Source organism: Alsobacter sp. SYSU BS001988, from assembly GCF_054796215.1.
This window is the reverse complement of sequence record NZ_JBTAMK010000003.1, coordinates 1-112,002: the sequence shown is the minus strand read 5'-3', so window position 1 is coordinate 112,002 and position 112,002 is coordinate 1. Positions and strand designations below refer to the sequence as shown.

Sequence of the window (112,002 nt, the reverse complement as noted above, 5' to 3'; positions counted from 1 at the left end):
ACGGCACCGCCGGCGACTTCTTCTCGCTGCTGAAGCCGCGGGTGATGTCGCTCGTCGTGTTCACCGCGCTGGTCGGGATGATGCTGGCGCCGCACGTGAACCCGGTGATCGGCTTTGCGGCCCTGCTGGCCATCGCCGTCGGGGCCGGCGCGTCCGGCTGCCTCAACATGTGGTACGACGCCGACATCGACGCGATGATGAGCCGGACCGCCAAGCGGCCGATTCCGGCCGGCCGCATCACCCGCGAGGAGGCCCTGGCCTTCGGGATGACGCTTTCGGTCGGCTCCGTGGCGACGCTCGGCCTGATCACCAACTGGGTCGCGGCCGGAATGCTGGCCTTCACCATCTTCTTCTACGCCGTGATCTATTCGATGTGGCTGAAGCGGGCGACCGCGCAGAACATCGTCATCGGCGGCGCGGCGGGCGCGATCCCGCCCATGATCGGCTACGCGGCCGTGACCGGGACGGTCTCGATCGAGACCTTCGTGCTGTTCGCCATCATCTTCCTGTGGACCCCTCCCCACTTCTGGGCTCTGGCGCTCGTGAAGTCGGACGACTACCGCCGGGCCGGCATCCCGATGCTGCCCGTCGTGGCCGGCGAGGACGCCACCCGGCTGCAGATCCTGCTCTACACCCTCGTCCTGGCGCCCGTCGCCGTGCTGCCGAGCGTAATGGGGTTCGCCGGCGTCTTCTACGCGATCGTGTCGACGGTGACCGGGGCGATGATGATCGTCCTGGCGCTGCGGATCTATCGCCGGCGCACGGGCGAGGCGGCCCGCAAGGCCGCGATCGGGCTCTTCGCCTTCTCGATCCTGTATCTCTTCCTGCTCTACGCCGTCCTGCTCGCCGAGCAGCTCATCGGGCTCGACCGGATCTCGGCCTTCGTCGGTTTCGTCGGTCGGCTGGCCGGAGGCGCGGCGTGAGCGGCGGCGGCCCCACCGACGAGAACAAGGGCGTCGTGCTGACCGCCGAGGAGACCCGGCGCCAGCGCTCCCGCTCCGTTGCGCTGGGCCTCGTGCTGGGCGGCCTCGTGCTGCTGTTCTTCGTCGTCACGCTCGCCAAGCTGGGCGGGAACGTGGCCAACCGGCCCTTGTGACCTCATGAGCGACCATCAGGATCCTGCAAAGCTCCCCGGCCGCCCCGATCCGTCGCGCGCGGCGCGCCGCACGCTGATCGCGTGCGTGGCCACCGTGGCCGGCATGGTGGGCGCCTCCTACGCGGCCGTTCCTCTCTACAAGCTGTTCTGCCAGGCCACCGGCTTCGGCGGCACGCCCCAGGTCGCCACGCAGGCCGCCGCCTCGGTGGGCGAGCGCAGCTTCCGCGTCCGGTTCGACTCCAACGTCAACCAGGCGCTCGGCTGGCGCTTCCAGCCCGAGACCCCTTACGTGGACGTCAAGGTCGGCGAGACCACGACGGTCTTCTACAAGTTGACGAACTCAGGCCCGACGAAGTCCAGCGCGGTCGCGTCCTTCAACGTCCTGCCCGAGCTGACGGGCGGGTACTTCAACAAGCTCCAGTGCTTCTGTTTCAACGAGATCACTCTCGCGGCCGGAGAGACGCTGGAAGCGCCCGTGGTGTTCTATGTCGACCCGGCGATCGCAGCCAATCGCGACCTCGACGGGACGAGCGAGATCACCCTGTCCTACACCATCTTCCCGACCAAGGGCTCGCCCAAGCCCTTGGCCGGGATCCAAGACGCAAGCAAACCCAAACTCTAAAAGGGGGACCGCGCGCGGCCGGCGGCCGCATGCGGGACGTATCGGAGAGCGACCACGATGGCCGAGGCCCACGTCAAGAACCACGATTACCACCTCGTCGATCCGAGCCCCTGGCCGTTCGTGGGGTCCGTCAGCGCCTTCTTCATGGCGGTCGGCGCGATCATGTGGATGAAGAACCTGGCCATGGGCGGCCTGCACGCCGGCCCGGTGGTGTTCGGCGCCGGCCTTATCGGCGTGCTCTACACGATGGTCGCCTGGTGGGGGGACGTCATCAACGAGGCCGAGCACAAGGGCGACCACACCCGCGTGGTGCAGATCAGCCACCGCTACGGCATGATCATGTTCATCGCCTCCGAGGTGATGTTCTTCGTGGCGTGGTTCTGGGCCTATTTCGACGCCAGCCTGTTCGCGTCCGAGGCCAAGCAGTTCATGCGGCTCGAATATACGGGCGGCCACTGGCCCCCGAAGGGCATCGAGGTGTTCGATCCTTTCCACCTGCCGCTGCTCAACACCCTGATCCTGCTGACCTCGGGCACGACGGTGACCTGGGCGCATCACGCCCTGCTGCATGACGACCGCCAGGGCTTGAAATGGGGCCTGATCCTGACGGTGCTGCTCGGAGCGCTGTTCTCGATCGTGCAGGTCTACGAGTACAGCCACGCGCATTTCGCCTTCAAGGGCTCGATCTACGGCGCCACCTTCTTCATGGCGACGGGGTTCCACGGCTTCCACGTCTTCATCGGCACGATCTTCCTGCTGGTCTGCCTCGTGCGGGCGCTGCGCGGCCACTTCTCGCCGCGCCAGCATCTCGGCTTCGAGTTCGCGGCCTGGTACTGGCACTTCGTCGACGTGGTGTGGCTGTTCCTGTTCGTCGCCATCTATCTGTGGGGCTCCCAGTGGGGCGCCGCGGCGGGGGCGGCGGCGGCTCACTAGCCGCGACGCGATTTCGGTCTGGGCGGCCCGTCGGGGCCGCCCTTCGCTTTTGGGGGGCGGCCATGACGATCGAGCCCGCGCGTGAGATCGACGCCGCTCCGCCGCCGGCGGCGGAGATCCCCGACAGGACCGCGGCCCTGCTGGCGGGCCTGCGGGGACGCTGCCCGCGATGCGGCCAGGGGCCGCTCTTCTCCGGCTTCATCGCCGTCGCGCCGGCCTGCGGCTCCTGCGGGCTCGCCTTCGACTTCGCCGATTCGGGCGACGGTCCGGCGGTGTTCATCATGCTGATCGCGGGCTTCCTGGTCGTGGGCGGCGTGCTCTTCGTCGACATGCGCTACGCCCCAGCCTGGTGGGTGCACGCCCTGCTGTGGCCGCCCGTCGTGATCGGGCTCTGCCTTGGACTGCTGAGGCCGCTCAAGGGCCTCCTGATCGCCGCCCAGTTCGCCAACAAGGCCGAGCAGGGCCGGCTGGAACGCTGAAGGAACCGCCGCCGCCGTGGACCGCCGCATCACCCGCCTGATCGCCCCCGCCCTCGCCACCTTGGTCGCCTTCGCGATCCTGGTGGGGCTGGGCGCGTGGCAGATCGAGCGCATGGGGGCGAAGCACCGGCTGATCGCCCGCGTCGAGGCCCGCATGGCCGCGCCCCCCGGCCCGCTCCCGCCGGAGGCGTCCTGGCCCGCCCTCAGCCCGAAGACAGCCGACTACGAGCGGGTGCGCGTCACTGGCCGCTTCCTGCACGACAAGGAGGCGCATCTCAACGGCTTCATCTCCGGCAAGGGGCCGGGCGCGACCCTGATGGGCTTCTTCGTGCTCACGCCGCTGCAGCTGGCCGACGGCGCGGTCGTCATCGTGAACCGCGGCTTCGTGCCCACGGAACTGGGCGATCCGGCGAAGAGGAGCCAATCCCAGCTTCCCGGCGAGGTCACCGTCACGGGCGTGCTGCGCATGGCCGAAAAGCCGGGCATGTTCGTGCCGGCCAACGACCCGGCCAAGAACAGCTGGTTCTCGCGCGATCCCGTCGCCATCGGCAAGGCCTACGGCCTGCAGCGGGTCGCGCCCTTCGTGATCGATGCGGACGACGCCCCCATGCCGGGCGGCTGGCCGAAGGGCGGCAACACCATCGTGAGCTTCCCCGACAATCACCTTCAATACGCCCTCACCTGGTTCGCGCTGGCGCTTGCCCTGCTGGGCGTCTTCGGCTTCTGGGCCCGCCAGCAGTGGAAGGGCCGCCCCGCGTGACGGCGCGCTTGTCAGCCCCGGACGGGCCTCCTACCCTCAGCCGCACCGGTCCGGACGGCCGCAGCCCGGCCATCGGACCAGCAGACGACAGCGCCGCCAGGCGACCCTCGCGAGGATCTTCCGTGCTTCATGTGTCCACCCGGGGCGAAGCGCCCGCTCTCGGATTCGCCGATGCGCTGCTGGCGGGGCTCGCCCGCGACGGCGGCCTCTATCTGCCGCAGTCCTGGCCGGCCATGGACCAGGCGGCGATCGCCGGGCTGGCCGGCGCGCCCTACGCCGAGGCGGCCAGGCGGATCATCGGCCCGTTCGCGCAGGAGATCGACGCGGGCGCGTTCTCCCGCATGGTGGACGCCGCCTATGCGAGCTTCCGCCACCCGGCCGTGTGCCCGCTGACGCAGCTCGGCGACAACCTCTTCGTGCTCGAGCTCTTCCACGGCCCCACGCTCGCCTTCAAGGACGTGGCGATGCAGCTGCTCGGCAGGCTGATGGACCACGTGCTGGAGCAGCGCGGCCAGCGCGCCACCATCGTGGGGGCCACCTCCGGCGACACCGGCGGTGCCGCCATCGACGCGTTCAAGGGACTGAATCGGGTCGACGTGTTCATCCTCTACCCGCATGGCCGCGTCAGCGAGGTCCAGCGCCGGCAGATGACGACCGTGGAGGCGGACAACGTCCACGCAATCGGCGTGGAAGGCGATTTCGACGACTGCCAGGCGCTCGTGAAGGCGATGTTCAACCACCACGCCTTCCGGGACGAGCTGATGCTCTCTGGCGTGAACTCGATCAACTGGGCCAGGATCGTGGCCCAGGTCGTCTACTACTTCACGGCGGCGACCAGCCTGGGCGCGCCGCACCGGCCCATCAACTTCTCCGTGCCGACGGGCAATTTCGGCGACGTGCTGGCCGGCTGGGTGGCCAAGCGCATGGGCCTGCCCATCGGCCTCCTCAACGTCGCCACCAACGCCAACGACATCCTGGCCCGCACTTTGGCGACGGGGCGCTACGAGGCCGCCGGCGTGACGCCCACCACCTCCCCATCCATGGACATCCAGGTCTCGTCCAACTTCGAGCGGCTGCTGTTCGAGGCCTATGGGCGCGACGGCGCGGCCGTCCGGCGACTCATGCAGAGCCTCTCGCAGAGCAAGGCCTTCACGATCGATCCCGGCCCGCTCGCCGCGATCCGCTCGGAGTTCAGCGCCAGCGCGGTCGGCGAGGACGAGGTGCGGCGCGAGATGGCCGAGACCTACCGGGACGCCGGCTACACGCTGGACCCCCATACGGCGATCGGGGTCGCCAGCGGCCGGGCGGCGCTGCGCGCCGATCCCTCGGTCCCGATGGTGGCGCTCGGCACCGCGCATCCGGCCAAGTTCCCCGACGCCGTCGAGGCGGCGACCGGGGTCAGGCCCCGGCTTCCCGCCCATCTGGCGGACCTTCTGGACCGCCGCGAGCGTTTCACCACCATGCCGAACGATCAGGGCGCCATCGAGAACCTCGTCCGAAGCCGCGCCCGGGCGGCCGGAGACCCGGAACGGCGCCACAAGGGAGCCGCCGCATGAATGCGCCCCCGCGCACCAAGGACCTTCGCGTCGGCGCGCCGCGCGAGGAGGCCGTCCGCATCACGACGCTGCCCAACGGCATGCGGGTTGTGACCGAGACCATCCCCCAGCTCGCCACGGCCTCGCTGGGCGTCTGGATCGGGGCCGGCACCCGCCACGAGAAGGAGGGCGAGCAGGGCCTCGCCCATCTGCTCGAGCACATGGCCTTCAAGGGCACGCGCCGGCGCTCCGCCCTCGACATCGTCCAGGAGATCGAGGCGGTCGGCGGCGACCTCAACGCCGAGACCAGCGTGGAGCGCACCTCCTACTATGTCCGGCTGCTGGGCGAGGACGTGCCGCTGGCCCTCGACATCCTGTCCGACATCCTCACCGAGCCGGCATTCGACAAGGCGGAGCTGCGGCGCGAGAAGGGCGTGGTGCTGCAGGAGATCGGCGCCTGCGAGGACACGCCCGACGAGGTCGTGTTCGACATGTTCATGGAGACGGCCTTCGCGGGCGCGCCCATCGGGCGGCGCATCCTGGGCACGCCCAAGACCGTGCGGGCGCAGTCGGCGGATTCGATGCGCGGCTTCCTGGAGCGGCAGTATCGCGGGCCCGAGATGGTGCTGGCGGCCGCCGGCGCGGTGAACCACGACGACATCGTCGAGGAGGCGAGCCGGCGCTTCGCCAGCATCGGCGCGCAGTCGGTCGAGGCGCCGGAGCCCGGCCGCTATGCGGGCGGCGACGGCCGCAAGGTGCGCAAGCTCGAGCAGGCCCACATGGTGCTGGGCTTCGCCGGCCGGTCGTTCCACGACCAGGACCACTACGCCCTGCACGTGTTCTCCAACCTGCTGGGCGGGGGCATGTCGTCGCGGCTGTTCCAGGAGATTCGCGAGAAGCGCGGGCTCTGCTACGAGATCTACTCCTTCCACCAGCCCTTCAGCGACACCGGGACCTTCGCGGTCTATGGCGGCACCGGCGAGGACAAGCTCGGCGAGTTCATCCCGGTGATGCTCGACTGCCTGCGCGAGGCGGCCGACAAGCCCACCGACGAGGAGGTCGTCCGGGCCAAGCAGCAGATCAAGGTGTCGCTCCTGATGGGGCTGGAGTCCTCGGCGCGGCGGGCCGAGCAGATGGCCCGCCATGTGCTCGCCTTCGGCCGGGTGCTGCCGCGCGAGGAGATCGTGGCCGCCATCGACGCGATCACGATCGACGACGTGCGCAGGGTCGCGGCCGACATGCTGGCGAGCCCGCCGACCGTGACCGCCGTCGGTCCCGTCCGCAAGCTCATGGATCCGGCCCGGATCGCGTCGCATATCGGGGCCGCGGCCCGCGCCGGGGGATAAGGCTGCCGACGATGGCGTTCTTCCGCCTGCCAATCGCATCGGAAGATCCGCCCGCCATGCGGGGGACGGGCCTCCACCTGCGCACCCCGCGGGCGGAGGACTTCGAGGCCTGGGCGGCGCTGCGCGAGGCGAGCCGCGACTTTCTCAAGCCCTGGGAGCCGATCTGGCCGGCGGACGACCTGACCCGGGCGGCGTTCCGGCGGCGCATCAAGCGCTACGCCCGCGAGATCGAGGAGGACTCCGCCTACCCGTTCTTCCTGTTCCGCGAGTCCGACGGCGCGCTGCTGGGCGGGCTCACCCTCGGAATGGTGCGCCGCGGCGTCTCGCAGGCCACCACGCTCGGCTACTGGATGGGCCAGCGCCACGCCGGCAAGGGCTACATGACCTCGGCGGTCCGCCTCGCGGCGGGCTACGCCTTCGAGACGCTCAGGTTGCGGCGAATCGAGGCGGCCTGCGTGCCCTACAACGCGCCCTCGATGCGCCTCCTGGAGCGCGTCGGCTTCCAGCGCGAGGGCTACGCCCGCCAATATCTCTGCATCGACGGCGTCTGGCAGGACCACCTCCTCTACGCCTTGTTGCGCAGCGACTTCTCCGCCGACACACCCTCGCCTTGAATCCGGGCCACCAAGCCGCACGGGGACGCCTCCCTCTGCGTCCCCCGTGAAAATCCCAAAGGGGCGAGCCTGCCTTGCCCTCCCATCAGGCTCCCGCTACGACTGCTGACGCCTTGCGGCCGCTCGCGACCACCGGCGTTCGATCCTCCAGGGTTTTGTCTTTGCGCCTTTTCCGCATCCTCCTCGCAGTCGTCGGGTTCGCTTTCGTCATCGCGGCGATTCCCGAGACGGCCCTGGCGCTCGACCCGGTGTCGGTGAGGACCGGCAGCGCGGCGGTGGACCTGCTGCCCTTCGTCGAGCGCTCGCGTTCCGACGGCGACCTGATCCAGATCTCGACGGCCCCGGGCGCCGACGGCATCGTCCGGCGCATCGCCATCAAGGCGAAGGAAGCCGGCACGCGGCCGGACTGGATCGTCTTCGCGCTCAAGAACGACACCAACGAACAGCTGACCCGCTGGCTCGTGGCCCCGCATTTCAGGCTGGTGAACTCCGGCGTGGTCGCTCCGGACCTCGGGGCCACCCGCATCACGGCCGTGACGGCCAGCCAGGGCGAGAGCCCGGACCGCGAGGACAACGCCGAGGCGGACATCTTCGAGATCGTGCTCGATCCGGGGTCGACCGTGACCTACATCGCCGAGTTGGCGAACCCGCGGCTGCCGCAGCTCTATCTGTGGAACCCCGACGACTACAAGGAGAAGGCCAACGGCCTCACCTTGTACCGGGGCATCGTGATCGGCATCGCCGGCCTCCTGGCGCTGTTCCTCACCATCGTGTTCGTGGTCAAGGGGGCGGTGATCTTCCCCGCCGCCGCGGCGCTCGCCTGGGCGGTGCTGGCCTATGTGTGCATCGATTTCGGGTTCTGGCAGAAGATCGTCCCCACGACGCCGCAGGGCGAGCAGATGTACCGCGCCACCGCGGAGGCGGTGCTGGCCGCAACCCTGCTGGTCTTCCTCTTCGCCTATCTGAACCTCAACCGCTGGCATGTGCGCTACAGCCACGTGACGGCGGGCTGGCTGGTGTTCCTCACCGCGCTCATCGGGCTGGCGGTGTTCGACCCGGTCCTGGCGGCGGGCGTCGCCCGCATCTCGATCGCGGCGGTGGCGGCGGTGGGCTTCCTGCTCGTCATCTATCTCTCCACGCATGGCTACGACCGCGCGGTGCTGCTCGCGCCGACCTGGTTCCTGCTGCTGGTCTGGGTCATCGCCACGGCCTTCGCGGTGGTCGGGCAGCTCAACAACGACTTCGTCTCCCCGGCCCTCCTCGGCGGCCTGGTGCTCATCGTCATGCTGATCGGCTTCACGGTGATGCAGCACGCCTTCGCGGGCGGCGCGCTGGCGCAGGGGCTGGTGAGCGACGCCGAGCGCAAGGCGCTGGCGCTGGCCGGATCCGGCGACACGGTGTTCGACTGGGACGTGGCGGCGGACCGGGTGTTCGTCAGCCCCGAGGTCGAGGCCTATCTGGGCCTGAAGCGCGGCACGCTGGAGGGCCCTGCCGCCAACTGGCTGGAGGTGATGCACCCCTTCGACCGGGACCGGTTCCGCGCCACCCTGGACGCCGTGCTGGAGCAGCGCCGCGGCCGCGTCGCGCTCGATTTCCGGCTCAAGACGGCCGACGGCCATTACTACTGGTACGCCATGAAGGCGCGCCCCGTGGTCGGCTCGGACGGCGAGGTCGTGCGGGTGGTCGGCACGCTGGGCGACGTCACGGAGGCGAAGACCGCCGAGGAGCGCATCCTGCACGACGCCGTGCACGACAACCTCACCGGCCTGCCCAACCGGCGCCTGTTCCTCGACCGGCTCGACGCCGCCCTCACTTTGGCGCGCTCCGACGACTCGGTGCGGCCGACCGTGATCGTGCTCGATCTCGACCGCTTCAAGCAGATCAACGAGTCGGTGGGCCTTCCCGCAGGCGATTCCATCCTGCTCGCGGTGGCGCGCCGGCTCGGGCGCCTGCTGAAGCCGCAGGACACGCTGGCGCGCATCACCGGCGACCAGTTCGGGCTTCTCCTGCTCTCCGAGCGCGAGCCCGAGCGCATCACCATGCTGGCCGACACGATCCGCCGCGTGGTGACCACCCCGGTGGTGTTCGGCGACCGCGAGATCTTCCTGACCGCCTCGACGGGCATCGCCCTGCCCGACCCGAGCTCGCAGTCCAAGGGCGAGGACGTGCTGCGCAGCGCCGAGATCGCCATGGTGCACGCCAAGCGCCTCGGCGGCGACCGCATCGAGGTCTTCCGCCCCGCCATGCGGGCGCAGCGCACCGACAGGCTCGCGCTGGAGATGGACCTGCGGCGCGCCGTCGAGCGCGGCGAGATCAAGATCCTGTTCCAGCCCATCGTCCGGCTGGAGGACCGCACGGTCGCCGGCTTCGAGGCGCTGATGCGCTGGGATCACCCCAAGCTGGGTCGGCTCGCGCCGGCGGAGTTCATCAGCATCGCGGAAGAGAGCGGGCTCATCATCGATCTGGGCGTCTTCGCGCTGGAGCGCACCGCCCAGGAGCTCGCGGCCTGGCAGCGGGCCCTGGAGGTCGATCCGCCGATCTTCGCCAGCGTCAACGTGTCGAGCCGGCAGCTGCTGCGGCACGACCTGCTGCAGGACGTCAAGATGGTTCTGTCGCGCTGGCCCGTGCACCGCGGCACGCTCAAGCTGGAGATCACCGAGAGCCTAGTGATGGAGAACCCCGAATACGCCACCCAGATCCTGACCCGGATCGCGGATCTCGGCGCGGGACTGTCCCTGGACGACTTCGGAACGGGCTATTCGTCGCTGAGCTACCTGCAGCGCTTCCCGTTCGACACGATCAAGATCGACCGCTCCTTCGTGAAGCCCGACAGCAAGGGGACGCGCCCGATCATCCTGCGCTCGATCGTGACGCTCGCCCATGACCTCGGGATGGAGGTCGTGGCGGAAGGCGCGGAGACGGAGTCGGACGCCATCGAGCTCTACCAGCTCGGCTGCGAGCACGCCCAGGGCTACGCCTTCGGACCGCCGATGACGGCGCTGGAAGCCCGCAAGCTCGTGGGCGCGGCGACCGAAGCCGCCTAGCGCCTCGCAGCGTGGAACGCGTCAGGCGTGTCCGGCTTCGCTGGACAGCATGGCCGGGTCGATGCCGATCTTGCGCAGCGCGCGCTCATACTTGGTCTCGAAACCGGTGTCGAAGACGAGCTCCGGATCGGGCTCGCAATGGAGCCAGCCATTCTCGTTGATCTCGGTCTCCAGCTGCCCAGCGCCCCATCCCGCATAGCCGAGCGCCAGGATGGCGTCGCGCGGACCCTCGCCGGCCGCGATGGCGCGCAGGATGTCCACCGTCGCGGTCAGGCAGATGCCGTCGTCGATCGGCAGGGTCGATTTGTCGATGTAGAAATCGGACGAGTGCAGGACGAAGCCGCGGCCGGTCTCGACGGGGCCGCCCTTCAGGACCTTGAAGCGCTCGGCCCGCTCCGGCAGGCGGATGCCGCTCTCGGCCGGGATGATCTCGAGCTGCTCCAGCAGGCTTGGGAACTCGATGTTCGGGGCCGGCTGGTTGATCACCAGCCCCATCGCGCCTTCCGGCGAGTGGGCGCACACATAGATCACGGTGCGGGTGAAGCGCGAATCCGGCATCCCCGGCATAGCGATCAGGAGTTGGCCGTCCAGGAAGCCGCGGGCGTTCATAGCGACGGAAGTCTCAAACGTCTCGAGGTGCATGATCGTATGCCCTTTTGCCTGCGAAGCCAACGCGGTGGCCCATCTGTCGTTCCCGCCGGCCCGCTGCGCGTCCCTTCACGCGCTCGTGGCTTTGCGCAGGCGGCGGGCTCTGTCATGAGGAGCCGGATGACACGCAAGAAAGCTTTCCGCGCCGGGCCGACCCTCGCCCTCGGGGCGATGCTGGCGGCTTCGGCCCCGTCCTTCCCTCACGCCGCCGACGCGGGCGCGTCCACCTGGGCGTCGGGCTTCCACGCCTCGTTCAGGCTCGTCGATGGCGGGGCTGCGGACGCGCCCGGGTTCCGGAAGGCCGGGATCGAGATTCGGCTGGACCCGCACTTCAAGACCTATTGGCGCACGCCGGGCGACTCTGGCCTTCCGCCGAGCTTCGACTGGTCCGGCTCGGACAATGTCAGGGCGGTCGAGGTGCGCTGGCCCCTGCCGGCGCGGTTCGAGGACGCGGCGGGCTCCTCGATCGGCTACAAGGAGGCCGTGCTGCTGCCGCTGCGCGTGACCCTCGCGAATCCCGCCAGACCCGCCGCGCTGAACCTCAAGCTCGACTACGCGGTCTGCGAGCAGATCTGCATTCCGGTGAAGGGCGAGGCTCGCCTCCAGCTGGGTTCGGGAGCCTCCGCCCCGCCCTTCGCGTCCGCCGTCGCGGCGGCGGAGGCCAGGACGCCCGTCCGCAAGCCCGCCGGGTCCGGCGCGCCGCCCTCGATCGAGGCGGTCGAGGCCGCAGCGGACGGCAGGTCGATCGCCGTGTCGGCTGCGCTTCCGCCCGGCCCCGGCCCGGTCGAGCTCTTCGCCGAGGCCGGGCAGGACTGGCTGTTCGGCCCGCCGGCCCTCGTCAAGGACGAGCCGTCGCGGGACGCCCGGCGGGTGACGTGGCGCCTGGCCGTCGACGCGGCCCCGGCCGATTCCCGCCTCGCCGGCCTCCCGGTCACCATCACGCTCGGGACGGGCTCCACGGCGATCGAGGTCGAGACCCGCCTCGACGCCGAGCCCAAGCCGCACTAGATCTCAGGGCGGCGGCGCGCGCCCCGCAGAGCCGTCTCTCCGGGTCGCGCCGGCGCCTTCCACCCGGGCCCGGCCCGGCATCCCCTAGGAGAGTTCCTCGATGAGCATCGCAGTCGGCGACCATCTGCCTGAAACCACGTTCCGCGTCATGACCGAGGGCGGGCCGACCCCCAAGACCACGGACGAGATCTTCAAGGGCCGCAAGGTCGTGCTCTTCGCCGTGCCGGGCGCCTTCACGCCCACCTGCCACAAGAACCACCTGCCGAGCTTCCTGACGCACTACGACGCCCTCAAGGCCAAGGGCGTCGACGCCATCGCGGTCACGGGCGTCAACGACGTCTTCGTCATGGACGCCTGGGCCAAGGCCACCGGCGGGGCCGGCAAGATCGAGTTCCTGTCGGACGGCAACGGCGATTTCGCCAAGGCGCTGGGCCTCGCCCTCGACGGCTCGGGCTTCGGCCTCGGCACCCGCTCGCAGCGCTACTCGATGCTGGTCGACGACGGCGTGGTGCGCGTTCTCAATGTCGAGGACACGCCGTCCAAGGCCGACGTGTCCGGAGCCGAGAACCTGCTGAAGCAGATGTGATCGGCCGCGCCGCTCTCTCCGGGACGCCGGGGGAGAGCCTGCGCGCCTCTTGGGCTCAGCCAGGCGAGCATCGCCGACCGGGCTGAGCCGCCCTACCCTGCCGCTGCGCCCTGGCGCTTTTTCGGCAGGAACGGCGCCATGCCTTCACGCGCCAGCCCGTCCACGAGTTCGTTCTCGGTGTGGCCGGCATGGCCTTTCACCCAGTGGAAGCGCACGGTGTGCCGGCCCCGGGCCGCGTCGAGCTGCTGCCAGAGTTCGGCGTTCTTCACGGGCTTCTTGTCGGCCGTCTTCCAGCCATTGCGCTTCCAGCCATGGATCCAGGTCGTGACGCCCTGGCGGACGTACTGGCTGTCCGTCCAGAGGTCGACCACGCAGGGGCGCTTCAAGGCCTCCAGCGCCATGATGGCGGCCATCAGCTCCATGCGGTTGTTGGTGGTCAGCGGCTCGCCGCCCTTCAGAATCTTCTTCTTCTCGCCATAGACCAGCAGCGCTCCCCAGCCGCCCGGGCCGGGATTTCCGGAGCATGCGCCGTCGGTGTAGACCGTGACCCGGTCCGGGCTCTCGGCGGCTTCGGTCACGTGCGTCTCCCGTAGTCGGATGGGGCCGCCGCGCGCTCGTGAAAGCGCAGCTTGCGGTAGTATTCCAGCGGGTCCTTCGGGCGCACCAGCGCGCCGGGCGGCACGTTGAGCCAGTCGACCAGCCGGGTCAGCATGAAGCGCAGGGCCGCGCCTCGGCACAGCACCGGCAGGGCCTCCAGCTCGGCGCCCGAGAGCGGGCGAACGCGCTCGTAGCCGGCGATCATCGCCTGGCCCTTGGTGAGGTTGTAGGACCCGTCCGCCTCGAAGCACCAGGCGTTCAGGCAGACCGCGAGGTCATACGCGAAGGCGTCCGTGCAGGCGAAGTAGAAGTCGATCAGGCCCGACAGGCGCGGACCGAGGAAGAAGACGTTGTCGGGGAACAGGTCGGCGTGGATCACGCCTTCCGGCAGGTCGGCCGGCCACTCCGCCTCGAGCCGCGCCAGAGCGTCCTCGGTCGCCGCCGCCAGGCCCGGCGCGACCGTATCGGCGCGCGCCTGCGCGGCCTCGAAGAGCGGCCGCCAGCCCCGGACCGAGAGCGCGTTGGCGCGCCGCATCGGGAAATCGGCCCCGGCGAGGTGGAGGCGGGCCAGGGCTTCGCCGACCGAGGCGCAGTGGCCGACGCCCGGGCGGCGCACGCCCATGCCGTCCAGGAAGGTCACGATGCAGGCCGGCCGGCCGGCCAGTCGGCCGAGCGCCTCGCCCTCGCGGTTGCGCACCGGAACCGGGCAGGTCAGGCCGGCGGCCGCCAGGTGCTGCATCAGGCCGATGAAGAAGGGCAGGTCCTCCTCCCGCACGCGCTTCTCGTAGAGCGTGAGGATGTAGAACCCCTTCTCGGTGTGGAGCAGGTAGTTGGAGTTCTCTACGCCTTCCGCGATGCCCTTGGCGGCCAGCACGGCCCCGAGGTCGTAGCGGGCTGCGAAGGCGGAGAGCTCCTCGTCCGAGACGTCGGTGTAGACCGCCACCGCCCTACTCCGCGGCCGCGCCGCGCAGCTCGCGCGGCAAGGGGAAGAACACGCTCTCGTCGGCGGTCGACACGGTCTCGACCGTGACGGCGTAGCGCGCCGCGAAGGCGTCGATGATCTCCTCGACCAGCACCTCGGGCGCCGAGGCGCCGGCGGTGACGCCGAGCGAAGCGATGGCCCCGAAGACCGCCCAGTCGATGTCCTGCGCGCGCAGCACCAGGCGCGCCACCGGGCACCCGGCCCGCTCGGCGACCTCCTTCAGGCGCTGCGAGTTGGAGGAATTGGGCGAGCCCACCACCAGCATCGCGTCGACCCGCGGCGCGACGGCCTTCACGGCCTCCTGCCGGTTCGTGGTGGCGTAGCAGATGTCTTCCTTGTGGGGCGCGACGATGGCCGGGAAACGGGCGCGCAGCGCGTCCACGATCTCGCGGGTGTCGTCGACGGAGAGCGTGGTCTGGGTCACGAAGGCCAGGGTCCGAGGGTCCGGCGGCTGCAGGCGCTCGACGTCCGCGACGGTCTCGACCAGCAGCACCGCGCCTTCCGGGAGCTGGCCCATCGTGCCGACCACTTCGGGGTGGCCGGAATGCCCGACCAGCACGACCGTGCGGCCGCGCCTCCAGTGCACCTCGGCCTCGCGATGGACCTTGGTGACCAGCGGGCACGTCGCGTCGACGGCGAAGAAGCGGCGCTCGGCGGCCTCGGCGGGCACGGACTTCGGCACGCCGTGGGCGGAGAACACCACCGGCGCCGAGGTCTCGGGAATTTCGGAGAGCTCGTCCACGAAGACCGCGCCTTTGCGCCGCAGGCTCTCCACGACATATTTGTTGTGCACGATCTCGTGGCGCACATAGACCGGCGGGCCGTAGGCCTTCAGGGCCTGCTCCACCGCGTCGATGGCGCGCACGACCCCGGCGCAGAAGCCGCGAGGGGCGCAGAGAAGCACGGTCAGAGGCGGCTTTTCGTCTGTCATCATGGGCGCTGGGGTTGCCTCCGGCCGGCCCGGCGGAGGCTTCGTCGGCCCGTGGGCCGCCAGATCTTGTGGGGGCTGGACCGTGCGAGGTCAAGCCGGGCGGGCGCGGCGACGCGCCGGCGGCTGGTCCGCTCAGGGACGCCTGCAAGCCCCGGCTTGCGGCGCGGCCCTCGCCTCCGGCGGCCCGGCGGCTTAGAGTGCGGTTTCGATCTCCCCCAAGAGGCGGCATGGCTGACCATCCCGAAGCGAGCTTCCTCGCGCCGATCCTGATTTTCTGTCTCAGCGCCGTCGTCGCCGTGCCGCTGTTCAAGCGGCTGGGGCTCGGGGCCGTCATCGGCTACCTCGTCGCCGGCCTGGCCATCGGCCCGGCGGGCCTGCGGCTCTTCACCGACGCCCACATGGTCCGCACCGTAGCGGAGATCGGCGTCGTCATGCTGCTCTTCGTGATCGGGCTGGAGCTCAAGCCCAGCAAGCTCTTCGCCATGCGGCGCGACATCTTCGGCCTGGGGGCGGCGCAGTTCCTCGTCTCCGGAGCCGTGATCGCCGCCGCCGCGATCCCGCTCGGCGTGCCGCTGAACGGGGCGATCCTGCTGGGCGTGTCGCTGGCCCTCTCGGCCACCGCCATCGCGCTGCAGATCCTGGACGAGCGCGGCACGCTGCAGACCCCGCACGGGCAGCGCACCTTCGCGGTCCTGCTGTTCCAGGACATGTCCGTGGTGCCGATCCTGGCGCTCGTGCCGCTGCTGGCCCCCGGCTCGGCCAACGCCGGCGGCACGGATCTGGCCGGCGGCCTGCTGGCGACCGCCCAGGCGCTGGGATCGATCGCCGCCATCGTGCTGGCCGGCCGCTACCTGCTGAACCCGTTCTTCCGCGTCCTGGCCTGGACCGAGGCCCGCGAGGTGATGACGGCCGCGGCGCTCCTGGTGGTGCTCGGCGCCGCGCTCATCATGGAGCACGCCGGCATGTCGATGGCGCTCGGCGCGTTCCTGGCGGGGCTGCTGCTGGCCGAATCGAATTTCAGGCACCAGCTCGAGGCCGACATCGAGCCCTTCCGCGGGCTGCTCCTGGGCCTGTTCTTCATGAGCGTCGGCATGGGCATGGACGCCCGGCTGATCCTGTCCAACGCGCTGCTGCTGGCGCTGGCCGCCGCCGGCCTGATCGCGCTCAAGATCGGCGTCGCCTATGCGCTGGAGCGCTGGATGGGGTCGCCCCGGCGCGACGCCCTGCGCAGCGCGGCGCTGCTCGCGCCGGCGGGCGAATTCTCCTTCGTCCTCGTCCCGATGGCGGGCGCGCTCGCGATCCTGTCGCCGGCGCAGGCGGGCCTCGCCTCCGCGGTGGCGGCGCTCACCATGGTGCTGGGCCCGGTGGTGGCCAAGGGGATCGAGATCGCGCTGGAGCGCCGGGACGCCTCCCGGCCGACCCCGGAGTTCGACCTCGACAGCTTCGACGGGGCGCATGGCGCCGCGCTGGTGATCGGCTTCGGCCGTTTCGGCCAGCTCGCCACGCAGGTGCTGCTCGCCGACGGCGTCGACGTCACCGTCATCGACAAGGACGTCGACCGCATCAAGGCGGCCGGACGGTTCGGCTTCAAGGTCTATTACGGCGACGGCTGCCGCCTCGACGTGCTGCGGGCGAGCGGCGCCGGCACCGCCCGCGTCATCGCGGTGTGCGTCGACGACCGCCACGCCGCGCTCGCCATCGTGGAGCTGGCGCGGCTGAACTTCCCGCTCGCGCAGGTCCACGCCCGCGCCTATGACCGCATCCATGCGGTCGACCTGATCAAGGCCGGGGTCGACTACCAGGTGCGCGAGACGCTCGTCTCGGCGCTCGAGTTCGGCCGCGAGACCCTGGTCGCGCTGGGCGCCGACGAGCAGAGGGCCGAGGAGGTCCGCCAGGCCGTGCGCGACCGCGACGAGCAGCGACTGGCGCTGCAGCAGGCCGAGGGCAAGCTGCGCCCGGCCGACTACACCAAGATCGCCCCGCGCTTCACGCCCGAGCCCCTCACCGCCCCCAAGGCGAAGTCGAAGGCGCTCTCCGCCGAGACGCAGGACGTCATCGATTCGCGCGACGGCTCGGCGCGCAGCAGCGCCGACGCGCCGGGCGGGGCCCCATGAGCGTCGCGGCCGCCGCCGGACGGGACGACGCGGTCTTCACGCGCGGCTCCACCATGCGGCACGTGGTGGTGATGTCCTCCACGGGGGCCGTCGGGCTGCTGGCGATCTTCGCCGTGGACCTCCTGTCGCTGCTCTACATCTCCTGGCTCAAGGACGTGAACATCACGGCCGGCGTGGGCTTCGCCACCACGGTCGGGTTCTTCGCCATGTCGGTGAATATCGGCCTCGTCATCGCCGTCTCGGCTGTCGTGTCGCGCGCCCTGGGGGCCAGGGACAGGGCCCACGCGCGGCGGCTCGCCGCCTCGGCGCTGGCGCATTCGGCCGTCGTCAGCGCGCTCGTCGCGGTGCTCATGATGGCGAGCATGCATCTGCTCCTGCAGGAGCTGGGAGCCGCCGGCCAGGCCCGCGACGTGGCCGTGCGCTTCCTTTCCATCACCCTGCCGTCCAACGTCCTGATGGGGCTCGGGATGGCGTTTTCCGGCGTGCTGCGCGCCGCGGGCGACGCGCGCCGGGGCATGTTCGTGACGCTGTCGGGCGGGCTCGTGACCGCCGTCGTCGACCCGCTGCTCATCTTCGGCGCCGGGCTCGGGGCGGACGGCGCGGCCTGGGCCGTCGTCCTGTCGCGCGTCACCTTCTGCGTCGTCGGTTACCGGGCGGCGGTGCGGGTGCACGATCTCGTCGCTCCCTTCGACCTGCGGGCGATCCTGGAGGACGTCTGGCCCGTGGCCCGGATCGCCGCGCCGGCCATCGCCACCAACCTCGCCACCCCGGTGGCGAACGGGTTCATGACGTCGGTCATCGCGCCCTTCGGCGAGAGCGCCGTGGCGGCCAACGCGATCATGATGCGCCTGGCGCCGGTCGCCTTCGCGGCGGTCTTCGCCCTGACGGGAGCCGTCGGGCCGATCTTCGGCCAGAACCTCGGGGCGCGCCTCTATGACCGGGTCCGCCGGACGCTCACCGACGGCCTGGTCTTCACGCTGACCAGCGTGCTGGTCGCGTGGGCTGCGCTGTTCTGGGCGCGCGACGCGATCATCTTCGTCTTCGCCGCGCAGGGGGAGACCGCCGAGCTGGTCGGCTTCTTCTGCACCGTCCTGGCGGGCAGCTGGATGTTCCACGGCGCGCTCTACGTGGCGAACTCCGCCTTCAACAATCTGGGCTTCCCGCTGCTCGCCACCGCGTTCAACTGGGGCAAGGCCACGCTGGGGACGATACCGTTCGCCGTGGCGGGCGCGCGCCTCGGCGGCCCGGAAGGCGCGTTGCTGGGGCAGGCCGCCGGCGCGGTGCTGTTCGGCCTCGGCGGCGCCTGGGCCGCCTATGCGCAGGTCGGCCGGCTGGCCCGCAAGGCGGAGCTGGCGCCGGTCGACGCGGTGGCGCCCGCCTGAGCGCGCCGGAGGATCCGATGATGATTTGGCAATCGATGCAACCCATGAGACGTTGAAAGCGAGCAATGCACGTTGGTCCAGCGAGCGGGCCGACGGTGAACCACGAAGCCCATGAAGGGCCGCCACCATGATCAACCTGTTCGAGATGATGCAGAATGCGCAAGGCGGCCAGGCGGTCGACAACCTGGCGCGCCAGTTCGGCCTGACGGCGAACCAGAGCGAGGCCGCCGTCGACGCGTTGCTGCCCGCCTTCACGATCGCGCTGCGCCGCCAGCTGAAGAACCCGCAGGCCTGGCCGTTGCTGATGGCGGCGCTCTCGGTGCCGCCCGCGCCGACATCGGCCGCGACGCCGTTCACGCCCTTCACTCCGCAGGGGGCGCAGCAGGGCGAAGCGGTGCTGGGCGCCCTGTTCGGCTCCGGCGACCTCGGCCGGCAGGTCGCCGCCCAGGCCGCCGCCGCGACCGGCATGAGCGCCAGCGTCATGCAGCAGATGCTGCCGGCCATGGCCGCCATGCTGCAGGGCGGGGCGTGGAAGACCTTCGGCGACAGCCTCGCGGCGATGACAGGCGCCTATGCGAAGCAGATGGGCCTTGCGCCCGGGACCGGATCGCCGTCCGGCGGCGCGGGCCGCGGGCCCGACATGCCGATGGGAGTTCCCGAGAACTGGGGCGAGATCCTGGGAGAGCTGATGGCCGGCCCGCCGCCGCCCAAGCCCGAGCCGGCGGCGCCCGCCAACCCGTTCGATCCCGCCGGAATGGGCGAGCTGATCAGCCGGATGATGAGCGCCGGCGCGGCCGGGCTCTCGGCGGCCGGCGCCGCGACGCCCGAGCCCGCGCCGCCCCCGGCCGCGCCGGAGCCGCCTCCCGCTCCGCCCAGGCCGGCCGCGAAGGCGAAGGCGAAGGCGAAGGCGACGCCTCCGGAGCCCGAAGCCGCCGCCGCGCCGCCGCCCGAGCAGGAGGAGGCGGCCGCGCCCGCCGCCGGACTGGACGCGCTGACGCGCCTGATCGAGACGGGCCGCGAGGTGCAGCAGCAGCATATGCGCAACCTGCAGGCCGTGATGTCGCAGGTCTGGGGCGGCGACGCCAAGAGCTGAGCGGCTTCGCCCCGGGCGCCCCGGCGTTTGCAGACCCTTTGGCCTGTTCTGCCCGAGCTTGCACGCGTGCAAGCGACATGGCGGCGTCCGGCATTGCTTCGTTGCGGCGGGCGCATTAATGAACGCAGTCCGGCCTGCCCTCGGGCCCGATTTTCCAGGAACCGCCCATGGCCCGTGACCAGTCCGACCCGACGCCGATCGAAGACCGCGCCGAACTGGTGGCCTGGTTCGAGAAGGGCCTGAAGCCGGCGTCGGAATTCAGGCTGGGCACGGAGCACGAGAAATTCGGCTTCTACACGCATGACCATGCGCCGGTCCCCTATGCGGGTCCGAGAGGCATCCGTGCCATCCTGGAGGGTCTCCAGACGCGCATCGGCTGGGAGGCCATCATGGATGGCGTGGCCATCATCGGCCTCTCCGATCCGATGGGCGGCGGCGCCATCTCGCTCGAGCCCGGCGGCCAGTTCGAGCTGTCCGGCGCGCCGGTGGAGACGCTGCACGAGACCCGCTCCGAGCTGGCCCAGCACATGGACGCGGTGAACTCCGTCGCCGGGCCCCTCGGCATCGGCTTCCTGGGCCTCGGCCACAGCCCGACCTGGACCAGGGCCGAGACGCCCGTGATGCCGAAGCAGCGCTACGCCATCATGGCGAACTACATGCCCAAGGTCGGCGCGCGCGGGCTGGACATGATGTTCCGCACCTGCACCGTGCAGGTGAACCTCGATTTCGCCACCGAAGCCGACATGGTCAGGAAGCTGCGCGTGTCGCTGGCGCTTCAGCCGGTCGCGACCGCGCTGTTCGCCAATTCGCCCTTCTCGGAGGGCAAGCCGAACGGCTTCAAGTCCATCCGCTCCGAGATCTGGCGCGACACGGACAACCACCGCTCCGGCATGATCCCGTTCGCCTTCGAGAGCGGGATGGGCTTCGAGCGCTATGTCGACTACGCGCTCGACGTGCCGATGTATTTCGTCAAGCGCGGGGACACGTATCACGACGTGGCGGGCGCCTCGTTCCGCGACCTCCTGCGCGGGAAGCTTCCGCAGCTCCCGGGCGAGCGCGCCACCATCTCCGACTGGGCGAACCACCTGTCCACGCTGTTCCCCGAGGTCCGGCTGAAGCGCTACCTGGAGATGCGCGGCGCCGACATGGGCCTCTCCGACATGGTGGTGGGGCTCCCGGCCTTCTGGACCGGGCTGCTCTATGACCAGGGCGTGCTGGACGAAGCCTGGGAGCTGGTGAAGGACTGGACCGACGCGGAGCGTCAGCAGCTGCGCGACGCCGCGCCCCGGCTCGCGCTGGCGGCGCCGTTCCGGGGCGGATCGGTCCTCGACATCGTCCGCGAGGCGGTGGCGCTGTCGCGCAAGGGGCTCGCCCGGCGGGCGCGTCTGGACGCGGCCGGCCAGGACGAGACCATCCATCTCGCCGCCCTGGAGGAGATCGCCGCGACGGGGCGCACCCGCGCCGACGACCTGCTGGCGCTCTACGAGACGGCGTGGGACCGCTCGGTGGACCCGGTCTTCTCCACCAACCAGCTCTGAGGCGGGTCAGCGGGCCAGGAAGGCGGGGACCCGCGCGATGGCGTCCTCGCGGCCGGCCGGGTCCGTCCCGGCCTGGGCCTCGCCGGTGTCGCTGGCCGTGAAGGCCAGACCCCGCCGGGTCACGACCGGCGCGCCCGGACTGTCGAAATCATGGAAGGCGCCCTGATAGGCGACCAGGGTCGCGGCGCGGCCGGCGGCTTTCGCCTGGTCGACGAGCCGGCGGCAACTCTCCACCGGCGTCCAGTCGTCGTTCTCGCCCATCAGGATCAGCAGCGGCGCGCGGGGCTTGTAGCCGCCGCGCTCGGCCAGGGCGCGGCATCCCGGGTAGAACGCCACCGCGCGGGCGAAATCGGGGCCGTCGCCCATCGCGGCGCGGCTCGTCTTGCTGTCCTTGATGGCATAGAGCGTCGTGGCCGCCCCGTTCGACCAGCCCATCAGCGACACCGCCTCGGGCTTCACGAAGGGCTGGCTCTGCAGCCAGCGGCGCGCCGCGTGGGCGTCGGCTTGGCGCTGCGCGCTGGGCCGCACGGTCCTGTCGCGATTGCGGCATTGCGGCCCCACGGCGCGCGGCCCGTAGCTGTCGGGCATCAGCACGGCGAAGCCCTGGGCGGCCAGGCGCTCGCCCCAGTCCTCGTCGCGCGGGCTCACCTTGCCGTTGCGCAGGAACAGCCCCCCGCAGCCGTGTAGGGCGACCACGGCCGGGAACGGGCCCGGACCCTCGGGCTTGTAGAGCACGGCCGCCAGCACCACATCCGACCCCGTCAGCCGGATGCGTTGCGGCTCCGCGCGGGCCGGCGAGGACAGGGCCAGCGCGCCGGCGCAGGCCGCTCCCAGAGCGGCGGACAGCACGGACGTGAGACGCATGACGAACGCCTGCGGCTTGGAGGATGCTGCGCCCTGCGATACACCATCGCGGCGCAGGGCGTGAGCGCCCAGAGTGTCCCCTGTCCGGCGACCATCCGCAAGATCGAGTAGGAGAGATGCCCGTGCTGAACCGTTTCGACCGCCGTGGACCGGTGCAGGGGGAAGCGGTCGTCGAATATCTCGACGGCGACTTCCGCATCGTCAAGCCCGGCGCCTATGTGCGGTGCGCCGTCACGCGACAGCCGATCCCGATCGAGGAACTGCGCTACTGGAACGTCGACCGGCAGGAAGCCTACGCGTCGCGCGAGGCGATCATCGAGCGGCTCGGCGGCAAGACGGCTCCCTAGCGCCGGCTCAGCGCCTGGCGCGGACGGGCGGCAGCCGGGCCAGGAGCGCCTTGAGGGCGGCCGGGTCCCTGAAGGCGAGGCGCACCGGCAGGACGCGCAGCATCCCCTCTTCGCCGGGCGCCAGCACGTCCCGCAGGCGCACCAGATCCTTCTCGGTGGTGACCGGCGTCAGCTTGCGCGTCCTGGCCTGGCCGAGCAGCGCCGCGGCGTCGGCGCGGGTGAAGCGGTGGTGGTCCGGGAAGGCGCGCTGCTCCGCCACGGTCACGCCGGCGTCGCGCAGCGTGTCGAACATCTTGTCCGGCCTGCCGATCCCCGCGAAGGCGAAGACCCGGTCGCGGCGAAGCGCCGCAATGGCCTTCGGGTCCGGCGTCAGGTCCGCGTGCAGGACGGTCGCGCCCGCCGCCTGCGCCTCACGGGCGACCTCCGCGCCGGGCGCGCCCTCGCCGATCACCAGCACGGCCTCGACATGGCCGAGCTGCGCCGCCAGGGGCGCGCGCAACGGACCGGCCGGGATGCAGCGCCCGTTCCCGACCCCGTACTGGCCGTCCACCACCGCGATGCGCAGGTCCTTGGCGAGAGCCGGGTTCTGCAGGCCGTCATCCATGACGATGACGTCGCCCAGCGCCGCCGCGAGCTTCGCGCCGGCCACCCGGTCGGGCGACACCACCGTCGGGGCGTGGCGGGCCAGCAGCAGGGGCTCGTCGCCGGTGAGCTGGTGGGTGTGCCGCGACAGGTCCACCCGGATGGGTTCGCGCACCGCCCCGCCATAGCCGCGCGACAGGAAGGCCGGCCGCCAGCCGAGATCCCGCAGCGCTTCGGCGAGGGCGATCGCGGTCGGGGTCTTGCCGGCGCCGCCGGCCGTGAAGTTGCCCACGCACAGGACGGGGACGTCGGCCCGTTCGCCCGCCCGGGCCATCCGGCGCGCCGCCAAGGCTCCGTAGACCCGCCCCAGCGGGGCCAAGAGCATCCCGGCGCCCCCCGTCTCCCGCCAGAAGGCGGGAGCGCGCATCAGCGCGCCTCCAGGCGCATCTGCATCAGATAGGGCTCGATGGCCGCCATCGTGCGGTCCATCGCGCCGCCGAGCTCCTCCACGGTGGCGGCGGCGGCGCGCGCCATGCGGCGCAGCTTCGCGCCGTCGTTCAGGAGCCGCATCAGGGTGTTGGCCAGCTCCTGGGCGTCGGGAATCGCGAGCGATCCGCCGTCGCGGTCGAGCGCGGCGTAGACGTCGGCGAAGTTCTGCACATGGGGCCCATGCAGGATCGCCGCGCCCAGCTTGGCCGGCTCGATCGGGTTCTGTCCGCCATCGCCCACCAGCGACTTGCCGACGAACACCACCGGCGCGACCCGATAGAAGAGGCCCAGCTCGCCCATGGTGTCGGCGACGTAGACGTCCGCGCCTTTCTCCGGCTCCAGCCCGCGCGACCGCTGGACGGCGCGCAGCTCGAAATCGGCGGCGATCTCCACGATCTCGGCCCCCCGCCGGGGATGGCGCGGGGCGATGATGGTGAGCAGCCCCGGAAAATGCGGCGCGATGGCGCGGTGGACCGCGGCGACGATCTCCTCCTCGCCCGGATGGGTGGAGGCCGCGATCCAGACCGGGCGGCCGGCGATGACGCCGTTCAGCGCCGACACCCGCAGCGGGTCGGCCGGCGGGGGCGGCACGTCGAATTTGAGGTTGCCGGCGACCCCGACCCGCGGAGCGCCGAGCCGGGCGAGCCTGTCGGCGTCCGCCGTCGTCTGGGCGAGGCACAGGTCAAAGCGCGACAGCACCGCCTCGATCATGCCGTGCATGCGCTGCCAGCGGCGGAAGCTGCGCTCCGACATGCGGGCGTTGACCAGCACGAGCGGGATGGCGCGCCGGTCGGCTTCCACCAGCATGTTGGGCCAGATCTCGGACTCGGCGATCAGCACGAGGTCGGGCCGCCAGTGGTCCAGGAAGCGGCGCACATAGGCCGGCACGTCCAGCGGCACGAACTGGTAGCAGGCGCCCGGCGGCAGGCGGCGCTCCAGCAGCCGCGCCGAGGTGACGGTCCCGGACGTGACCAGCACGTTGAGGCCGCGCTGCGTCAGCCGCTCGACGAGGGGCACGAGCGACAGCGTCTCGCCGACGCTGGCCCCGTGCAGCCAGGCGAGGCGCCCGGGCGGGCGGGCGGCGCTCGGCTCCCCCCGGCGCTCGCCGATGCGGGTGCGCTCCTCCTTGCCGCGGCGGGCCCGCTGCTCCAGCAGCAAGCGCGCGAAGGGGCCGAAGAGGCTGGTCCCGGCCGCATAGACGCGAAGCGAAAGCGGAAGCGCGCTCACGCGGCCCTCTCCCGCATGGGGCGACGCAGCGCCGCGCCCGGATCCCGGCCTCCCACGAGCCGGAAGGCGCGGTCGTGCACGGCGTCGAGCTCATGCTCCAGGCGGGCCCGCGCCTGCTCCAGGGCGGCGTCGTCCGCGTCGCGATCGACATGGATGGGCTCGCCGATGGCCACGACGCCCCGCCCGAAGGGCAGCCCGATGGAGGTGCGGTCCCAATTGGCCAGCGTGATGCGCCGGCTGGTCACCACGGCCGCCGGGATGATCGGCCGGCCGGACATGCGCGCCAGGGTCACGATGCCGAGCCCGGCGATGCGGGCCTTCTTGGGGATATCGGCCGTCAGGGTGACGTTGTCGCCCTGCTGCAGCGCCCGCAGCATTTCGCGCAGGCCGTAGACGCCGCCGCGCTTGTGCATCTTGGAGGGCTTGCCGCCGGAGGCGCGGATGGGCCGGATGCCGAAGCTCTCGCAGGCGGCGGCGTTGATGCCGCCATCGCCATGGCGCGAGATCAGCACGGCGTAGCGGTCCTGCGGGCGCTTGCCGAGCGGGATCATGAAGTGCTGCCCATGCCACAGCGCGCAGATGAACGGCGCCTGCGCGTCGAGGCGCTCGAACAGGTCCGGCGGATCGACGCTGAAGCGGTTGGTCTTGCCCACGAGCCGCAGATAGCCGGCCAGCATGCGGCCAATGGCCGTCTGCACGCCTTGCGAGCGTCCGATCCTGGTCAACATGGGTCTGGCCGCGTCGGCAGCGCCTCAGCCCGCCGCGCCGGAGGCGCTCGCAGGATCGAGCAACCGGTGAAGATGCACGATGAAGTAGCGCATATGGGCATTGTCGACCGTGGACTGCGCCTTGGCTTTCCATGCCGCATGGGCGGACGCATAGTTCGGGAAAACGCCCACGATGTCGAGCTTGGACAGGTCCCGGAACTCGGTCCCGTCGAGGCTGACGAGTTCACCGCCGAACACGAGATGGGGAAGCTGTTTGGCGGGAGCGGTCGTCATCGGTCAGGTCCTTGGCGGCGTTTCGGATCAGGAAGGAAGCTGCGCGGGCCGCAGCCATGAAGGGTCCCGGCTAGAGGCCGGCGATCGCGTCCTTGTGGCCGGCCGCCTGCGACAGCGCGCCGTTCGCGATCATGCCGGCCAGCTCGGCGGCGAGGCCGGACGAGGCCACCACGAGGGCTTCGTGCATCGTGCTGGGCCGGTTGTAGCGCGGCGTCGCGCCCGTCGCGGTCACGATCTCAGCGCCGGCGGCGGAGACGATGGCGTGGGCGGCGGCCAGGTCCCAGTCATGGGCCCTGCCGCCGGCGAGCGCGCCGTCGATGGAGCTGTCGGCGACATGCACGAGGCGGTAGGCCAGAGAGTGGATGCGCGGCATGCGCCGGAACGGCGTGCCCGCCGCCTGCATGGCGTCCAGCATCGGGCCGGGCCCGGCGATGCGGGCGTTCTCGACCAAATCGAGCCCCGACGCGCGGATCTCGACGCCGTTCTTCAGCGCCGGGCCGCCCGGCAGGGCCTCGTACATCACCTCGGCCACGGGCGCGTAGACGAAGCCGGCGACGGCGACGCCGTCCTCCACGATTCCGAGCGCGACCGTCCAGTCCGTGTCGCCCCGCGCGAAGGAGCGCGTGCCGTCGATGGGGTCCACCACCCAGACATGGCGCCGGCCGAGCCGCGACGGGTCGTCGGCGGTCTCCTCCGAGAGCCAGCCGAAGCCGGGAGCAAGCCCCATGAGGCGGGCCTTCAGGAAGGCGTCGACCGCGAGGTCGGCCTCCGTGACGGGCGAGCCGCCCTCCTTGTAGCTGATGCCGGCGCGCGTCTTCCCGCCGTGCCGGAAATAGCCCAGCGCGATGCGGCCCGCCTCGATGGCGGCCTCGCGCGCGGCCTGCAGCGCGCCCTCCGGGATGTGGCTCGGGGTCAGGGCCATCAACGATTCCAATACGCGGGGACGAGGTCTTCTAGCCCCGATGCCGCGGCGCGGCAAGCTGCGGCCAAGCTGCAAGCTCCTGTCAAGGAAAACGGGCGTTAACCCGCCCAAACGGACCCGTTAACCAGTCCGCTTAAGCGATTCCCAGATGGACCGGGGCATGATCCCAGGCAAGAGAGCGGACCCAAAAAAGATCGGGCCGCCAGCGTCTTGGGAGACGTCGATGTCTGTGCAGGATCATGACCGCCCGACTCCGGACGGGTCGGCGGGCCGCCTCGAGCGGCCCGTCCGGCCGCCGGCCAGCGAAGCCCCGCTGGTCCGCAGCGAGCTCGTCGGTCGGCTCGCCGACATGGTGGTCGCCGGCCCGTTCGCGGGCCGCCGCACCATCGCGCGGGGCGCCAGCGGCGTGCTCCTCTCCCAGAGCGGGGTCGCGGCGGACCTCTACGACATCAGCATGGTCTATGCGGACGGGCGCGGCCCGGCGGTGCTCGTCTCGGCCCAGGACGACAGCGCCGTCGTGGCGCAGTGGCGCAAGACCGCCATGGCGTTCGGCCTGCCGCTCCTGGTGATGCGGGACGACGGGGCCGTGCTGCAGCCCTATGAGCATTGCGGCGCCGTCACGGTCGGCCCCTTCCGCTACCGCCGTCGCAACGCCACGCTCAGACGGCGGCGCCCGCGGTTCCTGCAGCGGCGCAAATGCGGACGCCTGCCCGAGCGGCCGCTCGTGCGCCGCGAGCGCGACATGTCGCCGGATGCGTGGACCCGCTGACCCGCGGCCGAACGCTCACGCGGTCCTCAGGACCGCCTCCAGGACCAGCCCGGCGAAAAACAACAGCCCCGCATCGCGATTCGACCGGAAGAGGCGCAGCGCCACGGCGCCGTTCGCCTTGCGCAGCGTCCGCACCTGCCAGAACAGATGCGCCGCGAAGGCGAGCAGGCCCAAATGGGCCAACGGCCCCAGATGGGCGCCGTTCACCGCCGCCCCGGCCGCCACGATGGCGATGAGATAGAGCGCCCCCACGGCCTCGCGCGCATGCGCGCCGAACATGCGGGCCGTGGACTTGATCCCGGCCAGGACGTCGTCCTCCAGGTCCTGGATGGCGTAGACGGTGTCGTAGCCCATCGTCCAGGCGATGGCGGCCACGTAGAGGAAGACCGGCGGCCAGGCGAGCGAGCCGAAATGCGCCGCCCAGCCCATCAGTCCGCCCCACGCGAAAGCCAGGCCCAGCACGGCCTGGGGCCAAGAGGTGATGCGCTTCATGAAGGGATAGATCGCGACGAATCCGAGCGACGCGAAGCCGGCCACGATGGCGAAGCCGTTGAAACAGAGGAGGACCGCCAGCCCGACGAGGCACTGCGCCGCCAGAAAGACGGCCGCCTGCCGGGCCGAGACCTGCCCGGACGGGATCGGGCGGCCGCGGGTGCGCTCGACCTGCCGGTCCAGGTCGCGGTCGACGATGTCGTTATAGGTGGACCCGGCCCCCCGCATGGCTACCGCGCCGATCCAGAACAGCGCCAGATGCGCGATGCTGGGCGGGCCGGAGCGGTCGACGGCCGACGCCAGCGCGGCGGACCACCAGCAGGGCAGGAGCAGAAGCCACCAGCCGATCGGGCGGTCGATCCGCGCCAGCCTCAGATAAGGCCGCCAGGACGGCGGCGCATAGGCGTCGACGATGTTGCCGCGCGGCGCGTCCGGCACCGGCGCGTCCAGGGTCCGCGCGTTCAGGCGTTGCGCGTCGAGGTCTTTCGCGCCCGTCGCCGGGCTGTCGCTCACAGGGCGCCTTGCGGCATCTTGATGGGCCCGCCGACGATGTCGTCGCCGCCGCCGAACAGGCCGGGCTGCTTCTGGCCGCCGCCCTGCCGGGCCTGGGCCTCCATCTTCTTCTGCATGGCCGCGGCCTGGCAGGCGTTGGCCTTGGCCTTGGCGACCTGCGCGCCCTGGGCGCCGACATTGGTGGCGACCTCCGGCGGCACGTGGCACCACTCGGAGTTCGACTTCAGCCACGGCATGATCTTGGCGCCGTTGTTGGCCAGGGAGGTGAACACGCCGCAGGCCTCCGCGGCGGTGGGCTTCTTCTTGGCGAAGCCCTGGGCGCGCTGGAGCAGCTTGCCGCGCTCCTGCAGCATCGGCCCGATCTCGGCGCAGTCGGCGGCCTGCGAGAACGCCGGCCCGACCGCGCAGGCCATCGCCAGGGCCGCTCCGAGGCTCGCTCCGATGACGGTGGCCGCGCCCCGCGCCGAGCGCCGACCCTGCGTTAGTGCCGCGAACATGCTTCGTCCCCTGTCAGACATCGGCCTTCCTTTACCAGTCGGGGGCGAGGCTTTGCAATCTGTGGACATGGCGGACCCCGCGCTTTCCCCCACGCTCTGGCCCCAGACCCGCGATGGCGAGGGCCGTAGTCCAAGAAAACGGCTGAAATCCGGTTGCGCCGCCTTTACACACGGGGGCCCGCACAGGAGAGAACCGTGGCCTCCTACGATTTCCGCGCCCAGAGGCTCTTCGTCGACGCTCCGCTGGCTCCCGGGGCCGAGGTGGCGCTCGAGCGCGATCCGTCGCATTACCTCCTGAACGTGCTGCGCCTCCAGGAGGGCGATCCCGTGCTGGTGTTCAACGGCCGGGACGGCGAGTTCAAGGCGAGCCTCGGCAAGGGCGGCAAGAAGGCGGCGGTCCTGTCGATCGGCCCGCGGACCCGCGCCCAGCCGGCCGCCGGGGACGTGCACTACCTCTTCGCGCCGCTCAAGCACGCGCGGCTGGACTACATGGTCCAGAAGGCGGTCGAGATGGGCGCCTCGCTGATCCGGCCCGTGGTGACGCGCCGCACCCAGGTCTCGCGCATCAATCTGGAGCGCATGCGGGCGAACGCCATCGAGGCCGCCGAGCAGTGCGGCGTGCTGGCCGTGCCCGAGGTCGCCGACGAGACGCGGCTCGACCGCCTGCTGGACGGCTGGGAGCCGGGCCGGCTGCTGATCTTCTGCGACGAGGACGCCGAGACGGCGGACCCGATCGCCGCCCTGAAAGGCGTCGCGCCCGGCCCCGCGGCGGTGCTGATCGGCCCGGAAGGCGGCTTCTCCGCCGAGGAAAGGGAGGCCCTGCGGAGGCTTCCCCACGTGCTGAGGCTGTCGCTGGGACCGCGCATCCTCAGGGCCGACACCGCCGCGGTGGCGGCGCTGACGCTGGTGCAGGCGGTGCTGGGGGACTGGGCGTCCCATTCGGATCGCTGAATCGAGTCATCACCGATCGTGATGAAAAGAGGCCCCGTCTGGGCGAGACGGGGCCTCAGGAGCGAGCCGCGGGAGGGGGAACGCGCGACCCGCTAAGCGGGATGAAGGTTCAGGCGGCGCGTCCGGCCTGGACCGGCGCGGCGACGCGCGGCGAAATCGTCAGAATCCGAGCCGATCGAAGGCTTTCCCGCAGGCGCATCGTCTCGTGCTGGCGCGCCTGGCTCGCCGAAGCGCAGAGATGAATCGAGGCGTCGCTGACGGACGCGTCGGACAGGGCCTCGAACACGTCGCCGCGGGCCACGCCGAGATCGCGCAGCAGATAATCGTCGAGGGCGAGCAGCTCGGCCACCTGGCGACGGTTGCGCCAGCGCTTCCAGGCCGTCCCGATGCGGCCGGCCAGCACGGCGACGGCGCGCGCGGGGGCGACGGCGTTCGCGGCGGCGAGGACCTGCGGATCGGGGGAGGTCATGGAAAGCTCCTGTGTCGGCGTCGGGCCGGTCGGGCCCGGGATGCGGCCGCGACCACCGCGACCTCGGCGTCAGGGATACTCCCGCCCGGTCCATGAATAAAACGAATGTTCATGATGGACTGCATCATGGAAATCGATCATTGTCATTGAGACGTCACGGCACGAGGGCGCCCGCGCCCGCGCGCAAACCGAAACGCAGGCCGCGCCATGCACCTCCTGGACATCGACCAGCTCAAGACCTTCGTGGCGATCTCGGACACCGGCTCCTTCACCAAGGCGGCCGACGTCGTGCACAAGACGCAATCCGCCGTCTCCATGCAGATGAAGCGGCTCGAGGAGCGGCTCGGAAAGCCGGTGTTCGAGCGGGACGGGCGCGCCTCGCGGCTCACCGAGGACGGCGAGCGCCTGCTCGACTACGCGCGCCGCATCCTGCGCCTCAACGTGGAATGCCTGGCGAGCTTCGCGGACGCCGAACTGGCCGGCCGGGTGCGGCTCGGCGTGCCGGACGACTACGCCGACCGATACCTGCCGGAGATCCTGGCGCGGTTCTCGCGATCGAACCCGAAGGTGGAGGTCACCGTCGTGTGCGAGCCCACCCCGATGCTGGCGGACCGGATCCAGACCAGCGATCTGGACCTCGCCATCATCACCCATGTGGAAAGCCGCGGCCACGCCGAGATCATCCGCAAGGAGCGGCTGCTCTGGGTGTCGTCGCAGCGGCATGCGGTGCACGAGGAGAGGCTGCTGCCGCTGGCGCTGGGACGCCCGACCTGCAACTGGCGCCAGGCCGCGACCGAGCGGCTCGACCGCATCGGCCGGCCCTACCGCATCCTCTACGCCAGCTGGAACTCCAACGCGGTCGGGGCGGCGGTTCTGGCCGGGCTCGCCGTGGGCGTGCTTCCCGAGAGCGCGGCGCGGCCCGGCATGCGGGTGCTCGGGCCTTCGGAGGGCTTCCCCGCCCTGCCCTCGTGCAAGATCGGGCTGATGCGCAACCGCCACGAGAGCTCGGCGCTGTCGGACGCCCTGGCGGGCCACATCGTGTCCAGCCTGGACAACCTGAAGGGCGCGAACATCGCGGGCGACGACATGATGGCGGCCGAATAGGAGCGGCGCCGCGCGGACCCGCGGCTCAGCTCGTGGCGCCGAAGAACTGCGTCAGGATGGTGCTGTACATCACCGTCAGGGCCGATTTCAGAGATCCGGTCGCGCCCACCAGCACCGTCGCGATGATGGCGGCGATGAGGCCGTACTCGACGGCGGTCGCTCCATCTTCGCTCTTCCAGAAGTTCAGCCAATGACGGGACATGACGGCGCTCTGATCCTGTTACGCTCCACGATAGACGCCGCGATTTAACGTATCCTGTTGCATAGACTGAAAATACACGCATTGGTTGCAACCAGACGGGAGCCATGGCGGACCGGGGCGGCGGGCGGCCTCGGTCGGCGCCGACAGGCCGGACGATGTTTTTGCGCGTGCGAAATCCCGGTCCATTCGCTAGTCTTGGGGGGTCAGGCTGGGATCGACGCCGCATCGGCGCCATCCGGTCGCACAGGATCCCGGCCGACAAGGGGCCGGCTCCCTGAACTTGGCGCCCTGCACGGGAGTCGGTGATTGATGTTTCAGCCGGTCTCTACCTCCGGTGCAGGCGACTGGGCGGCTCCCGAACGCCGATCGCCACGCGTTCTGATCTACAGCCACGACACGTTCGGGCTCGGACATCTGCGCCGGTCGCGGGCCATCGCCAACGCTCTCGTGGCCTCCGCGCCGGACGCGTCGGTGGTGATCATCACCGGGTCGCCGGTGGTCGGCAGCTTCGATTTCGGCAACGGCGTGGACTTCGTCCGCGTGCCGGGCGTCGTGAAGCTGCCCAATGGCGACTACACCAGCCTCAACCTCAATCTCGGCCTCGACGAGGCCGTGGCGATGCGCGAGGCCATCATCCGCAACACGGCTCTGGCCCTCTCCCCCGACATCGTGATCGTCGACAAGGAGCCCACCGGGTTCCGGGGCGAGATCCTGCCGACCCTGGACGCCATGAAGGCCCGCGGCGCGCGGCTGGTGCTCGGCATACGGGACGTCATGGACGAGCCGGCGCTGCTGCTGCCCGAGTGGGAGCGCAAGGGCGCCAGGCAGGCGCTGATCGACTATTACGACGACATCTGGATCTACGGCCTGAAGGAGCTCTACGACCCGCTGGTCGCGCTGGAGCTGCCGGACGCCGTCAAGCAGCGGATCACCTATACGGGCTATCTGCGGCGCGAACTGCCGGACGAGCCGCAGCTCGCCCGCTATCCCAAGCTCACCCGCGGCCCCTTCGTGCTGGTCACCACCGGGGGCGGAGGCGACGGCGCGGACCTGATCGACTGGGTGGTCTCCGCCTATGAGCACGACGACAGCATCGCCATCCCGGCGCTCGTGGTGTTCGGCCCCTTCATCGCCCGCACGACGCGGCGCGCCTTCATGGACCGGATCGCCAAGCTCGACCGGGTGGACGCCATCATGTTCGATTCCAAGATCGAGCACCTGATGCAGCGCGCCTCCGCCATCGTGGCGATGGGCGGCTACAACACGTTCTGCGAGATCCTGTCCCTCGACAAGCCGGCCCTCATCGTGCCGCGCAAGACGCCGCGCCTGGAGCAGGCGATCCGGGCGACCTGCGCCGAGCGGCTGGGCCTGCTGCGCCAGCTGGACGGGCTCGACGCTCCGGCGAGCGGCCGCGACCCGGTCGAGATGGCCCGGGCCATCCGGGCGCTGCGCGACCAGCCCAAGCCCTCGCAGGCCTTCGTGCCGGGCCTCCTGGACGGCCTCGACAGCATCGGCGCGATGACCAAGCCCTGGTTCGAGGAGGCGCGGCGCCATCGCGTCCCCCTGAACGGCGTGGGGCTCGCCGCCGAATGATCCGCGCCGCGGAATGACCGCCGCCCCGACGCCCGAAGGCCGCCGCATCGCCGTGGTGGTGAAGGGCTATCCGCGCCTGTCGGAGACTTTCATCGCCCAGGAGATCCTGGGGCTGGAGCGGGCCGGCGCGTCCATCGAGATCTGGGCGCTCCGCCGCCCCACCGACAAGGCCGTGCACGCCCTCAACCGGGCGATCGCCGCGCCGGTCCGCTATCTGCCGGAATATCTCCACCAGGAGCCGCTTCGCGTGCTGCGCGGCGCCTGGGCGGCGCGGCGCCGGCCGGCGCTCGGGGCGCTGCTGCGCGCCTTCTGGCGCGACCTGCTGCGGGACCCGACGCCCAATCGCGGCCGGCGCCTCGGCCAGGCCCTGGCGATGGCGCGCGAGCTCGATCCGGAGATCCGGCACGTCCATGTGCATTACCTCCACACCCCCGCATCCGTGGTGCGCTACGCCTGCCTGCTGAGCGGGCGCACTTTCAGCTTCTCGGCGCACGCCAAGGACATCTGGACCACGCCGGACTGGGAGAAGCGCGAGAAGATCGAGGCCGCCCGATGGGGCGTCACCTGCACCCGGATGGGCCTGGACGAGCTGCGGCGCCTGTCGCCGCCCTCGGCGCCCGGACGGGTGTCGCTGGCCTATCACGGGCTCGACCTCGGCCGCTTCCCGCCGGCGCCGGCGCGCCGGCCCGACCGCACCGGGGCCGATCCCGCCTCGCCGGTCGTCATCCTGTCGGTCGGGCGCGCGGTGGCCAAGAAGGGCTACGCCGACCTCCTGGCCGCGCTGGCGCTGCTCCCGGCCGGCCTCAGCTGGCGCTTCGTTCATATCGGCTCCGGCGAGCTGCGGGACGCCCTGCGGCGCCAGGCGGAGGCGGCGGGCCTTTCGGACCGGATCGCATGGCGCGGCGGGCTCGCGCAGGACGCGGTGATCGCCGCCATGCGGGACGCCGACCTGTTCGCGCTGCCCTGCCGCGAGGGCGACCATGGCGACCGCGACGGTCTTCCCAACGTCATCATGGAGGCCGCCACGCAGGCGCTGCCGATCCTGTCCACCGACTTCGCGGGCGTTCCGGAGTTCGTCGAGGCCGGGGTCACCGGGCTCCTGACCCCGCCCGCCGACCCCGCAGCCCTGGCGGCCGCGCTGGAGAGGCTGATCCGCGACCCCGCCCTGCGGCGGCGGCTCGGGCAGGCCGCGGCCTCCAAGGTGCGCACGGCCTTCTCGTTCGACGCCGGGGTGCGGCACGTCCTGGACCGCCTGCAAGACCCGGACGGGCTGGGCGCGGCCGAGGGCGCGCCCGCTGCGGCGCCGGCGCGCGTCGCGGTCTGATGCGCGTCGTCTTCCATGCTCCGCTGAAGCCGCCCGACCACCCCGAACCCTCCGGGGACCGCGCGGTGGCGCGGCTGATCCTGGAGGCGCTGCGGCTGGCCGGCGTCGCCGCCGAGACGCCCTGCGGCCTGCGCATGTTCGACCGCGACGGCGACGAGCGGCTGACGGCTCGCCTCGCCGAGGAGGCCCGCGGTCAGGCCGCCGCCTATGCGCAGGAGGTTCGCCTGCGCCCCGCGCCGGAGCGGCCGAGCGCCGTGCTGAGCTACCACGTCCACTACAAGGCGCCGGACGTCTTCGGCCCGGCCGTGGCGACCGCGCTGGGCCTGCCCTATCTGGTCGCCGAAGGGTCCCGGGCGCCCAAGCGGGCCCATGGACCGTGGAGCCTCGGCCACGCTCTGGCCGAGGCGGCGCTCGACCGCGCCGACGCGGTGCTGGTGATGAACCCGGCCGACCGCGAGATGCTGGAGGCCGCCCGTCCTCCGGGCCAGCGGCTCCTGCCCTTCCCGCCCTTCCTGGACGCGCAGGCCTGGCCCGACGCCTCCGGTCTGCGCGACGCGCGCGCGCCGGGGCCTCCCGCGGCCCTCCTCGCCGTGGCGATGATGCGCCCCGGCGACAAGCTCGCCTCCTATCGGCTCCTCGCCGACAGCCTGGAGCAGGCGCGGGACGCTGCCTGGACGCTTGACGTCGTCGGCGACGGCGCGGCGCGGGCGGAGGTGGAGGCGGCATTCGCCGGCCTGCGGGAGCGCGTGCGCTTCCACGGCGCGCTCGGCCCCGACGGCCTCGCCCGGCGCTACGCCATGGCCGACCTGCTGGTCTGGCCGGCCGTGCGCGAAGCCTACGGGATGGCCTTCCTGGAGGCCGCCCTGCAGGGTTGCCCGGCCCTGGCCGGCGACTTCGGCGGGGTCGGGGCGGTGGTGCTGGACGGCGTCACGGGCGTGCTGGCGCCGGCGGGCGACGCCGGCGCCTTCGCCGACGCCCTGCGGCGGCTCCTCGCCGACCCGGCCGGCCTCGGCGCGCTGGGGCGCGCCGCCCGCCAGCGGGTCCTCGCCTCCCGCTCGACGGCCGGCGCGGCGCAGATCCTGCGCGCGGCGCTGGACTCCGCCTGCGCGACTGGCCAAGGTCCGCCGCCGTGAGCCTGTCGGTTCTCATCGTCGTCACCCATCTGCTGGGGGTCGGGCACCTCGCCCGGGCCGCCGCGATCGCGCGCGCCATGGCGTTGCGCGGGCATCGGGCGACGCTGGTCAGCGGCGGCCGACCCGCGCCGCTGGTCCGGCTGGACGGCGTGACGCTCGTTCAGCTCGCGCCGGTGCATTGCGAGGGGGCCGACTTCGCCACCCTCCTGGGCGAGGACGGCGCGCCGGTCGCCCCCGAGGCGCTGGCCGGCAGGCGAGAGGCGCTGCTGGCGGCCTTCGCGGCGGCGCAGCCGGACGTCCTCGTCACGGAACTCTTTCCCTTCGGCCGGCGCCAGCTCGCGGACGAGTTCCTGGCCCTGCTGGACGAGGCGGCCGCCCGGCGTCCCCGGCCGGCGGTGGTCTGCTCCATCCGCGACGTGCTGAACCCTCCGTCCAAGTCCGGCCGGGCGGCCGAGGCGCTGGATCGGCTGGGCCTCTTCTACGACCGGGCGCTCGTGCACGGCGATCCCGGCGCCATGCCGCTTCGCGCCTCCTGGCCGGTCGAGGAGGCGCTGGAGCGGCGCCTCGTCTATACGGGCTATGTGAGCGACGACGGGGCGCCTCCCGCCGTGGCGCCCGCCGCCGGGCGGGATGCAGGCTCGGGCGAGGTCGTCGTCTCCGGCGGCGGAGGCCCGGCCGGCCTTCCCCTGCTGCGCGCCGCCGCCGAGGCCGGGGCCATGGATCCCGAGAGGCGGGTCTGGCGCATCCTGGTCGGGCACGGGGCGCCGGCGGCCGCCTTCGAGGCGCTCGCGCGGGCCGCCCATGGCGCCGAAACGGTGATCGTGGAGCGCGCCCGCCCGGATTTTCGCGCCCTCCTGGCGCGCGCCGCCGTCTCGGTCAGCCAGGCCGGGTACAACACCATCCTGGATCTCGCCGCCGTCCGGGCCCGGGCCGTGGTGGTCCCCTTCGCCGCCGGAGGCGAGCGCGAGCAGGGCCTGCGCGCGGCGTGGTTCGAGAAGGCCGGCTGCCTCGAAGCGCTCCCGGAGGACCGCCTCGCCCCCGCCGCCCTGCTCCAGGCCGTCGACCGGGCGGCCCGCCGTCCGAGGCCGGACTGGTCCGTGCGGCTCGACGGCGCGGCCGCCAGCGCCGACGCGCTGGAGGAGGAGGCCGCCGGAGCGCGCCGCCGCGCCGCCGGCTGGGAGAGGCTCGAGGCCGCCCTGGACCGCCTCGGCCGGCTCGGCATGCGCCTCGACCTGTGGTGGCGGGACGACGACTGCGTCGCGCCCTCCCCGGCTCTGGACCGGCTGCTGGGCCTGTCGCGGCGGGCGGGCGCTCCGCTGGCGCTCGCGGTGGTGCCCGCCGCGGTCGACCCGGCCCTGCGGCGCATCCTCGCCGGCGCGCCGCAGGCGAGCGTGATCCAGCATGGCTACGCCCACGCCAACCACGCCGGCCCCGGGGGCAAGAAGCGCGAGCTCGGCGACGCCCCGGCGGAGCTCGTGCTGGCCGAGCTCGCCTTCGGGCGCGAGCGGCTGGAGGAGCTCTTCGGCGCCCGCTCCCTGCCCATCCTGGCCCCGCCCTGGAACCGGATCGACGCCGCGCTCGTCCCGCTGCTGCCCCGCTGCGGCTTTCGCGGGCTCTCGACCTTCAAGCCGCGCGCCCAAGCCTCCCCGGCCCCCGGCCTCCTGCAGGTCAACACGCATTTCGACCCGATCGACTGGCGCGGATCGCGCGGCCTGGCCGACGAGGGCGCGCTGCTCGCGTCCTTCGCCGACCACGTGGACGCCGTCGCCGAGGGCCGCGCCGACCCGGACGAGGCCTATGGCCTGCTGACGCATCACCTCGTCCATGACGGGTGGGTCTGGCGATTCCTGGAGGAGCTGCTGGGCCGTCTGGCCGAGACGCGATCGGTGCGGTTCGTCTCCGCCGCGCAGGCGTTCCGGCTGCGGGAACAATGATTCGCCCGAAAGATGGGCGAAACCGGCTTTACGTGCGTTGTGTCAGCGAGAGCACAATTCGCGTGACGGTCGCGACATGTTCGGCGCACATTGTCGCCATGGCCGCTGGCGGAGACCGGAATCGAGGATGACCGCAGAACCGCTCGTCAGCATTCGCGATCTGGCCGTCGATTTCGACGGCGACGCGGGACTCGTGCACGCGGTCCGCGGCGTCTCCTTCGACCTTCACGCAGGCCGCACGCTGGCCGTGGTGGGCGAGTCCGGCTCCGGCAAGTCCGTCACCGCCAACGCGATGCTGCGGCTGCTGCCCAAGCGCGGGCGCATCGTCAACGGCTCCATCGTGCTGCGCGACCCGGAGGGCGGCGGCCCGGTCGACATCGTCAAGCTGGATCCCAATTGCGAGAAGATGCGCCAGCTCCGGGGCGCCCGGATGGCGATGATCTTCCAGGAGCCCATGACCTCGCTGTCGCCGCTGCACACGGTCGGCGACCAGGTCACCGAGGCCCTGCGCATCCACGAGGAGGCGACGCTCCCGGAAGCGCAGGAGCGCGCCATGGCGGTGTTCCGCCGCGTCGGCTTCCGCGACCCGAAGGCGATGCTGACCACCTACCCGTTCGAACTCTCCGGCGGCATGCGCCAGCGCGCCATGATCGCGATGGCGCTGATCTGCAAGCCGGCGCTGCTGATCGCCGACGAGCCCACGACCGCGCTCGACGTGACCACGCAGGCCCAGATCCTGGCGCTGATCAAGGAGCTGCAGGCCGAGACCCAGATGGCCGTGCTGCTCATCACCCACGATCTCGGCGTGGTGGCCAACATGGCCGACGACGTGGTGGTGATGTATCGCGGCCAGGTCATGGAGCGCGGCGACCTGGAGGACATCTTCCGCCGGCCGCAGCACCCCTATCTGACGGCGCTGATGCGGGCCGTGCCGCATTTCGACATGAAGCTGGGCGAGCGCCTGACGCCCCTGCGCGAGATCCGCATCGACCCCGCGGCCGCGGCCGCCGCCGCCCATTGCACGCGCGACCCCATCCCGGCCGGACTCACCGTGCTGGACGTGGACGGCGTCACCAAGACCTTCACGCTGCGCTCCGGCGGCCTCTTCGGCAAGCCGCAGCGGATCTCCGCGCTCTCCAATGTCAGCCTGTCGCTGCCCGCGGGCGAGACGCTCGGGCTCGTGGGCGAGTCGGGGTCCGGCAAGACCACCCTGTCCAAGGTGATCATGCGCGCCATGGCGCCGGACTGCGGCAGCGTCCGCTTCGACGACGGATCGGGACCGCGCGACGTCTTCAAGCTCGCCGGGCCGGACCTGAAGGCCTACCGGCGCGCCGTGCAGTTCGTGTTCCAGGACCCGTTCTCGAGCCTCGACCCGCGCATGACGGTCTACGACATCCTGGCCGAGCCGCTGCGCATCCACCACATCGGCAACGAGGACGAACGCTTCGCGCGGGTGAAGGACCTCCTGGAGCTGGTAGGCCTCGACCAGCGCTCGATGCGGCGCTATCCGCATTCGTTCTCCGGCGGCCAGCGGCAGCGGATCGGGCTCGCCCGGGCGCTCGCCCTCAACCCCGCCGTGATCCTGTGCGACGAGCCCACCTCGGCGCTGGACGTCTCCGTGCAGGCCCAGATCCTGAACCTGCTCAAGGACCTGCAGTCCGCGCTCGGGCTGTCCTACCTGTTCGTCTCCCACAATCTGGCGGTGGTCGACTACATGGCCGACGACATCGCGGTGATGTGCCGGGGCGTCATCGTCGAGAAGGCCCCGCGCGAGACGCTGTTCCGCTCGCCGCGGCACCCCTACACGCAGGCCCTCCTGGCCGCGGTCCCCAGCCCCGACCTCGACCATCCGCTCGATTTCTCCCGCGTGACGCAGGGCGGGTTCTCCGAGCCCGCGGACTGGCCGGAGCCGTTCCGCCTCAAGACGGGCGAGACCTGGCCCCAGCTCGTCGAGGTGGAGCCCGGCCACTGCATCGCGCTAGCCCGGCCGGCGCCGGACGCGGCGCGCGAACCCGAGCAGCCGGCCATGAGGGCGGCGTCATGAGCGCGCTCCCGCGACGGCCGGACATCCACCAGGCGAGGCAGGGCCATGGCTGATCCCACGCACTCCGACGGCGTCACCCGCCGAGGAGTCCTGAAGACCGGCCTGGCGGCCGCGGCGGCCGCAGTCGCCCGTCCGGCGGCGGCGCGGGCGGACGGGCTCCGGTTCCAGGAATCGCCCATGATGGCGGAGCGCGTCGCCAAGGGCGAGGCTCCGCCGGTGTTCGACCGCCTGCCGACCCGGCCGCTGGTGGCCGACTTCGCCTCCCGCAACCGCAGCATCGGGCGCTATGGCGGCGAGATCCGCACCCTGATCGCCAAGACGCGCGACCTTCGCTACATGTCGGCGAACGGCTACACCCGCCTCGTCGGCTATGACGAGACCCTTCGGCTCCAGCCGGACCTCGCCGAGAGCTACGAGCAGAAGGACAACCGGATCTTCACCTTCCGGCTGCGGCGGGGGCATCGCTGGTCGGACGGCCAGCCCTTCACGACCGAGGACTTCCGCTACTATTGGGAAGACATCGCCCGGCAGAAGGATCTCAGCCCCAACGGCCCGCAGGAGGTGTTCCTCGTCGACGGCAAGCTGCCGCGCTTCGAGATCCTGGACGACCTGACGGTGCGCTACGAATGGGACGCGCCCAACCCGCGCTTCCTGCCGGCGCTGGCGCTGCCGCGGCCGCTGCGCCTGTTCGCGCCGTCGCGCTATCTGCGCGGCTTCCACGTCCGCTACACGGACAAGGAGAAGCTCGACCGCATGGCCGCCCGCGCCAAGGTCAAGGGCTGGGCCACGCTGCACAACCGCCTCGACGACGACTACGACTACAGCAACCCGGACGCTCCGACCCTCAATCCGTGGCGGCTGATGACGCCGCCCCCGGCCAGCCGGATGGTGTTCGAGCGCAATCCCTTCTTCCACCGCGTCGACCCGGAGGGGCGCCAGCTCCCTTATATCGACCGCGCCTTGGTCGACGTGGCCTCGCCCGGGCTCTTCCCCGCCAAGGCCAACGCCGGCGAGGTCGACCTGCAGGCCCGCGGCCTGTCGATGAACGACGTCCCGGTGCTGAAGGAAGGCGAGGCGGCGCAGAACTACCGGACGCTGCTCTGGCCCTATGCGCGCGGGTCCGTCTACACGCTCTATCCCAACCTCAACGCCAACGACCCGGTGTGGCGCAAGCTGAACCGCGACGTGCGCTACCGCCGGGCCCTCTCGGCCGCCATCGACCGCCGGATCCTCAACAACGCGCTGCTGTTCGGCCTGGGCGTGGAGGGCAACAACACGGTGATGAAGAGCAGCCCGCTCTATGCGGACGAGTTCCGGACGCAGTTCGCCGGCTACGACCCCGAATTCGCCAACGCCATGCTGGACGAGCTCGGGCTGACGGCCCGGGACTCCAACTCCATCCGCCTGCTGCCCGACGGCCGGATCCTGGAGATCGTGGTCGAGGTCGACGGCGAGTCCACCGACATCGTCGACGCCCTGGAACTGATCACCGAGTTCTGGCGCGACGTCGGCGTCAAGCTGTTCATGAAGCCGCAGGACCGGGGCATCCTGCGCCAGCGCTCCTATTCGGGCCAGACCGTCATGGTGGCGTCCACCGGCCTCGACAACGCCGTGCCCACGCCCCTGATGCCGCCCACCGAGCTCGCCCCCGTCCGGCAGGAGCATTATTCCTGGCCCAAATGGGGCCAGTGGTTCGAGACGCTGGGCCGCAGCGGCGAGAAGCCGGACGACCCCGCGGCCGAGAAGCTGCTGGCGCTCTACGAGAAGTGGCTGAAGACGACCCACGAGGACATGAGCGCCGCGATCTGGAAGGACATGCTGGCGCTCCAGGCCGAGCAGCAGTTCACCATCGGGACGGTGGCGGGCGAGCTGCAGCCGATCGTGGTCAACAAGCGCATGCGCAACATGCCCGAGAAGGCGATGTTCTCCTGGGAGCCGACGTCGCTTCTGGGCGTCTACCGCATCGACGAATTCTACTACGAGGCCTGAGGACAGCCGATGCGCATGGCGATGTACATCCTGCGCCGGATCGTCACCATGCTGCTGACGCTGGTGGCGATCTCGGCGCTGGTCTTCCTCATCATCAAGCTTCCGCCCGGCGACTTCCTCACCAACCAGATCGCCGAGCTGCGCTCGCAGGGCGATCCGGCCGCGGCCGCCAAGGCCGAGTTCCTGCGCGCCCAGTACGGGCTCGACCGGCCCGTCTGGGAGCAGTACCTGATCTGGCTCGGCGTCTGGTCAGGGCCGAACGGCTTCTCCGGCCTGCTGCAGGGCGACTGGGGCTGGTCCTTCGAGTTCCAGCGGCCGGTCAACGACGTCGTCGGCGGCGCGCTCGGCCTGACGCTGCTGGTCAATGTCGTGGTGGTGATCTTCGTCCACGTCGTCGCCATCCCGATCGCCATCTACTCGGCCACGCGGCAATATTCCTGGGGCGACTACGCGGCCACGCTCCTGGGCTATCTCGGCCTCGCCACGCCCAATTTCCTGCTGGCCCTGATCCTGCTCTTCTATCTCAACCGCTGGTTCGGCATCTCCATCGGCGGGATGATGGACCAGAAATTCACCCAGGAGCCGATGAGCATGGCCAAGGCCAGCTCGATCGCCTCGCACCTGATCGCGCCGGTGATCGTCATCGGCCTCTCCGGCACCGCCGCCATGATCCGCCGCATGCGGGCCAACCTCCTCGACGAGTTGCAGAAGCAGTACACCGTCACGGCCCGGGCCAAGGGCATGAAGCCGATGCCGGCGCTGCTGAAATATCCGTTCCGGATGGCCCTGAACCCCTTCGTGGCCGACATCGGCAACCTGCTGCCCCACCTCATCTCGGGCTCGGTGCTGGTCTCGCTGGTGCTCAGCCTGCCCACCGTCGGGCCGGTGCTGCTGCAGGCCCTGAAGCAGCAGGACCAGTTCCTGGCCGGCTTCATCCTGATGTTCGTGGCGGTGCTGACCGTGATCGGGATGCTGATCTCCGACCTGCTCCTGGCCACGCTCGATCCCCGCATCCGCTTCGGACGGCGAGGCTGACATGAGCGTCGCCCTGTCGCCCATCACTCACGATCCGAACGCGCCGGGCCACTACGTCAACCCCGCGCCGTTCGACGCCAGCGCGTCGGACGCGATGAGCGCCGCGGAGGAGACGTTCTACCGCGCCTCGGCGGCGCGGCTGATCTGGTGGAAGTTCAAGCGCCACCGGGTCGCGCTGGTCTCGGCCATCTTCCTGGCCTCGCTCTACATCGCCCTGCCCTTCGTCGAGTTCATCGCCCCCTATGGTCTCGGCCAGCGCAACGCCGACCACCTCTCGGCCCCGCCGCAGGGCGTCCACCTGTTCCACGAAGGGCGTTTCGTCGGGCCTTTCGTGTATCCCTACGCCTTCAAGTTCAACCTAGAGACATTCCGGCGCGAATACGCCGTGGACAGCGCCCGGCCGGAGCCCCTGCGCTTCTTCTGCGAGGGCGCGCCCTACCAGTTCTGGGGCCTGACGCAGGCCCGCCTGCATCTGGTCTGCCCGCCGAAGGGCGGCACCTTCTTCCTGGTCGGCACCGACAAGCTCGGGCGCGACCTGTTCTCGCGCATCATCTATGGCGCGCGCATCTCGCTCACCGTCGGGCTGCTCGGAATCGCGGTCTCCTTCGTGATCGGCCTGACGCTGGGCGGCCTCGCCGGCTATATGGGCGGGTGGGTCGACGCCACGGTGCAGCGGATGATCGAGATCCTGCGCTCCCTGCCGGAGCTGCCGCTCTGGCTGGCGCTCTCGGCCGCGCTGCCGGCGAACTGGAGCCCCGTCCTGGTGTTCTTCGCCATCACGCTGATCCTCGGCCTGCTCGACTGGCCGGGCCTGGCGCGGGCGGTCCGCTCCAAGCTGCTGGCTTTGCGCGAGGAGGAGTTCGTGCGCGCGGCCGAGCTGATGGGCGCCTCGCGCTCGCGCATCATCGCGCACCATCTCGTGCCCAATTTCATGAGCCACCTGATCGCCAGCGCCACGCTGTCGATCCCCTCCATGATCCTGGGCGAGACGGCGCTGTCCTTCCTCGGCCTCGGGCTGCGCCCGCCGGTGACGAGCTGGGGCGTGCTGCTCAACGAGGCGCAGAACCTGGCGGCCGTGAACCTCTATCCGTGGCTGCTGGCCCCGATGGTCCCGGTGATCCTGGTGGTGCTGGCGTTCAACTTCATGGGCGACGGGCTGCGCGACGCGGCCGATCCGTATTCCTGACCGGCGAGGCCGCGGGCCCCGGGCTCGCGCTCATCCGGCCCGGGCGAAGACGACCTGCGTCTCGCCGTAGTCGCGCCGGTCCTCGACCGTGAAGCCCGCCGGCAGCTCCAGCGGCGCGCCGGCGGCTTCCTCCACCACCAGCAGGGCGTCGGGGGCGAGCCAGCCGCCGGCCAGCGCCGAGGCGAGCGCGAGCGGGGCGAAGCCCCGGCCATAGGGCGGGTCGCAGAACACCAGCCCGAAGGGCGCGTGGGGGTGCGCGGCGCCGAGCCTGGTGGCGTCGCGGCGGAACACCTTCGAGGTCCCCGCCGCCCCGAGCGCGTCGACATTGGCCTTGATCAGCCCGCGGCCCTCGGCCGAGTCGTCGACGAACAGCGCGAAGGCCGCGCCGCGCGACAGCGCCTCCAGGCCCATCGCGCCGGTGCCGGCGAAGAGGTCCAGGACCCTCGCGCCCTGGACGGGATCGTCATAGGCGTGGGCGAGGATGTTGAAGATGGTCTCGCGCAGGCGGTCCGAGGTGGGGCGGACGGCCTGCGTCTTCGGGGCGGCCAGGGCCCGGCCCTTGTGCCGCCCGCCGACGATGCGCACGGCTCAGCCCTCGCGCGGACGCCGGGGCGGCCGACCGCCGCCGCCGCCGGGACGCGAGCCGCCGGGGCGGGACCCGCCAGGACGCGAGCCGCCAGGACGCGAGCCGCCGGGCCCGCCCGGGCGGGGTCCCCTGGGGCCGTCGCCGCGCGGCTTGAAGCCCGCGCCCGCGGGCCGGTCGCCCCGGGACGGGCGATCCCCTCCGGGACGGCCTTCTCCCGGCGCCCTGTCGCCGCGCGGCTTGAAGCTGCGGGCGGGACGCTCGCCGGCGCCGCGGGGGGCGTCGCCGTCGCGGGGCTTGAACGTGCGGGGCTTGGCAGGGCTCTCCCGGCGCTCGCCCTCGGCGGGCGCGTCGCTCCAGACGTTGCGCTTCGGCCGCTCGGCGCGCGGCGGGCCTTCGGCGCTGCGGCCCGCATAGGGCTTGCGCCCGTCCGGCCTGTCGCCGCCGCGCGGAGCCCCCGTCGACGGGCGCGACCGCCCGCGGGGCTTCTCGACATAAGCCTCCTCGCGGATATGGGCGGCCGGGTCGCGGGCGATCCGCTCCACCCGCACCGCGCGGCCCTTGGGATCCTTCACCTTGCCGGCGCGCTGGTGCGACTTCTCGGCGCTCTCGGCGCGGGCCAGCTTGGGATCCGCGCCGCGGCGCGGGATCTTCCCGCGCGGGACCATGGCCTCCGCGTCGTCGGCCCGCCACACGCTGGTGAGCGGCTCCATCGGGTGCCGACGCTTGGGCTTGGGCTTCTCGTCCAGGACCTCGTCCGGCCGGTCGCGGCCGCGCGTCCGGTCGCGCGGCGGGCCGTCGCGCTCGGGCGCGCCCCACACCGTGGGCTCGCTGCGGCGGCGCTGGCGGGAGTCGCCGCCCACGGGCTCGCGGCCGGCGGCCGGCGCGGCGCCCTCGCGGGAGGGCCGCCGATCGTCGCGGTCGCGCCGCTCCGCCTCGTCCGGGCGCGCCTTGGGGCGGAAATCGTCCTCGTCATAGACGAAGACCGGCGCCTCGAAATCGACCTCCGCCTGGGCGGAAAGCTCGGGGCCGAGCTGGTCCTGCAGCACGCGCGTGCGCACCTCGTCGGCCGCGCCCTCGGGCAGGTCGCCGAGCTGGAACGGCCCGAAGGAGAGCCGGATGAGCCGGTTCACCTGCAGACCGAGATGCTCGAGGATCTTCTTGACCTCGCGGTTCTTGCCCTCGCGAAGCCCCAGCGTCAGCCAGGAATTGTCGCCCTGGGCGCGGTCCAGCGAAGCCTCGATCGGGCCGTAATGCATGCCCTCGATGGTGACGCCGTCGCGCAGCGCGTCGAGCTGCGGCTGCGTGACCTCGCCATAGGCGCGGACGCGGTATTTCCGCAGCCAACCGGTCTCCGGCAGCGACAGGACGCGCGCCAGCCCGCCGTCATTGGTGAGCAGCAGCAGGCCTTCGGTGTTGATGTCGAGCCGCCCGACCGTGATCACGCGGGGCAACCCGGGCGGCAGGGCGTCGAACACGGTCCGGCGGCCCTCGGGGTCGCGCACCGTCGTCACCACGCCGCGGGGCTTGTGGTAGAGGAACAGCCGCGTGCGCTCGCGGGTCGGCAGCGGCGCTCCGTCGACGACGACCACGTCCTGGGCGCTGACGTCGAGCGCCGGGCTGGTCAGGGTGACGCCGTTCACGGCGACCCGGCCCTCCTCGATCCAGGCCTCGGCGTCGCGGCGCGAGCACAGGCCGGCGCGGGCGATCACCTTGGCGATGCGCTCGGAGAACTCCCGCCTGGGCGCGGCGGGCGCGGCCTTGGCGCGGGATGCGCCGGCGCGGTCGCCGGAGAAGGTCCGGGGCGCGGCGCCCTTGCGCGGACCGGAGCTGCGGGATCCGCCCGCGTCCTTGCCGCCGCCGAAGCGCTTGGGGCCGGCCGATCCCGCCGGCTTGCCGGGCCGGCGCTCGCCGGCCTCGTCGCCGCGGGCGCGGAACGGACGCTCGGCCGCGTCCCTGCGGGGCCGGTCGCCGGCGTCGCGAGGCGGCCGGGCCGGCCGCTCGGCGGCGTCCCGAGGCGGTCTCGCCGGCCGGGCCGCGCGCGGGCCGGCGGCGTCCCGCGGGCCGTCCTTGCCGAAGCCGCCGGGCCGCTTGGGTCCGCCGGGGCCCCGGGCGGGCCTGTCGCCCGTCGCCTTGCCGCCTGCGCCGCCGCGCGCGCCGCCTCTGGAGGGCGGACGGCCCTTGCCGCCGCCGCCTCGATCATTCGTCCTGTCGCTCATCACGCGCTGATAGAGCATTTTCCGGCAAAGTGGTATCGGCTTCGCGGATGAAATGCGCCGCGCGGAGCGGCCTGACAGGCGTGGAGCAGCGATGAAAGGGCCGGCCGGCGAGGCGGCGCAACGGACCGATCCGATGGAGGCGGCCTTCGCGGAGGCGCGCGCCGCCGCCGCCCGGGGCGAGGTGCCGGTGGGCGCCGCCGTGGCGCGCGGGGGCGTCGTCCTGGCTTCGGCCGGCAACCGCACCCTGCAGGACCGCGACGCCACCGCCCACGCCGAGATGCTGGCCATCCGGGCCGCCAGCGCCGTCCTCGGCTCCGAGCGGCTGGTCGGCTGCGACCTCTACGTCACGTTGGAGCCCTGCCCGATGTGCGCCGGCGCGATCTCCTTCGCGCGCATCCGGCGGCTTTACTTCGCGGCCGGCGACCCGAAGGGCGGAGCGGTGGAGCATGGCGTGCGCCTCTTCGGCGCGCCGACCTGCCACCACGCCCCGGAGGTCTATGGCGGGCTGCGCGAGACCGAGGCCGCCGACCTGCTCAGGAGCTTCTTCGCCGAGCGCCGCTGACCGCGGCGGGCGCGGGCCTGTCCAAACGGGCGGCGAGATCGCGCTTCAGCTGCTCCTTGGCGGGCTGGGCCGCCAGCAGGATCGCCTTCGTCTTGAAGAAATCGAGGCCACGGAACGCGTCCACGGCCGGGCGCACCAGCACGTCCGGCGCCCGGGCCTTCAGCTTCTCGGCGACGATCGCGCCCTGCATGATCTGCGACGCCCCCAGCATCGCCTCGAAGGGCTCCGGCGCAACGCGCACCTCGGTGGTCGGGCCGCCCGTGACGTCGACCGCCACCACGATCGCGCCGTCGTCGCCCAGACGCTCGAAGGGCAGCGGGTTGACCGCGCCGCCGTCCACATAGACGCGCCCGCCGGCCAGCACGGGCCGCACCAGGCCGGGGATCGCCATCGAGGCGGCCACCGCCGTGACCAGCGGACCCGCGTCGAAATGGTGTTCGCAGCGGGCGAAGTAATCGGTCGCGACCGCCTGGAACGGAATGGGCAGGTCCTCGATGTCGTCCGGGACGATCTCGGGCCAGAACAGGTCCAGCAGCTTCTCCCCGTCGATCAGCACCGGGTTGCCGAAGCCGCGCGAGAACAGGTCGGCGATGCGCCCCACCCTCGCCTGCAGCACGCGGGCCATCACCTGGGCCCGGTCCCGGAGGCGCGACAGGGCATAGGCCCGCAGCTCCTTGCCGGAGGCCCCGGCCGCATAGGCCGCGCCCACGATGGCCCCCATCGACGTGCCCGCGATGGCGACGGGCCGGACGCCCAGCTCGTCGAGCGCCTCCAGGGCGGCGATGTGGGCGAGGCCGCGCGCTCCCCCTCCGCCGAGCGCGACGGCGACGCGGGGCTCGCGGTCGCCCAGTCTGGCCCTAGGCTCAGCCACCGAACAGGCTGCCTTGCTGGACCGGCGCGGGCTTCGCCCTGGGCCGGGGCCGGCCGGCGTCGCCGGCCACCGCCTTGACGTTGCCGTCGGCGAACTGGATCTCCAGCGCCATGCCGCCCGCGACCTGAGCGGCCTCGCGGACGAGGTGGCCGTCGGGACCGTGAACCAGGGCGTAGCCGCGCCGCAGCACCTCCTTGTAGTCATAGCTGACGAGGAGCTGGTCGGTGCGCCTCAGCGCCTCGCCGGCGGAGCGCATGATCGCCTTCACGCAGCCCAGGGGGCGCTGGCCGATCCGGTCCAGGCGCTCCCGGCGGCGGGCGATGAGAGTCTGGGCCGCGTTGTCGCGGCGGCGGGCCAGCGCGGCGAGCCGCTCGCGCTGGTGCAGGATGCGCTGCCGCTCGGCCCGCAGATTCGCGCCCTGCGCCGCCGCCAGCCGCAGGCCGAGGCCGTCGAGCTTGGCCCGCATGCCGGCGAGCCTCGCCTGCGGGGAGAGCCTGGCCAGCCGGCGCGCCGTCTCGGCGAGGCGGGCGTCGTGCTTGCGCGAGTTCGCCGCCAAAGCGTGGACGAGCTTGCCGCCCGACAGGTCCAGCCGCTGGCGCGGCAGGGCGAGGAGGTCCTCCGGCCCCGGCAGCGCCCGTGCGGCCGAGCGCAGGTCGGCCTTGCGGCGGTCGAGATGCCGATGCAGCGCGGCCAGCACGCGCCGGCCGAGATCGGCGGCCGCGAGCAGCAGGTCCGAGCGCACCGGAACCGCCATTTCGGCCGCGCCGGTGGGCGTCGGGGCGCGCCGGTCGGCCGCGTAGTCGATCAGGGTCCAGTCGGTCTCGTGGCCGACGGCCGAAATCAGCGGGATGTGGCTGTCGGCGGCGGCGCGCACCACCGCTTCGTCGTTGAAGCCCCAGAGGTCCTCGATCGAGCCGCCGCCGCGCGCCACGATCAGCAGGTCCGGCCGCGGGATCGGGCCCGCCTCCGCCAGGGCGTTAAAGCCGCGGATGGCGGCCGTGACCTCGGCCGCGCAGGTGTCGCCCTGCACCCGCACGGGCCAGACGATCACGTGCCGGGGGAAGCGGTCCGCCAGCCGGTGAAGGATGTCGCGGATCACCGCGCCGGTCGGCGAGGTGACGACGCCGATCACCGCCGGCAGGTAGGGGAGCAACTGCTTGCGGGCGTCGTCGAACAGCCCCTCGGCGGCGAGGCGGCGCTTGCGCTCCTCGATCTGGGCCAGCAGCGCGCCGACGCCGGCGGGCTCCAGCGTGTCGATGATGAGCTGGTATTTCGACTGCCCCGGGAAGGTGGTGATCTTGCCGGTGGCGATCACCTCCATGCCCATTTCGGGCCGGAACCGGATCTTCGACGCCGCGCCCCGCCAGATGACGCCGGCCAGGCAGCTCTTGTCGTCCTTCAGGTCGAGATAGACGTGGCCGCTGCCATGGACCGTGACCTTGCCGAGCTCGGCCCGGACCCGCACATGCCCATAGGCGTCCTCCAGCGTGCGCCGCAGGGCGCCGGAGAGCTCGCTGACCGACCACTCGGGGACGTTTGAAACGGGTTCGTGGGACATGCGCGGCAGCATAAAGGGCGAATCGCTAAGGCGGTAGGGCGGGTGGGGCCTGCCGCGGCCCCCACCCACCGCCTGCGGCGGTCCCCCCTCCCCTGAAGGGGAGGGATGAAGCTGCTTCCGCCAGCCCTCTTTCCCCCGGGCCTCGGCATGGTCTAAAGCATCGCCACGTTCAGCGCCGCGGAGGCCTCATGAAGATCCTGCTCATCGGCTCTGGCGGCCGCGAACATGCGCTGGCCTGGAAGCTGTCGCAGAGCCCGCGCTGCGAGACGCTGTTCATCGCTCCCGGCAATCCCGGCACCGCCCAGTGCGGGACGAACGTCCAGCTGAACGTGGCCGACCACCGGGCCGTGGTGGATTTCTGCCGCCTGATGGGCGTCGGTTTCGTGGTGGTGGGGCCCGAGGCGCCGCTCGTCGCCGGGATCGTGGACGATCTGGCGGCCGCCGGGATCAAGGCCTTCGGCCCGTCGCGCGTCGCCGCGCAGCTGGAGGGGTCCAAGGCCTACACCAAGGAGCTCTGCCGCGAGGCGGGCGTGCCGACGGCGGACTTCGCGCGCTTCACGCAGCCCGCGCCGGCGAAGGCCCATGTCCGCGCCCAGGGCGCGCCCATCGTGGTCAAGGCGGACGGCCTTGCGGCCGGCAAGGGCGTCGTCGTCGCCGCCACCGTGGAGGAGGCGGAAGCGGCCATCGACATGATGTTCTCGGGCGGCCTCGGGGCGGCCGGCGAGGAGGTCGTGATCGAGGAATGCATGGTGGGCGAGGAGGCCTCGTTCTTCGCGCTCGTGGACGGCGACGCCGCCCTGCCGCTGGCCTCCGCGCAGGACCACAAGCGCGTGGGCGACGGCGACACGGGCCCGAACACCGGCGGCATGGGCGCCTACTCGCCGGCTCCGGTGGTGACCGACGCCGTCGCGGCGCAGGTCATGGCCGAGATCATCGAGCCCACGGTGGCGGCGATGAAGCGCCGCGGCGCGCCTTTCCGGGGCGTGCTCTTCGCCGGGCTGATGATCACCGCCGACGGCCCCAGGCTCATCGAATACAATTGCCGCTTCGGCGATCCCGAATGCGAGGCGTTGATGCCGCGCCTGCAGGGGGACCTCGTCGAGGCGCTGCTGGCCACGGTGGAGGGCGGCGTCTCCCGGCTCGCCCTCGGCTGGAGCCCGCAGGCGGCCCTCACGGTGGTGATGGCGGCCCGGGGCTATCCGGCGAAGCCGGAGACCGGAACCCCCATCCGGGGCGTCGAGGACGCGGAGGCGCTGGACGGCGTGCAGGTCTTCCACGCCGGGACGCGGCAGGCGCCGGACGGGAGCCTCGTGGCCGCCGGCGGCCGCGTGCTGGCCGTCACGGCGCTGGGCGACAGCATCGCCGAGGCCCGCAAGCGCGCCTATGAGGGCGTCGCCAGGATCGACTGGCCGGGCGGCTTCAACCGCACGGACATCGGCTGGCGCGCCGTCTAGCGCCTGGACCGCGAGCCTGCGGGCTCGCATCCTGTCCACCCCAGGCGAGCCGGAAGGCTCGCGATCCAAGCCCATGAGGCCCGCCATGTCCGATCTCGCCGACCTGTTCCCCGGCTTCGCCAGCCACTGGATCGACACGCAGGCCGGCAAGATCTTCGCCCGGGCGGGCGGCCGCGGCCCGGCGCTGGCGCTGGTGCACGGCTTTCCGCAGACGCATGTCATGTGGCACCGGATCGCGCCGGAGCTCGCCCAGTATTTCACGGTCGTCGCCATGGACCTGCGGGGCTATGGCTGGTCCACCGCGCCGCGCGGCGACGGCGGCGTCGAGGTCTATTCCAAGCGCGCCATGGCGGGCGACGTCGTCGCCGTCATGGAGGCGCTGGGCCATGTGCGCTTCGCCCTGATCGGGCACGACCGGGGCGCGCGAGTGGGCTACCGGCTGGCCCTCGACCATCCCGGCCGGGTGGAGCGGCTGGCGCTGCTCGACATCATCCCCACCCTGCTGATGTGGGAGCGGATGGACGCCAAGAGCGCCATGCAGGTCTATCACTGGACCTTCCTGGCCCAGCCCGAGCCGGTGCCCGAGCGGGCGATCGGCGCCGATCCGGTCGCCTGGCTCGACCATACGCTGGCGAGCTGGACCAAGGCGAAGTCGCTGGACCCGTTCGATCCGCGGGCGCTCGCCCACTACCGCGCCTTCTTCAACAATCCGGACCGAATCCACGCCTGCTGCGAGGACTACCGGGCCGGCGCGACCACCGACCTCACGCAGGACCGGCAGGACCGCGACGCCGGCAAGGTCATCGCCTGCCCGGTCGCGGCGGTGTGGGGCTCGGCCGGCATCCCAGCCGCCGGGGCGAGCCCGCTCGACGCCTGGCGCGGGACCTTCGCGCCGGGCGCCGTCGGACAGGGGGTCGACAGCGGCCATTTCGTCGCGGAGGAGAACCCGCGGGCGACCCTCGACGCCCTCATGCCCTTCCTGGCCGGCTGAGCCGCCGTCCGCCTTTCGGGGTCCCGCATGCGCCTCTCCGTCGTCGTCTCGGCCGTGGTCGCCGCCCTGGTCGGGTTCGGGGGCACGCTGGCCATCGTGGTCTCGGCGGCCAAGGCCGTGGGGGCGGACGCCGCCCAGACCTCCTCCTGGGTCACGGGCCTGTGCCTCGCCATGGCGGCGACGAGCACGATCCTGAGCCTGCGCCACCGCATCCCGATCATCACCGCCTGGTCGACTCCCGGCGCCGCCCTGCTGGCCGCCACGGCCGCGCCGATCGGCATGTCGGCCGCCGTGGGCGCCTTCCTGGCCGCGGGCGGGCTCATCCTGCTGACGGCGGCGTTCCGGCCGCTTGGCGCCCTGATCGGCCGCATTCCGACGCCGGTGGCGGCCGCGATGCTGGCCGGGGTGCTGATCCGCTTCGTGCTGGCGACGTTCGACAGCGCCCAGCATGCGCCGGCGCTGGTCTGGCCGTTGGTGGGCCTGTTCCTGGCCGCGCGCCTGCTCAGTCCCTCCTGGGCGGTGCTGGCCGTGCTGGGCGCCGGCGCGGCGCTGTCCTTCGCGCTCGGGATCACGGGGCCGATGCCCGACCGCCTCGGGCTCACGACCGTGACGCCGATCGCCCCGGCCTTCGAGCCCAGCGTGCTGATCGGCATCGGGCTGCCGCTCTACCTGGTCACCATGGCGTCGCAGAACCTGCCCGGCTTCGCGGTGCTGAAGGCGGCGGGCTACGCCGCCCCGGCGCGCTCCATCCTGGGCGTGACCGGCCTGGCCTCGGTGCTGACGGCGTTTCTCGGCGCCCACACCAGCAATCTGGCGGCCATCACGGCCGCGCTCTGCACCGGCCCGGACGCGCATCCCGACCCGGACAAGCGCTGGATGACCGGGCCGTTCTACGGTCTGACCTACCTGGTCTTCGCCGCCTTCGGGGCCTCGCTGGTGGCGATCTTCGCGGCGCTGCCCGGCGACCTCGTCAAGACCGTCGCCGGCCTCGCCCTGATGGGTCCGCTCACCGGGGCGCTCTCCGGCGCCCTCTCGGACGAGAAGGACCGCTTCGCCGCCGTCCTCACGCTGGCGGTGACGGCCTCCGGTTATGCGGCCTTCGGCGTGGGCTCCGCCTTCTGGGGCCTCGCGGCGGGCCTGACCGCCGTCACGCTTGACGGCCTGGCGCGGGCGTGGCGGGGGCGGTAGACGGGGTCGTCACCGGCGCCCGAACAACCGCTCCACATCGGCCAGCTTGAGCTCGACATAGGTGGGGCGGCCGTGGTTGCACTGGCCGGAGAGGGGCGTGGCCTCCATCTCGCGCAGCAGGGCGTTCATCTCCTCGGGCTTGAGGCGGCGGCCGGCGCGCACCGAGTGGTGGCAGGCGAAGGTCGCCAGCACGTGGTCGAGCCGGTCCTCCAGGGCGAGCGCGCCGCCCCAGTCCTCCATCGAGTCCGCGAGGTCGCGCACCAGCGCGCCGACATCGGCGCCGGCCAAAGCGGCGGGGACTTCGCTGACCGCCACCGCGCCGGGGCCGAAGGCCTCGACGGCGAGGCCCAGCGCGGCGAGCACGCCGGCCTTCTCGCAGAGCCGGTCCACCGCGACGGGGTCGAGGTCGACCACGGCCGGGATGAGCAGGAGCTGGCGCGCCACGCCGCCCTCGGCCCGCTCGCGCTTCAGGCGCTCATAGACGAGCCGCTCATGGGCGGCGTGCTGGTCGACGATGACGACGCCGTCCTGCGTCTGGGCGACGATATAAGTGTCGTGAAGCTGCGCCCTGGCGGCCCCCAGGGGGCGGGCCAGCAGGTCCGGCGCGGGCGCGGCCTCGGCGGCGCGCAGGTCGGCGGCGGGTTCGGCGAGGGTGACGAAGGCGGCCTGGGGCGGCGCGGCGAAGCCGGGCTGGCGGTGGGGCGAGGGCCCCGGCGGCGACGCGGGCGCGGCCGGGCTGGCGCGCCAGTCCCACTGCGCGTTGCGGGCCGGTGGGGCGGCGAACCAGGAGCGCGCCGCCTGCGCGCCGGAATGGGCCCGCAGGGCGTCGAGGGTCGCGGCTCCGACGGTGTTGGAGGCCCGGTGGCCGGCGCCGGCCAGCGCCTGCTTCAGCGCCCCGACCACGAGGCCGCGGATGAGGCCCGGATCGCGGAAGCGCACCTCGCTCTTGCCCGGATGCACGTTGACGTCGACGAGGCGCGGCGGGCAGCTGACGAAGAGCGCCAGCGCCGGGTGGCGTCCGCTGGGCACGACATCCGCATAGGCGCCCTTCACGGCGCCGAGCAGCAGCTTGTCGCGCACCGGGCGGCCGTTGACGAAGAGGTGGATCCACGCCGCCGTGGGCCGGTGGAAGGTGGGCAGGCCGGCGAGGCCGACGAGGCCGGCCTCGTCCCGCATGGCGTCCAGCGGCAGGGCGTTGTCGACGAAATCGCGCCCCAGCGCCTGGCCGAGGCGCGCCAGCATGGCGGCCTGCGGGTCGCCGGGCGCGGCCGGGTAGTCCAGCGCCGGCGCGCCCTCCCCGCCCAGCTCGAAGCGCACGCCCGGATGCGCCATGGCGAGGCGCTTCAGCATGTCGGCGACGGCCTGCGCCTCGGCGCGGTCGGTCTTCAGGAATTTCAGCCGCGCCGGCGTGGCGAAGAACAGGTCGGCGATCTCCACCCGGGTGCCGCGGTCGAGGGCCGCCGGCCGCACCGGATGCTTCAGCCCGGCGTCGACCAGGATGGAGGAGCCGTGCGCCGCCCCCGCCTGGCGGGTGGCGATGGAGAGGCGCGACACCGCCCCGATGGAGGGCAGCGCCTCGCCGCGAAAGCCCAGAGTGTCGATGGCGAACAGGTCGCCGTCGGGCAGCTTGGAGGTGGCGTGGCGCTCCACCGCGAGGTCGAGGTCCTGCGGGCTCATGCCGGCGCCGTCGTCCACCACCCGGATGAGCCGCCGCCCGCCGCCCTCGATCACCACCTCGATGCGGCTCGCGCCGGCGTCGAGCGCGTTCTCGACCAGCTCCTTCACGGCCGAGGCCGGGCGCTCCACCACCTCTCCGGCGGCGATGCGGTCGACCAGGACGGGATCCAGGCGGCGCACGCTCATGGGGCGGCTGTCTCCGGCGCGGCGGTAGCCGGCGCGGCGGCGGGGGCGCTCGACCCCTCGAAGGGGCGCAGGCCCAGCGCGTCGGCGACGAGCGCGGTCTCCAGCATCATGTGGGCCATCAGGGCGCCCAAGGCGGCCTCGTCGAGGCGCGGCAGGCGGATGCGGCGGGCGGGCCGGCCGGCATGGGCCAAGGCGGCGAGCAGGTCCGCGGCCGGGTCCGTTCCCGGCCCTCCCCCCGGGAGCGGCGGGTCGTCGGGGCCGGGCTCGACCGTGACCACCGTGAAGAGCTTGTCGGCCGGGCCGGCCGCGTAGAACAGCTGGGCCCGGGCGTCGGCCGGGCCGGGCGCCGCCAAGGGCAGGCTCGCGGCCCCGCCGGGGCCGAGCGCGTCGGTCCACAGCTGCGCCCACCAGCGGGAGAACAGCGCCAGCCGGTCGGCGTGGGGCGCCATCACGGCGACGCTGCGGCCGGTCCGCATGGCGGCGATGTTGAGGGCCGCGCCGGCGGCGGGCGCGCAGTCCCGCGGCGAGGCGGCCGCGTCGAGGCCGGAGCGCAGCGCCTCGAAGGCGCCGCGGCGCAGGGACGAGACGTCGAGGCCGAGCGCGGCGGCGGGCAGGAGCCCGGTGGGCGACAGCGCCGCGAAGCCGGACGCGCCCAGCGGCGACGACGCCTCGGGCGGGTCCTGGTGATGCTCCAGCACGACGCCGCCATGGGCCTGCACCAGGCTGCGCAGGCCGCCGAGGCCGCCCGCGCCGGCGGGCTCCACCACCGCCACCACCGTTTGCGGGATAGCCGCGCCGAGGCCGGCGCGCTTCAGCGCCTCCAGGGCCGCGATGGCCTGCATCACGGCGCCGCCCTCGCCCCCCTCCCCGGAGACGGCCAGGAAGCGCGTCGCCGTCAGGGGCAGGCGGCGCAGCACCGCGCCCACCGTGCGCGGATCGAGCCCGTCGAGGAAATGCGCCCGCGGCGGCGGGGCGAGCACGCCCAGCGCCGGCACGCCGTAGTCCTTCAGCTGCGCCGTGACCTGCGCGCCCAGCGTGGAGCCGCCGGACAGCACCACGACGTCGGTGACGCCCTCCTCGGAAAGGCGCCGGGCCGCCTCCGCCACGCCGGGCGGCAGATCGGCGGGGGTTGTTTCGGGAGCGGTGGCGCGGCCGGCCGGCTTGGCGAAGAGCGAGCGGGCGGGCGCGGCGGGGCGCGAGGCGGCGGCCTGCAGCGCGTCGGCGGCGAGGCGCAGCAGCGCCGGGCGCGGCGCGCGGCCCTGGCCCGGCGCCGGGATGCGGGCCGCCTGGCTCACCGCCTCCCGGAAGCGCCCGAGGGCCGCGCCGACGTCGGCCAGGGCGGCCTCATAGGCCTCGTCGGCGACGCCGCCCTCGCCGATCGAAGACCGCAGCGCCGACGCGGTCGCGTGCTCGAAAGCCATGCTGCGTGATTCCCGTCCCGGTGGCGACGGCGCGAGGATAGGGGGATGGGGAGTGGGTGGGAAGGGCGGGGGGTGACGAAGCCGCGCTTGGCGCTCGGACTACGAAGCTTCGAGAAGCCAGCCCACGACGATTCTTTCAAAATCAGCTGAGGGGGCGAAACTCGCACGCATCAACTGCGCAATGGGCGCGCAAACGCGAGCTTTCCGCAAGCCTCGACAAGTCCTAGGACTTCTTACGAACGCTGATCGCCTTCGCGGCGGCTCGAACGTCCTCAACCGAAATCCGGGCCTGTTCCGAAGCGGGCTTTAAGACATATCGCCCCGTCGCGGCGCTGAACCCGAGCGCGGGGCCGCGGCGCTTCCTCGTCTTGGGGCTCATCGTCTGCTGAGCGGTCGTCACTCGGAGATCATGCCTCCCGGCGCAGGGCCGAGCGACATCGGCAGGGTTGAAGGCGCCCTCCCCTCACAGCCCCGCCGGGCGGCCCACCACGGTCACCAGCAGCTGCCCTTCGCCGAGGAGGCGCTTGGCCACGCGGGCCGTGTCGGCCAGCGTGACGGCCGAGACGAGGCCGTTGCGGCGGTCCATGTAGTCGAGGCCGAGATCGTCGATCTGGATGCGGACGAGCTGGCTGGCGATCTTGGTGGAGGTGTCGAAGTTCAGCGCGTAGGAGCCGACGAGGTATTTCTTGGCCTTGTCGAGCTCGTCCTCGGTGGGGCCGGACTCGGCCATGGCGCGGATCTCGCTCTCGATGAGGGCGATGGATTCGGCCGTGCGCTCGTTCTTGGTGGAGGTGCCGCCCATGAACAGCGCGGCGTGCGACATGGGGGCGAGGTGCGAATAGACCGAATAGGCGAGCCCGCGCTTCTCGCGCACCTCGCGGAAGAGGCGGGCGGAGAACACGCCGCCGCCGAGCACGTGGTTGACCACCAGCGCCGGGATCCAGTCGGGATCGGTGCGGGCCACGCCGGCGCGGCCGAAGCGCACGGAGGATTGCGGGATGTCGAGGTCGATGACGTTGCGCCCGCCCACGCCGGCGGGCGCGGCGTCCGGCACGGGGGCGAGCTCGCCCCGGGCCGGCAGGCCGCCGAAGATGCGGTCCAGCGCGTCCGACAGGGCGGCGGCGTCGATGGCGCCGACGACGCCGATCTTCAGGTTGTCGCGGGCGACGACGCGCCGGCGATAGTCGGCGAGGTCGTCGCGGCCGATCAGCGGCAGGCTCTCCAGCGTGCCCTGCGTGGGCCGGCCATAGGGGTGGCCCGGGAAGGCCTCCTCGAAGAAGGCGCGGCTGACGAGGCTGTCGGGGTCGTTGATCTCGTGGCGGATGCCGGCCTCGATCTGGGCGCGCACGCGCTCCAGCGGCTCCTCGTCGAAGCGCGGCTCGGCGAGGGTGAGGCGCATCATCTCGAAGGCTTCGTCGCGGTGGCGGACGAGCGTGCGCAGGTGGCCGGAGAAGCCGTCGCGGTCGGCGTGGTAGCGCAGCTCGATGGCGAACTCGTCGAGCCGCTCGTGGAAGGCGCCGGACTCGTAAGGGCCCGCGCCCTCGTCCAGCATGCCTGAGAGGAAATAGGCCACGCCGGGCTTGCCGGCGGGGTCCTGCGAGGAGCCGCCGCGCACCGAGAACTCCAGCGCCAGCAGCGGCACCGTGTAGTCCTCCACCAGCCAGGCCTCGACGCCGCCCGGCGAGACCACGCGCTGGATGCGCGAGGCGTGGCTGGTCTTCTCGGGGCTCACGGGTGCGTTCATGGCGGGCTCTTCTTGGTTTGGTCGGGCGTGCGGGAAGCGCGGGCGGCGGGCCCCGGGCGGACGGGCCGGGAGGCGCGCCGTCCGGGGGAGCGCGTCACGCAGCCTCGTCCTTGATCAGGTAGCCGGAGACCGTGCGGCGAGGGTCGAGCCAGCGGCGGGCGGCGTCGCGGACGGCCTCGGCGGAGACCGCCTCGATGTCGTCGGGCCAGCTGGCGACGGAGGCCACGGTGCTGCCCGTGGCGAGCGCCGAGCCGTAGATCCGGGCCAGCGAGGTCTGGCTGTCCTGCGCGTAGACGGTGTCGGCGATCAGCCGCGTCTTGGCGCGGGCCAGTTCGGCCGCGTCGACGCCCTTCTCGACGATCTCGGCCACCACGGCGCCGATGTCCTTCTCCAGCGACTCCAGGCTCACGCCCGGGCGCGGCACGGCGTAGAGCAGCACGCGCGAGCAATCCACGGCGGTGCTCTGGTACCAGCCGCCCGCCATCACGGCGACGCGCTTGTCCATCACGAGGCGCCGGTGCAGGCGGCCGGTGGACTGCGCGCCCAGGATCTGGATCAGCACGTCCAGCGCCTCCGCCTCGCCGGGCGCGGCGGTGGTGTAGGACGGCGCCAGATAGGCGAGTTGCAGGGAGGGCTGCTCCACCTTGGGATCGGCCAGGCTCACCCGGCGCGTGGCGCGGGTCTCGGGCTCCTGCGGGCGATGGCGCACCGGGGCTTCGCCCATGGCGGGGATCTTGCCGTAGGTGGCCTCGGCCAGCGCCCTCACCTCCTCGGCGGCGACGTCGCCGGCGACGACCAGGATGGCGTTCTCGGGCGTGTAGAAGCGCTTGTAGAAGGCCAGCGCGTCCTCCCGGCCCAGCGTCTCGATCTCGTGCATCCAGCCGATGATCGGGATGCCGTAGGGATGGTGGGTGAAGAGCGCGGAGGCCACCGACTCGCCGAGCTGCGCGCCCGGGTCGGTCTCCACCCGCATGCGCCGCTCCTCCAGCACCACGTCGCGCTCGGGATCGACGATCTCGTCGGAGAGGACCAGATTGGTCATCCGGTCCGCCTCCAGCTCCATCATGGCGCGGAGATGCTCCTTGGCGACGCGCTGGTAGTAGGCCGTGTAGTCGAGCGACGTGAAGGCGTTCTCCTGGCCGCCGAGTTCGGCCACGATGTTGGAGAACTCGCCCTGCGGGTGGTTGTGCGTGCCCTTGAACATCAGGTGCTCGAGGAAATGCGCGATGCCCGACTTGCCGATCGGGTCGTCGGCCGAGCCGTTGCGATACCAGATCATGTGCGTGACCACCGGCGTCCGGTGGTCCGGGATGGCGACGACCTCCAGGCCGTTGTCGAGGCGGAAATGGGAGACCTGCGGGCCCTGGGAGGCTTGAGCGGTCGGGGTCGTCTCGACGGTCATCGGGTTCCTCGGCGAAGGGTCACGCGCAGACCGGCCTCGGGGCGGGCGCCGGTTCACGAATCAGGGGACTGATATAGGTCGGGGCCCTGCCGTCCGACAGAGCCCCGCTTTGGATCGGCTATGCGGCGGCGCCCCGGGACGCGGCCTCACGCAGGCTCACTGGGCCTGCGGCTTGCGGTAGATCTCGTAGGGGCTCGCTTCCTGGTTGTCGCTCAGCTTGGGCTGCGCGGCGGCCTTCGGCATCGCCAGGCTGCCGCGGGCTGACGGCGCCCGGTAGCCGCTGGGCGGATCGGTGAGGAACTGGCGCTCGGGCTCGGCCCCGGCGACGAGCTGGTCGGACTTCTTGCCCGCCAGAAGGCCCTGCTGCTGCTTCTTCTCGGGCGAGGCCCAGAATTCGGCGCGCTGGTCGTCCTTGTAGGGATTGGCCGGGCCGGCGTTGAGGCCGGCGCCTTCCATGCGGCCGGCCCGCATCTCGTAGACGCTGAGCGGCTTGCCCTCGTTGAGGCGGTAGGTCTCGGTCTGGTGCACCGGCACGCGGGCCGCGGTGGCCTTCTTCTTGGCCTTGACGACGTCGGGATCGGTCGGCCAGTTCGGGTTGGCGGCGGCGGCGGATTGCTGCGGGGTGCGCAGCTCCATGCGGGGCGGCACCACCAGCGGGGCGCGCTCGCGATACTCGATCTCGGGCTTCTCCTCGTCGGAGCTGAGGCCCAGGAAGCCCATCAGGGAGTTCAGCGTCTCGCTCTGCGCCATCGCGGGCGAGCCGAAGGACAGGGCCGAGCCGAGCGCCAGGGCCCCGAGGGCCAATCTCATCGACATAGACATCAGCATGAACGCGACCCCTCTCGTCGGCTGCCAGATCGGTTGCAACCCGAATTCGCGAGCCGTTTGACCGTGTTTCGCGGCCAATTCAAGGCGCGGCCCCGTCCGACAGCGGGAGGCTAGATGCCCGCGCCCGGATCAGGCCCTGCGACGCCCGGCTCGGCGGGCCGCTTCCGGCCCTCGACGACGAGGGAGTCATACAGAAGCAGCGCCACTCCCGCAACGATAGCCGAGTCGGCGAGGTTGAACACGTAGGGGAAAAACGGGATCCAGTAGAGCAGCACGAAGTCGGCCACCGCCCCGTAGAGGAACCGGTCCACGGCGTTGCCCAGCGCGCCGCCGATCAGCAGGCCCGCCGAGACGGCGATCAGCCAGGAGCGAGACCGCGCCATCCACACGGCGAGCCCGATCGACACCAGCACCGAGAGCCCCGCCAGCGCGAAGCGGCCGAGATCCTCGTGCTGCTGGAACAGCCCGTAGGAGACGCCGCGGTTCCAGACCATCACGAGCTCGAACAGCGGCGCGATGCGCACCGGCGGGCGCTCCGGCAGGCGAAAGATGTGCAGGATCCAGGCCTTGGAGGCCTGGTCCGCCAGGAGGGTGGCGAGCGCGATGGCCGCGCCCGTCGCCGGGATGCGCCGCATGGGGCCGCTCACCCGGACGGATGGGCGGCGTCCCACTCCCGCAACGCGGCGGCGTCGCGAGGCGTGACGTCCGGATAGTCGGGATCCACGCCGACCTCGGTGGAGAACTTCCAGGACCGGGCGCATTTGCGGCCCGGCGCCCGGCGCGACACGACCGCGACGCCAGGGACGTCCTCCAGCCGGAAGGCGTCCTCGGGACCGTCCCCGTCGGTGAGCTCGAGGCCCGACGTGATGCAGATCTCGGCGAGGTCGACCCCGGCCAGCACGGACCGGAGGTCGTCGTCGGCGACGTGCAGCACCGGCGCGGCCTCCAGCGAGGAGCCGATGCGCTTCTGGGCGCGCTCGATCTCCAGCGCGCCGGTGACGACGCGCCGCACGCGGCGGATCCTGGCCCACTTCTCGGCCAGCGCCTCGTCGCGCCAGGCGGCGGGCGTGGACGGGAACGTCTCCAGGTGGATCGAGGCGTTCGAGTCCGGATGGCGCGACAGCCAAGCCTCCTCGGTGGTGAACACCAGGATGGGGGCGAGCCACGCCGTCACCCGCCGGAACACGGCGTCGATCACCGCCAGGGCGGCGATGCGGGTGGGGCTGGAGGCCGGATCGCAATAGAGCGCGTCCTTGCGCACGTCGAAATAGAAGGCCGAGAGGTCGCTCGTCATGAAGGCGCTGAGCAGCGCGATCACCTTCTTGTAGTCGAACTCCGCATAGGCCTCGCGGATGGCCTCGTCCAGCTCGGCCAGGCGGTGCAGGATCAGGCGCTCCAGCTCCGGCGCCTGCGTCGGGAAGGGGGCGCTGGGATCGAAATGCGCCAGCGTGCCGAGCATCCACCGCACCGTGTTGCGCAGCTTGCGGTAGGTCTCCACGAAGGTCTTGAGGATCTCCTTGCCGATGCGCAGGTCGTCCGAATAGTCGGCCGCCGCCACCCACAGGCGCAGGATGTCGGCGCCGGCCTCCTTGATGACGTCCTGCGGGGCGGTGACGTTGCCCTTCGACTTCGACATCTTCTCGCCCTTCTCGTCGAGGACGAAGCCGTGGGTCAGGACCACGTCGTAGGGCGCGCGGCCGCGGGTGCCGCAGCTCTCCAGCAGCGACGAATGGAACCAGCCGCGGTGCTGGTCGGACCCCTCCAGATACATCACCGTGTCGCGGCCGCCGTCGACGCCGCGGCGGACGCCCGCGAGGCCGGGGAACTGTTCGGGATCCTCCAGCGTGAAGGCATGGGTGGAGCCGGAATCGAACCACACGTCGAGCACGTCGTAGACCGGCGTCCAGGCGGACGGGTCGCTGACGAGGCCCTCGAGGAAGCGGCGCGGGTCGCCCGAGAACCAGGCGTCGGCGCCGCGCTCGGCGAAGGCCGAGCGGATGCGGTCGGCCAGCTCCTCGCTGGCCGCGAAGCCGGGCCCGGGGGCGAGCTCGGCCACCGCCCCGCTGTCGTCCTCGCGGATGAAGACCGTGATCGGCACGCCCCAGGCGCGCTGGCGGGAGATCACCCAGTCCGGGCGGTTCTCGATCATGCCGTTGATGCGGTTCTCGCCGGCGGCCGGCACCCAGCGGGTGTGGCTGATGGCGGTCAGCGCCGTCTCGCGCAAGGTGCGGTCGCCGAGCGCATGGACCGGCTTGTCCATGGCGATGAACCACTGCGGCGTGTTGCGGAAGATCAGCGGCGCCTTGGAGCGCCAGGAGTGCGGATAGCTGTGCTGCAGCCGGCCGCGCGCCACGATGGCCCCGACCTCCGCGAGCTTCTCGATGACGCGCTTGTTGGCGTCGCCGTCCTTGCCCTTGTCGTCGATGACCCGCGCGCCGGCGAAGAACGGCACGGCCGGGTAGTAGGCGCCGTCGGGCCCGATCGTGTGCGGCACCTCGTCGGTGCCGGCCTCGGCGAAGACCTGGCGGTTGCTGATGAAGGTGACGTAGTCGTCCGCGCCGTGGCCCGGGGCCGAGTGCACGAAGCCGGTGCCGGCGTCGTCGGTGACGTAGTCGGCCGGCAGCATCGGGACCTTGAAGTCGTAGTAGCCCTTCGCCTCGGGCAGCCCCGCGAAGGGGTGGGCGCAGGTCTGGATGAAGGCCGGGTCGAGCTCGCGGACGCGGTCGTAGCCGTCGACCTTGGCGGCCTTCATGACCGCCTCGGCGAGCTTGTCGGCGATGACGTAGAGGTCGCCGACCTTGGCCCAGTTGCCCTCCGGCGCCGCCGTGACCTTGTAGAGGCCGTAGGGGACCGTCTTGGAGTAGACGATCGCCCGGTTGGCCGGGATCGTCCAGGGCGTCGTCGTCCAGATCAGCACCGAGGCGTCGCTGAGCGACACGTCGGCGGCGTCCTCCACCTTGAACTTGACGAAGATCGTCGTCGACTGGTGGTCGTGATACTCGACCTCCGCCTCCGCCAGCGCGGTGCGCTCCACCACCGACCACATCACCGGCTTGGAGCCGCGATAGAGCTGGCCGGTCGCGGCGAACTTCATCAGCTCGTCCGCGATGTGGGCCTCGGCCGGGAAGGCCATGGTCTGGTAGGGGTGCTCCCAGTCGCCCGTGATGCCGAGGCGCTTGAACTCCTCGCGCTGCACGTCGAGCCAGTGCGCCGCAAAGGCGCGGCATTCCTGCCGGAACTCGACGACCGGGACCTCGTCCTTGTTCTTGCCCTTCTTGCGGTACTCCTCCTCGATCTTCCATTCGATCGGCAGGCCGTGGCAGTCCCAGCCCGGCACGTAGTTGGAGTCGTAGCCCAGCATCTGCTGCGAGCGGGTGACGAGGTCCTTGAGGATCTTGTTCAGCGCGTGGCCGATATGGATGTTGCCGTTGGCGTAGGGCGGCCCGTCATGCAGCACGAATTTCGGCTTGCCGGCCGAGCTTTCGCGCAGGCGGCGATAGAGGCTCTGCTCCTCCCAGCGCCGCAACAGCCGGGGCTCCATCTGGGGCAGGCCCGCCCGCATCGGGAAGTCCGTCTGCGGCAGGAACAGCGTCTTGGAATAGTCGCGGCCGGCCGGGGCCGCATCGGCGCCGGCCATGGGCGTGTCGGAGGTGGAAACGGCGTCGGTCATCGGGGCGAAACCGGATTGGGCCGGCCGCATCGGGCGGCGGGCGAGGATGAGATCGGGCGAAAGAGGCGCCTGCGCGCCGGAGTCCCGGACCCTCGCGAAGCTCTTCGCCTCACCCGAGGGCCGGGCCGATAATTCGGATCATGGGCGCCGGATGGCGCGCGCCAGGCGCAGCAGCGTTCATGGGCCGCGTTCTAGCAGCGCAGGCGGCGGGAAGAAAGGGCCGCCGACGTTTTCCGCCCTCACGGACGCAGAGGCAGCACGGAGGGGGCCGGGACGTCCTGAGCCCGCGCCAGGGCGGCCCGGGCCGCGGCGCTGTCCTGGTCCATGCGGGCGATCAGGGCGTCGGCGGACGCGAACTTCTCCTCGCCGCGGATCCAGGCGGCGAACTCGACGTCCGCCGTCCTGCCGTAGAGGTCGCCCGCGAAGTCGAACAGATGGACCTCCAGCAGGGGCGCGCCGTCGTCGAAGGTGGGGCGGCGGCCATAGCTGGCGACGCCGTCATGGACGACGCCGTCCACCGCGATCCGGACCGCGTAGATGCCGTGGCGCAGGCCGAAGCCGGGCGTCATGCGCAAATTGGCGGTCGGATAGCCCAGCGTCCGGCCGCGCTTGTCGCCGTGCTGGACCGTGGAGCGCACCACCCAGCGATAGCCCAGCAGCCGCGCCGCCTGCTCGACGTCGCCCTCCGCCAGGGCCCGCCTGACCGCCGTCGAGGACACCGGGCCGCCCTGCAGGGCGAGCCGCTCCACGATCTCGACGGCGAGGCCCAGCGCGCGCCCATGCTCCAGCAGGAAGGCGGGCGCGCCTTCGCGGTCGTGGCCGAAATGGAAGTCGTAGCCGGCGACGACGCCCGAAAGGCCGAGACGCCCGACCAGCAGGTCGGCCAGGAAGTCGTGCGCAGAGGTGGCCGCCATGACGGCGTCGAACGGGACCACGATCGCGCCGTCCAGCCCGAAATGGTCGAGCAGCGCCAGCTTCACGGGCTCGGGGGTGAGCGAGAAGAGCGGCTCGCCAGGCCGGAAATAGGCGCGCGGATGCGGCTCGAAGGTGAGCACGCAGGCCGGGCGGCCGAGCGATCGGGCCAGCGCCTCGGCGCGGCCGATGACGGCGCGGTGGCCGAGATGGACGCCGTCGAAATTGCCGATCGCCGCCACGGCGCCGGCCAGGGCGGCGGGCGGAGGCGCCGCGCCGCGCGACACCGCGAAGGCGCGAGGGCCGGCGACGCGGGCGTCGGGGGAGCCGGGAGCGGCGGGGGGCGCGTCAGGCATGTCGGCTCGGGGCGCGTTGCGCGATTCTCGCCGGCGGACCGCCCGCCGGAAGCGCGCGCAAACTGGCGTGCAGGCCCCGCCCGGTCAATAGGCGGCGGCGGTCCCGGCGCTTTCGGCCCGCCGCGCGCCGGGCACCATCACCCAGGCCTCGCCCTCCAGCACCGGCTTGCCGTCGACGAGGCAGTGGCATTCGAGGCGGACCCGCCGGCCCTTCTCGACCATCTCGGCGACCTCGACGACGGCCGCCACGACCTCGCCGATGCGCACCGGCGCGAGGAAGCGCAGCGTCTGCGAGAGATAGACCGCGCCGGGTCCCGGCAGGCGCGTCCCGATCACGGCCGAGATGAGGCTGGCGGTGAACATGCCGTGCGCGATGCGCTGGCCGAAGCGGGTGGTCGCCGCATAGTCGTCGGAGAGGTGGATCGGGTTCACGTCGCCTGAGACTTCGGCGAACTGGTTGACGGTGGTCTCCATGACGGTACGCAGGAGCGTCTCCCGCATTCCGACCTGGAGTTCATCGAACGTGAAGGTGCGCAGAGCCATGGCTTGCTTCCGGGAGGATGGGCGGCGCCTCGGGGGCGAGAGCGCGAACGCGGCGGGGGCGTCCCGTCCAGTCTAGGGACCGCGCCGCGCCCACGCCTATTCGACTTTCAGCTTCGCCGTCTCCGAGCGGCTCCGTTAACGCGATCGAAAGTTGCAATGGCGTAATTTCAACCAGGGAGCCGGCGCGCCGGACCTGATAAATGTGAACGCCGATCTTACCGATTAGGCGCTTCAGGGAGACCAATCCATGGGCCTCGAAACGTCGATGCCGATCCTCGTGGTGGATGACTACCAGACGATGATCCGCATCATCCGCAATCTCCTGAAGCAGCTCGGCTTCGAGGACGTCGACGACGCCGCCGACGGCCAGCAGGCCATGTCGAAGCTCAAGCAGCGCCAATACGGCCTGGTGATCTCCGACTGGAACATGGAGCCGATGACCGGCTACGACCTTCTGAAGTCGGTGCGCGCCGACGACGCGCTGAAGGACATGCCGTTCATCATGGTGACGGCGGAATCCAAGACCGACAACGTCATCGCGGCCAAGAAAGCCGGCGTGAGCAGCTACATCGTGAAGCCGTTCAACGCCCAGACCCTGAAGGCCAAGATCGAGGCCGTCTGCGGCCTGTGACCATCCGGGCCCGGACCATGGCCCGAGTCACGGCGCCCCGCACTCCGTCGACGTCACGAGAGCAGACATGAGCGACAGCGCATCACGGCCTACCCCGGCGCCAGCCTCCCCCGGACGCGGCGGCCGCCCATCCGGCCGGCCGATGAGGCCGCTCGAAGCGCTGATCGGCGAGCCCGCCGGGACACGCGTCCCGCTGATGCGCGAGCTGAACGCCGCGGCCGATTACCTACGCTTCGTGCGGCGGGAGATCGCCCAGCTCGGCGCCAACGAAATCGCGAAGGACCGCCTGCCGGCCGCCATCCGCGAGGCGGACTACATCATCGAGGGAGCGGAACGCTCCGCGAACGCCATCATGAGCGCCGCCGAGGAGGTGATCGCCGCCAAGGATCTCGATCCCGCGGCCTACCAGGCCTTCGTCGCCGAGAAGATGACGGCGATCTTCCTGGCCTGCGCGTTCCAGGACCTGACCACCCAGCGCACCCGCCGCATCCAGTCCGCGCTGCACACGCTGGAGCGCCGCATGTCGCGCCTCGCCTCCAAGCTGGGCACGCGCGAGATCCCGAATCTCGTCGACTATGCGCCCGCCGGCTCCGACGAGCTGGTCGCCGACGGCCCGGCCGCGCCCGGCGAGGGCAACGACCAGCAGAGCATCGACCACATGTTCGAAGAGTGGAGCGACGTCGACTGGCGCTGAGCCGGGGACGGTTTTTCGCCGGAGCGGATACCGCTGCGGGCGAAAATGCTCTAGGACGCCCCGGATGCCCTCCGGTGACCAGGCGCGACCATGTCCAATTCCTCCGACAAACCCGCACGCGTGAAAGCGCGGCTGCCGCGCGGCTTCGCTGACCGCGGCCCGGCCGACGTCGCCGCCACCGACGAGATGCTGCGCGCGATCCGCGAGACCTTCGAGCTCTACGGCTTCGAGGCGGTGGAGACGCCCTTCGTCGAATACACCGAGGCGCTGGGCAAGTTCCTGCCCGACCAGGACCGCCCGAATGAGGGCGTGTTCTCGTTCCAGGACGACGACGAGCAGTGGCTGTCGCTGCGCTACGACCTCACCGCGCCGCTGGCCCGCTCGGTGGCGGAGCGCTTCGACGCGCTGCCGAAGCCCTATCGCAGCTATCGCTGCGGCTGGGTGTTCCGGAACGAGAAGCCCGGCCCGGGCCGCTTCCGGCAATTCATGCAGTTCGACGCCGACACGGTGGGCGCGCCGTCGGTGGCCGCGGACGCGGAAGCCGCCATGCTGATGGCGGACACGCTGGAGCGGGTGGGCGTGCCGCGCGGCCAGTATGTGGTGCGGGTGAACAACCGCAAGGTGCTGGACGGCGTGCTGGAGGCGATCGGCCTCGCCGGCGACGAGAACGCCGGTCGCCGCCTCACGGTGCTGCGCGCCATCGACAAGCTGGACAAGGTGGGCCCCGACGGCGTGCGCGCCCTGCTGGGGCCGGGGCGCATGGACCCGAGCGGCGACTTCACCAAGGGCGCGGGCCTGCCGGAGGACGCGATCGCGCGGGTGCTGGACTTCACGTCGGCCTCGCGCGGCGCGGCGGCCGACACGATCGCGGCGCTGCGGGACGTGGTCGGCGACGCCGCGCGGGGCGCGGAAGGCGTTTCGGAGCTCGCCGACATCGCCGCCCTGGTCACGGCCGGCGGCTATGACGACGGCCGGGTAATCATCGACCCCTCCGTCGTGCGCGGCCTCGAATACTACACCGGCCCGGTCTACGAGGCGGAGCTGACCTTCGAGGTCAAGGACGAGGACGGCCGCCCCGTTCGCTTCGGCTCGGTGGCGGGCGGCGGGCGCTATGACGGCCTCGTGGCGCGCTTCCGGGGCGAGCCCGTGCCGGCGACGGGCTTCTCCATCGGCGTGTCGCGGCTCCTGGCCGCGCTGAAGCATCTCGGCAAGGTCGAGGACAAGGCGGCCCGCGGCCCCGTCGTGGTGCTGGTGATGGACCGGGACCAGATCGCCCACTACCAGGGCCTCGTCGCCACGCTGCGCCAGGCCGGCGTGCGCTCCGAGCTCTATCTCGGCGGCTCGGGCATGAAGGCCCAGATGAAATACGCCGACCGGCGGGGCAGCCCCTGCGTCGTCATCCAGGGCTCCGACGAGCGGGCCCGGGGCGAGATCCAGGTCAAGGACCTCGTCCTCGGCGCCGAGATCGCCGGCGCCAGCGGCGACCGGGCCGCCTATCTGAAGGAGCAGCACGAGGCCCAGTTCGCAGCCTCCGAGGCCGACATCGTCGCCGCCGTCCGCAAGGTCCTGGCCCGCCACGGCGGCTAATAATTGATATCTTTCGGCTTTGCTTCTACCTTCGGATAATCTGAAGGTGGAGGTGACCATGCCGAAGTTGCGTGACCTGCTTCGTAAGATCGCCAGTGATCCTGCCGACCTGCAACTCCTTCGCGACAGCCCCAAGAAGCTGGCCGCGAAGCATGCGTTGACGGCGAAAGACATCCAGGCCCTGTCGAGCGCCGACCTCCTGATCCGCTTTCCGAAGAACCCTCTTGGTCCGATGCAGACCACCAATCCGATCACGATCACGGTGACGCGGAAGGGGTCGTTCCACGGCAGCGGCGACCCGCCGACCCGCCTCGACCAGATCGAGAAGGAACGCATCATCGAGCTCTTCGAGCGGTCTCTGGTGGACAGGGCTTTCGCCGAAAATCTCAGAAGCTTCCTCAAGCTCGAGCCCGGCAAGAAAGCGACGAAATGATCAGCGTCGTCATTCCGGCCCGAAACGAGGGGCCCGGGTTGGCGAACACGGTCCAGTCCATCGTCGAGGGACGCCGTTCGGGAGCAGACGTGGAGATCGTCATCGCGGACGACGTCTCCCGGGACGGCTGCTGTAGGACGCTCGCGCCGGTCTGCTCCGGAGTGGCCGTTCGGGTGGTCCGGTCAAAGACCAGGCTCGGCGTTCCTCGGGCGCGGAACCTGGGCGTGGCGCATTCGCGCGGCGAACTGCTGCTGATGACCGATGGGCATGTCAGCCTCGAGGCCGGTTGGGACATCGCGCTGATGGAGGCGGCCGGCGGCGACCGGATTGCGGCTGGTTCGATCGTGGACGCGGAGAGCGGCGCCACCGCCTATGGCTGCCGTCTCGTGACGCCCCACATGGGGACTTTCTGGAACGCGGCCCCCCCGGCCGCCGGACACGACGTCCAGATCGCGTCCGCCGCCGCGACCGGCCTGACCCGCGCACTCTTCGATCGGATCGGGGGCTATGACGAGGGCATGCGCGTCTATGGCGCGGCCGAGCCGGAATTCAGCGTTCGAGCCTGGCTGAGCGGGGCGGAGGTGGCCTGCGCGCCGAAGCTGCGCGTGACGCATCGGTTCAAGGGCGAGGGCGCCAGGGATGCGTTCCTGGCCAGGGCGCGCCTGAACCTCGTCCATAACAATCTGCGCTTCGGTCTGTGCTATCTCTCGGAGACTGCGAGCCTGGAGATGGTGCGCTATTACGCGCTCAAATATCCGCGCCATTTTCGCAAGGCGCTGACGCTGGTGGCCGAGAGCGACGTCTGGTCCCGCCGGGCTTTTCTGAAGTCCAACCTCAAATTCGATTTTCAGTGGTTCGTCGACAGGTTCGACCTGCGCGACCAGATCGGGCGTCCGCTGGCCCGAAGACCCAAAGCCGGAGCGATCGCTTGCGCGTCCTGATCCTCGGGGCTGACGGATATCTGGGATGGCCCACCGCGCTGCGGTTCTCCGTTCGGGGCGACGACGTGCTGGCCTTGGACAGCGGCGTGAAGCGTCGCTGGGAGCAGGAGGTCGGGGCTTTTCCGCTCTTCCCGACTTTGGATTTCAGAGAGCGCGCGGCGCGATGGCGCGACAGGGGCGGAGCGCCGATCGAGACCGTCCTTTGCGACCTATGCGACTATCCCGCCCTGGCGCACGTGCTGCGAAGTTGGCGTCCCGACGCCATCATTCACTTCGCCGAGCAGCCGTCCGCCCCCTTTTCGATGATGAGCGTCGAACGAGCCGCTTTGACGCAGACCAACAACGTCGTCGGAACCCTGAACCTGCTTTGGGGAATGCGCGAGGCCTGCCCGCACGCCCATTTGATCAAGCTCGGCACCATGGGCCAGTACGGCACGCCGAACATCGACATCGAGGAAGGCTTCATCGACATCGAACACAAGGGCCGGCGCGATCGACTGCCATTCCCGTCTCAGCCGGGGAGTTTTTATCACCTGTCCAAGGTTCATGACAGCCACAACATGCGCTTCGCCTGTGCGGCCTGGGGGCTCGCGGCCACCGACCTGAACCAGGGCGTCGTCTACGGGATCGAGACCGACGAAACGGGACCCGATTCCGAGCAGGGAGGCAGCTTTCATTACGACGCGGTCTTCGGCACCGCCCTGAACCGCTTCTGCGTGCAGGCGGCAGCCGGATCATCGCTGACGATCTATGGGGCGGGCGCGCAGAAACGCGGCTTCATCAATATCCGCGACGTGCTCGACTGCGTCGAGATCGCGGCGCGCCACCCCGCTCGGCCCGGCGAGTACCGCGTGTTCAACCAATTCACGCAGGTGTTCTCGATCGCGGCATTGGCGGAGCTGGTCGCGGAAAGCGCCGCGCGGTTGGGACTCCCGATAACGACGGAACGCCTGGCCAATCCCCGTTCGGAGGCGGCGGAGCACTATTACAATCCCGTTGCGAACTGCCTGAAGGCGCTGGGGCTGACCCCCCGGCTGCTGACTGCGGAGTTCTTGGAGACCATGCTGCGCGCCATCGCGCCCCATGCGTCCCGGATCGACCCCTCCACGATCCGGCCCGCGACGCGCTGGCGCTAGCGCTCGCTGACGCGGCTCCCGGACCAGCTCGGTTCTCAGGCGAGCGTTCACCCTCGCGACCGAACGGGGTCGCGCGGGGCGGGCGCTCCTGCTATGGGAACGCCGAAAGCCCGCGCAGGACAGGGACATGCACCGCACGCCTCAGGACTTGGCCGACGCCCTCGCGGCGCAGTTCGCCGCCGCCGGATACGGCCGGGTCGAGCCGCCGGTGCTACAGCCGGCCGACGTGTTCCTGGACCTCTCGGGCGAGGACATCAGGGCCCGCATGTTCGTCACCACGGACGCGGCGGGGCGCGAATGGGCGCTGCGGCCCGAATACACGATCCCGGTGGCGCGGGCCTACCTCGCCTCGCCGGGGGCGGCGGAGCCGGCGGCGCTCTCCTATGGCGGCCCGGTGTTCCGGCTGCGCGCCGGCGAGAGCGGCGAGTTCTGGCAGGCCGGCATCGAATCCTACGGCCGGCCCGACATCGAGGCCGCCGACGCCGAGGTCCTGGCCCTGGCGCATGAGGCCGTGCTGGCGATGGGGCTCGCCCAGCCCGAGATCCGGCTCGGCGACGTCGGCCTTTTCACCGCCCTGCTGGACGGGCTCGCCCTGCCGCCGGTCCGCGTGCGGCAGCTCCGGCGCGCCTATGCGCAGGGCCAGCTCGCGGCGGCGCTGGTCGCCGACATGAGCGGCCCGGAGACGGGCGCGGGCGGCGAGCACGCCGGGCTCCTGCGCGCCGTCCAGGGGCAGGATCCGCGGGCGGCCCGCGCCTTCGTGGAGGACGTGCTCAACATCGCCGGCATCTCGACCGTGGGCGGCCGCAGCGCGGCGGAGATCGCCGAGCGCTTCCTGGCGCGCGCCGAGGCGGACGCCGAGGGCGGCGTCAGCCCGGAGGCCGTCGCGGTGCTGCGCCGCTTCGCCGCGATCGCGGGCGATCCGGACGCGGCCTCGGCCCAGATGCGGGCGCTGGCGGCCGAAGCGCGGCTCGATCTGTCGCGCGTGCTCGACGCCTTCGACGCCCGCACCGGCTTCATCGCGGCGCGCGGGGTCGACGTGACCACCCTCGCGTTCTCGGCCGCCTTCGGGCGCAACCTCGACTACTACACCGGCGTGGTCTTCGAGATCCGCGACGGACGGCGCAGGGCCGGCGGCCCCGGCGCGGACGTGAAGCCCGTGGTCGGCGGCGGCCGCTATGACGGGCTGATCCAGACGCTCGGCGCCTCGCACCCGATCCCGGCGGTGGGATGCTCCATCTGGCTCGACCGCCTCGCAGGAGCGACATCATGAGCGGCGCGGCGGCGGACGCCCCCCTGATCCTGGCCGTGCCGTCCAAGGGACGGCTGCAGGAGAACGCCTTCGGCTTCTTCAAGCGCGCCGGCCTGCCCTTGTCGCAGGGGCGCGGGGCCCGCGACTATCGCGGCGTCATCGCGGGCGTTCCGGACGTGGAGGTGCTGTTCCTGTCGGCGTCGGAGATCGCCCGCGAGCTGGCCCAGGGCGGCGCGCATCTGGGCATCACCGGCGAGGACCTGATCCGGGAATCCATCCCGGACGCGGACCAGCGGCTGGAGCTGTTGACCCCGCTCGGCTTCGGCGCGGCCAATGTGGTCGTCGCCGTGCCGCAGGCCTGGATCGACGTGCGCCGGATGGCGGACCTGGAGGACGTCGCCTCGGTGTTCCGCACCCGTCACGGCCACAAGATGCGGGTCGCGACCAAATATGTGAACCTGACCCGGGCGTTCTTCGCCCAGCACGGGATCGGCGACTACCGCATCGTGGAGAGCCTGGGGGCGACCGAGGGCGCGCCGGCCTCCGGCGCGGCCGAGCTCATCGTCGACATCACCACCACCGGGGCGACCCTGGCGGCGAACGCCCTGAAGGTCATCGACGACGGCGTCATGCTGAAGAGCGAGGCCAACCTGGTCGCGTCCTCGGCGGCGCCCTGGGGAGACCGCGCCCGGCGCGCGGCCCGCGCCATCCTGGCCCGCATCGCGGCCGAGGAGGAGGCGCGCACCAGCCGCGAGGTCGTGGCGAACCTCCCGCCGGCGGCGCTCGCCGCCGTGTCGGGCGAGGCGGCCGAACGGTTCGCGGCGCGCGTGCTGCAGCGGGACGAGGCCGCGGGCGTGGCGGCGCTGCAATGCCCGGCCTCGCAGATCTTCGGCCTGTCGGAGTGGCTGGTCGGCCTCGGCGCGAGCCGCGTCGCCGTGCGCCAGAACGATTACGTGTTCCGCGCCTCCAACGCGCTGGTGGAGCGGCTCGAGCGGCGCATCGGCCCGGCCTGATCCGCGGCGGCGTCGCGCGGCGGGCCGTCCGGCCGCCATTGCGGGCGGCTGGCGACGTGACTATGCTCCGCCGCCGTTCCAGCAGGGGTCGTCCATCATGCGTCGTCGTTCGCCGTCCGCCCAGTCCGTCTCCCTCATGGGCTTCGCAGCCGCAGGGCTCGCCGCCCTCGTGGCGAGCCATGGCGCGGCGATGGCGCAGCAGAAGGGCGGCCGGCCCGCTCCCCCGCAGGAGGGCGGCGTCGTCGTCCCCAAGCCGCAGAAGACTTTCCCGACCGACGTGCAGTGGACGCTCGTCAGCATGGGCGGCAAGAGCGTCAGCGGCGGCGAGCGCCCGACCATCAGCCTCGACGGCCAGTTCCGGGCGCGCGGCTTCGGCGGCTGCAACACCTTCTCGGCCACCGCCTATCCGCTGCAGCAGCAGCACTTCGCCGTCGGCCCCATCGCCGCCACCAAGAAGGCCTGCGACAAGAGCGTGATGGAGTTCGAGCGGTCGTTCCTGCTCGCCTTCCGGACGTCGCAGCTGTGGGACACCAAGGACGGCTACCTGATCATCCAGAGCCAGCGCGGCGAGCTGCGGTTCCAGCGCTCGATCTGAGCCCGACCGGGCCGCCGCTCCCCTCCCCGCCTCGCCTGCTCGGCCGCTAGGTCATGCCGTGTTTCGACGGAAGCACGGCATGATCTCGTGTCCTGGCGCTCGCATGCTTTGGCGCGAAAAGCGGGTTTCCACCTTTTCGCAGCATGCTTCTAGGCCGTCGCCTTCTGGGGCGCCTCTTCGGGCGTGAACACGTCGCCGGCCGGCTCCATCGCCAGGTGGCGCTTGTGCATGGCGAGGAGCGTCGAGCGGTGCCCGATCGACACCACCGTGGTCTGGGGCAGGCGCTCGGCCAGCGTGCGGTAGAGCGCCGCCTCGCCGAGTTCGTCCAGCGCCGAGGTGGCCTCGTCCAGGAACAGCCAGTCGGGCTTGGCCAGCAGGGCCCTGGCGATGGCGACCCGCTGCTGCTCGCCGCCCGAGAGGCGCTGGGGCCAGATGTCCTCGTCGTCGAGGCGGTCGACCAGCGCCGGCAGCCTCGCCGCCGTCAGCGCCTCGCGGATCTCGGCGTCCGTGAAAGCGCCGCTGATGGCCGGGTAGGTGACGGCGGCGCGCAGCGTGCCCATCGGGATGTAGGGGCGCTGCGGCAACAGCATCACGCTCTGCCCCTCGGGCACGACCACGCGGCCGTCGCCATAGGGCCAGATGCCCGAGATGGCGCGCAGCAGCGTCGACTTGCCGGATCCGGACGGGCCGGTCAGCAGCGTCGCCTCATGCGGCCGCAGCGCCAGCCGGTCCACCTTCACGATGGTGCGGCCGTCCGGCAGGGCGAGGTCGAGCCCGTCGACATGCACCTCGGTCGCGCCGGCCTTCCGGGCGACTTCGACGCGGGGCGGCTTGTGGCCGAGCTGGCCGGCCGATTCGAGCGCCACGTTGAACGTGGTCAGGCGGTCGATGACGGATTTGTACTCCGCCAGGCTGACATAATAGCTGACGAAGAAGTTGAGCGCTCCCTCGACATTGCCGAAGGCGCCGGCGGTCTGGCTCATTTGGCCGAGCTGGATCTTGCCGGCGAAGTAGAAGGGCGCGGCGATCACATAGGGGATGATCGGGCTGATCTGGCCATAGGACGCCGTGAAGGCGAGCAGGCGTTTGCGCACGCCGACGATCTGCCAGAAATTGGCCAGCACCGAGCCGAACCGGCCCATGACGATGCCGCGCTCGGCGCGCTCGCCGTCCAGCAGGGCCACCTGCTCTGAATATTCGCGCAGCCGGGCCAGCGAGAAGCGGAAATCGGCCTCGTAGCGCTGCTGGGTGAAGTTGAGCGGCACCAGCGTGCGGCCGATCAGGTGGGTGATCAGCGTGCCGACGCCGGCGTAGATCAGCGCCACCCAGAACAGGAAGCCGGGGATCACCACGTCGGTGCCGGGGATCGTGAAATCGGCTGAGATCGTCCACAGGATGATGGAGAACGACACCAGCGAGCTGACCGTGGCCAGCAGGCGGATCGAGAAGCTGTAGGTGGAATCGATGAAGCGGTCGATGTCCACCGCGATGCGCTGGTCCGGGTTGTCGGCGCCGATATTGGCGAGCGTCATGCGGTAGTGGCGGTGGTCGCCCAGCCATTCGGTGACGAAGCGGTCGGTCAGCCAGCGGCGCCAGCGGATGGTCAGGCCGGACTGGACGACATATTCGACGATGGCGCTCGCGATGTAGATCGCCACCCAGAGCAGGAAGACGGTGAACAGCAGCGACCAGAACGCCGCGGCGTTCTTCTCCTGGATGGCGTTGAACCAGTCGCGGTTGAAGAAGGACAAGCGCACCGAGATGCCGACCTGCGCCTGGTTGACGACCACGAGGAACACGATGGCGACCGCGGCGAGGCGGCTCTCCTTCACCTGGAACGCGCCGAAGGGCCAGATCCGGGCCACGCCGACCTCGCGCGTCTCGAAATAGAGGTCCGCGATGCGGGTGATGGTGCGGATCACATGCAGGTGCGAGGCGAGATACACGATCACCCCGAAGACGCCGACCGTCACCGGCAGGCTGGACGGTACGGCGAGGTCCGCCATCGCTTCAGGCCAGAGCCGGCCGCGGACCAGCAACACGATCGCGCCGGTGACGATGTACTCCACCGCGAAGATCGACACGAAGATGCGCAGGAACACCGAGATGGCCGCCGACCGCCAGGTCGCGCCCGCCAGCAGCAGCCCCACGAAGGCCAGTCCCAGGGCGACGCGGTCGTCCCTGACCGCTCCGAAGATCGCCGCCACGACGGCGCCGGCCAGGACGGCCGCGGCGAGCGGCTTCAGCTTGGATCCTTGCATCAAGGGTCGGTCTCCCATCGCGGGCGCATCGCCCGCCGTCGCGAACGGCGCGAAGGCTTAGCACGCCGCGCCGGCGAACCGAAGCGGCCGAGACGCCGCCGCGTCCCTCGCCCCTCTCGGCCTCGAGAAGAGCGCCGTCATCCGAGGCGGCGCGGTGCGCCGGGCAAGGGATCCAGGAGGGTGGGACATCGGCGTCCTTCGCCCGGCCTTCCTGGATCCCCTTCCCGCGCCTGCGGCGCGCCGGGGATGACGGGGTGGGTGGGGCCGGGATGTTGGAGAAGGGCCGCAGCCGGCCCCCTCGCCCCGGAACGGGGAGAGGGCTGGGGTGAGGGGCGGTGGAGCTTGGCTGGATTTCGGCCCCTCATCCGGCCCTTCGGGCCACCTTCTCCCCGTCCCGGGGAGAAGGAAGCGCCTTTATCTCCGCAGCCTTTCGGCCCGGAGGTGGAGGGCGGCGCGGAGCGGCGTCGCTGGGGGCCCCACGGCGAGTGGGGTAGAGAAAAGTGAAGCCGGGAGGCCGCCAGGCCCCGCCGCTCCGCGCGCAGCGTTGGAGGATGAAAGGAAGATCCCGGGGCGCTTTCAGCCCCTTCGCGCTTCGCTGGTCGGACCTTGTCTTCCGTCCGCCGCCTCGAACCGGGTGGTGAGCCCGGCCTTCGGCGGCCGCCGCCCCTGGTCCACGTCCTCACGCCTGCAGACGCCCCTCCGTGGACCAGAGCATGGACAGAGTTATAGGAATATTAGCCGCTTGTCAAGCGTCATCCCCGGCGGCGCGCAGCGCCGGGAAGGGGATCCAGGAGGGTTGGCGAGGGGCGCCCTTCGTCGGCCTCCTGGATCCCCTTCCCGCGCCTGCGGCGCGCCGGGGATGACGGGTGGTTTCACGCAAACGCCCCCTCATCCTGAGGAGCGTCGCCCCTGGGCGATGCGTCTCGAAGGACGAGGGCGTGTGGGGAGGGGCGCTACGCGACGGCGCGGATGACCTTGCCGAGCTTGTCCACGAGTTCGCCGATCTGCTCCTCGGAGATGATCAGCGGCGGCGTCACCGCGATGGTCTCGCCGGTGATGCGGATCATCAGGTCATGGTCCCGGAAGGCGCGGTCCATGGCCTCGAAGGCGCGCTTGCCGACCGCGTCGGGGCGCGACGCGAGGTCGATGGCGCCGACCATGCCGACGGCCCGGATGTCGAGCACGTTGGGAAGGCCCTTCAGCGTCATGATCGCGTCGATCCACTTCGGCTCCATCGCCTTGGCGCGCTCGAACAGGTTCTCGTCGCGATAGAGGTCGAGCGTCGCCAGACCGGCGGCCGCCGCGAGCGGGTGGCCCGAATAGGTGTAGCCGTGGAAGAGCTCGATGGCGTTCTCGGGCCCGTTCATGAAGGCGTCGTAGATGCCCTTGCGGGCGATCACGCCGCCCATCGGCACGGTGCCGCTGTTCACCGCCTTGGCGAAGGTGATCATGTCCGGCACCACGCCGTAGCGCTCGGCCGCGAAGGCGTAGCCGAGACGGCCGAAGCCCGAGATCACCTCGTCGAAGATCAGCAGGATGCCGTGCTTGTCGCAGATCTCGCGCAGGCGCTTGAGGTAGCCCTTGGGCGGCGGCAGCACGCCGGTGGAGCCGGCCATCGGCTCCACGATCACGGCCGCGATCGTGGAGGCGTCATGCAGCGTGACGATGCGCTCGAGGTCGTCGGCCAGATGCGCGCCCCATTCGGGCTCGCCCTTCGTGAAGGCCTGCTCCTGCCGGTTGTAGGTGTGCGGCAGGTGGTCGACGCCGGCCAGCAGCGAGCCGAAGAACTTGCGGTTGTTGACGATGCCGCCCACCGAGATGCCGCCGAAGCCGACGCCGTGGTAGCCGCGCTCGCGGCCGATCAGGCGGGTGCGCGAGCCCTGGCCCTTCACGTTCCAGTAGGCCAGCGCGATCTTCAGCGCGGTGTCCACGGCTTCGGAGCCCGAATTGGCGAAGAACACGTGGTCGAGGTCGGCCGGCGCCAGCGCGGCGATGCGCGAGGCGAGCTGGAAGGCCTTGGGGTGGCCGAACTGGAAGGTGGGCGCGAAATCGAGCTCGGCCGCCTGCTTCTGGATCGCCTCCACGATGGGGGAGCGGCCGTGGCCGGCGTTGCAGCACCACAGCCCGGCGACGCCGTCGAGGATCTTGCGGCCCTCGGGGGTGATGTAGTGCATGTCCTTCGCGCCCGCGATCATGCGCGGGTTCTGCTTGAAGGAGCGGTTCGCCGTGAAGGGCAGCCAGAAGGCGTCGAGGTCGTTCGGGGCGGCGTCGCGGCCGGACAGGTGATCGTGAGCGAGTGACAACGGAGCCTCCGAACGGTCGGGCGAGATGGGGAATTCTCGATGGAACCGTATCAGCGCCGCCTGCCGGGCGAAAGCAGCCGCAGCCGCCGCGGATGCGAAACTGCGGCGCGTCGCCGCAGCGTTTTCGAAGATTGTGCGACGCGCCGGCCCTGGACCGTCACGCCAGCGGGACGGCCTCGTAGCCAGCCTTGGTGATCGCCTCGGCGAGGCCGTGCGGATCGGCGCTCGTGCGGGCGTTGACGCGCGCATTGGCGAGGTCGACCGACACCTCGGCCGCGGGATCGATCTTCTTGACCACGCGGGTCACCGCATTGGCGCAGCCGCCGCAGGTCATCCCCTGCACGGCCAGCACGACTTCGGGCGCGCCTTCGCTCATTCTCGGCTCCTCATGCGATCGCCGCGCCGTGGCGGCCTGTCCCCTCCAGATAGGCGCGCCAGGGCGCGCGGCCAAGGAGGCGACCCCGGCGGGGGCGCCCGGAGCCTGAAAAAAGCCGGGCATGACGCGGCTTTGCCTGGGAAAACGGCTTTCCCGAGGCGGGCCGATGCGACACTCTCTCGCCATGCAAGATCGGCTGGGCGCCGCAGGGCGATTCGCGCGACTTGCGCGCCGCCAAGCGGGCGGCCGTTGAACCGAAACATGAAGCCGAGCCAGCCGTGAAGACCCGCATCCCGTGAAGGACAGGCTCGAACCCCTCGCCATCTTCGGCGGCGTCGTCGCCGTCTCGCTCGCGGTCGCGGTGGCGGCGTGGTCGGGGCTGGGCGCCTCATGGCCCTATGCGGCCCTGGCCGGGATGGTCTCGTCCGTGGCGCTCCTCGTGACCGCGGCGCAATGGCGGCGCGGCGGTGCGCTCGACGCGCAGGCCCGGGCCAAGGTCGCCGCGCTGGAGGCGCAGCTGGCGGAGCTGCGCGCGGAGCTCGCCGGCATGGGCGATCGGCTGGCCGTCCTCGACACCGCCATGGTGGAGTACAGCCGCAAGACCGTGAACGCCGTGGCGTCGGAGCTCGACCTCGTGGGCTCGGTGGTGCGCGACCTCGCCCAGACGGTGGCGATGCACGACGCCGAGCTGTTCGCCAAGGCCGACCCGCATCCGTCGCCCGCCCCCGCCCCCGTGCGGACGGAAGCGGCCGCCTGGGCGGAAGCGGCGGCCGCGCCTGAACCGGCGGCGCGGATTCCGGCGGCCCCGCCCGCCTTCGCCGCGCCCGACGGCCGCCAGCCGGAGCGGCCGGCGGGCTTGTCCGCCGCGGATGCGGCCCTGGTCGCCCGGGCCATCCTGCAGGACGGCGTCGAGCTGCAGCTCCAGCCCATCGTGGCCCTGCCCAGCCGCAAGGTGAGCCTCTACGAGGCGCATATGCGGGTCCGGCTGGCCGACGGGCGCGTCGTCGCCGCGCCGCAGGTCATGAGCCTCATGCGACGGCCCGCCGCCGAGCTCGCGGCCCTCGGCCTGACCCAGGCCGAGCAGCGCGACCTCGCCGGGCGGCTCGACGCGTTCCTTCTCGCCACCATCGCCAAGATCGCCCGGCACCTGCTGGGCCGGGGCCGCGACGCGCCCATCCTGTGCGCGCTGAGCCCGCAGGCGCTGGTCGACCCGCAGGTCTACCGCGCCCTGGCCGAGCTGAAGCGGACCGAGCCGGACCTTGTCGGCAGGCTGCTCCTCCAGCTGGGCGTGGACGACGTGGCGGCGCTCGGGGCGCTGGACATCGAGGGTCTGGAGGCCATCCGAGCGCTGGGTTTCCGCTTCGCGGCGAACGGCCTCGATCATCTCGGCCTCGACAGCCGCGCGCTGTTCGACCGCGGCTTCCGCTATGCGAGCGCGCCGGCCTGGCTGCTGATCGAGGCGGCCGAGGGCGCGGTCGCGACGGAGATCCATCCGGCGGACCTCGCCGGGCTCATGGCCCGCCATGGGCTGACCCTGATCGTCGAGGACATCGACGCGGAGTCGACCATGGCCGAGCTCGCCGATTTCGGCGTGACGCTCGGCAAGGGCGAGCTCTTCGGCGGGCCGCGGCCCGTCCGCGCCGAGGTGCTGGCGGGCCAGCCGCCCGAGCCCGCCCCGGTCGCCGCGCCCCCGCCCGCCGCCTCCCCGGCCCCGCCGACGACCGCGCGGGCGCGCATGGCCGCCGCGGCCTCCGGGCCGGCCCGGGCGCCGGCGGGTTCGCCCGCCCCGCTCGCCACGGGCGACCGCGCCCTGAACCAGGCGGCTGCGAGGCTCGGCCCGGCGCCGTCCCCCGCCCCGGGAGCGCCCGCCCCCGCGGCGCGCGCGCCCTCCGCGCCGCCTGCGGGCGGCAACGCGATCGCGGCCGCGCCGGCGCGGCGGGCCGACGGCGCGCTGGCGCCGGCCAGCCCGGCCGCCCCGCCCCGCCCCGCCGCGGGCGACGTGGACGAGATGCGCCAGTCGCTGCGCGCCTTCCTGAGCCGCTCCAACGGCGCGTGAGGCGCGGGCGCGCGCCTTGACTCGCGTCCCCCGGCCCTATAGCCGCCCACCTGACGCGATCGGCGTCACGCAATCGCCCGCCCGCCCGTCCGCCCCCGGATGCGCTGCGCCAGGCGGCGCCAGCCGGTGATCCATGACCCTATCGACCCCCCCTACCCCCATCCTGACCGGCGTCCGCGGCTGGATCGACCAGTTCGACCTGATCCTGTGCGACATCTGGGGGGTGCTGCATGACGGGCTGACCGGGCATCCGGGCGCCGCCGACGCGCTGCGGCGGTTCCGCGAGGGCGGCGGCACGGTGGTGCTGGTCTCCAACGCGCCGCGGCCGGCCATTTCGGTCGTGCCGCATCTCGACCAGCTCGGCGTGCCGCGCTGGGCGTGGGACGGGGCGGTGACCTCCGGCGACGTGACGCGGGCGATGCTGGAGGAGCGCGCCGACGCACCCTATTTCTGGCTCGGTCCGGACCGCGACGAGCCGCTCTTCCAGGGGCTGGCGGCGAAGCGGGTCGCCTTCGGGGACGCCTCCCTGCTCGTCTGCACGGGGCTTCTGCACGACGAATACGAGACGCCCGAGCACTACGCCGGCATGCTGGCGGAGGCCCGCGCGCGCGGCATGACCTTCCTGTGCGCCAATCCGGACCTGGTGGTGGAGCGCGGCGGGGAGCTGGTCTATTGCGCCGGCGCCCTGGCCGACGCCTACCAGGCGCTGGGCGGCGAGGCTGTCTACGCCGGCAAGCCGCACGGGCCGATCTACGAGGCGGCCCGGGGCATCGCGGCCTCGCTGCGGCGCGAGCGCACGCCGGAGAGCCGGATCCTGGCCATCGGCGACGCGCTGCGCACGGACGTGGCCGGCGCGCATCTCATCGGCTGCGCCTCGCTGTTCGTGGCGCGCGGCATCCACACGCACGAACTGGGCATCGCCGACAGGCCGCTGCACGAGGAGGGGCTGGCGAAGCTGCTCTCCAGCGCGCCCGTGCGGCCGACGGCGGCCATCGACAAGCTGGTCTGGTAGGCCGCCGGTTCGCCGGCCTCGGCCCGCGACGCAAAAAGGGCGCCCTTGCGGGCGCCCTTTTCGTTTCTGGTCTCGGAGGACCGAGCGGATGGACGTCTTAGAAGTCCATGCCGCCCATGCCGCCGCCGCCGCCCATGGGCATGGCGGGCTTGTCCTTCGGGATCTCGGCGACCATCGCCTCGGTGGTGATCAGCAGGCCGGCGACCGAAGCCGCGTCCTGCAGAGCCGTGCGGACGACCTTCGCCGGATCGACGATGCCGGCCTCGAGCATGTCCACGTACTTCTCGGTCTGGGCGTTGAAGCCGAAGGTCTCGGACGGGTTCTCGCCGATCTTGCCGACCACGATGGAGCCTTCGACGCCAGCGTTCTCGACGATCTGGCGCAGGGGCGCCTCGAGGGCCTTCATCACGATGTTGATGCCGGCCTGGACGTCCGGGTTGTCGGACTTCAGCTTGGAGACGGCGCCCTTTGCGCGCAGCAGCGCGGTGCCGCCGCCAGGAACGATGCCCTCTTCCACCGCAGCGCGGGTGGCGTTGAGCGCGTCGTCCACGCGGTCCTTCTTCTCCTTGACCTCGACCTCGGTCGCGCCGCCGACGCGGATGACCGCGACGCCGCCCGCGAGCTTGGCCAGACGCTCCTGGAGCTTCTCACGGTCGTAGTCGGAGGTGGTCTCCTCGATCTGCGCCTTGATCTGGTTGACGCGGGCCTCGATGTCGGAGCGCTCGCCGGCGCCGTCGACGATCGTGGTGTTCTCCTTCTCGATGCGGACCCGCTTGGCGCGGCCCAGCATGTTGAGGGTGACCGACTCCAGCTTGATGCCGAGGTCCTCGGCGATCATCTGGCCGGCGGTGAGGATCGAGATGTCCTCCAGCATCGCCTTGCGGCGGTCGCCGAAGCCCGGAGCCTTCACGGCCGCGACCTTGAGGCCGCCGCGCAGCTTGTTGACCACGAGGGTGGCGAGAGCCTCGCCCTCGATGTCCTCGGCGATGATCAGGAGCGGCTTGCCGGTCTGGACCACGGCCTCGAGGATCGGCAGCATCGCCTGGAGCGACGACAGCTTCTTCTCGTGGATGAGGATGTAGGGGTCCTCGAGCTCGGCGACCATCTTCTCCGCATTCGTGATGAAGTACGGGGAGAGGTAGCCGCGATCGAACTGCATGCCCTCGACGACGTCGAGCTCGGTCTCGGCGGTCTTCGCCTCCTCGACCGTGATCACGCCCTCGTTGCCGACCTTCTGCATCGCCTGGGCGATCATCTCGCCGATGGCGGTGTCGCCGTTGGCCGAGATGGTGCCGACCTGGGCGACCTCGGCGGAGGACGCGACCTTGCGGGCGCGGTTCTTGATGTCCTCGAGGGCCGCGGTCACGGCGAGATCGACGCCGCGCTTCAGGTCCATCGGGTTCATGCCGGCCGCGACGGCCTTGGCGCCTTCCTTGACGATCGACTGCGCCAGCACGGTCGCGGTCGTCGTGCCGTCGCCGGCGATGTCGTTGGTCTTCGAGGCCACTTCGCGCACCATCTGGGCGCCCATGTTCTCGAACTTGTCCTCGAGCTCGATCTCCTTGGCGACAGTGACGCCGTCCTTGGTGATGCGGGGAGCGCCGAAGCTCTTCTCGATGACGACGTTGCGGCCCTTGGGACCGAGCGTCACCTTCACGGCGTTGGCGAGGATGTCCACGCCGCGCAGCATCTTCTCGCGGGCGTCGGAGGAAAAGCGTACGTCTTTGGCAGCCATGACGTCATGCTCCTTGAATGGGATTCAGGAAAGGGCGGGTAAAGGCAGTCCGATCAGGCGACGACGCCCATGATGTCGGACTCCTTCATGATCAGGAGGTCCTGACCGTCGATCTTGACCTCGGTGCCGGACCACTTGCCGAACAGCACGCGGTCGCCGGCCTTCACGTCGAGGGCGACGAGCTTGCCGCTCTCGTCACGGGCGCCGGGACCAGCCGCCACGATCTCGCCCTCCTGGGGCTTCTCCTTGGCGGTGTCGGGAATGATGATGCCGCCCTTGGTCTTCTCCTCCGACTCGAGACGGCGGACGACGACGCGGTCGTGCAGGGGACGGAACTTCATGGTGATATCCTCTCGGCGACGCGCACGGGGCGCTGAAGCTGGCACGAAATGGGAGGCCTGTTAGCACTCTCATGGGAGGAGTGCCAACCGGGCCGTTGTGGAGATAAGAGGCGCAGGCGAACCTGTCAAGACGAACCGAAGCGAGAACTTCGCGGCTACGCGCCGGCGCGGCCCATTGGTTAACCGCGGCGGACTAGGGTGGCCCGAAACGCGCGCGTCGCGCGGAGCCGACCGGACTTGGCGCCATGGCGGTGATCGCCAGTTTCCTGTTCAACGCCGTGGCGAACTTCGCCCTCGGCCTCCTCGTCGCCCGACTGCTGGGCCCGGAGGCGTTCGGGGTCTACGCCGTCGCCGTCGCGGGCGCGGCGACCGTCACGATCCCCGCGCTGGACTGGATCCGGCACGCGGCGACCCGCTTTTACTCCGATCGGGCGCGGACCGATACCCCCGACGTCAGGGCCACCCTGGACCGCCTGCTGCTGTGCGCCGGCGCCGTCGCGGCGGCGGGGGCGGGCCTGTGCGGCGCGGCGGGCCTCGCCGGGGCGTGGACCGGCGGGGCGGTGGCCGGCCTCGCCGTGCTTCTGGCCCTGCTGGGGACGACGCTCGACTATTTCGGCGCGCTGGCGCGGGCGCTCTGGCGGACGGGCGAGTACGCCCTCCTGGTCGTCTCGCGCAACGCGCTGGCGCTGGCGGCCGTCGGGACCGCGGCGGCCCTCACCGGCGACCCGGCCTGGACCCTCGCGGCGGGCGTGGCCGCCCTGGCCGGCGCGGCGGCGCTCGGCGCCGCCCGGCTGCGCGATCCCGATGCGCCGGCCGGGAGACCCGATCATGCGCTGGCCCGCCGCTACGCCCGCTACGGCCTGCCGCTGGTCGCCGCCGGCGCGGTCGCCATGCTGCAGGCCTTCGCCAACCGCGCCGCCATCGCGGCCCAGTTCGGGTCGGCCGAGGCGGGCCAGTTCGCGCTCGCCTACGACATCAGCATCAGGGCGGTGGCCATCTCGGGCACGGCGCTGGACCTGCTGCTGCTCCAGCGCGCCGTGCAGGCGCACGCCACGCGCGGCTTGCGCCGGGCGGAGCGGCAGGCGGCGCGCAACATGGCCCTGATCCTCGCCGTGCTCGCGCCGCTGCTGGTGGGCTACGCCGTCCTGCTGCCGGATTTCGAGGCCGTGTTCGCGCCGCCGTCCTTCCGCGGGCCCTTCGCGACGCTGAGCCTGGCGCTCGCGCCCGGCCTCGCCTGCTGGGCCGCGATGGCCTTCGGGCTCACGCCGGTGTTCCAGATCTCGGGCCGCACGCTGCCGCTGATGGTCCCGGCGGCCGTGTCGCTGGCCGTCAATCTGGCGGCCGGCGCCGCGTTGTCCCGGCCCTTTGGGGCGCTCGGCTATGCGGTCGCCTTCAGCATCGGCATGGCGGCGGGGTGCGCCCTGCTGCTGGCGATGGCCCTGCGGACGAGCCGGCGCATGTTTCCCCGCGGCGGAGAGATCCTGGCCATCGCGGTCGCGACGCTCGCGATGGCGCTCGCCATCCAGGCGGCGCGGGCACGCCTTCCGGCCGGGTTCGACCTGGCCGCCATGGCGGCCCTGGGCGCGGCGGTCTACGGCGCCGTCCTGCTGGCCTTCGACGCCGGCGGGAGCCGCCGCCTGCTGCGGGCCGTCCGGAGGATCGCCGTCAGGCCGGGGCGGGCCGCCGCTTGACGAACAGGATCAGCGAGCCGAGCACGATCAGCGCGGCGCCGGCGGCGGCCGACCAGGTGGGCAGCTCGCGGAAGGCGATGTAGCCGATCGCCGAGGCCCAGATGAAGTTGGTGTATTCGACCGTGCCGACCTTGGCTGCCGGCGCGCGCTTGAACGCGCCCGCATAGCACAGATGGCCGAACGTGCCGAGGAAGCCCGCGGCCAGCAGCCAGGGCCAGTGCGCCGCGATCAGCGCGCCGGGATCGCCGAGCGCCAGGGAGAAAGGCAACACATAGGCCATCGCGATGAGGTTCTGCAGGGCGACGATGCCGACCAGGTGGTCGCTCGACGTGCGCGCCCGCAGCATCACCATGGCGAGCGCGTAGAACAGCGCCGCCGCGAGCGCCGCCGCCACGCCCCACAGGTCCCGCCCCAGCGTGGAGACGCCCAGGCCCTTGCCGGCGGCGATCACCAGCACGCCGGCGAACGACACGGCGATGGCGAGCGCGACGGCCGGGGCCACCTTCTCGCCCAGCATCACGCGCCCGAGCAGCGCCATGAAGACCGGCGCGAGATAGCTGAACACCACGGCCTCGACGAGCGACAGCACCGAGAGCGAGTAGAAGAAGCACAGCGCCGTGAGCACGACCACCAGGGTGCGCAGCAGGTGGGCGCGCAGCATGGCGGCCCCCGGCCAGGGCGGGCGCACGACGAAGGCGAGCGGGACGGACCAGACGACGCCGAAGACGTAGCGCCCGGCCACGAGGTCGATGGTGGCGAAGCGGTCCGACAGACCCTTCATGATGGCGTCCATGACGGTGAGCAGGATCGCGCCCGCCATCGCCATCCAGATCGGCGCGGAGGAGAGGTCGTGCCGCAGCGCCGGCTTCATGACGCTCGCGCGGCCAGGGCCGGCCCGGCGTCGAGATCGCGGGCGAACCCGAACTCCAGCGTGACGCCGGCGTCGTGCAGCGCGCGGACGCCGGCGACGCGCCGGAAGCCGTGCTTCAGGTAGAAGGCGTGCCCGCGGGTGAACCGGCTGTCGGACCAGAGCGCGATGCGCCGCCCTCCCCCGGCGCGCGCGAAGGCGATCGCGCGCTCCAGCAGCCGCGCGGAAAGCCCGCCGCCGCGCTCCGGGGCGGCGACATAGACCTTGAAGAGTTCGAAGACGCCGGGATCCTGGTTCGGCGCGACCGCCAGCGAGCCGACCACGGCGCCGCCGCGCTCGGCCACCCACATCGCGCCGCGCCGCGCCGCGAAGGCGCTGGCCGGCGCGGCGAGTTCGGGGAACTCCTCCGGAACGAAGGGGCAGTCCTCGTATTCGGCGAAGACGGAGCGGATGAGGTCGGCCAGCGCCGGTCCGTCCGCATCGACGGCGGGGCGGATGAGGATGTCGGGATCGGGGGTCATGGCGGCTGCGGGGTCCGTTGCGTGGCCGCCCTTGTCGCATGGCCGGCCGGGCCCGTGAAGCGCGTCACGACAACAGGCGGTCGACCTCGGCCTGCGTGAGATGCCCGGCGTCGGACTGGAGGCGCGGACCGTTCTCCAGGTCCGTCGACTGGGCGCCGCCCCAGCCGGGAATGCGGGGCCGGGCCGCCGCGAGCGCCTGCGCCTCGGGGCCCGCGCCGAAGCGCCAGGTCGCGATGCGCCGGTCGAGCTCCTGCAGCAGGCCTCGCACATTGGTGAGCCGCTGGCCGGAGAGATCCTGGAAGTCGCAGGCCTGGAACAGCAGCACGACCTTCTCGGAGAGCTGGTCGGCCGCTTCGGGCGCCAGCGCGCCTTCCGCCTTGAGGCGGTGAATGGCGGCGTCGAGGTCCTCGCAGACGCCCAGGATGGCGTGCACGCCGCGCCCGACGTCGTTGATCACGGCGGTGAGTTCGGCCGAGGCGCGGTCGAGCCCCGCCCCCGCCTGCACCACGGCCGCGGCCGCCGCCTGATGGCCCTGCGCCGGGCCGAAAGGACTGCCCGGGCTGCGCTCGGCGCGAGCGTCGCCGGCTTCGCCCTCCCGGGCCGAGGCGGGCGGGAGACCCAGCCGCGAGCGCCGCGGCTCGGTCCGGCCGAGCGTTTCGAAGCGGTAGGGTCTGGACGAACGCGGCACGGCTCGGGGCTCCTGGGGTCAGGCCGCAGTCTCACGCAAGGGCATGAAGGATGATTTACGCCGAAGGCGATGGGGACTCTTCACCATGGGGCAAGGTTAACGCCTTGCTGATCCGGTCGCCGCAGCGGAACACGCCGTAAACCATGTTTGCTGTGAAGATTCCAGAAACGCCCGATGCAATTCGTTAAGGATGCTTCTTCAGCCGATATTGATGTTAACGGCACGATCTTCGGCCCATGATCGACCTGGGGCCGCCATCGATGAATTCGAGACAAGCATCGGCGAAGAATTCGCTGCTTCTGACCCTCCTGCTCGGCGCGGCGACGCTGCCGGGCGCCGCGCAGGCGCAGCCCTATGGGCGCGCCAATCTGGGCGGAGGCTTCATCGAGATGCTGATGACCGGGCGGGACCCGACGCCGCGCGCAGCGGCGCCGATCCCCACGCCCGGAGCGCCGCTCGGCGCGCCGCCCGCGCTGTGGCCGGCGCCGCAGCCGATGACGGCGCCGCGCTACGCGTCGCTGCCGCAGGGCGGCCCGCCCGAGCCGATGGGCCGGATCGAGCGCGGATTCGACCCCCGCTTCGAGCGGCAGGTGGTGGAGTATGACGGCCCGCATGCGGCCGGCACGATCGTGATCGATTCGCCCAACAAGTTCCTCTATCTGGTGCAGGGCGGCGGCAAGGCGCTGCGCTACGGCATCGGCGTCGGACGCCCCGGCTTCACCTGGGCGGGCGTGAAGACGATCACCCGCAAGGCCGAGTGGCCGGGCTGGACCCCTCCGCCCGAGATGCTGAAGCGCCGGCCCGACCTGCCCGCCCACATGGAGGGTGGACCGGACAACCCGCTGGGCGCGCGGGCGATGTATCTGGGGTCGACCCTGTACCGCATCCACGGCACCAACGAGCCGAACACCATCGGGCAGAACGTGTCGTCGGGCTGCATCCGCCTGCGCAACGAGGACGTGGAGGATCTCTACAACCGCGTGCGGGTGGGCACGAAGGTGATCGTGATCTGATCCCTCACGGGCCCGGCAGCGGCAGGCCCCGTTCCACAAGGCTGGTCCAGACCGCCTCGGCGTCGTCGGCGAAGCCGAAGATCGAGAGGTCCTCGCGGCGCACCATGCCGGCGTCGACCAGCGCGTCGAAGTTCACCACCTTGGTCCAGTAGGCGCGGTCCACCAGCACGATCGGGATGCGCGGCGCCTTGCCGGTCTGGCGCAGCGTCAGCATCTCGAACAGCTCGTCCATGGTGCCGAAGCCGCCCGGGAACACCACCAAGCCGTTGGCGCGCATCGCCAGATGCATCTTGCGCATCGCGAAATAGTGGAAGCGGAAGGTGAGTTCGGGGGTCGAGTAGGCGTTCGGATTCTGCTCGTGCGGCAGCGTGATGTTGAAGCCGATGGAGGGCGCGCCGGCGTCGCGGGCGCCCCGGTTGGCGGCCTCCATGACGCCGGGGCCGCCGCCCGTGGCGATGACGTTGTCGCGCAGTCCGCCATTGTGCAGCAGGGCGCCGCCGCGCTGGGAGGCGATCATGCCGAAGCGGCGGGCCTCCTCGTACCAGCGGGCGCCGTTCGCCCCGAGCGGCGAGGCAGCCGGATCGGGGCCGGCCCGCGCCGAGCCGAACACCACGATGGTGGAGCGGACCCCCCAGGCGCGGAGCCTCTCCTCGGCCTTGGCGTATTCGAGGAGAAAGCGGACGCCGCGCATCGAGTCGCCGAGCAGGAACTCCTGGTCCAGGGCCGGCAGGCTATACGCGGCGGACGCCTTCTGGGCGCTGTTGTCAGGCGAATCGGTCACCCGGCGAGGCTATCAGGCCCAGCTGTCGCCGTCGTCGGACCCGCTGTCGTCGAAGCTGGCGTCGTCGACGAAGCCGCCGCCGTCATCGACATTGTCGTCGAAGGCCGCCGCCGAGCTCACCGAGGTCGGGTCGCCGGCCGGGCCGAACAGCGCGTCGTTGCTGAGGCCGCCCGCTCCGCCCGCGAGCGAGGCCGGGTCGGTCGCGCCCTGGCCGCCGAACAGGCCGCTCGCGCCATGATGCGAGTTGAAGAGCGACGACACGCCCTGGAACAGCAGCGCGCCGCCGGCGACGCCGGCCGCGGTCGTCATGGCGCTGCGCAGGAAGCCGCCGCCCTGCGGCTGGCCGCCGCCGAACATGCCGCCGCCGCCCTGCCCCTGCTGGGGCTGGTATTGCGGCTGGGCTTGGCCCCACGGGCCGGGCGCGGGCTGGGCCGGGGCGGCCTGCTGGGCCCCCGGGCCCCAGCTCGGAACGCCGCTGGGGGTGCGGCCGGGCTGGGCGCGGCCGGGTTCGCCGCCGCCGAAGATGGACTTGCCGAGGCCGCCCAGGAAGCTGGTCGACCCCTGCTCGCGCTCCGCGACCTGGGCTTCGAGTTCCTGGATCCGGCTGGCGGCCGCCTTCAGGGCCTCTTCCTGCACGATGACGGTTTGTGAGAGGAGATAGGGCGCATAGGGCTGCTGCCGCACCGCATCGGTGATGAAAGCCTCGGCTTCCTTGTCGCGGGGCGTGTTGGCGGCGCCCTTGATGCGCTCGAACAGGTTCGTGAGCAGCTGGCGTTCTTCGGGGCTCATGTCGATCCTCGTCTGGTGGCCGGGATCCCGGTCACGGGGCCGCACCCGCCACGAGGCGCGGCTCGTGACATGTGGGGGGCGGCTGGCCCCTCACCAAGTGCTCCGATCATGAATTCGCAGAAAGGGTCGGCCGTTCCGTCCCGGCGGCGCCGGGGTCAGGCCGCCAGGAGCCCGTAGGCCGACAGCGTCAGGAATTCCGGCGCGTCCTCGGCCAGGGTCATGTCGCGCAGGAGCGCCACGGCCTCGGCGTAGCGGCCGCTCGCATAGGAGTCCGCGCCGGTTTCGGCCAGCAGCCTCGCGGTCTCCTCCTCGAGCGTCTCGCTGAACAGCTCGGGCGTGATCTTGCGGCCGTCCGACAGGGAGGCGCGGTGATAGACCCACTGCCACAGCTGGATGCGGGCGATCTCGGCCGTGCCGGCGTCCTCCATGAGGTTGTAGAGCGGCACCGACCCGCGCCCGCTGAGCCATTCGGCGAGGTAGCGGACGGCGACCCGCACATTGTGGCGCAGGCCCGCCTCGGTGCGCCGGCCGGGATGCATGGACAGCATGTCGTCGCGCAGGATCTCCATGTCGTCATGCAGCTGGCCGAGCTGGTTGGCCGCGGGCATCACCTTGTCGAACACCTCCGCGGCGACCGGCACGAGGTCCGGATGCGACACCCAGGCGCCGTCGAGGCCCTCCAGCACGGCGCGCTGCTTGTCGGCCCGCACCTTCTCGATCGCCTGCTTGTGGGCGGCCGCGTCGCCGTCGACCGGAAGATTGGCGGCCTTGCCGCCCAGCGCCAGCGCCCCGCGCCGGTGGCAGGTCTTGATGAGCAGATAGGAGCAGGAGGCGAGGAAGTTCGAGCCCATCACCATGGAGGCCCGGTCCGGGGTGACGAAGCGCGCATGCCGGCCGAGGCGCTTGATGAAGGAGAAGATCAGGTCCCAGCGGCCGCAGTTCAGCGCCGTGGCGCGCCCGCGCAGCTCCCACAGGATCTCGTCCATCTCGAAGGCGGCCGGGAGGGTCTCGATGAGGGCGGTGGCCTTCACGGTCCCGTCCGGCAGGCCGAGCTCGCGCTCGATCCGGGTGAGGACGTCGTTCCAGAGGCGGGCCTCCAGATAGCCCTCGATCTTGGGCAGGTAGACGCCCGGCGCGCGGCCCTGGGCCACGATCGCGGCGGCGTTGTGGAAGAGATAGAGGCCCATGTCGAACAGCGCGGCCGCGATCGGCTCGCCATCGATGCGGACATGCTTCTCCGGCATGTGCCAGCCGCGCGGGCGCATCATGACGGCCGGACCGAGGCGGGGGTCGCAGGTCCCGCGTCCGCCGACCGCGGGCAGGCGGCCCGCCCACAGGTCCATCAGGTTGGCTTGGCCGTCGATCAGGTTGGCCCAGCGCGGGGAGGAAGCGTCCTCGAAATCGGCCATGAAGGTCCTGGCGCCCGACTGCAGCGCCGCCGCGATGGCCGGGCGGTCGGGCGGACCGGCGATCTCCACGCGCCGGTCGAGGAATTCGGCCGGGATGGCGGCGACGCGCCACTCCGCCTCGCGGATCGCGGCGGTCTCGGCCGGGAAGTCCGGCATCTCGCCGGCGTCGAACCGGCGCTGGCGCTCCGCCCGCCGCTCCAGGAGGGCGCGCCGCGGCGCCGCGAAGGCCTCGTGCAGCCGGGCCAGCAGCGCCAGGGCGCCGGGGCTCAGCACGTCCGTCGCCCGGCCCGTCATCGCTCCATGAACGACCAACCCGGCGTTTGATCCCGAACTCGACACGCTCAAGCCTCCGACACGCAACTTTACCGAGCGACCATGCCAGCCAAGCCTTGCAAGGACGTTTCGAAGCGCGGCCGCATTGTTGCGTTCAGGGCGATGATGCGAGGCGTCTTGTGATAAAACGTGCATAATCCGGTTTAGCGCGCCTTGGTTGCGAATGACGCAACCCTAAGATGTTCAATCCCCCGAACGCGCACTCTGATTGTTTACTCCTTGAATCCTATTTTCGGCCGGAATCATCGTGGTTTTCCCGAGCGCCGAGTGAATCTGGTCCGATTGTTCAAGCTGCCCGCGTCCAGGCCCGACCCGTCGGGCGAGGGCGTCGCGCGCGCGGCCCCGGAGCCGGCGACGCCGGCCGCCGAGCCGCCGCACGACGTCCCGGGCCCCGGCATGGAGGACGTCCTCAAGCAGCTCGAGGACGACGTCCTGCTGACGATGCGGGTGATCGGCTATTCGGCCGACGACGTGCAGTCGCGCATCACCGAGACCCTCGGGATGATGGACGGGCTGCGCGACGCCAGCCTGGAGCTCTCCAGCCTGTCCGGGACGGCCTTCAAGGCGACCACCAGCCTCGCCCACACCACCCAGCAGCTCGAGCGCACCGGAGAGGCGATCGAGCAGCACGTCGCCGGCACGGACGAGTTCGTCCAGGACGCCCAGGACCTGGCCAAGGACGTGACGCTGCGCATGGAGCAGCTCTCCGGCGCGGTGGACCGCATCGCCGGAGTGGTCGCGGTGATCGGCGCCATCGCGCGGCAGACCAACTTGCTCGCGCTCAACGCCAGCATCGAGGCCGCGCGCGCCGGGGCGGCGGGACGGGGCTTCGCGGTCGTCGCCACGGAGGTGAAGCAGCTCGCCGGACAGGTCCAGATGGCCACCGGCGACATCAGCGCCCAGATCTCCATGCTGCAGACGGTGGCGCGCGAGAGCGGCTCGACGGTGGGCGACATCGCCCGGCTGCTCGGGCGGGTGGGGCCCGTGCTGAGCTCCGTCAAGGACGCGGTCCGCAAGCAGATCGGCGGGGCGAGGGAGGTGGCGTCCCGCGCCTCCGAGAGCCTGCAATTCGTCAGCGTCGTGTCGGACAAGAGCCAGGCGATGACCCGCGTCGCCGCCGACGCCGCGGCGGCCTGCCAGGACGCCGGCCAGTCCGCCAGCAAGATGGTGCCGGCGCTGCATCTCCTGACGCAGCGTTCGACCGCGTTCCTGCGCCACACGGACCTGCGGGACCGGCGTTCGGCGCGCCGCCTCCCGGTGAGCCTGCGGGGCCAGTTCCGCAGCGCGGACGGCCTGGTCGCCGTGGGCCTCACCACCGTGGACCTGTCGGAGGGCGGCGCGCTCGCGTCTCCGGACGGTCCCGGCCTGGCCAAGAGCATGACCGGGCTGGTGCAGATCGACCAGGTCGGCACGATCCGCGCGTCCGTGCGGTCGGTCGACGAGGAGGCCGCGCGGCTCGCCTTCCACCACCCCTCCGCCGACGCTCTCGGCGAGATCCGCCGGCTCGTCGCCGACGCGGACCGCGAGACGCGCCCGCTGGTCAAGATCGCGCAGGCCGCCGCGATGGAGATCGCCGACGCCTTCGAGGCGGGGCTCGCAGCCGGCCGGGTGCGGCTCTCCGACCTGATCACGGTCGACTACCGGCGCGTGCCCGGGACCGATCCGATCCAGTACCTGACGGACGCCACGCCGTTCTACGACGCGACGCTGCCGCCGATCCTGGAGCGCGTGAGGCGCGACGTGCCGGAATGCTTCCTGGCGACGGCGGTGGACCGCAACGCCTATCTGCCGGTGCACCACCCGGAATATTCCAAGCCCCAGCGGCCGGACGACTTCGCCTGGAACGACGTCCATTCGCGCAACCGGCGGATCCTGGAACGGTCGAAGATGCTGGTGCTGGCCCGCAACCAGGACGCCTACCAGCTCGCCGGGTTCATGCGCCACGAGGGCGGGGCGGACTTCAAGCCCATCAAGCTGATCGCCGCGCCGATCTTCGTGCGCGACGGCCTGTGGGGGAACGTGATGCTGGCGGTCGGGACCACGGTGCTGCCGCCGCGGCGCGACGACCCGCCGGCGTTCCGCACCACCGCGCGGGCGCCTTCGGCGGCCCTCGACGTGAAAACGGAGCGGGTCGACCCCGCTCCGTGACGTCCAGCGCTGATTCGCCGGCCTCCGGCGGTCGCGTCAGATGCACATCACCAGGCTGATGGTCTTGTGGCCTGCGCGCACTTCCAGACGCTCCCAGGCGTCGCGGCTCTCGTCGCCGAACACGCCCGGCTCCTCGGCCGGATAGAGGCGGTTGTCCTCGTCGGCGACGTGGATATGGAAGCCGTCCGGGACCTCGAAGCCGTTGATCGCCTTGGCGACCCCTTCCGGATCCTTCTCGAACGCATCCAGCAGCGACCGGTCGTCATGAATCGCCTTGGCGATCTCACGCATCTTGGCGTAGTCGACCTGCGCAAGGCGGGCCGCGCTGGTGGTCACAAACTCGCGGGTGGTCTCAGCCATTTCGCTCTCCCTGAAGGCGTCTGACGACCCATTGATGCGCTCAATTCGCTCGCGTTCAAGCTGTATTTTTAACTGATTATTTACTATCGCGAGCATCAAGGGGCGCAGAGACCTTCGTCAGCCGGGAGAGGAACATCATTCGGCCGCGCGGGCCGCAAGAGAGGGATCGAGGGTTGGGCGGTGGGCGAAACCGGCGTCCTCGAGCGCCTCCGGCATCGGGCCGCCGGTGGCCCAGTCGATCAGTTCAACGGTGTGGACGATCGGGGTCTTATCGCCCCGGTCCGCGAATCCCTTACCGATCTGGGTCATGCAGCCGATATTGCCCGTGGCGACGATCGCCGGCCGGGTGCGCTCGATGTTGTCGACCTTGCGCTCGCGCAGGCGAGAGGCCAGCTCGGGCTGCAGGATGTTGTAGGTGCCGGCGGAGCCGCAGCAGATATGGGCCTCGGGGACGTCCTTGACGACGAATCCCGCCGCCTTGAGCAGCTTCTTGGGCAGATCCACGATCTTCTGGCCGTGCTGCATGGAGCAGGCGGAATGGTAGGTCACCACGTCCCCGGTGGGACGCGCCGGCGGCGCCCACTCGATCTCGGCCAGGTACTCGGTGATGTCCTTGGCCAGCTCGGAAACGCGCTTGGCCTTGGCCGCGTAGGCCGGGTCCTCGCGCAGCATGAAGCCGTAGTCCTTGATGGTGGTCCCGCAGCCCGAGGCCGTGATGACGATGGCGTCGAGCCCCTCGCCCTCGATCTCGGCCGTCCAGGCGTCGATCGTGCGCCGGGCGAAGTCGAGGCCTTCCGCCTCACGGCCCATGTGGTGGACGAGCGCGCCGCAGCAGCCCTCGCCCTTGGGAAACACCACCTCGATCCCGTTGCGGTTGAGAAGCCGGACCGCCGCCTCGTTGATGGACGGCTTCAGCACCGGCTGGGCGCAGCCGCTGAGGATGGCGACCCGGCCGCGCCGCTGGCCCTCGGGCGGGAAAGCAGCGCCTCCCTGCACGGGGGAGCGGGACGGCAACCGCGACGGCGCGAGGTCCAGCATCGCGCCGAGGCGCGGGCCGACGACGGGCAGCCGCCGCAGCAGCGGACGCAGGGGCCGGCCGAAGATCGCCCCCGCGAGGGCGAGGCGGAACCGGCCCTGATAGGGCAGCACGGCCGCGAGCAGCGAGCGCACGGCGCGGTCCATCGGGGGCCGCTCGTAAGTCTCCTCGATATAGGAGCGGGCATGGTCGACGAGGTGCATGTAGTGCACCCCCGACGGGCAGGTCGTCATGCAGGAGAGGCAGGAGAGGCAGCGATCGATGTGCTTCACCACCTGCGGGGTGGCGGGCCTGTCGTTCTCCAGCATGTCCTTGATCAGGTAGATGCGCCCGCGCGGGCTATCCAGCTCGTCGCCGAGCAGCAGATAGGTCGGGCAGGTGGCCGTGCAGAAGCCGCAATGCACGCAGGTGCGCAGGATCTTCTCGGACGTGGCCGTGGCCTGGTCCTTCAGCCGCTCGGGAGCGAAATTGGTCTGCATGATCTGACTTTCAGAGCCCCGCCGCCATGCGGCCCGGGTTGAGGATGCCGGCAGGATCGAAGCTGGCCTTGATTCCAGCCGAAAGCGCCGCGATTGCGGCGGGCTGCGGCTCGAAGACGGAAACGGACGCTCGCACTTCGGCAGGCGCGCGAACCAGCGTCGCGTGCCCGCCCGTTCCCGCGAAGGCGGCGCGGATCGCCGCCGCGCCGGCGTCGCCGGCGGGGGCCGCAGCGATCCACACCAGCCCGCCGCCCCAGTCATAGAAGCAGCGCAGCGGCAGGGTGCGGCTCAGCATGGCCATGGCCGCCGCCGCCTTGGAGGGCGCGACGGAGACGCGCCAGACCGCGGCGTCGCGCGGCTCGGCCAGGAAGGTAACGTCGCGGACCTGCCGCCAAAGCGCGGCGGCGGTCTCGCCCTCGATCACGTCGGCGGGGCCGAAGCTCTTCAGAAGCATGCGCAGCTCGCCGGCCCGGTAGGCGATGGACTCGGGAAAGCCCTCGAGCCGCAGCAGCGTCTTGGGCACGCGCTCGACGCCGGAGGGCAGATGGGCCGCGCCGTTCACCTCGAAGGGCGAGCCGAGGCCTGCCGCCATGGCGTCGATCGCGCGGGCGTCGTCCAGCCCGTGCAGCACCACCGTCATCACATGGGCGGGCGCGGGCAGCACCTTGAAGATCACCTCCGTCATGACGCCCAGCGTGCCCCAGGAGCCCGCCATCAGCTTCACGAGGTCGAGCCCGGTGACGTTCTTCATCACCCGCCCGCCCGACTTCACGATCTCGCCCTTGCCGTTGACGAGACGCACCCCGATCAGGCTGTCGCGGCAGGCGCCCGCCATGATGCGGCGCGGGCCGGAATTGTTGGAGGCCGCCAGCCCGCCCATCGTGGGCTCGCCTGTCGTCCCGAGCAGGCCGCGATAGTCCACCGGCTCGAAGGTCAGCGCCTGGCCCTTTTCGGCGAGAGTCGCCTCGACTTCGCGCAGCGGCGTGCCGGCGCGCGCGCCGATCACCATCTCGGAGGGCTCGTACAGGGTGACGCCCGTCATCGCGCGGGTCGTGACCGTGCGCTCGGTCTGCAGCGGCCGGCCGAAGCCGTTCTTCGTGCCCGCGCCCTCCACGGCCAGGGGAGTCTTCGCCGCATGGGCGGCCGCGATGGCCTCCGCCAGGGCGGCTTCGTCGGCGGGCTGGAGAAGGTCGGTCATGCGGGTTGATTCACGGTTTTCGGCGAGGGTTGCGAAGGTGAGGAGACCCTCACCCCAGCCCTCTCCCCGTGCCGGGGAGAGGGGGTCGATTGCGGCTGCAGCGGCGGGCGCACCCTTCGCCCCGGCACGGGGAGAAGGCAGCCGGAAGGGCCGGATGAGGGGCTTCTCCCCCGCCTACGCAGCCTCGCTGTCGGGAAGCCAGCGGCCGTCGAGGGGGAAGACCTTGGCGGGGTTGAGCAGCCACTGGCGGTCGAACACGGCGCGCACGCGCATCTGCTGCTCGAGGTCGACGTCCGTGAACTGATGGCGCATCAGGTCGCGCTTCTCGATGCCGACGCCGTGCTCGCCCGTGAGGCAGCCGCCGACCTCCACGCAGAGCTTGAGGATGTCGTTGCCGGCCTCCTCGGCCTTGTGGGCCTCGGCGGGGTCGTTGACGTTGTACATGATCAGCGGATGCAGGTTGCCGTCGCCGGCGTGGAACACGTTGGCGACGCGCAGGTCGTAGCTCTTCACGATCTCGTCCATGCGCTTCAGCACGTAGGGCAGCTGGCCGGTCGGGATGGTGCCGTCCATGCAGATATAGTCGGCGATGCGGCCCGTGGCGCCGAAGGCCGACTTGCGGCCCTTCCAGATGGCCGCCGTCTCCATGGCGGACTTGGACTCGCGCACCGTCTGGACGCCGTGCTCCTTGGCGATGTCGACGATGCGCGCCAGGGTGGCGTCCATCTCGGCGTCCGAGCCCTCGACCTCGATGATCAGCAGGGCTTCCGCATCCATCGGGTACCCCGCCTTGGCGAAGTCCTCGCAGATCTGGATGGCGGGCTTGTCCATGAACTCCATCGCGACCGGGACGATGCCGGCCGCGATGATGGCGGCCACGCATTCGCCGGCGCTCTCGCTCGACGCGAAGCCGAACAGCACCGGCCGGGCGCCCTCGGCCGCGCGCAGGATGCGCAGGGTCGCCTCGGTGACGACGCCGAGCTGGCCCTCCGAGCCGATCACCAGCCCGAGCAGGTCGTAGCCGGGCGCATCCAGGGCGTCGCCGCCGATGTCCACGATCGCGCCGTCGAGCAGCACCATGCGGACGCCCAGAATGTTGTTGGTGGTGACGCCGTATTTCAGGCAATGGGCGCCGCCCGAGTTCATCGCGATGTTGCCCGCGATCGTGCAGGCGAGCTGCGACGACGGGTCCGGCGCGTAGAAGAAGCCCTCATAGGACACGGCCTGGCTGACAGCCAGGTTGGTGATGCCGGACTGCACCCGCATGGTGCGGTCCGCGAAGTTGACGTCGAGCACGCGGTTCATCTTGGAGACGCCCAGGATGATGGCGTCCTCCTGCGCGATGGCGCCGCCGCACAGCGACGTGCCGGCGCCGCGCGGCACGACCTTGACGCCCTGCTCCTTGCAGAACTTCAGGATGGCCGAGACCTCCTCGGTGGTGGAGGGCAGCACGACGGCGAGCGGAAGCCGACGATAGGCCGTGAGCCCGTCGGTCTCGAAGGCGCGGCGCTCGTCCTCGGTGGTGACCAGCGCATCCGGGGCGACGAGACGCGCGAGGCCGGCGACGATCTCATCCCGGCGCGCGACGACGCCCTGGTCGGGGGTCGGAAAAGCGATGCCGCTCATGGGCCTCTCCCTGCGAGCCGAGGCTGATCAACAGGCGAGCCCGGTCTCGACGCTTTCATTGTAGCGGATCGTCGACGGACTTGCAGGATGCCGTCGTAATCAGGATTATTTCCGCCAGGGCGAAAATGTCCATCGCCTTGTCACCCCGGGCCCTGCGACATGCGGGCGAGGACCAGCCGCGCCGCATGACCAATCTCGTCGACCTCGACATCTTCGCCCGGGTGGTGACGGCCGGCTCCATGTCCAGCGCCGGGCGCGGGCTCGGCCTGTCGCCGGCCGTGATCTCCAAGCGGATCCGCCGGCTGGAGGAGCGGCTGGGAACCCGGCTCCTGCACCGGACCACGCGGCAGATCGCCCTCACCGAGGCGGGACAAGGCTTCTTCGAGCGGGTGGTGGCCATTCTGGCCAGCGTGGAGGAGGCCGAGGCCTGGGTGACGCGCCGGTCCTCGGCGGTGCGCGGCGTGCTGCGCGTCTCCGCGCCGACCTCCTTCGGCAGGCTGCACATCGCCCCGCATTTGACCGACTTTCTCGAGGCGCATCCGGAACTGACGGTCGACCTCGTGCTCTCCGACGCCTTCGTCGACATCGTCGGGGAGGGTTTCGACCTGGCGGTGCGCATCGCGGACCTGCAGGATTCCAGCCTCGTGGCGCGCCGGCTCGCGGCGAATCACCGCGTGCTCTGCGCCGCGCCGGCCTACCTCGCCGCGCATGGGGTGCCGGCCAGCCTGCAGGATCTCGCCCATCACCGGCTCTTGGCCCACAACGCCGACCAGTGGCGGCTGGAGGGCCCGGACGGGCCCGTCACGGTGCGGGTCGAGAGCCCGCTCAAGACCAACTCCAGCGAGGTAGTGCGCGAATCCGTGATCGCCGGCGCGGGCGTCGCGCTGCGCTCGACCTGGGACGTCGGCCCGGAGCTTCGGGCCGGAAAGCTCACGCGGGTGCTGCCGGGCTACGGCGGCTCGCGCAAGGTGGCGATCCACGCCGTCTATCCCTCGCGTCGGCAGCTCGCCCAGAAGGTCCGGGCCTTCATCGACCACCTGGCGGACCTTTACGGTCCGACCCCGCCCTGGGACGAGGGGCTGGGCTTCCTGGCCCGTCCCGAGCCGCCCCGGCACGACGAAGAGCCGCAGGCGCGGAACCCTTCAAGGGCCTGAGACATAACGCTGCTGCGACCTACGTCCAGCATTCAAAGGCGGCTCAGTCGTGCTAAGCCTCAGCCGCCAAGAAACGGGCCGCCGGGCCCCTCACTGGGAGACGCCGTTCATGACCAAGCTCACCGTCATCTTCGCCGCCATCGCCGCCGTGTCGGTCTCGGCCGGGTCCGCCCTGGCGCAGGACGCCGCCGCGGGCGAGAAGGTCTTCCTCAAGTGCAAGGCCTGCCATCAGGTCGGCGAGGGCGCCAAGAACGCGGTGGGCCCGGTGCTCAACGGCCTGATCGGCCGCAAGTCGGGCTCCGTCGAGGGCTACAGCTATTCCGAGGCGAACAAGACCTCCGGGCTCACCTGGGACGAGGCCACGTTCAAGGACTACATCAAGAACCCGAAGGCGAAGATCCCAGGCACGAAGATGATCTTCCCGGGGCTGACGAACCAGGCCGACATCGACAACGTCACCGCCTACATCAAGCAGTTCGACGCGACCGGCAAGAAGAGCTGATCCGCGACGCGGCCCCGCGTCCCGCGCTGCGCGGGGGCCGCGCTTGAATCCCGGCGGCCGCTGGTCCACTCTCCAGCGCCGGCCGGCCGAGGGCCGCGTTCGTGCTGGAGTCGCCACAGGCCGTGCCCACCTTCACCCGCCCCCTGCGGCCCCGCGTGGGGCTGTTCGTCACCTGCCTCGTCGACCTGATCCGCCCCTCCGTGGGCTTCGCCGCCGTGAAGCTGCTGGAAGACGCAGGCTGCGTGGTCGAGGTCCCGAGCCAGACCTGCTGCGGCCAGCCGGCCTTCAACTCCGGCGACCGGGCCTCGGCGCGGGCCCTGGCCGAGCAGGTCATCGACGCCTTCGCGCCGTTCGACTTCGTGGTGGCCCCCTCGGGGTCCTGCGCCGGGCAGATCCGGGCCCACTATCCCGAGCTCTTCGCCGGGGACCCGAACGTGGCCCGCAAGGCCGACGCCCTGGCGGCCAAGACCTACGAGCTCGTCAGCTTCCTGGTCGACGTCATGGGCGTGAAGGAGGTCGACGCCCATTACAGCGGCACCGCCACCTATCACGACAGCTGCTCGGGCCTGCGGGAGCTGGGCGTCAAGCGCCAGCCCCGGCTGCTGCTCGCCAGCGTCGAGGGGCTGACCCTGACCGAGATGAAGGAGAACGAGGTGTGCTGCGGCTTCGGCGGCACCTTCGCGGTGAAATACGCGGAGATCTCCAACTCCATCGTCGAGAAGAAGACCGAGCACGTCGCCGCGAGCGGGGCCCATACGCTGCTGGCCGGCGATCTCGGCTGCCTGATGAACATGGCGGGCAAGCTCTCCCGCCAGGGCAGCGACGTCGAGGTCCGGCACGTCGCGGAGGTCCTAGCCGGGATGACCGACGAGCCGCCGATCGGGGCCGCCAAGTGAGCGCGCCCTTGCCGCCCTCCCCCGCCGCGCGGCAGCGGGCCACACCGAGCCATCCGGGGCAGCGCCCATGACCCTTCACGTCACGTCCCCCCAGTTCAAGGACAACGCCCACCGCGCCCTGCAGGACGAACAGCTGCAAAAGGCCATGGGCAATGTGCGGCAGGGCTTCATCGACAAGCGCGCCGTGGTCGCCGCGAAGCTGCCGGAGTTCGAGGCGCTGCGCGACAGCGCGCGCGACATCAAGAACCACACGCTGGCGCATCTCGATCTCTATCTGGAGAAATACGAGAAGAAGGTCACGGCCGCCGGCGGCCACGTCCATTGGGCCCGCACCGCCGAGGAGGCGCGCGGCGCCATCCTGGACATCTGCCGCAAGGCCGGCGCGCGCACGGTCACCAAGGGCAAGAGCATGATCTCCGAGGAGATCGCCCTGAACGACGCGCTGGAGGCCGCCGGCATCCGGCCCGTCGAGACGGATCTCGGCGAGTACATCATCCAGCTGCGCGGCGAGATCCCGTCCCACATCATCGCGCCCGCCGTGCATCTCAACGCCACGCAGGTGGAGAGCGACTTTCGCCGCGTGCACACCCATCTCGATCCGGCGCGCGACCTGTCGCAGCCCGTGCAGCTGCTGACGGAAGCGCGGGGCGTGCTGCGCGACCGCTTCCTGGCGGCGGATGTCGGCATCACGGGCGCGAACTTCCTGGTGGCCGAGACCGGCACGTCGGTGATCGTCACCAACGAAGGCAATGGCGACCTCACCCAGACGCTGCCCAAGATCCACATCGTCATCGCCTCCATCGAGAAGGTGGTGCCGACGCTGGAGGACGTGTCGCAGATCCTGCGCGTGCTGGCGCGGTCGGCGACCGGGCAGGAGATGAGCGTCTACACGACCTTCTCGACCGGGCCGCGGCGGCCCGAGGACGTGGACGGGCCGCAGGAGTACCACGTCGTCATTCTCGACAACGGCCGGTCCTCGATGCTGGGCACCGCCTTCCAGGACATGCTGCGCTGCATCCGCTGCGGCGCCTGCATGAACCACTGCCCGGTCTATCACGCGGTCGGCGGCCACGCTTACGGCTGGGTCTATCCCGGCCCGATGGGCGCGGTGCTGTCGCCGTCGCTGATCGGCGTCGACAAGGCCGGGCACCTGCCGAACGCGTCGACCTTCTGCGGACGATGCGAGAGCGTCTGCCCGGTCCGGATCCCGCTGCCCAAGCTGATGCGGCACTGGCGCGAGCGCGAGTTCGAGCGGCACCTGTCGCCCGCCACGGTGCGCTCGGGCCTCGCCTTCTGGGGCTTCTTCGCCCGGCGGCCGCGGCTCTACCGCTTCGCCACGGGACTCGCCATGCGGTCGCTGGCGTGGCTGGGCCGCGACAAGGGCCGGTTCACGTCGCTGCCGCTGGCGGGCGGGTGGACCGAGTTCCGCGACTTCCCGGCCCCGCAGGGGCAAACGTTCCAGCAGCAGTGGAAGTCGCGCCGCGCGGGATCCGGCCGATGAGCGCGCGCGACGAGATCTTCGCCACGCTGCGCCGCTCGCTCGGCGTGACGGGAACCGAGGCGCCGCGCGTCCACTCGGTCGAGGAACGGCTGCAGCGGGCCCCGCGCGGCGTCATCCCGGAGCGGGCGCAACTGCAGGGCGAGGCCCTTCTGCAGCTCTTCAAGACGCAGGCCGAGTCCGCCATGGCGAGCGTCGTCGAGGTGGACACCCACGCCGACGTGCCGGCCGCGATCGCCGAATATCTGCGGCGATCGAACCTGCCGGCGCGCATCCGGATGGGCGACGACCTGCGGCTCGCCGCCATGCCGTGGGCCGAGACGGCGCTCGAGGTCAGCAAGGGCCGCAGCGACGGGCAGGACCTGGCCGCCGTCAACCACGCCTTCGCGGGCGTGGCGGAGACCGGCACGCTGACGATGACGTCGGGACCCGAGAACCCGTCCACCCTCAACCTCCTGCCCGACTACGCCATCGCGGTGCTGTCGGCCAAGGACGTCGTCGGCGACTACGAGACCATGTGGACCAGGCTGCGGGAGGCCTACGGCAAGGGCCAGATGCCCCGCACCGTGAACTGGATCACCGGCCCGTCGCGCTCCGCCGACATCGAGCAGACGCTGCTGCTCGGCGCGCATGGGCCGCGCAGCCTGCACATCGTGCTGGTGCGCGACTGAGCGCGGGGCGAAGCGCCGCCTTGGCGGCGGCGACGTGAAGCCGCGCCTGCGCCGCGGTCCCGTCGCCTCCTGTTAACCAATCCGGTTCACCATCGCGGCGTCATCGTGAGTTCCGTCATGGCCCGCCGCCCTCTTTCCGTCCCGCCGCAGACATCCGTGTCAGCCGCCGCGCTGGCGCTCGCCCTCTGGGCGGCGTCTGCTCCGGCCTTCGCCGAAATCTCCCCCGCTCCGGCCCCGGCGGCGATCCGGATGGCGCAGCGCGCCACGATCACGTCCGCGCCCCTGCCGGCCCTTCAGTCCGCTGCTCCGGTCGACGCGGCCGCGCCCGTCGTCGCCGCGCCGGCCCCGCAGCCGGCCGCTCCCGCCCCGACGGCGGCCCCCGCCGCCCCGGCGGCCGCTCCGGTCGCGGTCGCGCCGGCGCCCTCGGCCGCAGTCGCGCCGGCGAAGCCGAAGCCGCCCGCTCCGCCGCCCGAGGTGAAGATCTCGCAGGACCCGAGCCCCAGCTATCACGCCGACAGCGTCGCCATGATCCTCGCCGCCGCGAAGGCCTATGGGGACGCCGCCGCGCGCGGCGGATGGGCCAGCCTGCCGGAGGGCGGGCCGCTGCTGAAGCCGGGCGCCAAGGACCCGCTCGTCGCCCAGGCCCGGGCGCGGCTCGCCGCGACGAGCGACATCGCCGAGGACAACGGCTCGGACCTGTTCGACCGCGGGCTCGCGGCCTCGGTGCGCCGCTTCCAGGCGCGGCATGGACTGCCCGAGACGGGGCTGATCGGCCCGTCCACCATCAAGGCCATGAACGTGCCGGCCGAGCAGCGCCAGCGGCAACTGCTGGTTTCGGCCCAGCGCCTGCAGAGCGCGACCTTCGCCTTCGGACCGCGGCACATCGTCGTCAACATTCCGGCCGCGGCCGTCGAGGCTGTCGAGAACGGCGTCGTGGCGCGCCGCTACGTCGCCGTGGTGGGCGACCCCGGCCACCCCTCGCCGGTGGTCGAGGCCAAGGTGGGGGCGATCAATTTCCACCCCACCTGGACCGTGCCGGTGTCGATCATCCGCAAGGAGATCATCCCGAAGATGCGCAAGGACCCGACCTATCTGGCCAAGCAGAACATCCGCATCCTGGACGCGCAGGGCCAGGAGGTGAACGCCGCCACGGTCGACTGGTCCAACAACAGCGCCGTGAACTACACGCTGCGCCAGGATTCCGGCGTCTCGAACTCGCTCGGGATCGTGCGCATCCAGATGCCGAACCCGCACGCCGTCTACATGCACGACACGCCGTCGAAGCGCTTCTTCGGGCAGGATTTCCGGTTCCTGTCGCATGGTTGCGTGCGCGTCTCGGGCGTGCTCGACCTGGTGACCTGGCTGCTCGGTCCGCAGGGCTGGACCCGGCCGCAGGTCGACGCGATGGTGGCCTCGGCGGAGCGCAAGGACGTGCGCCTGCCCCAGTCCGTGCCGGTCGCCTGGGTCTACATGACGGGCTTCGTGGCGGCCGACGGCGCGGTGAACTTCCGCGACGACGTCTACGGGCTGGACAAGGCCGATCCGGCCGACCCGGTGGCGACCTCGAGCATCGCGCCCCGCCGCGAGGCGTCGCGCAGCCCCGCCCCGGCCCAGTGAGCGCAGGCGTCCGCGCGCCCCTGCAGAACCGGGTCCGCCCGGACGGCGAGATCGTCGCGGAGCCCGCCCGCGGGACCCTCATGGGCAATCGCGGCGGGCGCATCCATGATCCCGCGACGCGCGCGCTGGGGCGCCGCCGATGGGCGTCGCGCGCCTGGATCGCCTGCGAGCTCGCCTGGAAAGATTGGCGCCGGCCCGTGTTCGGCGCCGGCTACACGGAGCTGTTCTTCTGCGACGAGGTGACGGCGCTGGCCGCCGGCCACCGGCCCTGCATGCTGTGCCGCCGGCGGGAGGCGAACGCCTACCGCGCCGCGCTGGCCGCCGGGCTGGGGCTGGCGACGGTCCCGTCCTTCCTCGACGTCGACCGCCTGCTGCACGCCGAGCGGCTGCAGGGCCGGCGCAAGCGGATGCATCGCGCCGACGCCGGCGCCCTGCCGGACGGGGCGATGATCCGGGACGACGCGGGCGCCTTCTGGGCCATCCTGGGCGGCGAGGCGCTGGCCTGGAGCCCCGGCGGCTACCAGGAGAGGGCGCGGCGTTCGTCCGGAGAGGTCGCCGTGCTGACGCCGCCCGCCTCGCTTGCGGCGCTGGCCAAGGGCTACCGGCCCCGCTGGCATCCCTCGGCGCTCGCGCCGGAGGGGTGAAGAGCGGCGCGCGGGATGCTAGCCTTCGGGCGAAGCTCCTGGAGACGCCGACCGATGCTGTTCGCCTTCACGGACGAGGAAGAGATGATCCGCGACGCCGCCCGGAGGCTGGCGGCCGAGCGGCTGGCGCCCGTCGCCGATGCGCTGGACCGCGGCGAGGGGCGCGCGGAGCTGCTGGCCAATCTCAGGGCCCTGGCCGAGAACGGCTTCATGGCGATCAATGTCAGGCCCGACTATGGCGGGACGGGCGCCGGGACGGTGGCCTTCGCCCTCGCCATCGAGGCGCTGGGCTACGCCTGCGCGGCCACCACGGTCGGCGTGTCGGTCACCAATATGGTGGGCGAGGTCATCCAGGCCGTCGGCAGCGAGGATCAGAAGCGGCGCTATCTGCCGCGGCTCGCGGACGGGACCTACCCGGCCGGCGCCTTCTGCCTGACCGAGAGCGGGGCCGGCTCCGACCCCGCCGGCATGCGGACCCGCGCGCGGCGCGACGGCGATTCCTATGTGCTCGACGGCGAGAAGATCTACATCTCGTCGGCCGAGTATGCGGGGGTCTTTGTCGTATGGGCCGTGACGGACCCGGAGCGCCCCAAGGGCAAGGGCGTCTCGTGCTTCCTGGTGGAGGCCGGCGCGCCGGGCCTCGTAATCGGCAAGGCGGAGCGCAAGACCGGCCAGCACGGATCCTCCACCAACACCGTGTCGTTCGAGGGCTGCCGCGTCCCGGCGAGCGCCCTCATGGGCCGGGAGAACGACGGGTTCCGCATCGCGGTCGCCGAACTCGCGGGCGGGCGCATCGGCGTCGCCGCCCTGTCGCTCGGCATCGCGCGGGCCGCCATGGACGCCGCCAAGGCGCATGTGCGCGACCGCCGCCAGTTCGGACAGGCCATCGCGGAGTTCCAGGGCGTGCAGTGGATGATCGCCGACCGGGAGACCGACATCGAGGCCTCGCGCCTGCTCATCCTCAACGCCGCGGCGAAGAAGGACCGGGGCGAACCCTTCGCCAAGGAGGCCTCGATGGCCAAGCTCTTCGCCTCGGAGGCCGCGCACCGGGCGACGGACACGGCGGTGCAGCTCCATGGCGGGGCGGGCTACATCCGGGACTACCCGGTCGAGCGCCTGGCCCGGGACGCGCGCATCACCCGGATCTATGAGGGAACGTCGGAGATCCAGCGACTCATCATCGCCCGGGAGACGCTGCGGAACCTGTGACCTTCCGACGCCGCGATCGTTTCATTGTGCATTGCGATAGCGCAGCGCCAGGGAGGGGGCCGCCGCCCTAGCGTGTCGTCGACTCAGGGCCGCAGGCCCGGCATGGAGCCCCCGATGAGCACCTATCGTCTCGAGAACCTGTTCGCCCCCCGTTCGGTCGCCCTGGTGGGGGCGAGCCCCCGGGAGGGCTCGCTGGGGCGGGCGGTGCTGAAGAACCTGCTCGCCGCCGGGTTCGAGGGGCCGCTGCACCTGGTCAATCCGAAGCACCGCAGCATCGAGGGGCTGGCCTGCGTCCCGTCGCTGTCGGACCTGCCCTCCCCGCCCGACGTCGTGGTGATCGCCGCGCCGGCCGCCGCCGTGCCCGACATCGTCGACGAGGCGGGCCGCATCGGGGCCTGCGCGGCGGTGATCATCACCGCCGGCTTCGACCGGGGCCCAGGCTCGGCGGAGGAGCGCATCGAGGCGTCGGCGCGCCGCAGCGGGCTGCGCATCGTCGGGCCGAACTGCCTCGGCGTGATCGCGCCGGCCGCCCGCTTCGACGCCAGCTTCGCCGCCCGCCCCGCCCTGAAGGGCGACCTGGCGCTGATCTCGCAGTCGGGCGCGATCGCGGCCTCGCTCATCGAATGGGCCGGGGAACGCGGGGTCGGGTTCTCCGGCATCGTGTCGCTGGGCGACAAGATCGACGTCGACTTCGGGGACTGCCTCGACTTCTTCGCCCAGGACCGCGGCACGCGGGCGATCCTGCTCTATGTCGAATCCATCAACGACGCCCGCAAGTTCATGTCGGCGGCGCGGGCCGCCGCGCGCACCAAGCCGGTGGTGGTGGTCAAGTCCGGCCGGCACAAGGCCGGGGCCAGGGCCGCGCATTCGCACACCGGCGCGCTGGCGGGGTCGGACGCCGTCTACGAGGCGGCGTTCCGGCGCGCGGGCCTGCTGCGCGTCTACGACCTGGACGAGCTCTTCGCCGCGGCCGAGACGCTGTCGCGCGTGGGTCCGTTCCGGGGCGACCGGATCGGCGTGCTGACCAATGGCGGCGGCATCGGCGTGCTGGCGGTCGACCGGCTCGTCGATCTCGGCGGCCAGCTCGCCACGCTGACGCAGGCGACCATGCAGGCGCTCGACGCCTCGCTGCCGCCCGGCTGGTCCCACGCCAACCCCGTCGACATCATCGGCGACGCCGACGCGGACCGCTATGCGCGCGCCCTCGACGCGATGCTGCGGGACGACGGCGTCGACGCCGTGCTGGCGATGAACTGCCCGACCGCGCTGGTGTCCAGCCGCGCCGCGGCGCAGAGCGTCGTGGACGTCGTCAAGGCGCATCGCTCCGGCAGCTTCAAGCCCAAGCCGGTCTTCGCCGTCTGGCTCGGCGACCGGACCGAATCGCAGGAGATCTTCGAGGCGGCGCGGATCCCGAACTATTCGAGCGAGGCCGACGCGGTGCGCGGCATCATGCATCTGGTGGGCTACCGCAAGGCGCAGGACCTCATCATGGAGATGCCGCCGAGCCTTCCGGAGGATTTCTCGCCCGACATGGAGGCCGCCCGGCGGCACGTGCGCGAGGCGCTGGACCGGGGCGAGCGCTGGCTGAACCCGGTCGCCGTGACGGGCGTGCTGGAGGCCTACCAGATCCCGGTCGCGCCGGTGCGGCTGGCCGCCACGCCGGAGGAGGCCGGCCGGCTGGCCGCCTCGTTCCTGGCGAGCGGATCGGCCGTGGCGATCAAGATCCTGTCGCAGCAGATCGCCCACAAGTCGGATGTGGGCGGCGTGGTGCTGAACCTCAGCAGCGAGAGCGCCGTGGTGGAGGCGGCGAGGACCATGCTGGCCCATGTCGCGCAGGTCCGCCCCGACGCCACCCTCGACGGCGTCACCGTGCAGCCGATGATCCACCGGCCGCGCGGGCGCGAGCTGATCGCCGGCCTCGCCGACGACCCGACCTTCGGGCCGGTGGTGGCCTTCGGGCGCGGCGGCACGGCCGTGGAGGTGATCAACGACAAGTCGCTGGCGCTGCCGCCGCTGGACCTGACGCTGGCGCATACGCTGATCGGCCGCACCCGCGTCTCCAGGCTGCTGCGCGGCTACCGGGACGTGCCGCCCGCCGACGTGGACGCGGTGGCGCTGACGCTGGTGAAGCTGGCGCAGCTCTCGGCCGACGTGCCCGAGATCCGCGAGCTCGACCTCAACCCGCTGATCGCGGACGAGAGCGGCTGCATCGCCCTGGACGCGCGGATCGGCGTGGAGCCCTCGCCGGCCGGCCAGCGCCGGACCGCGCTGAACCCGCGCTTCGCGATCCGCCCCTATCCCAAGGAGTGGGAGCGCGAGCTGACCCTCAAGGACGACTGGCGCGTCTTCGTGCGCCCGGTGCGCCCCGAGGACGAGCCGCTCTACGCCGACTTCTTCCAGAAGGTGACCCCGGAGGACCTGCGGCTGCGCTTCTTCGCCAAGGTGAAGGACTTCAGCCACGCCTTCGTGGCCCGGCTCACGCAGCTCGACTACGCCCGCGCCATCGCCTTCGCGGCGCTGGACCGCAGGACAGGCGAGCTCCTGGGCGTCGTGCGCCTGCACTCGGACGCGAATCACGACACCGGGGAATACGCCATCCTGCTGCGCTCGGACCTGAAGGGCCGCGGGCTCGGCTGGGCGCTGATGCGGCTGATGATCGACTACGCCAAGGCCGACGGGCTGAAGAGCGTGCACGGGCAGATCCTGCGCGAGAACACCACCATGCTGGCGATGTGCGCCGCGCTGGGCTTCGAGGCCCATGCGGACCCGGACGACCGGGACATCATGACCGCCGTGCTGGATCTCACGCGCGTCCCCGGCAGGGCGCCGGAGGCCGCCTGACCGGCGCTTCCGAAAGACGTTGCGAAGCAGCGCGCGATCCTTAGTCTCGATTGTGGATGGCGGGGAAGACGGCGGTCTGAGCGCTGGCTGATTCGTCCGGACCGAGGCAGGATCGGCAGATGCAAGCACTGGCTGGCGCTACCCTGCATATCCACGGCCGCCTTGACGGCCTCACTCTCCGTCAGGTCTCGGGCCTGGTGGAAAGGGCGGGAGGCCGGGTCGCCCGGCGGGTGGGCGCCTCCACCACCCATATCGTGCTGGCCCATAGCGTGGCCTCGATCGAGACCGACGACATCGCCGATCTGGGGCAGGTGTTCACGCTGGTGAGCGAGTTCTCGCTGCGCCGGGCGCTGGGGCTCGGGCCTTGCCCCGACACGGACATGCGCACCTGGGAGGCGAAGGACCTCGCCCGGCACGCCAGGCTCAGCGAGGACGAGGTGCAGCGCCTGTCGCTGTTCGACCTGCTCGACCCTGTGGAGGGGCGGTTCGGCTTCCGCGACCTGGCCTCCGCCCGGGAGGCGGCGCGCCTGCTCGGCGCCGGCGTCGAGATGGAGGCCCTGCTGAACGCCGGAAGCGCGCTGCGGCGGCGCGGCCTGCGCCTCAGCGAGGCGCGGATCTCGGAGGCGCCCTGGGGCGATCTGGCGCTGGGCCGGGCGCCGCACCTGACGACCTTCGACGGCCAGCTGACGCTCGACCTGGGGGAGAGCCCGGTGCGGGTGGCGGATCTCGCCGAGGCGGCCGAGACCTTCGAGGCGGAGGGCGACCTCGCCCGGGCCGAGGGGCTCTACCGCATTGCGGCGCGCATCGACCGGTGGGACCCCGTCCTGCCCTTCAACCTCGCCAACCTGCTCTACGCACAGGGCCGCGAGGCGGAGGCGATGATCGCCTACCAGACCGCCCTGGCGCGCGACCCGGACTATGTGGACGCCTATTTCAACCTCGGGGTGCTGGCCAGCATCCGCAACGCCAACGACGAGGCGGAGCGCTACTACCGGGCGGCGCTGGAGACGGACCCGTCCCACTCCGATTCCCGCTTCAACCTCGCGCTCCTGCTGACGCATATGCGCCGCTTCCCCGAGGCGCTGGCCTTGTGGGAGGAGCTGATCCGCAACCAGCCGAGCCGGGAAGACCTGGCGCAGGCCAGGCGCTACATGCTGCTGTGCCGGATGGAGATCGCCGCGGCGCGGCGGCCGGACGAAGCCGCGGCCGAAGGGGCGTGAGGCTCAGTGCCGGCGAGAGAACGGCCGGCCCGGTCCGCGATGGTACAGCTGCCCCGGCTCGAACGGGGGACCTCTAGATCCACAATCTAGCGCTCTAACCAACTGAGCTACAGCTGCATATTCGCGTGCGGCGCGATACCTAGGCCGATTGCGCGGGGATTTCAAGCCGTGATTTCCGGCCTGTGGGCGGGTCCCGACGTCCCCCCGCGCGGCGGGGGGGGGGGGGGGGGGGGGGGGGGGGGGGGGGGGGGGGGGGGGGGGGGGGGGGGGGGGGGGGGGGGGGGGGGGGGGGGGGGGGGGGGGGGGG

The 112,002-nt window shown here is 71.7% G+C and carries 98 protein-coding genes and 1 tRNA gene (1 of these 99 only partly in view); 56 read left to right on the top strand and 43 right to left on the bottom strand.

Going from position 1 to position 112,002, the window contains the following annotated elements; all coding sequences use genetic code 11:
* From ACYVO7_RS07590 to ACYVO7_RS07545, 10 genes are all read left to right on the top strand, one after another.
* Positions 1-923, top strand: the 3' portion of a protein-coding gene (locus tag ACYVO7_RS07590; RefSeq protein WP_460449232.1) for a heme o synthase. Its footprint begins 52 nt before the window's first position; the window shows 923 of its 975 coding nt (coding positions 53-975); its start codon lies off the left edge, out of view; its stop codon occupies positions 921-923.
* Complete coding sequence (locus tag ACYVO7_RS07585) at positions 920-1,096, top strand: hypothetical protein (protein ID WP_460449231.1); 177 nt, start codon at positions 920-922, stop codon at positions 1,094-1,096. Before ACYVO7_RS07590 ends, ACYVO7_RS07585 begins: the two co-directional genes overlap by 4 nt.
* A 4-nt stretch (positions 1,097-1,100) precedes the next feature.
* Positions 1,101-1,718 (top strand): cytochrome c oxidase assembly protein, encoded by a 618-nt coding sequence (locus ACYVO7_RS07580; protein ID WP_460449230.1) that lies wholly within the window; start codon positions 1,101-1,103, stop codon positions 1,716-1,718.
* A 57-nt stretch (positions 1,719-1,775) separates the two neighbouring features.
* On the top strand, positions 1,776-2,651 hold the full coding sequence (locus ACYVO7_RS07575; protein WP_460449229.1) for a cytochrome c oxidase subunit 3: 876 nt from the start codon (positions 1,776-1,778) through the stop codon (positions 2,649-2,651).
* Between the two features lie 62 nt (positions 2,652-2,713).
* Positions 2,714-3,130 carry a DUF983 domain-containing protein gene (locus tag ACYVO7_RS07570; RefSeq protein WP_460449228.1) on the top strand — a complete coding sequence of 139 codons (417 nt, stop codon included), beginning with the start codon at positions 2,714-2,716 and terminating at the stop codon, positions 3,128-3,130.
* 16 nt (positions 3,131-3,146) lie between these two features.
* The gene (locus ACYVO7_RS07565) at positions 3,147-3,890 is read left to right on the top strand and encodes an SURF1 family protein (RefSeq protein ID WP_460449227.1); all 744 of its coding nucleotides are present in this window, start codon (positions 3,147-3,149) and stop codon (positions 3,888-3,890) included.
* A 122-nt stretch (positions 3,891-4,012) separates the two neighbouring features.
* Complete coding sequence (gene thrC / locus ACYVO7_RS07560; RefSeq protein WP_460449226.1) at positions 4,013-5,446, top strand: threonine synthase; 1,434 nt, start codon at positions 4,013-4,015, stop codon at positions 5,444-5,446.
* Complete coding sequence (locus ACYVO7_RS07555; RefSeq protein ID WP_460449225.1) at positions 5,443-6,771, top strand: M16 family metallopeptidase; 1,329 nt, start codon at positions 5,443-5,445, stop codon at positions 6,769-6,771. The genes thrC and ACYVO7_RS07555 overlap by 4 nt, the downstream gene beginning before the upstream one ends.
* Positions 6,772-6,782: 11 nt before the next feature.
* Positions 6,783-7,385 carry a GNAT family N-acetyltransferase gene (locus ACYVO7_RS07550; protein WP_460449224.1) on the top strand — a complete coding sequence of 201 codons (603 nt, stop codon included), beginning with the start codon at positions 6,783-6,785 and terminating at the stop codon, positions 7,383-7,385.
* A 161-nt stretch (positions 7,386-7,546) separates the two neighbouring features.
* Complete coding sequence (locus tag ACYVO7_RS07545) at positions 7,547-10,429, top strand: EAL domain-containing protein (RefSeq protein WP_460449223.1); 2,883 nt, start codon at positions 7,547-7,549, stop codon at positions 10,427-10,429.
* Between the two features lie 21 nt (positions 10,430-10,450).
* Here the strand turns inward: ACYVO7_RS07545 and ACYVO7_RS07540 are convergent, their stop codons facing one another.
* A complete protein-coding gene (locus tag ACYVO7_RS07540) occupies positions 10,451-11,071 on the bottom strand; it encodes a YqgE/AlgH family protein (protein ID WP_460449222.1) in 621 nt (206 codons plus the stop codon).
* 126 nt (positions 11,072-11,197) lie between these two features.
* On the opposite strand from ACYVO7_RS07540, the gene ACYVO7_RS07535 reads away from it, so the two are divergent.
* Positions 11,198-12,085, top strand: a complete 888-nt coding sequence (locus tag ACYVO7_RS07535) for a protein-disulfide reductase DsbD domain-containing protein (RefSeq protein ID WP_460449221.1) — start codon at positions 11,198-11,200, stop codon at positions 12,083-12,085.
* A gap of 100 nt (positions 12,086-12,185) precedes the next feature.
* Positions 12,186-12,671 (top strand): redoxin family protein, encoded by a 486-nt coding sequence (locus tag ACYVO7_RS07530; protein ID WP_460449220.1) that lies wholly within the window; start codon positions 12,186-12,188, stop codon positions 12,669-12,671.
* Between the two features lie 92 nt (positions 12,672-12,763).
* Here the strand turns inward: ACYVO7_RS07530 and rnhA are convergent, their stop codons facing one another.
* The 3 genes from rnhA to ispH are packed head-to-tail and all read right to left on the bottom strand — an operon-like array spanning position 12,764 to position 15,184.
* On the bottom strand, positions 12,764-13,249 hold the full coding sequence (gene rnhA / locus ACYVO7_RS07525) for a ribonuclease HI (protein WP_460449219.1): 486 nt from the start codon (positions 13,247-13,249) through the stop codon (positions 12,764-12,766).
* Positions 13,246-14,211, bottom strand: coding sequence for a homoserine kinase (locus ACYVO7_RS07520; RefSeq protein ID WP_460449218.1), 966 nt, complete (start codon positions 14,209-14,211; stop codon positions 13,246-13,248). Before ACYVO7_RS07520 ends, rnhA begins: the two co-directional genes overlap by 4 nt.
* A 4-nt stretch (positions 14,212-14,215) precedes the next feature.
* Positions 14,216-15,184, bottom strand: coding sequence for a 4-hydroxy-3-methylbut-2-enyl diphosphate reductase (gene ispH / locus ACYVO7_RS07515; RefSeq protein ID WP_460449217.1), 969 nt, complete (start codon positions 15,182-15,184; stop codon positions 14,216-14,218).
* Positions 15,185-15,408: 224 nt separating this feature from the next.
* Between ispH and ACYVO7_RS07510 the strand changes: the two genes are divergently transcribed.
* The 4 genes from ACYVO7_RS07510 (at position 15,409) to ACYVO7_RS07495 (ending at position 21,308) form a co-directional block, all read left to right on the top strand.
* Positions 15,409-17,295, top strand: a complete 1,887-nt coding sequence (locus tag ACYVO7_RS07510; protein ID WP_460449216.1) for a monovalent cation:proton antiporter-2 (CPA2) family protein — start codon at positions 15,409-15,411, stop codon at positions 17,293-17,295.
* Positions 17,292-18,677 carry an MATE family efflux transporter gene (locus tag ACYVO7_RS07505; RefSeq protein ID WP_460449215.1) on the top strand — a complete coding sequence of 462 codons (1,386 nt, stop codon included), beginning with the start codon at positions 17,292-17,294 and terminating at the stop codon, positions 18,675-18,677. Before ACYVO7_RS07510 ends, ACYVO7_RS07505 begins: the two co-directional genes overlap by 4 nt.
* Before the next feature lie 127 nt (positions 18,678-18,804).
* Positions 18,805-19,770 carry a DUF937 domain-containing protein gene (locus tag ACYVO7_RS07500; RefSeq protein ID WP_460449214.1) on the top strand — a complete coding sequence of 322 codons (966 nt, stop codon included), beginning with the start codon at positions 18,805-18,807 and terminating at the stop codon, positions 19,768-19,770.
* A 167-nt stretch (positions 19,771-19,937) separates the two neighbouring features.
* Positions 19,938-21,308: a glutamate--cysteine ligase gene (locus tag ACYVO7_RS07495; RefSeq protein WP_460449213.1), complete on the top strand. Its 1,371-nt coding sequence runs from the start codon at positions 19,938-19,940 to the stop codon at positions 21,306-21,308.
* 6 nt (positions 21,309-21,314) lie between these two features.
* Here the strand turns inward: ACYVO7_RS07495 and ACYVO7_RS07490 are convergent, their stop codons facing one another.
* Positions 21,315-22,172, bottom strand: coding sequence for a dienelactone hydrolase family protein (locus ACYVO7_RS07490; RefSeq protein WP_460449212.1), 858 nt, complete (start codon positions 22,170-22,172; stop codon positions 21,315-21,317).
* Between the two features lie 125 nt (positions 22,173-22,297).
* On the opposite strand from ACYVO7_RS07490, the gene ACYVO7_RS07485 reads away from it, so the two are divergent.
* Positions 22,298-22,519 (top strand): DUF2093 domain-containing protein, encoded by a 222-nt coding sequence (locus tag ACYVO7_RS07485; RefSeq protein WP_460449573.1) that lies wholly within the window; start codon positions 22,298-22,300, stop codon positions 22,517-22,519.
* A 7-nt stretch (positions 22,520-22,526) separates the two neighbouring features.
* Here ACYVO7_RS07485 and lpxK read toward each other — a convergent pair whose 3' ends face one another.
* The 5 genes from lpxK to ACYVO7_RS07460 form a co-directional block, all read right to left on the bottom strand.
* Complete coding sequence (lpxK, locus tag ACYVO7_RS07480) at positions 22,527-23,528, bottom strand: tetraacyldisaccharide 4'-kinase (protein WP_460449211.1); 1,002 nt, start codon at positions 23,526-23,528, stop codon at positions 22,527-22,529.
* Complete coding sequence (locus ACYVO7_RS07475; RefSeq protein WP_460449210.1) at positions 23,528-24,817, bottom strand: 3-deoxy-D-manno-octulosonic acid transferase; 1,290 nt, start codon at positions 24,815-24,817, stop codon at positions 23,528-23,530. The genes lpxK and ACYVO7_RS07475 overlap by 1 nt, the downstream gene beginning before the upstream one ends.
* A complete protein-coding gene (locus ACYVO7_RS07470; protein WP_460449209.1) occupies positions 24,814-25,545 on the bottom strand; it encodes a lysophospholipid acyltransferase family protein in 732 nt (243 codons plus the stop codon). The genes ACYVO7_RS07475 and ACYVO7_RS07470 overlap by 4 nt, the downstream gene beginning before the upstream one ends.
* A 24-nt stretch (positions 25,546-25,569) precedes the next feature.
* Complete coding sequence (locus ACYVO7_RS07465) at positions 25,570-25,818, bottom strand: DUF4170 domain-containing protein (RefSeq protein WP_406856574.1); 249 nt, start codon at positions 25,816-25,818, stop codon at positions 25,570-25,572.
* A gap of 70 nt (positions 25,819-25,888) precedes the next feature.
* Entirely contained in the window at positions 25,889-26,740 is an 852-nt protein-coding gene (locus tag ACYVO7_RS07460; RefSeq protein ID WP_460449208.1) for a 3'(2'),5'-bisphosphate nucleotidase CysQ, read from the bottom strand.
* A gap of 223 nt (positions 26,741-26,963) precedes the next feature.
* Between ACYVO7_RS07460 and ACYVO7_RS07455 the strand changes: the two genes are divergently transcribed.
* Positions 26,964-27,509, top strand: a complete 546-nt coding sequence (locus ACYVO7_RS07455) for a DUF6101 family protein (protein WP_460449207.1) — start codon at positions 26,964-26,966, stop codon at positions 27,507-27,509.
* A gap of 15 nt (positions 27,510-27,524) precedes the next feature.
* Here the strand turns inward: ACYVO7_RS07455 and ubiA are convergent, their stop codons facing one another.
* Entirely contained in the window at positions 27,525-28,466 is a 942-nt protein-coding gene (gene ubiA / locus ACYVO7_RS07450; protein WP_460449572.1) for a 4-hydroxybenzoate octaprenyltransferase, read from the bottom strand.
* 44 nt (positions 28,467-28,510) lie between these two features.
* Complete coding sequence (locus tag ACYVO7_RS07445; protein ID WP_460449206.1) at positions 28,511-29,011, bottom strand: hypothetical protein; 501 nt, start codon at positions 29,009-29,011, stop codon at positions 28,511-28,513.
* 195 nt (positions 29,012-29,206) lie between these two features.
* On the opposite strand from ACYVO7_RS07445, the gene ACYVO7_RS07440 reads away from it, so the two are divergent.
* Positions 29,207-29,962: a 16S rRNA (uracil(1498)-N(3))-methyltransferase gene (locus tag ACYVO7_RS07440; protein WP_460449205.1), complete on the top strand. Its 756-nt coding sequence runs from the start codon at positions 29,207-29,209 to the stop codon at positions 29,960-29,962.
* Between the two features lie 109 nt (positions 29,963-30,071).
* Here the strand turns inward: ACYVO7_RS07440 and ACYVO7_RS07435 are convergent, their stop codons facing one another.
* Positions 30,072-30,431, bottom strand: coding sequence for a DUF1127 domain-containing protein (locus ACYVO7_RS07435; RefSeq protein WP_460449204.1), 360 nt, complete (start codon positions 30,429-30,431; stop codon positions 30,072-30,074).
* 207 nt (positions 30,432-30,638) lie between these two features.
* Between ACYVO7_RS07435 and ACYVO7_RS07430 the strand changes: the two genes are divergently transcribed.
* Positions 30,639-31,535 (top strand): LysR substrate-binding domain-containing protein, encoded by an 897-nt coding sequence (locus ACYVO7_RS07430; RefSeq protein WP_460449203.1) that lies wholly within the window; start codon positions 30,639-30,641, stop codon positions 31,533-31,535.
* A gap of 25 nt (positions 31,536-31,560) precedes the next feature.
* Here ACYVO7_RS07430 and ACYVO7_RS07425 read toward each other — a convergent pair whose 3' ends face one another.
* A complete protein-coding gene (locus tag ACYVO7_RS07425; RefSeq protein WP_460449202.1) occupies positions 31,561-31,737 on the bottom strand; it encodes a Flp family type IVb pilin in 177 nt (58 codons plus the stop codon).
* A gap of 309 nt (positions 31,738-32,046) precedes the next feature.
* Between ACYVO7_RS07425 and ACYVO7_RS07420 the strand changes: the two genes are divergently transcribed.
* The 8 genes from ACYVO7_RS07420 (at position 32,047) to ACYVO7_RS07385 (ending at position 43,975) form a co-directional block, all read left to right on the top strand.
* Positions 32,047-33,330, top strand: coding sequence for a glycosyltransferase family protein (locus ACYVO7_RS07420; protein ID WP_460449201.1), 1,284 nt, complete (start codon positions 32,047-32,049; stop codon positions 33,328-33,330).
* Positions 33,331-33,343: 13 nt separating this feature from the next.
* Positions 33,344-34,654 carry a glycosyltransferase family 4 protein gene (locus ACYVO7_RS07415; protein ID WP_460449200.1) on the top strand — a complete coding sequence of 437 codons (1,311 nt, stop codon included), beginning with the start codon at positions 33,344-33,346 and terminating at the stop codon, positions 34,652-34,654.
* On the top strand, positions 34,654-35,787 hold the full coding sequence (locus ACYVO7_RS07410; protein WP_460449199.1) for a glycosyltransferase family 4 protein: 1,134 nt from the start codon (positions 34,654-34,656) through the stop codon (positions 35,785-35,787). The genes ACYVO7_RS07415 and ACYVO7_RS07410 overlap by 1 nt, the downstream gene beginning before the upstream one ends.
* A complete protein-coding gene (locus ACYVO7_RS07405) occupies positions 35,784-37,721 on the top strand; it encodes a glycosyltransferase (protein ID WP_460449198.1) in 1,938 nt (645 codons plus the stop codon). The genes ACYVO7_RS07410 and ACYVO7_RS07405 overlap by 4 nt, the downstream gene beginning before the upstream one ends.
* Positions 37,722-37,848: 127 nt before the next feature.
* Positions 37,849-39,765: an ABC transporter ATP-binding protein gene (locus tag ACYVO7_RS07400; protein WP_460449197.1), complete on the top strand. Its 1,917-nt coding sequence runs from the start codon at positions 37,849-37,851 to the stop codon at positions 39,763-39,765.
* Positions 39,766-39,810: 45 nt separating this feature from the next.
* Positions 39,811-41,754: an ABC transporter substrate-binding protein gene (locus tag ACYVO7_RS07395; protein ID WP_460449196.1), complete on the top strand. Its 1,944-nt coding sequence runs from the start codon at positions 39,811-39,813 to the stop codon at positions 41,752-41,754.
* Between the two features lie 15 nt (positions 41,755-41,769).
* The gene (locus tag ACYVO7_RS07390) at positions 41,770-42,789 is read left to right on the top strand and encodes an ABC transporter permease (RefSeq protein WP_460449571.1); all 1,020 of its coding nucleotides are present in this window, start codon (positions 41,770-41,772) and stop codon (positions 42,787-42,789) included.
* Between the two features lies 1 nt (position 42,790).
* Positions 42,791-43,975 (top strand): ABC transporter permease, encoded by a 1,185-nt coding sequence (locus ACYVO7_RS07385; RefSeq protein ID WP_460449195.1) that lies wholly within the window; start codon positions 42,791-42,793, stop codon positions 43,973-43,975.
* Positions 43,976-44,005: 30 nt separating this feature from the next.
* Here ACYVO7_RS07385 and rsmD read toward each other — a convergent pair whose 3' ends face one another.
* Complete coding sequence (gene rsmD, locus ACYVO7_RS07380; RefSeq protein ID WP_460449194.1) at positions 44,006-44,560, bottom strand: 16S rRNA (guanine(966)-N(2))-methyltransferase RsmD; 555 nt, start codon at positions 44,558-44,560, stop codon at positions 44,006-44,008.
* 3 nt (positions 44,561-44,563) lie between these two features.
* Complete coding sequence (locus ACYVO7_RS07375) at positions 44,564-46,777, bottom strand: pseudouridine synthase (RefSeq protein WP_460449193.1); 2,214 nt, start codon at positions 46,775-46,777, stop codon at positions 44,564-44,566.
* Between the two features lie 91 nt (positions 46,778-46,868).
* Here ACYVO7_RS07375 and ACYVO7_RS07370 point away from each other — a divergent pair, with 91 nt between their 5' ends.
* Positions 46,869-47,339, top strand: coding sequence for a nucleoside deaminase (locus ACYVO7_RS07370; RefSeq protein ID WP_460449192.1), 471 nt, complete (start codon positions 46,869-46,871; stop codon positions 47,337-47,339).
* On the opposite strand, the gene ACYVO7_RS07365 is transcribed toward ACYVO7_RS07370, so the two are convergent.
* Positions 47,311-48,210 carry a patatin-like phospholipase family protein gene (locus tag ACYVO7_RS07365; RefSeq protein ID WP_460449191.1) on the bottom strand — a complete coding sequence of 300 codons (900 nt, stop codon included), beginning with the start codon at positions 48,208-48,210 and terminating at the stop codon, positions 47,311-47,313. The genes ACYVO7_RS07370 and ACYVO7_RS07365 overlap by 29 nt on opposite strands.
* Entirely contained in the window at positions 48,203-49,768 is a 1,566-nt protein-coding gene (gene xseA / locus ACYVO7_RS07360; protein ID WP_460449190.1) for an exodeoxyribonuclease VII large subunit, read from the bottom strand. The genes ACYVO7_RS07365 and xseA overlap by 8 nt, the downstream gene beginning before the upstream one ends.
* Before the next feature lie 188 nt (positions 49,769-49,956).
* On the opposite strand from xseA, the gene purD reads away from it, so the two are divergent.
* The 3 genes from purD to ACYVO7_RS07345 all read left to right on the top strand — a co-directional run bounded on the left by purD (position 49,957) and on the right by ACYVO7_RS07345 (position 53,401).
* Positions 49,957-51,222 carry a phosphoribosylamine--glycine ligase gene (purD, locus tag ACYVO7_RS07355; RefSeq protein WP_460449189.1) on the top strand — a complete coding sequence of 422 codons (1,266 nt, stop codon included), beginning with the start codon at positions 49,957-49,959 and terminating at the stop codon, positions 51,220-51,222.
* Positions 51,223-51,307: 85 nt separating this feature from the next.
* A complete protein-coding gene (locus ACYVO7_RS07350) occupies positions 51,308-52,213 on the top strand; it encodes an alpha/beta fold hydrolase (RefSeq protein ID WP_460449188.1) in 906 nt (301 codons plus the stop codon).
* Positions 52,214-52,240: 27 nt separating this feature from the next.
* A complete protein-coding gene (locus ACYVO7_RS07345) occupies positions 52,241-53,401 on the top strand; it encodes a benzoate/H(+) symporter BenE family transporter (protein ID WP_460449187.1) in 1,161 nt (386 codons plus the stop codon).
* Positions 53,402-53,410: 9 nt separating this feature from the next.
* Here the strand turns inward: ACYVO7_RS07345 and mutL are convergent, their stop codons facing one another.
* From mutL to ACYVO7_RS07300, 9 genes are all read right to left on the bottom strand, one after another.
* Positions 53,411-55,264: a DNA mismatch repair endonuclease MutL gene (gene mutL / locus ACYVO7_RS07340; RefSeq protein ID WP_460449186.1), complete on the bottom strand. Its 1,854-nt coding sequence runs from the start codon at positions 55,262-55,264 to the stop codon at positions 53,411-53,413.
* Positions 55,261-56,685 carry a glucose-6-phosphate isomerase gene (locus ACYVO7_RS07335; protein WP_460449185.1) on the bottom strand — a complete coding sequence of 475 codons (1,425 nt, stop codon included), beginning with the start codon at positions 56,683-56,685 and terminating at the stop codon, positions 55,261-55,263. Before ACYVO7_RS07335 ends, mutL begins: the two co-directional genes overlap by 4 nt.
* 463 nt (positions 56,686-57,148) lie before the next feature.
* Positions 57,149-58,429: a M16 family metallopeptidase gene (locus tag ACYVO7_RS07330; protein ID WP_460449184.1), complete on the bottom strand. Its 1,281-nt coding sequence runs from the start codon at positions 58,427-58,429 to the stop codon at positions 57,149-57,151.
* A 94-nt stretch (positions 58,430-58,523) separates the two neighbouring features.
* Positions 58,524-59,831, bottom strand: a complete 1,308-nt coding sequence (locus ACYVO7_RS07325) for a M16 family metallopeptidase (protein WP_460449183.1) — start codon at positions 59,829-59,831, stop codon at positions 58,524-58,526.
* Positions 59,832-59,987: 156 nt separating this feature from the next.
* Positions 59,988-60,641 carry a hypothetical protein gene (locus tag ACYVO7_RS07320; protein WP_460449182.1) on the bottom strand — a complete coding sequence of 218 codons (654 nt, stop codon included), beginning with the start codon at positions 60,639-60,641 and terminating at the stop codon, positions 59,988-59,990.
* A gap of 128 nt (positions 60,642-60,769) precedes the next feature.
* On the bottom strand, positions 60,770-61,294 hold the full coding sequence (gene lspA, locus ACYVO7_RS07315) for a signal peptidase II (protein WP_460449181.1): 525 nt from the start codon (positions 61,292-61,294) through the stop codon (positions 60,770-60,772).
* 8 nt (positions 61,295-61,302) lie between these two features.
* Positions 61,303-64,329, bottom strand: coding sequence for an isoleucine--tRNA ligase (ileS, locus tag ACYVO7_RS07310; protein ID WP_460449180.1), 3,027 nt, complete (start codon positions 64,327-64,329; stop codon positions 61,303-61,305).
* Between the two features lie 239 nt (positions 64,330-64,568).
* Positions 64,569-65,597 carry a bifunctional riboflavin kinase/FAD synthetase gene (locus tag ACYVO7_RS07305; RefSeq protein ID WP_460449179.1) on the bottom strand — a complete coding sequence of 343 codons (1,029 nt, stop codon included), beginning with the start codon at positions 65,595-65,597 and terminating at the stop codon, positions 64,569-64,571.
* 84 nt (positions 65,598-65,681) lie between these two features.
* Entirely contained in the window at positions 65,682-66,140 is a 459-nt protein-coding gene (locus ACYVO7_RS07300; RefSeq protein ID WP_406856541.1) for a MaoC family dehydratase, read from the bottom strand.
* 247 nt (positions 66,141-66,387) lie between these two features.
* Between ACYVO7_RS07300 and ACYVO7_RS07295 the strand changes: the two genes are divergently transcribed.
* The 9 genes from ACYVO7_RS07295 (at position 66,388) to ACYVO7_RS07255 (ending at position 74,419) form a co-directional block, all read left to right on the top strand.
* The gene (locus tag ACYVO7_RS07295) at positions 66,388-66,771 is read left to right on the top strand and encodes a response regulator (RefSeq protein WP_460449178.1); all 384 of its coding nucleotides are present in this window, start codon (positions 66,388-66,390) and stop codon (positions 66,769-66,771) included.
* Between the two features lie 142 nt (positions 66,772-66,913).
* A complete protein-coding gene (locus ACYVO7_RS07290; protein ID WP_460449177.1) occupies positions 66,914-67,465 on the top strand; it encodes a hypothetical protein in 552 nt (183 codons plus the stop codon).
* A gap of 90 nt (positions 67,466-67,555) precedes the next feature.
* Positions 67,556-69,052, top strand: coding sequence for a histidine--tRNA ligase (gene hisS, locus ACYVO7_RS07285; RefSeq protein ID WP_460449176.1), 1,497 nt, complete (start codon positions 67,556-67,558; stop codon positions 69,050-69,052).
* 58 nt (positions 69,053-69,110) lie between these two features.
* Positions 69,111-69,485, top strand: coding sequence for a hypothetical protein (locus ACYVO7_RS07280; RefSeq protein WP_460449175.1), 375 nt, complete (start codon positions 69,111-69,113; stop codon positions 69,483-69,485).
* Positions 69,482-70,426: a glycosyltransferase gene (locus ACYVO7_RS07275; RefSeq protein ID WP_460449174.1), complete on the top strand. Its 945-nt coding sequence runs from the start codon at positions 69,482-69,484 to the stop codon at positions 70,424-70,426. Before ACYVO7_RS07280 ends, ACYVO7_RS07275 begins: the two co-directional genes overlap by 4 nt.
* The gene (locus ACYVO7_RS07270; protein ID WP_460449173.1) at positions 70,336-71,562 is read left to right on the top strand and encodes an NAD-dependent epimerase/dehydratase family protein; all 1,227 of its coding nucleotides are present in this window, start codon (positions 70,336-70,338) and stop codon (positions 71,560-71,562) included. Before ACYVO7_RS07275 ends, ACYVO7_RS07270 begins: the two co-directional genes overlap by 91 nt.
* A gap of 127 nt (positions 71,563-71,689) precedes the next feature.
* Positions 71,690-72,832, top strand: coding sequence for an ATP phosphoribosyltransferase regulatory subunit (locus tag ACYVO7_RS07265; RefSeq protein WP_460449172.1), 1,143 nt, complete (start codon positions 71,690-71,692; stop codon positions 72,830-72,832).
* Positions 72,829-73,824 carry an ATP phosphoribosyltransferase gene (gene hisG / locus ACYVO7_RS07260; RefSeq protein WP_460449171.1) on the top strand — a complete coding sequence of 332 codons (996 nt, stop codon included), beginning with the start codon at positions 72,829-72,831 and terminating at the stop codon, positions 73,822-73,824. The genes ACYVO7_RS07265 and hisG overlap by 4 nt, the downstream gene beginning before the upstream one ends.
* A gap of 97 nt (positions 73,825-73,921) precedes the next feature.
* Complete coding sequence (locus ACYVO7_RS07255; protein ID WP_460449170.1) at positions 73,922-74,419, top strand: META domain-containing protein; 498 nt, start codon at positions 73,922-73,924, stop codon at positions 74,417-74,419.
* Positions 74,420-74,568: 149 nt separating this feature from the next.
* Here ACYVO7_RS07255 and ACYVO7_RS07250 read toward each other — a convergent pair whose 3' ends face one another.
* The 3 genes from ACYVO7_RS07250 to ACYVO7_RS07240 all read right to left on the bottom strand — a co-directional run bounded on the left by ACYVO7_RS07250 (position 74,569) and on the right by ACYVO7_RS07240 (position 79,359).
* Positions 74,569-76,680, bottom strand: coding sequence for an ABC transporter ATP-binding protein/permease (locus ACYVO7_RS07250; protein WP_460449570.1), 2,112 nt, complete (start codon positions 76,678-76,680; stop codon positions 74,569-74,571).
* A 953-nt stretch (positions 76,681-77,633) separates the two neighbouring features.
* Positions 77,634-78,983 carry an omega-aminotransferase AptA gene (aptA, locus tag ACYVO7_RS07245; RefSeq protein ID WP_460449169.1) on the bottom strand — a complete coding sequence of 450 codons (1,350 nt, stop codon included), beginning with the start codon at positions 78,981-78,983 and terminating at the stop codon, positions 77,634-77,636.
* Between the two features lie 157 nt (positions 78,984-79,140).
* Positions 79,141-79,359: a heavy-metal-associated domain-containing protein gene (locus tag ACYVO7_RS07240; protein ID WP_460449168.1), complete on the bottom strand. Its 219-nt coding sequence runs from the start codon at positions 79,357-79,359 to the stop codon at positions 79,141-79,143.
* A gap of 295 nt (positions 79,360-79,654) precedes the next feature.
* Between ACYVO7_RS07240 and ACYVO7_RS07235 the strand changes: the two genes are divergently transcribed.
* Both ACYVO7_RS07235 and ACYVO7_RS07230 read left to right on the top strand, forming a co-directional pair.
* Positions 79,655-81,415, top strand: a complete 1,761-nt coding sequence (locus ACYVO7_RS07235; protein WP_460449167.1) for an EAL domain-containing protein — start codon at positions 79,655-79,657, stop codon at positions 81,413-81,415.
* Between the two features lie 133 nt (positions 81,416-81,548).
* Positions 81,549-82,427 carry a TIGR01459 family HAD-type hydrolase gene (locus ACYVO7_RS07230; RefSeq protein ID WP_460449166.1) on the top strand — a complete coding sequence of 293 codons (879 nt, stop codon included), beginning with the start codon at positions 81,549-81,551 and terminating at the stop codon, positions 82,425-82,427.
* Positions 82,428-82,524: 97 nt separating this feature from the next.
* On the opposite strand, the gene groL is transcribed toward ACYVO7_RS07230, so the two are convergent.
* Both groL and groES read right to left on the bottom strand, forming a co-directional pair.
* Positions 82,525-84,162, bottom strand: coding sequence for a chaperonin GroEL (groL, locus tag ACYVO7_RS07225; protein WP_460449165.1), 1,638 nt, complete (start codon positions 84,160-84,162; stop codon positions 82,525-82,527).
* Positions 84,163-84,215: 53 nt separating this feature from the next.
* On the bottom strand, positions 84,216-84,503 hold the full coding sequence (groES, locus tag ACYVO7_RS07220; protein WP_460449164.1) for a co-chaperone GroES: 288 nt from the start codon (positions 84,501-84,503) through the stop codon (positions 84,216-84,218).
* A 245-nt stretch (positions 84,504-84,748) separates the two neighbouring features.
* Between groES and ACYVO7_RS07215 the strand changes: the two genes are divergently transcribed.
* Positions 84,749-86,194, top strand: a complete 1,446-nt coding sequence (locus ACYVO7_RS07215; RefSeq protein ID WP_460449163.1) for a lipopolysaccharide biosynthesis protein — start codon at positions 84,749-84,751, stop codon at positions 86,192-86,194.
* Here the strand turns inward: ACYVO7_RS07215 and ACYVO7_RS07210 are convergent.
* The 3 genes from ACYVO7_RS07210 to ACYVO7_RS07200 form a co-directional block, all read right to left on the bottom strand.
* Entirely contained in the window at positions 86,169-87,065 is an 897-nt protein-coding gene (locus tag ACYVO7_RS07210) for a DMT family transporter (protein WP_460449162.1), read from the bottom strand. The genes ACYVO7_RS07215 and ACYVO7_RS07210 overlap by 26 nt on opposite strands.
* Entirely contained in the window at positions 87,062-87,583 is a 522-nt protein-coding gene (locus tag ACYVO7_RS07205; RefSeq protein ID WP_460449161.1) for a GNAT family N-acetyltransferase, read from the bottom strand. Before ACYVO7_RS07205 ends, ACYVO7_RS07210 begins: the two co-directional genes overlap by 4 nt.
* 64 nt (positions 87,584-87,647) lie before the next feature.
* Positions 87,648-88,271, bottom strand: coding sequence for a hypothetical protein (locus tag ACYVO7_RS07200; protein ID WP_460449160.1), 624 nt, complete (start codon positions 88,269-88,271; stop codon positions 87,648-87,650).
* A 260-nt stretch (positions 88,272-88,531) separates the two neighbouring features.
* Between ACYVO7_RS07200 and ACYVO7_RS07195 the strand changes: the two genes are divergently transcribed.
* Positions 88,532-89,284 carry a L,D-transpeptidase gene (locus tag ACYVO7_RS07195; RefSeq protein WP_460449159.1) on the top strand — a complete coding sequence of 251 codons (753 nt, stop codon included), beginning with the start codon at positions 88,532-88,534 and terminating at the stop codon, positions 89,282-89,284.
* Between the two features lie 4 nt (positions 89,285-89,288).
* Here the strand turns inward: ACYVO7_RS07195 and ACYVO7_RS07190 are convergent, their stop codons facing one another.
* From ACYVO7_RS07190 to aceB, 3 genes are all read right to left on the bottom strand, one after another.
* Entirely contained in the window at positions 89,289-90,065 is a 777-nt protein-coding gene (locus tag ACYVO7_RS07190) for an LOG family protein (RefSeq protein WP_460449158.1), read from the bottom strand.
* A 12-nt stretch (positions 90,066-90,077) separates the two neighbouring features.
* Positions 90,078-90,854, bottom strand: coding sequence for a DUF2076 domain-containing protein (locus ACYVO7_RS07185; RefSeq protein ID WP_460449157.1), 777 nt, complete (start codon positions 90,852-90,854; stop codon positions 90,078-90,080).
* Positions 90,855-91,009: 155 nt separating this feature from the next.
* The gene (aceB, locus tag ACYVO7_RS07180) at positions 91,010-92,557 is read right to left on the bottom strand and encodes a malate synthase A (protein ID WP_460449156.1); all 1,548 of its coding nucleotides are present in this window, start codon (positions 92,555-92,557) and stop codon (positions 91,010-91,012) included.
* A 306-nt stretch (positions 92,558-92,863) separates the two neighbouring features.
* On the opposite strand from aceB, the gene ACYVO7_RS07175 reads away from it, so the two are divergent.
* Positions 92,864-94,744, top strand: a complete 1,881-nt coding sequence (locus ACYVO7_RS07175; protein WP_460449155.1) for a methyl-accepting chemotaxis protein — start codon at positions 92,864-92,866, stop codon at positions 94,742-94,744.
* 36 nt (positions 94,745-94,780) lie between these two features.
* Here the strand turns inward: ACYVO7_RS07175 and ACYVO7_RS07170 are convergent, their stop codons facing one another.
* From ACYVO7_RS07170 to ACYVO7_RS07155, 4 genes are all read right to left on the bottom strand, one after another.
* Entirely contained in the window at positions 94,781-95,104 is a 324-nt protein-coding gene (locus tag ACYVO7_RS07170; RefSeq protein ID WP_460449154.1) for a hypothetical protein, read from the bottom strand.
* A 135-nt stretch (positions 95,105-95,239) separates the two neighbouring features.
* A complete protein-coding gene (gene glcF / locus ACYVO7_RS07165; RefSeq protein ID WP_460449153.1) occupies positions 95,240-96,619 on the bottom strand; it encodes a glycolate oxidase subunit GlcF in 1,380 nt (459 codons plus the stop codon).
* Between the two features lie 10 nt (positions 96,620-96,629).
* A complete protein-coding gene (gene glcE, locus ACYVO7_RS07160) occupies positions 96,630-97,817 on the bottom strand; it encodes a glycolate oxidase subunit GlcE (RefSeq protein WP_460449152.1) in 1,188 nt (395 codons plus the stop codon).
* A 174-nt stretch (positions 97,818-97,991) separates the two neighbouring features.
* Positions 97,992-99,443, bottom strand: coding sequence for an FAD-linked oxidase C-terminal domain-containing protein (locus tag ACYVO7_RS07155; RefSeq protein WP_460449151.1), 1,452 nt, complete (start codon positions 99,441-99,443; stop codon positions 97,992-97,994).
* 185 nt (positions 99,444-99,628) lie between these two features.
* Between ACYVO7_RS07155 and ACYVO7_RS07150 the strand changes: the two genes are divergently transcribed.
* The 10 genes from ACYVO7_RS07150 (at position 99,629) to ACYVO7_RS07105 (ending at position 111,695) form a co-directional block, all read left to right on the top strand.
* Complete coding sequence (locus ACYVO7_RS07150) at positions 99,629-100,597, top strand: LysR family transcriptional regulator (RefSeq protein ID WP_460449150.1); 969 nt, start codon at positions 99,629-99,631, stop codon at positions 100,595-100,597.
* A gap of 109 nt (positions 100,598-100,706) precedes the next feature.
* A complete protein-coding gene (locus tag ACYVO7_RS07145; protein WP_460449149.1) occupies positions 100,707-101,099 on the top strand; it encodes a c-type cytochrome in 393 nt (130 codons plus the stop codon).
* Between the two features lie 101 nt (positions 101,100-101,200).
* Complete coding sequence (locus tag ACYVO7_RS07140) at positions 101,201-101,995, top strand: (Fe-S)-binding protein (RefSeq protein WP_460449148.1); 795 nt, start codon at positions 101,201-101,203, stop codon at positions 101,993-101,995.
* A 67-nt stretch (positions 101,996-102,062) separates the two neighbouring features.
* On the top strand, positions 102,063-103,496 hold the full coding sequence (locus ACYVO7_RS07135) for a LutB/LldF family L-lactate oxidation iron-sulfur protein (RefSeq protein ID WP_460449147.1): 1,434 nt from the start codon (positions 102,063-102,065) through the stop codon (positions 103,494-103,496).
* Positions 103,493-104,164, top strand: coding sequence for a LutC/YkgG family protein (locus tag ACYVO7_RS07130; RefSeq protein WP_460449146.1), 672 nt, complete (start codon positions 103,493-103,495; stop codon positions 104,162-104,164). Before ACYVO7_RS07135 ends, ACYVO7_RS07130 begins: the two co-directional genes overlap by 4 nt.
* Before the next feature lie 156 nt (positions 104,165-104,320).
* Positions 104,321-105,781 (top strand): L,D-transpeptidase family protein, encoded by a 1,461-nt coding sequence (locus tag ACYVO7_RS07125; RefSeq protein WP_460449145.1) that lies wholly within the window; start codon positions 104,321-104,323, stop codon positions 105,779-105,781.
* Entirely contained in the window at positions 105,778-106,425 is a 648-nt protein-coding gene (locus ACYVO7_RS07120; RefSeq protein WP_460449144.1) for a hypothetical protein, read from the top strand. The genes ACYVO7_RS07125 and ACYVO7_RS07120 overlap by 4 nt, the downstream gene beginning before the upstream one ends.
* Before the next feature lie 54 nt (positions 106,426-106,479).
* Entirely contained in the window at positions 106,480-107,634 is a 1,155-nt protein-coding gene (locus ACYVO7_RS07115) for an acyl-CoA dehydrogenase family protein (protein WP_460449143.1), read from the top strand.
* 114 nt (positions 107,635-107,748) lie between these two features.
* Positions 107,749-110,475, top strand: coding sequence for a bifunctional acetate--CoA ligase family protein/GNAT family N-acetyltransferase (locus tag ACYVO7_RS07110; protein WP_460449142.1), 2,727 nt, complete (start codon positions 107,749-107,751; stop codon positions 110,473-110,475).
* 119 nt (positions 110,476-110,594) lie between these two features.
* Positions 110,595-111,695, top strand: coding sequence for a tetratricopeptide repeat protein (locus ACYVO7_RS07105; protein ID WP_460449141.1), 1,101 nt, complete (start codon positions 110,595-110,597; stop codon positions 111,693-111,695).
* 40 nt (positions 111,696-111,735) lie between these two features.
* On the opposite strand, the gene ACYVO7_RS07100 is transcribed toward ACYVO7_RS07105, so the two are convergent.
* Positions 111,736-111,812 (bottom strand) — tRNA-His (locus ACYVO7_RS07100).
* Between the last annotated feature and the right edge of the window lie 190 nt (positions 111,813-112,002).

What these genes read in the sequence shown, in the direction of transcription:
- ACYVO7_RS07350 (WP_460449188.1), top strand. Translation starts at nt 51,308, where the DNA reads ATGTCCGATCTCGCCGACCTGTTCCCCGGCTTCGCCAGCCACTGGATC.
- ACYVO7_RS07425 (WP_460449202.1), bottom strand. Translation starts at nt 31,737, where the DNA reads ATGTCCCGTCATTGGCTGAACTTCTGGAAGAGCGAAGATGGAGCGACC.
- ACYVO7_RS07305 (WP_460449179.1), bottom strand. Translation starts at nt 65,597, where the DNA reads ATGCCTGACGCGCCCCCCGCCGCTCCCGGCTCCCCCGACGCCCGCGTC.
- ACYVO7_RS07185 (WP_460449157.1), bottom strand. Translation starts at nt 90,854, where the DNA reads ATGAGCCCCGAAGAACGCCAGCTGCTCACGAACCTGTTCGAGCGCATC.
- ACYVO7_RS07390 (WP_460449571.1), top strand. Translation starts at nt 41,770, where the DNA reads ATGGCGATGTACATCCTGCGCCGGATCGTCACCATGCTGCTGACGCTG.
- ACYVO7_RS07410 (WP_460449199.1), top strand. Translation starts at nt 34,654, where the DNA reads ATGCGCGTCGTCTTCCATGCTCCGCTGAAGCCGCCCGACCACCCCGAA.
- lpxK (WP_460449211.1), bottom strand. Translation starts at nt 23,528, where the DNA reads ATGCGCGCTCCCGCCTTCTGGCGGGAGACGGGGGGCGCCGGGATGCTC.
- ACYVO7_RS07555 (WP_460449225.1), top strand. Translation starts at nt 5,443, where the DNA reads ATGAATGCGCCCCCGCGCACCAAGGACCTTCGCGTCGGCGCGCCGCGC.
- ACYVO7_RS07465 (WP_406856574.1), bottom strand. Translation starts at nt 25,818, where the DNA reads ATGACGACCGCTCCCGCCAAACAGCTTCCCCATCTCGTGTTCGGCGGT.
- ACYVO7_RS07115 (WP_460449143.1), top strand. Translation starts at nt 106,480, where the DNA reads ATGCTGTTCGCCTTCACGGACGAGGAAGAGATGATCCGCGACGCCGCC.
- mutL (WP_460449186.1), bottom strand. Translation starts at nt 55,264, where the DNA reads ATGAGCGTGCGCCGCCTGGATCCCGTCCTGGTCGACCGCATCGCCGCC.
- ACYVO7_RS07240 (WP_460449168.1), bottom strand. Translation starts at nt 79,359, where the DNA reads ATGAGCGAAGGCGCGCCCGAAGTCGTGCTGGCCGTGCAGGGGATGACC.
- ACYVO7_RS07130 (WP_460449146.1), top strand. Translation starts at nt 103,493, where the DNA reads ATGAGCGCGCGCGACGAGATCTTCGCCACGCTGCGCCGCTCGCTCGGC.
- glcF (WP_460449153.1), bottom strand. Translation starts at nt 96,619, where the DNA reads ATGCAGACCAATTTCGCTCCCGAGCGGCTGAAGGACCAGGCCACGGCC.
- ACYVO7_RS07495 (WP_460449213.1), top strand. Translation starts at nt 19,938, where the DNA reads ATGGCCCGTGACCAGTCCGACCCGACGCCGATCGAAGACCGCGCCGAA.
- ACYVO7_RS07215 (WP_460449163.1), top strand. Translation starts at nt 84,749, where the DNA reads ATGGCGGTGATCGCCAGTTTCCTGTTCAACGCCGTGGCGAACTTCGCC.
- ACYVO7_RS07490 (WP_460449212.1), bottom strand. Translation starts at nt 22,172, where the DNA reads ATGCGTCTCACGTCCGTGCTGTCCGCCGCTCTGGGAGCGGCCTGCGCC.
- ACYVO7_RS07230 (WP_460449166.1), top strand. Translation starts at nt 81,549, where the DNA reads ATGACCCTATCGACCCCCCCTACCCCCATCCTGACCGGCGTCCGCGGC.
- ACYVO7_RS07470 (WP_460449209.1), bottom strand. Translation starts at nt 25,545, where the DNA reads ATGTTGACCAGGATCGGACGCTCGCAAGGCGTGCAGACGGCCATTGGC.
- ACYVO7_RS07400 (WP_460449197.1), top strand. Translation starts at nt 37,849, where the DNA reads ATGACCGCAGAACCGCTCGTCAGCATTCGCGATCTGGCCGTCGATTTC.
- aceB (WP_460449156.1), bottom strand. Translation starts at nt 92,557, where the DNA reads ATGACGGGCCGGGCGACGGACGTGCTGAGCCCCGGCGCCCTGGCGCTG.
- ACYVO7_RS07430 (WP_460449203.1), top strand. Translation starts at nt 30,639, where the DNA reads ATGCACCTCCTGGACATCGACCAGCTCAAGACCTTCGTGGCGATCTCG.
- ACYVO7_RS07580 (WP_460449230.1), top strand. Translation starts at nt 1,101, where the DNA reads ATGAGCGACCATCAGGATCCTGCAAAGCTCCCCGGCCGCCCCGATCCG.
- ACYVO7_RS07205 (WP_460449161.1), bottom strand. Translation starts at nt 87,583, where the DNA reads ATGACCCCCGATCCCGACATCCTCATCCGCCCCGCCGTCGATGCGGAC.
- ACYVO7_RS07575 (WP_460449229.1), top strand. Translation starts at nt 1,776, where the DNA reads ATGGCCGAGGCCCACGTCAAGAACCACGATTACCACCTCGTCGATCCG.
- ileS (WP_460449180.1), bottom strand. Translation starts at nt 64,329, where the DNA reads ATGACCGACGCCGTTTCCACCTCCGACACGCCCATGGCCGGCGCCGAT.
- hisG (WP_460449171.1), top strand. Translation starts at nt 72,829, where the DNA reads ATGAGCGGCGCGGCGGCGGACGCCCCCCTGATCCTGGCCGTGCCGTCC.
- ACYVO7_RS07290 (WP_460449177.1), top strand. Translation starts at nt 66,914, where the DNA reads ATGAGGCCGCTCGAAGCGCTGATCGGCGAGCCCGCCGGGACACGCGTC.
- ACYVO7_RS07335 (WP_460449185.1), bottom strand. Translation starts at nt 56,685, where the DNA reads ATGGCTTTCGAGCACGCGACCGCGTCGGCGCTGCGGTCTTCGATCGGC.
- ACYVO7_RS07500 (WP_460449214.1), top strand. Translation starts at nt 18,805, where the DNA reads ATGATCAACCTGTTCGAGATGATGCAGAATGCGCAAGGCGGCCAGGCG.
- ACYVO7_RS07275 (WP_460449174.1), top strand. Translation starts at nt 69,482, where the DNA reads ATGATCAGCGTCGTCATTCCGGCCCGAAACGAGGGGCCCGGGTTGGCG.
- ACYVO7_RS07505 (WP_460449215.1), top strand. Translation starts at nt 17,292, where the DNA reads ATGAGCGTCGCGGCCGCCGCCGGACGGGACGACGCGGTCTTCACGCGC.
- ACYVO7_RS07325 (WP_460449183.1), bottom strand. Translation starts at nt 59,831, where the DNA reads ATGACCGTCGAGACGACCCCGACCGCTCAAGCCTCCCAGGGCCCGCAG.
- ACYVO7_RS07195 (WP_460449159.1), top strand. Translation starts at nt 88,532, where the DNA reads ATGAATTCGAGACAAGCATCGGCGAAGAATTCGCTGCTTCTGACCCTC.
- ACYVO7_RS07375 (WP_460449193.1), bottom strand. Translation starts at nt 46,777, where the DNA reads ATGAGCGACAGGACGAATGATCGAGGCGGCGGCGGCAAGGGCCGTCCG.
- ACYVO7_RS07320 (WP_460449182.1), bottom strand. Translation starts at nt 60,641, where the DNA reads ATGAGATTGGCCCTCGGGGCCCTGGCGCTCGGCTCGGCCCTGTCCTTC.
- groES (WP_460449164.1), bottom strand. Translation starts at nt 84,503, where the DNA reads ATGAAGTTCCGTCCCCTGCACGACCGCGTCGTCGTCCGCCGTCTCGAG.
- ACYVO7_RS07300 (WP_406856541.1), bottom strand. Translation starts at nt 66,140, where the DNA reads ATGGCTCTGCGCACCTTCACGTTCGATGAACTCCAGGTCGGAATGCGG.
- groL (WP_460449165.1), bottom strand. Translation starts at nt 84,162, where the DNA reads ATGGCTGCCAAAGACGTACGCTTTTCCTCCGACGCCCGCGAGAAGATG.
- ACYVO7_RS07145 (WP_460449149.1), top strand. Translation starts at nt 100,707, where the DNA reads ATGACCAAGCTCACCGTCATCTTCGCCGCCATCGCCGCCGTGTCGGTC.
- ACYVO7_RS07330 (WP_460449184.1), bottom strand. Translation starts at nt 58,429, where the DNA reads ATGAACGCACCCGTGAGCCCCGAGAAGACCAGCCACGCCTCGCGCATC.
- ACYVO7_RS07265 (WP_460449172.1), top strand. Translation starts at nt 71,690, where the DNA reads ATGCACCGCACGCCTCAGGACTTGGCCGACGCCCTCGCGGCGCAGTTC.
- ACYVO7_RS07420 (WP_460449201.1), top strand. Translation starts at nt 32,047, where the DNA reads ATGTTTCAGCCGGTCTCTACCTCCGGTGCAGGCGACTGGGCGGCTCCC.
- ACYVO7_RS07280 (WP_460449175.1), top strand. Translation starts at nt 69,111, where the DNA reads ATGCCGAAGTTGCGTGACCTGCTTCGTAAGATCGCCAGTGATCCTGCC.
- ACYVO7_RS07345 (WP_460449187.1), top strand. Translation starts at nt 52,241, where the DNA reads ATGCGCCTCTCCGTCGTCGTCTCGGCCGTGGTCGCCGCCCTGGTCGGG.
- ACYVO7_RS07210 (WP_460449162.1), bottom strand. Translation starts at nt 87,065, where the DNA reads ATGAAGCCGGCGCTGCGGCACGACCTCTCCTCCGCGCCGATCTGGATG.
- lspA (WP_460449181.1), bottom strand. Translation starts at nt 61,294, where the DNA reads ATGCGGCGCATCCCGGCGACGGGCGCGGCCATCGCGCTCGCCACCCTC.
- ispH (WP_460449217.1), bottom strand. Translation starts at nt 15,184, where the DNA reads ATGATGACAGACGAAAAGCCGCCTCTGACCGTGCTTCTCTGCGCCCCT.
- ACYVO7_RS07370 (WP_460449192.1), top strand. Translation starts at nt 46,869, where the DNA reads ATGAAAGGGCCGGCCGGCGAGGCGGCGCAACGGACCGATCCGATGGAG.
- ACYVO7_RS07110 (WP_460449142.1), top strand. Translation starts at nt 107,749, where the DNA reads ATGAGCACCTATCGTCTCGAGAACCTGTTCGCCCCCCGTTCGGTCGCC.
- ACYVO7_RS07445 (WP_460449206.1), bottom strand. Translation starts at nt 29,011, where the DNA reads ATGTTCGCGGCACTAACGCAGGGTCGGCGCTCGGCGCGGGGCGCGGCC.
- ACYVO7_RS07135 (WP_460449147.1), top strand. Translation starts at nt 102,063, where the DNA reads ATGACCCTTCACGTCACGTCCCCCCAGTTCAAGGACAACGCCCACCGC.
- ACYVO7_RS07540 (WP_460449222.1), bottom strand. Translation starts at nt 11,071, where the DNA reads ATGCACCTCGAGACGTTTGAGACTTCCGTCGCTATGAACGCCCGCGGC.
- ACYVO7_RS07105 (WP_460449141.1), top strand. Translation starts at nt 110,595, where the DNA reads ATGCAAGCACTGGCTGGCGCTACCCTGCATATCCACGGCCGCCTTGAC.
- hisS (WP_460449176.1), top strand. Translation starts at nt 67,556, where the DNA reads ATGTCCAATTCCTCCGACAAACCCGCACGCGTGAAAGCGCGGCTGCCG.
- ACYVO7_RS07395 (WP_460449196.1), top strand. Translation starts at nt 39,811, where the DNA reads ATGGCTGATCCCACGCACTCCGACGGCGTCACCCGCCGAGGAGTCCTG.
- xseA (WP_460449190.1), bottom strand. Translation starts at nt 49,768, where the DNA reads ATGTCCCACGAACCCGTTTCAAACGTCCCCGAGTGGTCGGTCAGCGAG.
- ACYVO7_RS07530 (WP_460449220.1), top strand. Translation starts at nt 12,186, where the DNA reads ATGAGCATCGCAGTCGGCGACCATCTGCCTGAAACCACGTTCCGCGTC.
- ACYVO7_RS07510 (WP_460449216.1), top strand. Translation starts at nt 15,409, where the DNA reads ATGGCTGACCATCCCGAAGCGAGCTTCCTCGCGCCGATCCTGATTTTC.
- ACYVO7_RS07415 (WP_460449200.1), top strand. Translation starts at nt 33,344, where the DNA reads ATGACCGCCGCCCCGACGCCCGAAGGCCGCCGCATCGCCGTGGTGGTG.
- ACYVO7_RS07155 (WP_460449151.1), bottom strand. Translation starts at nt 99,443, where the DNA reads ATGAGCGGCATCGCTTTTCCGACCCCCGACCAGGGCGTCGTCGCGCGC.
- glcE (WP_460449152.1), bottom strand. Translation starts at nt 97,817, where the DNA reads ATGACCGACCTTCTCCAGCCCGCCGACGAAGCCGCCCTGGCGGAGGCC.
- ACYVO7_RS07460 (WP_460449208.1), bottom strand. Translation starts at nt 26,740, where the DNA reads ATGGCCCTGACCCCGAGCCACATCCCGGAGGGCGCGCTGCAGGCCGCG.
- ACYVO7_RS07170 (WP_460449154.1), bottom strand. Translation starts at nt 95,104, where the DNA reads ATGGCTGAGACCACCCGCGAGTTTGTGACCACCAGCGCGGCCCGCCTT.
- ACYVO7_RS07255 (WP_460449170.1), top strand. Translation starts at nt 73,922, where the DNA reads ATGCGTCGTCGTTCGCCGTCCGCCCAGTCCGTCTCCCTCATGGGCTTC.
- ACYVO7_RS07385 (WP_460449195.1), top strand. Translation starts at nt 42,791, where the DNA reads ATGAGCGTCGCCCTGTCGCCCATCACTCACGATCCGAACGCGCCGGGC.
- purD (WP_460449189.1), top strand. Translation starts at nt 49,957, where the DNA reads ATGAAGATCCTGCTCATCGGCTCTGGCGGCCGCGAACATGCGCTGGCC.
- ACYVO7_RS07295 (WP_460449178.1), top strand. Translation starts at nt 66,388, where the DNA reads ATGGGCCTCGAAACGTCGATGCCGATCCTCGTGGTGGATGACTACCAG.
- ACYVO7_RS07435 (WP_460449204.1), bottom strand. Translation starts at nt 30,431, where the DNA reads ATGACCTCCCCCGATCCGCAGGTCCTCGCCGCCGCGAACGCCGTCGCC.
- ACYVO7_RS07150 (WP_460449150.1), top strand. Translation starts at nt 99,629, where the DNA reads ATGACCAATCTCGTCGACCTCGACATCTTCGCCCGGGTGGTGACGGCC.
- ACYVO7_RS07550 (WP_460449224.1), top strand. Translation starts at nt 6,783, where the DNA reads ATGGCGTTCTTCCGCCTGCCAATCGCATCGGAAGATCCGCCCGCCATG.
- ACYVO7_RS07535 (WP_460449221.1), top strand. Translation starts at nt 11,198, where the DNA reads ATGACACGCAAGAAAGCTTTCCGCGCCGGGCCGACCCTCGCCCTCGGG.
- ACYVO7_RS07250 (WP_460449570.1), bottom strand. Translation starts at nt 76,680, where the DNA reads ATGCAAGGATCCAAGCTGAAGCCGCTCGCCGCGGCCGTCCTGGCCGGC.
- ACYVO7_RS07570 (WP_460449228.1), top strand. Translation starts at nt 2,714, where the DNA reads ATGACGATCGAGCCCGCGCGTGAGATCGACGCCGCTCCGCCGCCGGCG.
- ACYVO7_RS07455 (WP_460449207.1), top strand. Translation starts at nt 26,964, where the DNA reads ATGTCTGTGCAGGATCATGACCGCCCGACTCCGGACGGGTCGGCGGGC.